This is a genomic window from Hungatella hathewayi WAL-18680 (assembly GCF_000235505.1).
GTDB lineage: Bacteria > Bacillota > Clostridia > Lachnospirales > Lachnospiraceae > Hungatella_A > Hungatella_A hathewayi_A.
The window spans coordinates 717,483-812,106 of record NZ_JH379028.1 but is presented as its reverse complement, the minus strand read 5'-3'; the positions used below and the strand labels follow the sequence as shown (position 1 = coordinate 812,106).

Below are 94,624 nucleotides of genomic sequence, written 5' to 3'. Positions count from 1 at the left end.
CCGGGATCTCCTTTACTTTGTGGTATTTCTGGCAGTTGAGGGTTTTCTGCTGTTGAGCGATACACTCCGGAGCAGAAAATCGGACGCCTATTACCGGAGCATGGCAGCCACGGGAAAGATTCAAAATGATACCATCGGTATCTGGGAGATCGGCATTCGGCCGGAGGGCGGATATGTCTATGACAATGACAAATATCAAGCGTTTCTGTGGTCTGACTACTGTCACCGGTTTGATATGGGAGACACCCTGTTTTTCTTCGATAAGCATGGAAAACGCTATCTCTTTATCCCAAAGGAGGTCTTCAAAAGCCAGGAGGAAGCCGACCGGTTCTATGGCTATTTTTATCAGATGGGAATCCAGTTTCAGCCCCCGGTGGTCAAATCCGGCTGGAATCCCAAAATGGTGTTAGGAATCGTTCTGCTGGCGCTGGCGGCTGCCGGTCTGGGAGGTGCGATGGTGACTTCCGTGGTCGGAAATGTGTACCGTTCCATAGAGGAAAATGGACCCGCCATTTACCAGGACCCCATGGAGGAGACAGAACCCTTCGTCTTCCACAAGGAGGATTACCCCGATTACATGCCACTGGAGGTTCAGGTGGAGGTATTGAAATCGCTTGGCATCGAGCCCCCCAGTGAGGAAAAAATGGAGCAGTACAAGACCTGGATGGAGGAGGACGATTACTACCGCGCCTATATTGAGGGAACCCCCTATGTGGGCATTCTCGGCGAGATGGGAGTGGGAGACTACGACGAGGAAAAGGAGGAGTATATCTACCACCCGTCCGTATACTGGCTGGATTTTGAGAGCTGGGATATCAGTGAGAACTACATCGACATTTTAAAGGGCTTTCACGCGATGAGCGGCGGAGATTTTGAGCTGACCGACATGAAGGAGGACCTGCAAAATGCCAACTGGGACGAGGGAACCGGCGCGATTCTGGTCCTGTTCCGCTATAACAAAAATGCTTACGCCTTCGAGGCCCGGATGATGTACGACTGGATTGACCCGGATATCATCGGTTTCTTCAACGAGGTTCTGGAGCAGGAGAAGAATCCGAAACGGATTTTTTACATGGACGACGGCGGCCAGGGAGGCATCCTGTTTTATAATACCAGGTCGTGGGCCAATGATTTCTACGGCAGAACTGGGATTAAACTGGAAGCCCTGTCCCGCAGCGGCCCGGAGCCATGGATTCCCACTGTCATTCCGGGAACATGATACCACATAAAATTATTGAGAAAAAAGCGGTTCTGCCTTAAAAATTTTAAGGCGTCCAGCTTTTTTTTCTTTGTCGAAATCTATTGACAAATGGCAGGTAAATGTACTACACTCAACTTGTTGAACAAGTTGTTTCCGCACTGCCAGGTCATACCTTTGGCGGGCGGAAAAGACGTGAAATGGAGAGGGGGAGTGGCATGGTCCTACGATGTGGAGAAGATATGCGGGAAGAGCTTCTGGAATATTTGAGAGGCGAGCCGGTTTACAATACCTTTCTGCTGGCAGATATCAGCAACTTCGGCTTTGATAAGGAGTTTCAGAACGTGTACGCGGAGGTGGAGGAGGATGTGATTCACGGCGTGTACCTGACGTTCTACCAGAATCTGATCCTGTACAGCCGGGAAAGCCGTATCAATCAGGAGTTTTTAAAGGATCTGTTTGCACGCTGGACTCCGGCCGTGGTGATGGGACGGTCCGCGGACGTCAAGCAGGTCACCGAGGTTCTGCCGGGATACCGGCTGGAGGAAAAGCCTCTCTATCTGCTGGAAGATGGCAGTCATCTGGCGGCGGACGATGTAAGGGATGTAAAGGCGGTGCCGGGGGACGAGGACAAGCTCTATGAGTTTCTGATGGAGATTCCCCAGATGCGCACCCTCTACGGTTCCAAGGAAATGATAGGCGACCGGTTGGAAAATGGGGACGGCGTCCATTTCTACCGGGAGGAGAACGGCCGTGTCATCGCCCAGGCCAACAGCGCTGCCAAAAGCGAGAAGACGGTGATGATTGGCGGCGTGGCCACATTGCCGGACAGGCGGGGAGAAGGAATCGCATCCGCCCTTGTCAGCCGCATCAGCCGGGGCATTTTAGAGGAGGGGAAGACCCCCTGCCTGTTTTGTGAGCGGGAGGAGGAGCACAACCTCTATGCCAGACTGGGATTTCGAAAGATTGGCATGTGGGCGACGCTCCAGAAGGTGGAGAAGAAGCTGCCATCCTACATTCCGGTCTACAACCAGCTGTACCAGGATTTGATGGACGGCGTTTACGAGAAGGACAGCCTTCTGCCCAGTGAAAATGCACTGGCCGCCACCTACAAGGTGAGCCGCAACACTCTGCGGCAGGCGCTGGCGATTCTCTGCCAGGACGGCTACATTTACAAGCATCAGGGGAAGGGGACCTACGTCTCCTATGACAGCCACAAGAAAGAGGAGAAAAATCTCTATAATTTTCTGATGGACTGCGCCAAGGAGCCGATTCTCAACGTGACGGCCGACTATAATTTCGGAAAGCCCACGCTGATTGCCAGGGAGAAACTGAAGCTGGAGCCGGAGGAAGAGGTGCTGGCCAGCAACAATGTCTACTGGGGCGAGGAAGGTCCGGTGGGACAGGCATTTTTGCAGATACCGGTCCGTCTGTTGGATGATTTGGGAATTCAGCGGGACTCGGAGGAGGCGCTTGTGCGGTTTATGAATGAGCAGCTGTACCAGCAGGCCGCCACCGGGGAGATGATTATCCAGGCCGCCGGGGCGGATGAGCAGGTGGTCTCATACATGAAGATAGAAGAGGGAACGATGCTGCTCTACATCGAGCAGATTCTGTTTGGAAGGGAAGGACGGCCGTTAGCGCGGGTGAAATACTATTTCCTTCCGGATAAATACAAAGTTGACTGCCGCCTTCAGGCGTGATGGGAGGAAGAACATGGAAGAGACGAAGAGAAAACCGGTGATTCAGTTTGAATCCTTTGGGTTCCAGTATTTCAGCCAGGCGGAGCCCACGCTCCACGACATCAATCTGACCATATATGAAGGAGAGAAGGTCTTAATCGTTGGCCCCAGCGGCAGCGGCAAGAGTACCATCGGAAACTGTCTGAACGGCCTGATCCCCTTTGCCTACAAGGGGGAAATCACCGGAAGTTTGAAAATCAAGGACAAAGAGACCAGGGATATGAACATTTTTGAACTGTCCAAGCTGGTGGGAACCGTGCTTCAGGATGCGGACGGTCAGTTTATCGGCCTGACCGTGGGCGAGGATATCGCCTTTGCTCTGGAAAATGACTGCGTGGACCTGGTTCCCATGCGGGAAAATGTACAGCGGGTGGCCGATTTGGTGGACATGGGGCAGCTGCTAAAGTCTTCCCCGTTTGAACTGTCAGGCGGCCAGAAGCAGAGAGTTTCCTTTGCGGGCGTGCTGGTGGACGATGTGGACATCCTGCTGTTTGACGAGCCGCTGGCGAACTTGGACCCGGCCACGGGAAAGACCGCCATCGACCTGATTGACCAGGTGTGGAAGACATTAAACAAGACGGTTGTCATCATCGAGCACCGTCTGGAGGACGTGTTGTACCGGGATGTGGACAGAATCGTCGTGGTCAGCGATGGAAGAATTGCGGCGGATATGACGCCGGACGAGCTGATTGCGGCCGACATTTTGCCAAAGCTGGGGATTCGGGAGCCGTTATACGCGACGGCATTAAAATATGCCGGGGTCCATGTGACGCCGGAGATTCACCCGGGGCGGATGGAGACGCTGGATATTGACAGCGTGAAGGAACAGATTAAGACCTGGAATCTGGGGCTGAAGGCGGCAGAGAAAGCGGCGGACCGGCCGAAGATTCTGGAGGCGGACCATGTCAGCTTCCAGTACACGAAGAAGCGGAAGATCCTGAAGGATATCAGCTTTGCCATCGAAGAGGGGGAAATGGTTAGCATTGTGGGCACCAACGGAGCCGGCAAGAGCACGCTGGCGAAATTAATCTGCGGCTTCATCACCGAGGATGAGGGCAGAATCCTGTTTGAGGGGGAGGACTTGAAGGGGAAGACCATCAAGGAGCGCTCCGACAAGATTGGATTCGTGATGCAGAACCCCAACCAGATGATATGCAAACCCATGATCTATGACGAGGTGGCGCTGGGGCTTCACATCCGGGGCGTGGAGGAATCCGAGGTGGAGCGGAGAGTGGACAAGGCGCTCCAGATATGCGGCCTGTCACCCTTTAAGAAATGGCCGATCTCCGCATTGAGCTACGGCCAGAAGAAGCGTGTGACCATCGCGTCGGTGCTGGCGCTGGAGCCGAAGGTGTTAATCCTGGATGAGCCGACGGCCGGGCAGGACTACCATCATTACACGGAGATTATGGAGTTTTTGAAGAGTCTGAACAGCCAGGGCGTGACCATTCTCATGATTACTCACGACATGCATTTGATGTTAGAATACACGCCCCATGCCATCGTCATTTCCGACGGGCAGAAGCTGGGAGACTCCACGGCGGCGGATATTCTGACCAACGAAGAGATTGCCGAGAAGGCGAACTTAAAAATCACCTCTCTGTATGAGCTGGCGGTGAAATGTGAGATTGAGGATCCGGCCAGATTCGTGCAGAACTTTATTGATTACGAGAGGGGGCTGCGGTAAGGGATGAAGAGTAAATTATTTGACTATATTGACCGTGATAATTTTATCTATAACCTGTCGGGACTGACGAAGCTGGTGTGCTTTATCTGCATGACATTTTCGGTTATGTTTTCCTATGACATCCGCTACATCCTGTTTGTGATGGTGCTGTCGGTGATATTTTTCCGGATGTCGGAAATCAGCTTTAAGCAGATTAAGCTGATGACTATCTACGTGATTATCTTTCTGGCGATGAATTTTATTCTGACCTTTATCTTCAGCCCCCAGTACGGCGTGGAGATTTATGGGACGAAGCATGAGATGTTTCATATCGCGGGGCGGTATGTGGTGACCCAGGAGCAGCTGCTCTATCAGGTGACGAAGGTGACCAAGTACGCTTCGGTAGTGCCGCTGGGCATGATATTTCTGCTGACCACCAATCCCAGTGAGTTTGCGGCGTCCATCAACCGGGTGGGGTGCAATTACAAGGCGGCCTATGCATTGTCGCTGACCCTGCGGTATTTCCCGGATATGATTCGCGACTATCAGGATATCGCGCTGGCGCAGCAGAGCCGTGGGCTTGATTTGTCCCGGAAGGAGAAGCTGGGGACCAGGGTGAAAAATGTGATGAACATCTGTGTGCCGTTGATTTTCTCCACCCTTGACCGGATTGAGCTTATCAGCAACGCCATGGATTTGCGGGGATTTGGGAAGAAGAAAAAACGGACCTGGTATGTGGCGAAGCCGCTGTATAAGCAGGACTGGATGGCTATGGGATTTGCGCTGTGCGTGTTCCTCGGCTCCCTGTTTATGACGTTCTTTGTGAACCAGTCCAGATTCTTTAATCCGTTTGTTTAAATTGTTCTAATAAATAAGAAAATATATTATGAAAAGGAGAATTGCTATGAAACCACTTTTAGTTTTTCAAACAGACTTTACCTACAAAGAAGGCGCTGTCAGCTCCATGTACGGAGTTGTTAAATGCGTGGACCGGGAACTGGAGATTATGGACGGAACCCATGAGCTGCCGCAGTTTGATACCTGGAGTGCCAGCTACCGTCTGTATCAGAGCTTACAGTTCTGGCCAGAGGGAACCGTTTATGTGTCTGTGGTAGACCCGGGTGTCGGCACCAAGCGCCGCCCGTGTGTGGCGAAGACCGTGGACGGATATTATATTGTCACTCCGGACAATGGCTCTCTGACTCATGTGAAGAAATTAATCGGCATCGAGGCGGTGAGAGAGATTGATGAGAGTGTCAACCGTCTGAGAGGAAAGGGAACCGAGGGCGTGGCTATTTTCCACGGAAGAGATTTGTTCGGTTACACCGCGGCTCGTCTGGCAAGCGGAATCATTGATTTCGAGGGCGTTGGACCGGAGTATCCGGTGGAGGAGATTGTGGAGCACGAGATTCTGGAACCCCATGCGGAGCCTGGAAAAGTGAGCGGTGTCTTTGAAATCAACGACCCCAACTTCGGCAACCTGTGGACCAACATCCCGTTGAAGACCTTCCAGGAGGCAGGATTTGCATACGGGGATTATGTGACTGTAAAAGTAACCCACGAGGGGGAAGTGGTGTTCGATCAGAAGGTGCTGTTCCATCAGAGCTTTGGCTTTGCCCAGAAGGGTGACCCGATGATTTACAACAATGAGCTGATGAAAGTGGCGATGGCGGTAAGCCAGGGCAGCTTCAGCGACAAGTATTCCCTGTCCTACGGTCCGGACTGGAAAGTAGAATTTACAAAATAATAACTGGAATTACTTGACAAAATATCAGAATGTGAGTAGTCTTAACACAGTAGTTTTATGTTGTACACACATAAGGAGGGTAAAGCTATGAAGAAGTTATTTGAGTTTAAGACCAAGACAATTGTGGCAACAGGTTTGGGAGCAGCGTTATTCACCCTGCTGTTCATGTATGTGAAGATTCCGACCGGTATCCCGGAGACGGATATTCAGACGGCTTACGGCATCGGGGCATTTTTCGGCGCTCTGTTCGGACCGATTGCAGGTGGCCTGATTGCATTTATCGGACATGCACTGTCTGATTCCATTCAGTACGGTTCCGCATGGTGGAGCTGGGTTATCGCCAGCGGCACCAGCTGCTTTTTGATTGGTTTGGTATATCCAAAACTGCATGTGGAGGATGGTGAATTCTCCGGCAAGGACATGATTATGTTCAACGTATATCAGATTATTGCCAACGCCATTGCCTGGATTGTAGTGGCGCCGGTTCTCGACATCGTGATTTACGCCGAGCCAATGAACCTGGTATTTACCCAGGGCGTTGTGGCCGCCATCAGCAACGCGGTTTCCGCAGGTGTGATTGGTACGGTTCTGCTGACACTGTACAGCAAGACACGGTCCAAGAAGGGAAGTCTCTCCAAGGGGTGATTGTGAGAGGGAACGGAAGCATTACCTGTACATAATAAAGCATAAGTAGAACAGGTCAATTACGGAAGAAAGATAACATTCTTTCGTAATTGGCCTGTTTTTGTGTCCTTTAAGAGAGAAACAGTGAAACAGCGCAGTAAACAAGCAGAAGCGCCATCACGGTATTGACCGGTTTCGTGTGTTTCGAGAAGAATTTGCAAAATGCCGCCCCAAACAACGCCCATACAAAAGAGCCGGAGGCGCCGATAAGAGATAACAGCGCGGTGAATCCAATCAATGCCCCGGTGGAGTGATAGACCGGCAAAATATAGAGGGACATCGCCGTAATGGCATAGATGTAAATTTTGGGATTGGCAAACTGCAATATCATGCCGGAGAGAAAGCTGGCTTCTTTCTGGCTGTCGGCGTTTAAATCGGCGGAGCTTTGAAAGACCTTCCACGCAAGATAGAGCATGTAAGCGGCTCCAAGCAGCTGCATGACAATCTTCACTTTGGGCAGAAATGAATAGAGCGTCGCGCTGAACGCAGTGCAGACAGACATTACCGCCGTAAATCCGGCCAGTATGCCAAAATTAAAGCGGACACTCCTTCGAAACCCCAGCCGGATGGCATTGCTCATGGAAAGCAGATTGTTGGCGCCCGGCGTGTAGGCTGTGATAAAACAATAAATGAAAAAATCATAGAAATGGAACATCTGGAATCCTTTCCTTTCTCCTTTACAAGTTCAAGATAAAATAGTATAATGTTACAAAATGAACGATATATTGCACGCGTGTGATATAATGATACAACTTGTGCAATATATTGTCAATAGAGGAGAGTGATTTTTTTGGATACCATGAATCTCATCGTCGCTAAAAATGTAAAACGCCTTCGGGAAGAACATAAACTGAGCATGGAGGAGCTTGCAAAGTTAAGCGGCGTCAGCAAGAGTATGCTGGCGCAGATAGAGCGTGGGGAGGGAAATCCCACACTGTCCACCTTGTGGAAGATTTCCAATGGGATGAAGGTCCCCTTTGACGCCCTGACCGTCCGCCCCAAAAGTCCCTATGAGATAGTCAGAAAGTCAGAAATCCAGCCCCTGCTGGAGGATGACGGGAAGGTAAAAAATTACCCGCTGTTTCCGGATGACGAGAACCGGAGGTTTGCCGTCTATTATCTGGAACTGGACGTGGGAAGCTATTGGGAATCGGAACCGCATTTGAGGGGAACCGCCGAATTTATCACGGTAGCCGCCGGCCGGATTGAGATTTACGCGGACGGCCAGAGATTTGGGGTCGGGAAGGACGAGAGCATCCGGTTTAAAGCCGACACGGTCCATTCCTATAAGAATATTGGAGAGGAAACTGCAATTCTGCATATGATTCTGTTTTACCCGTGATTTGGAAGCTGTTGTAAAATTTAAGAAATAAAACCGTTTACACACCTAGACTACCTATGTATAATAGAGACATAATACCTGGATTATCCAGGCATAGGGAAGGAGGCACTCAATGGATAAACGCTACATGGCGCTGGGGACATCTATGATGGTGTTAAAATTGTTGGAACAGCAGAGTATGTATGGATATCAGATAATCAAGGAACTGGAGTGGCAGAGTCAGCAGGTGTTCTGCTTGCAGGAGGGCACATTATATCCTATTCTTCATGGGCTGGAGCAGCAGGGAGCGGTAACAGGTGTGCAGAAGATTGCGGAAAATGGACGCACGAGAAAATATTATGAGATTACGGAGCATGGGAGAAAAGTGCTTGCGGAAAAGACAGCGGAGTGGCAGGTGTATCAGGATGCCGTCAATCGGGTGATTGGGGGTGAAGTGTTTGGCTGAGAACAGGACGGAATCATTTTTGGAGGAAGTAACGGAACAGATTTCCTATCGACCGCTCCGTCCGGCAATCAGCCGGGAACTGAGGGAGCATATCGAGGACAGAAGGGAAGAGTATGAGAGGGAAGGCATGCGGACAGAGGAAGCGGAAAAACGTGCCGTGGAAGCTATGGGAGATGCCGTATCGATAGGAACGGATTTAAATGCCATCCACCGAGTGCAGCATGCGCCGGCTCTGACAGCGTTAACTTTTGTACTGCTAATGGCCGGTTTTGCTCTGACTGCCTATATGCAGTGGACGCCGGAACAGGAAATGGGCGGGTATCTGTATTATCTTATTGCTCCACTGCTTCTGCTGGTGGTCACCTGGAAGGGGTATCCCTTTCTGGTACGCTGTTGGCGTCCGGTGATGGTGGCAGTCATTCTGATATATCTGGTCCAGGCAGGGATGTTTGGGGTTACCGGTTTTGGCTGGTCTATGCCAGGGAGAGCCGGAGTGGTTTATTTTTCCATACTTATGCTGGCTCCGGTGCTCACAATGATTATATACCGGTTTCGAAAAAGCCAGAAAAAGCTGGTAGTTTTGTTTGCTGCCGTGACAACCCTATGGATAGGGTTGGTAACCTTTAACATACCGTATAGAAACATGACGGCCATGGTTTTATTTCTGTTTAGTATCTGTGGAACCATTTGTTTTTTATTTTATAGGAAGATTCTGCTGTGGAATATGCGGACTCTCATGGCGGTGAGTCTTGGCTGTGCGGCAATGACTGGTGCCGTGTTTGTGACGAGCTCCGGCCAGAGAACACTGTTACAGATATTTTTACATCCGGAGGAAGCGGTTTACAGCACCTGGGATGACGCCTACAACAGTGTTCTGATTCAAAATCTGCTTTCGCGGACCCCGCTTACCCATGGCCTGGAGCTGTCCCCAGAGGAACAGATGAACTATGGGACCGGAGCGTGGTATTTTGCGGATAAAGATGAGCGTCAGATAGGTCTGGATGCCACCAATCTTGACACGGAGGAGAAACTGCGGGAGTTTAGACAGAAATCGGACGCACTTTGGGAGGAAGGGGTTCTGCCCCGATATATTGATTATCAGGAGTCAAACGTGACACTGTGGGATATGCTGCCGCAGCATTACCATAATAATTATGTGATAGCCACAGGTATCTTCCTGTTTGGGTGGATTCCGGGAATGGCGCTGGTGGCAGTGCTGCTTTTATTCTATGTGCTGCTGTTTTCCTGCATTTTAAAAATACGGGGAATTCTGGCCTCGTCTCTGGCTTTTTGCTGTGGGCAGTGTCTGTTGTGGCAGGGAGTCTTTTACCTGCTGGGAAATTTCGGACACCAGTACGGGACATTTCCCAATCTTCCCATGGTTTCGGAAGGGCGGATTAGTATCCTGTTCAATATGTTTCTATTGGGGATGATTTTTTCTGCCTATCGCTATGACAGGGTGATGGGAGTGATGATGGAAGGGGAAAGCACAGCCGGTACCGGAAGCGGAAATAGGAGGAAAATAAAATATTCCATGATATGGGGTCATAAAGGAATTGATATATGATATAGTAATAATTTAATCGAAGCATGGCTAAAGGGCTGTGCTTTTTTTAATAGATTTTTTTCATTAAACGAGAGGTTTTCTGAATTTATAGACAAAAATCGTCACCCCAATTTGTACAAAATGTAGAAAAAAGAAGAATCATCTCCCTTTTTGTTGACATATATAACATACGTGTTAAACTGTTTACATACAGAACTGTTTAACTATTAAACATTTAAAAGGAGGTATCGATCATGCCATACAATTTTGACGAACTGATTGACCGCCACGGCATCAACTGTGGCAAATGGGAGTTCATGCCGGTGCAGAATTCATGCGCTGGCACCAGTACACTGCCGTTTTGGGTGGCTGACATGGATTTTGCGTGTCCTGACGGGGTGATTGAGGCACTGCACCGACGGGTGGACAACAAGACCTTTGGGTACAGCGCCAATCTGACGGGAGAATTTTTCCGCAGCATCTGCGGCTGGTTCCAGCATCGTTTTGACTGGTATGTGAATTCCAAGGATGTGTATTACTGCAATGGCATTGTTCCAGCCATCAATTACCTGATTCAGATTATGACACACGAAGGGGACCAGGTACTGCTTCAGCCGCCGATTTACCGGCCGTTCTACAACAAAATCAACTGTACTCACAGGACGCCTGTGGCCAATGAACTGGTGCGCCGGAATGACAGATACGAAATTGATTTTGAGGATTTTGAGAAGAGGGTGAAGGATGCCAAAACGACGCTGTTCCTTCTCTGTTCCCCCCATAACCCGACTGGCCGTGTGTGGAGCGAGGAGGAGCTTCGACGGATGGGAGAGCTCTGCTTCGCCAACGGCGTGCGCATTATCGCGGATGAGATTCACCATGATATCGTGGCGCCGGGCGTGAAGCATACGACTCTGGAAAAGCTGTTTCCGGAGCATAAGAATGAGATTATCACCTGTGCCTCGGTTTCCAAGACGTTCAATCTGGCAGGACTGGCTTACTCCAACATTATCATCCATGACCCTCATCTCAAGGCGCTGTGGGACAAGCTGGCGGCCGGTGACTACGGCGTAATGTATCCGAATCCGCTGTCCATCACAGCCATCGAAGCGGCCTATGCCACCGGGGAGCCGTGGATTGACCAGCTTAACGGTTATCTTCACGACAACCTGGTTTTTGCTAAGGATTATCTGGCGAAACATTTGCCGAAAGCAAAGATGGATGTGCCGGAAGGAACCTATTTTGCCTGGATTGATGTGGAGCCGTATCTCCAGGGAGCTGCCGGGGCTGACGTGGATACCTATCTGGTCAAGACGGCGGATATTCTGATTGAGAGCGGTAAGAAGGGGGCTCCTATCTTCGGGCCGGGCGGAGAGCATTATCTCCGTATGAATACCGCCTGTCCCCGCTCCATGCTTGAGGAAGGGCTCCGCCGGATGTGCCAGGCTCTGGGCCGGGTGTTTGAGGGGGCCCGTCTGGATGACGCGGCGCTGGAAACTCCGTGGAGAAAAGGGACACTGTCTGAAATGGTGGACAGACCCACGTTTCTCATCTTCCTCCGGTATTATGGCTGTACCGTCTGCCAGCTGGACATGAGACGGCTGAAGGAGCAGTATGAGGAGCTCACTGCCGCAGGGGCAAAGGCCCTGGTAGTGCTGCAGAGCGCGCCGGAGGGTATCCGGGAGCAAATCGGAGCGGATGCATTTCCGTTTGAGATTATCTGTGATCCGGAGCAGCAGCTTTATAAACAGTATCATGTGGCGCCGGCTCTTTCCATGGAAAAAATGGCGGATTTACAGATGCTTAAGAAAATGGGGGCGGCCCGTGCGGCCGGTCTGACTCACGGGGCCTATGAGGGAAATGAACTTCAGCTTCCGGCCATATTCCTGGTGGAACCGGGTCTCACCGTGAAACGTGCCCACTATGGAACAACGCCTGCGGATTTGCCGGATGTATCGCAGATGGCAGGATGGCTCAAGGATAAGGAGGAAAACTGATATGAAAATCAATCGTATTGTTCGTTTATATTTCAGCCCTGGCGATAGTACCCGAAAAATTGTGCAGGCAGTGGCTGAGGGAATGGGGGATTATGAGACGCTGGAGCTTGACAGAACCTCCTTTGACAGCCGCTGGATGGGGGCTGTCCTGACAGAGGGGGATGTGGCTGTCATCGGGATGCCGGTCTATTACGGCAGGGCGCCGAAGATTCTGGTGGAGTTTTTCCGCTATATCGAAGCGAAGAAGATTCCGGCCGTGGTAGTGGCGGTTTACGGGAACCGGGATTACGAGGATGCTCTTTTGGAGCTGGTTAATGAGAGCGGGAATCATGGGTTTCTTCCTGTGGCGGCCGGAGCATTTATCGGCCAGCACAGTTTTACCGATAAGCTGGGAACTGGCCGCCCGGATGGGGATGATTTAACTCTTGCCAGGGAGTTTGGGGAGCGTGCCGCCGCGCTGCTGGCCGAAACGGAGAATCCGGCTGCGCTTCATCTGACGGTGAAAGGGAATTACCCGTACACCCCTGGGTCCGATTTGCCCCTGGCTCCGGTTACGGATATGGAGAAATGTACGAAATGCATGGCCTGCCAGATAAACTGTCCGGTTCAGGCTATCAACCCTCTGGATGTATCGGAGGTTGACGCGTGGAGATGTCTGGACTGCGGCAGGTGTATGAGCCGGTGCCCGGCAGGAGCAAAGTCCATGACCAATCCGGCCTTCCGGGAAAAAATTATCATAATGGAAGCCATGTTTACATCTCGAAGACAGCCTGAGTTATACTATGCGGATTCATTATCTGACACTATGTGATGATAGACCTATTGGAGGAGGAGACACAAATGAAAGAGAATTCTGCTGCCGTACCGGCCGCCCAAACTGATGAATTAAAACGCAACTTAGGAAGGATGGATTTGGTATCGATTGCCGTGGGACAGATTATCGGCGCCGGTATCATGGCTATGACAGGCACCGCGATTGGAATGACCGGGCGAAGTGTCAACATTGCATTTATCATTGCCGGCATTCTCTGTATTTTTACTGCAATTCCGCAGATTCTGGTGGGGGGTACCGCCCGTTTCAAAGGAGGGCAGTATACCCAGGTCGCGGCATTTGGCGGACAGCGTCTGGCCGGCATTTTCACGATGGTGAATGTGTTTACGGGACTTGGGATTGCCATGTATGTGATTTCATTTACCGAGTATCTGCTGGCCCTGGTTCCCAACGCGCCGGCGAAGCTGGTTGCGGTTGTGATTATAACGCTCATGTTTGGCCTGAATATTCTGGGCACCAAGCAGGCGGCGGCCCTTCAGACCGTGATGTGCGTGGTGATGGCGCTGGCAATCGGAGCATTTATTGCTTTTGGTATCCCTGATTTGCAGCCTGGCTATTTTGCGCCGCCTGATTTTATGACGAAGGGATTTACCGGCATGCTGATGGCATCCGCCTATCTCTCCTTTGCGGCTGGCGGAGCGCAGTATGTTATCAACTTTTCCGGCGAGGCGAAGAATCCGAAGAAGGATGTGCCGTTTGCGATTATTGTTCCAACGGTTGGAATTTCGCTGATATATGCTGTTATGGGAACCATTGCGGCCGGCGTGCTGCCTGTGGCTGAGGTGGCCAACAAGAGTCTGGCTCTGGTGGCGGAAGCGATTATGCCAAAGCCGGTGTATGTGTTCTTTATCGTGGGCGGCGCCATGTTTGCACTGCTGACCACGTTAAACGCCTCGATTGGCTGGATATGCCGGCCGGTTGTCCAGGCGGCCAAAGATGGCTGGCTGCCAGGTTTTTTCGGCAAAATCAACGGGAAGTTTGGAACACCGGTCAATGTACTTCTTCTATTTTATATCATTGGCCTGGTTCCGATTTTAATGGGGCTGAATATCAGTACCGTATCCAATGCGACGGTTATCCTTACGGCGGTGGTGAAAATGATTCTTTGCTTTACGGCGCTTCGTCTGCCGTCTGTAATGCCGGAACTGTGGAACAAATCCAAGTTCCATGTAAGCCGGGGGTTATTGAATACTTTTTGTATGATTGGCGGACTGGTAGCCACCTTCCAGGTGATACTGCTGTTAGTCACCTCCGCGAAAGTGGAGATTATTGGCAATGTCATCATCCTGGCCGTTGCCGTGATTTACGCCCTGGCTGTTAACAGCAAGGTGAAGATGGAAGTAAGCTATGAGGACTGCGATTAACCGGTGATGGATGCTGGCGGCGATTTCCGTACATATGGCTTTATGCCCAGGTTTGTGATATACTTAATCACGAATCAAATGCATATGGCTGGAAAGGGGCATTTACGATATGTCATCCATAAACGAAATCGCAAAATTAGTTGAAAGTTTATACGCCGTCGACCGGATTCTGACGGCGATACAGAAAAAACCTAACGAATACGCGGGGATATCACTATATGCCAGCGAAGCACATACGCTGAAGCTCATAGCCCAAAATGAGGGAATCAGCCAGATGGAACTGTCTGAGCAGATGTACCGAACCAAGGGAGCCACGTCTGTCATGGTGGACAAGCTGGTGGAGAAAGGACTGGTTAACCGCAACCGGGAAGAGGGAAACCAGAGACGTTATCTGCTGACGCTGACAGAGCTTGGGAGAGTCGTCAGCCAGGCCCATATGGATTATGATGATGAGCACGCCCGCTGGGTGGCCGAGGGACTGGGGCTGACGGAAGAGGAACTGCAGGTTACGGACCGTTCCTTAAACCGGATTATTGAGTTTTATTCTGAAAATTATCTGGACCACGGAGTGCTGGTCACTCCGGATAAACATCGTTAATATCGTTAAATCAAAAAAGACTGTTGTCATCGGCCGGTTTTCCACGCCGGTGACAGCAGCCTTTTTGGGGTTCCATAGGAAAAAGAATGAAATTCAGGCGCAGTTTTAAAACGAATGCTCTTTCCAGTGGCAAAATAAACGGTTTTGTGATACACTAGAAAGCGTTACATGGCATAGAGACGCACGGGCGGACATGCTGTGGAATGAGAGAATATGATAAGACATAAGGATGCTTGAGTAAACGATATGAAAACGAGTACACTGTTAAAACGATTTGCACCATATTATCGGAAATATCTGGGAATCATGACGATGGATTTGTTCTGCGCCGCCCTCACGACAATCTGTGAACTGGTGCTGCCATTGATTCTTCGCTATATTACCAACATCGGGATGAATGATTTGGCGGCTCTGACGGTGCGCACCATTGTGACAATCGGAGCGCTTTATTTTGTACTGCGCATGATCGACGGCCTGGCCAGCTTTTATATGGCTTACACCGGCCATGTGATGGGCGCGGCCATCGAGACGGATATGCGGGAGGATGCATTTGCCCATCTGCAGAAGTTGTCGGACAATTATTTTAATAACACCAAGGTGGGACAGATTATGTCCCGGATTACCAGCGATTTGTTTGACGTGACGGAGTTTGCCCATCACTGCCCGGAGGAGTTCTTCATTGCGTTTGTGAAGACGGTGGTGTCCTTTGTGATTCTGGCGCGGATTAATGTGCTGCTGACACTCATCATTTTTATCCTGATTCCGGTGATGGCCATCTCCTGTTCCTATTTTAACATTCAGGTGAAGAAGGCGTTTAAACGCCAGAGAAACCACATCGGCGAGCTGAACGCCAGGATTGAGGACAGTCTGCTTGGCAACAAGGTGGTGCGGGCTTTTGCCAACGAGGATGTGGAGATTGACAAATTTAATAAGGACAACCAGGAATTCCTGAGAATTAAGCGGGAGACCTACAAATATATGGCGGCGTTCCAGAACACCATCCGCATGTTTGACGGACTGATGTATGTGGTGGTGATTGTGGCCGGCGGCATTTTCATGATAAAGGGCTTGATTGAGCCGGCGGATTTGGTGGCGTACACCCTGTATGTGACCACCCTTCTGGCGACCATCCGCCGGATTATCGAGTTTGCAGAGCAGTTCCAGAGAGGGATGACGGGAATTGAGCGTTTTACGGAGCTGATGGATGCCAGCGTGGATATCTTTGATGAGGAAGGAGCGGTTCCGCTCCACGACGTGAAGGGGGAAATCACCTTCCGCCATGTCTCCTTCGAGTATCCGGATGACCATACTCCGGTGCTGGCGGATATCAATCTGACAATCCGGCCGGGAGAGAAGGTGGCGCTGGTGGGACCGTCCGGCGGCGGGAAGACCACGCTGTGCAATCTGATTCCCAGGTTTTATGATACGACAGAGGGCGATATTCTGCTGGACGGACAGAACATTAAGAACGTCACCCTGCAGAGTCTGCGGGGAAATGTGGGCGTGGTGCAGCAGGATGTGTATCTGTTTTCCGGCAGTGTCTTTGAAAATATAGCTTACGGAAAGCCGGGAGCGTCGAAGGAGGACGTGATCCGGGCGGCTAAGCTGGCCGGGGCCCATGAATTTATTGAGGAATTGAAGGACGGTTACGACACCTATGTGGGTGAGCGGGGTGTGAAGCTGTCTGGCGGACAGAAGCAGCGCATCAGCATTGCCAGGGTGTTCTTAAAGGAACCCAAGGTGCTGCTGTTAGATGAGGCCACTGCGGCGCTGGACAACGAGAGTGAGCATCTGGTGTCAGAGTCCCTTGACAAGCTGGCGGCAGGCAGAACCACACTCACCATCGCCCACCGGCTGACCACCATTAAGGGGGCCGACCGGATACTGGTGCTTTCGGGGAACCGGATCGTGGAGGAAGGAAGCCACGAACAGCTTTTGGAGAAACATGGTATGTATTATCAGCTTTACATGACAGCCAACGCGGGGGATATGGCGGCAGGCCAGGAGATGAGTATAGTATAACAGAGAAGGAGTCCATCGGATGAGAGTAGCTATTGTAACAGACAGTAACAGCGGCATTACACAGTCGCAGGCAAAAGAGGAGGGCGTTTATGTACTGCCCATGCCGTTTATGATTGACGGGCAGACCCATTATGAGGATGTGGATTTGACCCAGCAGCAGTTTTATCAGAAGCTGGGGGATGGGAGCGATATTTCCACGTCACAGCCGTCGCCGGATGCGATTTTGACGCTGTGGAAGGATTTGCTGAAGGAATATGAGCAGATTGTCCACATTCCCATGTCCAGCGGCTTAAGCGGCTCCTGCCAGACGGCCTTGATGCTGGCTCAGGATTATGAAGATCAGGTGTTTGTGGTAAATAACCAGCGGATTTCCGTGACCCAGAGACAGTCCGTGATGGACGCCAAGGCTATGGCGGACCGTGGGATGAGCGGCGGGGAGATACAGAAGGTGCTGGAGGATACCAAGTTTGATTCCAGCATTTATATCACCGTGGATACGTTAAAATATCTGAAAAAGGGCGGGAGAATCACACCGGCGGCCGCGGCCCTTGGCACGCTGTTGAAGATTAAACCGGTGCTGACCATCCAGGGAGAGAAGCTGGATGCATTTTCTAAGGCGAGAACCATGAAGCAGGCCAAATCCACCATGGTGACGGCCATCGCCAAGGATATGGAGGAGCGTTTTGGAGACAAGACGGGGAAGGGCCTCTATCTGGAGGTGGCGCATACGGCCAACGAGGAGGCCGCCATGGAGTTTAAACGGGAGCTGGAGGAAATGTTCCCGGAGGCGGGGGAGGTCTATGTGGACGCCCTGTCCTTAAGCGTCAGCTGTCATATCGGGCCGGGAGCCCTGGCGGTAGCGTGCACGAAGAAGCTGGATATCTTAAAGGATGAATGAGTACCAGGAAAGGGAGAAGAAATGGAGGAGGGAAGGGATGCGTTCATTCATGCCATTCAAAAAAATAAAATGGAAGCATACCATCAGCATGAAGGTGCCTCTGTTTTTTATTCTGGTCCTGATTGGGCTGATTCCGCTGGTGGCGGAGAGTTACGTGATGAGCTGGTCCTTCCGGCAGATGCAGATTGAGAACCGGATTATCCAGATTCAGAACCAGTGCCTGATTCTCAGCAACAAGATGACCCGTTCCGGCTACCTGTCCGCCGATTCCCCGGACCCGTTGATTACCGGGGAAATGGACGTGATAGCCGATGTGTTCAGCGGGCGGGTTATCCTGGTGGACAAGAATTTCAAGGTGATTGGAGATACCTTCAAGCTGGCCGTTGGGAAGACCAACGTGTCGGAGGAGGTTATCCGTTGCTTTCAGGGGGAGAACAGCAGCAGGCATCACAAGGACAAGCATTATATCGCCCTGACCACCCCGGTCTACGACGGGACGCCGGAGAAGAATATTGAGGGCGTGCTGGTGGTCACCGGTTCCACGGAGAATCTGCTGGCGCTGGTGGAAAAGGCGTCGGAGAAGACCACATTTTTTCCAGGTAATGATTCTGTGGGTGCTGGTTATGCTGGCCTTCGGGCTGATCGCGCTGCTGATGCGGCCCTTCAAGCGGCTGCAGGCGGGACTGAACCGGGTGGCCCAAGGGAATCTTGACGAGCCTATTGCGGAGCATACCTACAAGGAGACCAGGGAGATATCGTCGGCGGTGACGACCACGCTCACGAGATTGAAGACGGTGGACCAGTCCAGAGAGGAATTTGTGTCCAATGTGTCACATGAGCTGAAGACGCCGATTACGTCCATCCGGGTGCTGGCGGACTCGCTGATGGGGATGGAAGAGGTTCCGGTGGAGCTGTACCGGGAGTTTATGATGGATATCTCGGATGAGATAGACAGAGAGAGCAAGATTATCGATGATTTGCTGTCCCTGGTGAAGATGGACAAGGCGGCCACGGAGATCAATATCGCCCAGGTGGATATCAACGCGCTGTTGCAGCTGATATTGAAACGGCTGCGGCCCATTGCGAAGAAGCGGAATGTGGAGCTGATATTTGAGAGTATCCGGGAAGTGGTGGCGGATGTGGATGAGGTGAAGCTGTCCCTGGCCCTCAACAACCTGGTAGAAAATGCGATCAAGTACAACGTGGAGGGCGGATGGGTCCGGGTGGTATTGGATGCGGACCACAAGTTCTTCTATGTGAAGGTGGCGGATTCCGGCTGCGGCATTCCGGAGGAATTCCAGGAAAATATCTTTGAGCGCTTCTACCGGGTGGACAAGGCCCGCTCCAGGGAGACCGGAGGCACGGGACTTGGGCTTGCCATCACCAGAAAGGTGATTCTGATGCACAAGGGAGCCATCAAGGTGATTAGCAAAGAGGGCGAAGGCTCGACCTTTACGGTGCGCGTGCCTTTGACTTATATCCCATAGAGAAGGAGGCAGAATATGAAGCAAAGAGTGATGACGCTGTTTCTTTTTCTTGTGGTTTTGCTGACTGGGTGTTCCGGAGAACGTCAGGTGTCGGATACGGAGCATACGTATAAGATTTATTATCTGAATTCGTCGATGACAAGGCTGGCGCCCCAGGACTATGTGACAGAGACCACGGACACGGACGCGCTGATTGGAGAAATCTGGAACCAGTTTGTGACGGTTCCCCAGGATTTGGACAGCCAGGCGGCCTTGTCGGACAAGGTGACTCTGACGAAATACCAGAGGGAAGAAATGGTGCTGTACCTGTATTTTGACGCGGGCTACGGCAGTCGTTCCAATATGAATACCACCAGGGAGATTCTGTGCCGGGCGGCCCTTGCAAAGACACTGACTCAGATTGAGGGTATCGACTACATTAACATCTACGTGGGTGACCAGCCGCTGCTTGACAAGGCGGGGAATCCGGTGGGAATGATGGCCGGCGGGGATTTTGTGGAGAGTATCAGTGATGTCAATGCGTTTGAGAAGACGGAGCTGGTGCTGTACTTCGCGGATGAGACCGGAGAATCTTTGGTGGAGGAACAGAGGGAAGTGGTGCACAATGTGAACACTTCGCTGGAAAAGCTGATTATTGAGGAACTGATAAAGGGGCCGGAGGAGCCGGGGAGAAAGCGGACGCTGCCGAAGGACACCAAGTTACTCAATGTATCGGTGAATGAAAATGTGTGCTATATTAATTTTGACTCTGCATTTTTGAATAATACGGAGGAGGTGATGGATACGATTCCGATTTACTCCATCGTCAATTCGCTGTCGGGGCTTACCTCCGTCAACAAGGTGCAGATAACCATCAACGGTTCCACGGATGTGATGTTCAGGGATTCGATATCGCTGAATACCATGTTTGAGCGGAATCTTGATATAGGAGGAACAGACAATTAAACGACCACTGATGTATATGGCTGGGGGATTCGTACTTGGAGAGGTATTGGCTCTGCTGCCTGGGAACGTCGGAATAGGGATTCTGGTGATATTAGCGCCGGGATTGTTATGGTTGTGTGGAAAAAGGAGAAGCAGCAGGAAGCCATGGACGTGGTTCCTGCTGCTTTTGTGTCTGGTGGGTGGATTTGCGGGGATGAATGGGTATCGGAAGGATGGAGTGGAGAAAGAGGCACTGCGGCTCACGGAGGGGAAACGGGTGTGGGTGCGCGGGATTGTGGAGGAGATTGGGGAGAAGGAGAAGAGTTATGGGCTGACGCTGTCCGGGTGCCGGGGGATGGGGACTGGGACGTGGACGGGAGGAGAATTGGATGGAAACGAATTTGTGGGGAGCGGAGAATGGGATGCGCCGGATATGGTGGTTTATGTGGAGAAGGAGAAGTTTGAGAGGGTGGAAGAGTCTCTGACGGTACGGCTGGGGATGGAGGTGGCTGTTTGGGGGGAGATAAAGGAACCGTCGGAGGCCAGGAATCCGGGGGAGTTTGATTTTAAAGAGTATTACCGGGCGCTGGGGTTTCGGCTGCAGATGTTTGGGGAGGATATGAAGGTTGTGGACGGTCCCCGGAAGGAAGGGTGGAAGGAGCCGGGCTGGCGGTATCGGGACTGGCTGTACCGGATGCGGCTGGCGGCCGGGGAGGTGCTTGAGAGTATCTGCGAGCCGGAGGACTACGGGATATTCCAGGCGGCGATTCTGGGGGATAAGACGGCGCTGGATGACGGGGTGAGGAGGTTATACCAGCGGAATGGGATCGCCCATCTGCTGGCCATCAGCGGACTGCATATCTCGCTGGTGGGAATGTGTGTGTATCGGGGGCTGCGGCGTGCCGGTATGAGCTATGGCGCCGCAGGAATCATAGGGGCGGCGGCCATTGTCAGTTATGGAATTCTGACTGGAGGTTCCTCGTCGGTGATGCGGGCGGTTTGTATGCTGCTTGTCTTTCTGCTGGCCGGATATCTGGGGAGGAGTTACGATATGCTGTCGGCGGCCGGACTGGCCTGCATTCTGATTCTGCTGGAATATCCGGGCCTGGTGACCCAGGCCGGCTTCCAGTTGTCCTTTGGGGCCGTGGCTGCTATTGGAGGGCTGGGCCCTTGGATGGTGGAGAAGCTGGAGATAAAAAACAGCTTTGGAAAGACTGTCGTCCTGGGCGTTGCCGTCCAGATGGTGACATGTCCGGTGATTGTGTATCATTTTTATGAATATCCAATATATGGGATTGTGCTGAATCTGGTAGTGATTCCGTTGATGGGATATGTGGTGGTTTCCGGAATCCTTGGGATAGCGCTGGGCGCCGTATGGCGCCCGGCCGGGGTTGTGGCGGTTGGAAGCGGACACTATATTCTGGAGTTTTACCGCTGGCTGTGCAGCTGTGTTGAGCGGCTGCCTGGAGCAAATTTGATTGTGGGACAGCCGCGGCTGTGGCAGATTGGAGTTTATATAGCGGCGATGGCTGTGTTGCTATGGTATGTGTGCTGCGTGCTGGTGCAGAGGTATGGGCAGGAGCGAGGACAGAAATGCGGACAGAAGCGTGAACAGAAGTGTGAACAGAAGCACGGCATTGCAGAGGATAATGCAGGCAGCCACATTTCCATCCGACGTATGATTCCATACACGCTGCTGGCCATCGGGACAGTATTGTGCTTCTTTCTCCTCTGGCAGCTCCCCACAAAAGGTCTGGAAGTCACATTTCTGGACGTGGGCCAGGGAGACGGAATCTGTATCCGCTCTAAGGACGCCGTGATTCTGGTAGATGGCGGCAGCACGGACAAAAAAGAGCTGGGCAAAAATACTATGGAGCCATACTTAAAAAGTCTCGGTATCAGCCAGGTAGACTACGCCATCGTCAGCCACGGCGACCAGGACCACATCAACGGCCTCCAATATCTCCTGGAGGAAAACAGCGATATCCGCATCAAAAATCTGATCTTACCCTGGCTGGGCAGAGAGGACCCGTCCTATCAGTCCCTGGTACGTCTCATGGAGTCCCACGGCGGCCAGATTCACTGGATGCAGGCCGGCGAGCGGGTCAAAGCCGGAGCCCTGTCCCTGACCTGCCTCTACCACGGCAGCGAGCATCGAAAACAGGAGCGAAACGAGCATTCCCTGGTCCTGGAACTGACTTACGGCCAAACCGCCGTCCTCCTGACCGGAGACATGAGCGAAGCCGGTGAAAAGGACATGTTAACCCAAAATACCCTTCTCACCCCCGCCCCACCTATCCAGGTCCTGAAATCCGCCCACCACGGCTCCAAATACTCCAGCTCCGAGTCACTCCTAGAATCAGTCACCCCCCAATGGGCCATTATATCCTGCGGAGAAGGCAATTCCTACGGCCACCCCCATCAGGAAACCCTGGACCGCTACCGGAACCATGGCATAAAGATTCTCATTACAGAAAACACCGGAGCCATCACCGCCCACATGAACGGGGAAACCATATCCTGGAGCATCTTTCTGCACCAGGATATGGATTAAAAAATAAGTGGAAAATTTTCTTGACTTCTAATCGTAAATCGACTATGATAAAAACACATTCAAAGAGACATCTGTTCTCTTCGATTCATTTGTTATCTTTGCAGATTCTGCAAATATTTCAAACAGTTTTAAAGAATAGGAGTTACCAAAAGGAGAGTGATGCGCATGGGGGCTTTTGTGTATCGATGATGAAACACAGAAGGGAGAAGCGCTTATGGCGGAATTAGATTATACAATGAATCATCTATTGACGAAGAAATCATACTTCGCAGATTTAATCAATGGGGGAATTTTCCACGGAAAACAGATATTAAAACCAGAGGATTTAGAATTGGTGCCGGACAAATCAGGTCTGATATATGTGGACAGCAAGGGAAATAAGCGAACGCTGCTCCGGTACCGGGATATTGTGATGAAGGCGTCATTTGGAATTTATTTTATGATTATGGCATGTGAAATTCAGGGAGCCGTTCATTATGCGATGCCAGTGAGAAACATGGTTTATGATTCTCTAAACTACATCGAGCAGTTGCGGGATATGGAGTCGGAACATAAGGGGAAGGGAGAACTGAAAAACAGCAAAGAATTCCTGTCCGGTATCACAAAAGATGATAAACTCACGCCAGTTATCAGTTTTGTACTGTATCTGGGGGATGACTGGGATGGCAACGAAAGTTTATACGATATGATAGGAGTGAAGGAGCAGAATCTACCGGAAGCGGATATGGAGCTGCTGCGCCAGTATCTTCCGGATTACCAGATTAATCTGATTCAGGCGAACCAGATAGAACATTTGGAACAGTTTAAAACGGATTTACAATACATTTTCGGTATGCTAAAATATAATACAAAGAAGACGTTACTGTACGATTATGTAAAGAAAAACCAGGAAGTATTGAAGAATATGGACCCGGAAGCTATGATGGCGATGTGGACGCTGATGGGAGAACAGAAGCGGCTGCAAAAGCTGATGAGCACCGGGGAAGGAGAGGAGCAAAAGGGCGTGTGTAAGGCGATTGATGATTTAATAGCAGATGGAATAGCAGAAGGAAAAGCAAAAGGAGAGGCAGAGGGGCTGCGCCGCTTCTCTGACTTGATTCTTGTTTTAGCCCGGCAAAACCGTCAGGATTTGATTTTAAAAGTCGCTGCGGACGAGAAACTGCGCGACAGGTTATTGGAGGAATATCATCTTTAAGGTCTTCAACTTGACGTGGTCCGTTCCTCCTTTTATAATAGACATATTACACAGGAAGGACCGATGAGAGGATATGCAGACGCTGAATCAGGACATAAAAGACAGAACATTCAAACCTTTCTACCTATTATATGGGGAGGAGGCGTTTTTGAAGAAGAGTTATAAAAACCGGCTGAAGGAGGCCATCGCAGGCGACGACACCATGAATTACCACTATTTTGAGGGTAAGGGCCTGGATGTGCAGGAGATTATCAGCCTGGCGGACACGATGCCGTTCTTTGGGGAGCGGCGGCTGATTCAGATTGAGGACAGCGGGTTCTTTAAGAGCGCGGTGGACGCGCTGGTGGAGTATCTGCCCACCATGCCCGACACCACCTGCATCCTGTTTGTGGAGTCGGAGGTGGACAAGCGAAGCCGGATGTTTAAGAAGGTCAAGGAACTGGGCCATGTGGCGGAGATGACGAGACAGGATACTTCCCAGCTGGCCGCCTGGGCCGGAGGGATTTTGAAGCGGGAGGGGCGGAATATCACCAGGAATTCTATGGAACTGCTGCTCAGCAAAACCGGGGATGACATGGAAAATATCCGCATGGAGCTGGAGAAATTAATCAGCTACACCCTGGGCCGCGACACCATCACGGACCAGGATATCGAGGCTGTCTGCACTGTGCGCGTCACCAACAAGATATTTGATATGGTTACCGCCATCGTCAACCGCCAGACCAGAAGAGCCATGGACCTCTACGAAGATTTGCTGACCTTGAAAGAGCCACCCATGCGCATCCTGTTCCTCATCGCCCGGCAGTTCAACCAGATTCTCCAGGTGAAGGAGCTGATGGCTAAAGGCATGGACAAAGGCAGCATCGCTTCCAAATTGAAAATGCAGCCCTTCGTGGTAGGCAAAGTCATGCCCCAGGCAAAATCGTTTTCCAGGGAGCAGATTCTATCTTATGTAAACCTATGCGTGGATGCCGAGGAAGCCGTGAAAACCGGCCGTCTGGGAGACCAGCTGGCAGTGGAACTGTTGATTACAAAAAAATATTAGAGAATGCAAAAAAACCTCTGAACCGTCACACCCACAGTTCAGAGGTTTTATATTTTATAAAGTTAAGCCATTGCGTTTACAGCTTTTGTCAGACGGGATACTTTTCTGGATGCGGTATTCTTGTGGTACACACCCTTGGTAGTCGCCTTGTCAATCTCTGTAATAGCGCTGATTAATTGTGCCTGGGCAGCAGCCTTGTCACCGGCAACGATAGCAGCGTCAACTTTCTTAACAGCAGTTTTAACTTTAGACCGGATTGCTTTATTTCTTGCAGCTTTGGTCTCGTTCACTAAGATTCTCTTTTTAGCAGATTTAATGTTAGCCAATCTGTACACCTCCAATAATAAAATGATTTATGGTTTATATTCGTTGGTTTGCATCAAAGTCTGGACACGGACAGTTCAATGTAAACATACTGTTATATTCTATCGAATCGCGGAGGGAATGTCAATACATATTTTTCGAATTTTTGTAGAAAATGCTAATAGAATCTAATTTATGCAGATAGCAGAGGAGGACGAAGACGATGGAGAGAATTCAAAAGCAGGAAGAGCAGGCAAATGGGAAGCAGACACCCCAGTTTGAAATCAGAACCGACCTGGCGGTGGAGGAAAAAGAAAGTTTCCCAGGGGATGGCGGCGAGATATCCGGCGTGGCTCTGCGGGAGTGGCGACACGCGTCCAGCCAGATCAAGCTGACGGAAGTAAAAATCCTGGACGACCACGGCGCGAAGGCCATGGGAAAGCCAAAGGGAACCTACATCACGCTGGAGGCCAATCAGATGGCGGAGGAGGACGAAGGATACCATGAGGAGGTGTCGGAGGAGCTGGCCAGCCAGTTGAAGCGCCTCATAGAAGATTTGCAGCAGGAGGGTCTTCTGCAGAAGAAAGAATGCTTAAATATCCTTGCCGTCGGCCTTGGAAATGTCCTCGTCACCCCGGATGCCCTTGGCCCCAAGGTCCTTGGAAACCTCCAGATGACGAGGCATTTGATGAGCCAGTACGGGGAAGATTTCTGCCGGAAACATCATTTCCCTATATTAAGCGGCATCGTGCCGGGAGTCATGGCCCAGACCGGCATGGAGACGGCGGAGATTATGATGGGTATCATTCACGAGACGAAACCGGATTTGGTGATAGCCATTGACGCATTGGCGGCCAGAAGCGTGCGCCGTCTGGGAACCACCATCCAGCTGTCCGACACCGGCATCCACCCTGGCTCCGGCGTAGGAAACCACCGCCACAGTCTCACCTACGAGAGCCTTGGCGTCCCAGTCATCGCCATCGGCGTTCCCACCGTGGTAGGAGCCGCCGCCATTGTTCATGACACCGTCAACACGTTGATTCAGACCTTGGCCAGCCACATGGAGACCAAGGGCATGGGAGATTTCCTGGAGCAGATGAATTCCGATGAGCAGTACCAGCTGATATCGGAGCTGTTGGAGCCGGAATTTGGCCCCCTTTATGTGACCCCTCCCGACATTGACCAGACCATCAAACAGCTGAGTTTCACTATCTCCGAGGGAATCCACCAGGCGTTCTTTGGCTGACATTACTATTTATAAAATATTTATGTACCTGCAAGATATGAGTCCCCCGCACATATCATAGAAAGAGAGATGCAGGTGATGATAACATGAGGCGCAGAAGCTATTCAATAGACGGACTTTTACAACGGATGATGACGGTGGCGGGAATTCTTCTGGCGCTGATGATTTTGGGAAAAGCAGTGGGCATGGCCGACTGGAATCCGGATGTCCATATGAGCAGTGACAATAGGAGCCGGGCGGCCCAGTGCCTGATTGGAATCTGGAAATACAGCTACCCGGCGGGAAAGGCATCGGAGCAGATAACCGGCGGCAGTAAGTCCGGCCCGCCTTCGGGGGAGCCGCGGGGAGCGAAGCCGCAGGGAACGGTGAGGGAATGTCCCGGTGGCTCTATTTTCTGTGGAACCAGAATCCGGTGGTCCGCTTTCTCTCCCAGGAGCAGTCTAAGGAGAAGGGGTATGAGGAACTGGACCCCGCCTATGAAACGTATCTGAGCAGCCAGCAGTTCTATGAGGAGCACCAGTACCTGAAACTGTACGGCGATGAGGAGAGCAATCAGCAGGTGGCATCAAACGATGCCCCGGAGCCGGAACCGGCTGACGGCGGGGAGACCACACAGGGAGTCCAGACCGTCGTAACAGCCGCGTCCGGCCGCCAGCTTCCGGTGATTGGCACCCAGTACGTGATGGAGCAGCTGGCCGACTACGATTTTCTGATGAAGCATTTTTACAGCGTCCACGCTTCCACCACGGCCACCAGGGAGGAGATGAACGCCAGTGTGCTGCTGGGCAAGGACTTGTCTATCAAGAAGGATTCCAGTGTCCCACAGATTCTCATCTACCACACCCACTCCCAGGAGACCTTCGCCGATTACGGTCCGGATAATCCTAACGCCACGGTGGTGGGCATGGGAAGCTATCTGACGGAGCTTCTGGAAGCCAAGGGCTACAACGTCATCCACCACAAGGGGGTCTACGATTTAATCAACGGCGAGCTTGACAGAAGCAAGGCTTATACATATGCACTGGACGGAGTGAGCGGCATTCTCCAGCAGAATCCGTCCATCGAGGTGGTGCTGGACTTACACCGGGACGGCGTGAAGGAAGGACTTCACCTGGTAAATGAGGTAAACGGCAAGCAGACCGCCCCCATCATGTTCTTCAACGGCATGAGCCAGACTCCCACTGGCGCTATCGAGTATCTGCAAAACCCTTACAAGGAGGATAATCTTGCCTTCAGCCTTCAGATGCAGCTGGACGCCGCCGCCTATTACCCTGGATTGACCCGGAAAATATATCTGAAAGGTCTCCGCTACAACCTCCATCTGCGCCCCCGCTCCTCCTTAATTGAAGTGGGCGCTCAGACAAACACCTACGAGGAGGCCCGAAATGCCATGGAACCGCTGGCAGAACTTTTGGATATGGTGTTGCAAGGGAATTAAAAAAATGTTATATTTTTATAGGAAAATACAGTTTATGAGAGATAACGGGCACTACAGAGAGTGCCTGACCGGAAGAGAGGATAACAGATGGCAATCGTTGACCAGAGCAAGATACGTAATTTTTGCATTATCGCACATATAGACCATGGAAAATCAACCCTGGCGGACAGGATTATCGAGAAGACGGGGCTTTTGACCAGCCGGGAGATGCAGGCCCAGGTTCTTGACAATATGGAGCTGGAGCGGGAGAGGGGCATCACCATCAAGGCCCAGGCAGTCCGCACCGTTTACCGTGCCCAGGATGGGGAAGAATATATTTTCAATCTGATTGATACCCCAGGACATGTGGATTTCAATTATGAGGTATCCCGAAGCCTGGCCGCCTGCGACGGAGCGATTCTGGTGGTGGACGCGGCCCAGGGCATCGAGGCCCAGACCCTGGCCAACGTGTACCTGGCTCTGGACCATGATTTGGATGTGTTCCCGGTGATTAACAAGATTGATCTGCCAAGTGCGGACCCGGACCATGTGGCGGCCGAGATTGAGGATGTCATCGGCATCGAGGCCCATGACGCCCCCAGGATATCCGCCAAGACCGGTATTAATATAGAAGAAGTGCTGGAAGCCATTGTGAAAAAGGTTCCGGCTCCCGTGGGAGACCCGGACGCGCCGCTGCGGGCGCTGATTTTTGACTCCCTGTATGATTCCTACAAGGGTGTTATCGTGTTCTGCCGTGTGAAAGAGGGCACGGTGAAGCGGGGAACCGTCATCCACATGATGGCCACCGGCGCGGACGCGGAGGTGGTGGAGGTTGGTTACTTTGGCGCCGGCCAGTTCATCCCCAGCGAGGAGCTGAGCGCCGGCATGGTAGGCTACATCACCGCCAGCATCAAGAATGTGAAGGACACGGCGGTGGGCGACACGGTGACTGACAAGAACAATCCGTGCAAGGAACCGCTTCCCGGATACAAAAAAGTGACTTCAATGGTTTACTGCGGCCTCTATCCGGCCGACGGAGCCAAGTACAACGATTTGAGAGACGCGCTGGAGAAACTCCAGTTGAATGACGCGTCCCTGTTCTTCGAGGCGGAGACCTCCGTGGCGCTGGGCTTTGGATTCCGGTGCGGATTTTTAGGGCTCCTCCATCTGGAGATTATTCAGGAGCGTCTGGAGCGGGAGTACAACCTGGATTTGGTGACTACCGCGCCGGGAGTTATTTATCGTGTATACAAGAAAAATGGGGACATGCTGGAGCTGACCAACCCATCCAACCTGCCGGACCCGTCCGAGATTGAATATATGGAGGAGCCCATTGTCAGTGCGGAAATCATGGTGACCACCGAGTTTGTGGGCGCTATCATGACCCTGTGCCAGGAGCGCCGCGGCGTCTACCTTGGCATGGAGTATATCGAGACCACCAGGGCCCTGCTCAAATACGAGCTGCCGTTAAATGAGATTATCTACGATTTCTTTGACGCCTTAAAATCCCGCTCCAGAGGCTACGCGTCCTTCGATTACGAGATGAAGGGCTATGAGCGCTCCGAGCTGGTGAAGCTGGACATTCTCATCAATAAAGAGGAGGTGGATGCCCTGTCCTTTATCGTGCATGCGGATTCCGCCTACGAGCGTGGAAGAAAGATGTGCGAGAAGCTGAAGGAGGAGATACCGAGACATTTGTTCGAGATCCCGATTCAGGCAGCCATCGGAAGCAAGGTAATCGCCAGGGAGACCGTCAAGGCCATGCGCAAGGACGTCCTTGCCAAATGTTACGGCGGAGATATTTCCCGAAAGAGAAAGCTGTTAGAGAAACAGAAGGAAGGCAAGAAGCGGATGCGTCAGATTGGAAATGTGGAGATTCCGCAGAAGGCATTTATGAGCGTTTTGAAGTTAGACGAGGAATAAAAGTTGAAAAGACAACCCTTAGAGTTATATATCCATATCCCGTTCTGTGCCAGGAAATGCGCCTACTGCGATTTCCTGTCCGCCCCTGCGGTGGACTTGGTGCAGCACGCCTATGTGGATCAGCTGGTGGAAGAAATACTGGTTCAGAGTACCTACTACAAGGGATACGGGGTTGTAACCATATTTATTGGAGGAGGCACTCCTTCTATTTTGAAGGAAGAGGAGATGGCCCGGATTATGAAGGCCGTCTACGCAGGCTTTGTGGTGGAGGACGGGGCAGAGATTACCATCGAGGTGAATCCCGGCACGGTGAACCAGCAGAAGCTGGAGACCTACCGGGCCTGCGGCATTAACCGTATCAGCATCGGGCTTCAGTCGGCGGACGACGCGGAGCTTCGGGCGCTGGGCAGAATTCACACCTTTGACGATTTTCTGAAAACGTATCAGAGGGTGAGGCTGGCCGGCTTTCATAACGTGAGCGTGGATTTGATGTCGGCCCTGCCGGGGCAGACGGTGGCTTCCTGGAAGAACACTCTCAAAAAGGTGGTCATGCTGAAGCCGGAGCATATCTCGGCGTACAGTCTGATTATCGAGGAGGGGACTCTGTTTTATGAGCTGTACCATCCCCATCCGGAGCTGCTGCCAAATGAGGACGAGGAGCGGGAGATTTATTACGCCACCAAGAAGTATTTAAAAGAGCAGGGCTATGAGCGGTACGAGGTGTCCAATTACGCCAGACCGGGATTTGCCTGCCGTCACAATATCGGTTACTGGACCGGCGTGGAGTACCTGGGGCTGGGACTTGGAGCATCCTCCTACATACAGGGCTTTCGGTTCCACAATGAGACGGATTTGGAGACCTACAAGGCCATCCACATGAACCAGCCGGATGCGGATGAAAAACTCCACAAGGAGATCGAGGAGATGTCCACCAAGGCCCAGATGGAGGAGTTCATGTTTCTCGGCCTTCGTATGAGCCAGGGAGTATCCGGCTCGGAGTTCATGAACCGGTTTGGGTGCAATATGTGGAATGTGTACGGAGAAGTGCTGAGGCGCCTGGAGGAGGACGGACTGATTGAGGTGGAGAGTCCCTGGGTGCGTCTGACGGATTTTGGCGTGGATATCAGCAACTATGTGCTGAGTGAATTTCTGCTGGATGATTGAATGACAATTAGAGATAAGAAGAGTCAAAAGGAGAAGCCGGTAACCCTTCATGGGGAACCGGCTTTTGTGATAGGTGTTTAAACGACCAGAAATGCCTCCACATTTCTCACCCCATAGCTTCGGCACTCCGCATGGGTGTTGAAGAAAATGTCAATATGCTTTCCGTTGACTCCGCTGCCGATATCCTCCGCGGTATAAATTACGCCGTTAATCATGACGTGGCTGCCGTGGGGAATCACGGATGGGTCCACGGAGATGGTGCGGCCCGCGGTGGCGATGGTGCCGGTGCTGGTCCGTCCACCCCAGCCTGAGGAGCAGGAGCGGCATGGACAGTAGGCGGTGGTCTTGAAGGTGCCGAGTGGAATCAGTCCGCCGTTGGCCGCGGAAGCGATTTCCCCGCCCTGGCAGTACAGGGAGTTGGTAACGGCCTCGCCGTTGACGGTGCATTCCACCAGGTAGAGGCTGGTGTCTGTGGTATCCCAGGTTATGGGAACGGTGAATCCATATTTTCCGGTCCCTTTGCCGGAAGCCTTCAAATCATCCCGGTATTCTTCGGCGGAAAGAGTGGTATCTTGTACAATTTCGGAAGTGCTGTATTTCTTTACTACCACTTTTACGGTGGCGGGAGTATCCGGCGTGCTGCTGTTCCAGGCCCATCCCACAATATTGCCGCCCAACAGGCCGTCCAGGCGTCCCTCATTGGTGGAGGCGAAAGCCGTGGTGCTGCCCAAAACCATCAGCAGCATCGTTATAATCATTCCTATCATCACATGTCTTTTTTTGGTAACAAAATTCATAACTGTTTTCATAACAAAATTCCTTTCTTAGCTGTTCAATATATTTGCAATAACTCTTAACACATATTATATATATGTAACAGAATTGTAATATATGAACATTAAGTATGAATTTTACATGTTTTCCAGGATTTGTCAACAAAATGGGCAAAAAAATAAGGAATACGTAATATTTCTTACGTATCCCTTTTTCGGCATCTTATGTAGGTTTTATCAGTATATCTCCCGTTCATTCCGGTGTTATTTATGAATATGCATCCCCGGGGCCGTTGAGCGGTCTGGAAGGTTTGGTCTCTTCGGCAGGGGCCTCCACTTTCTTTTCCTCCGGCTTGGAGACGAAAAATACTTCCGTGTTGGATAAGCCGTGGGCCAATGCATCCTCATGGGAGCCATAGTAGATGTCAATTTTCCGGCCGTCAACGCCGCCGCCCATATCCTCCACCGTGTAGACGATGTCGTTGATTTTCACCTTGGTGCCAAGTGGCAGAAGTGTTAAATCTGCGGAAATGGTGTGGTTGGGGGTAGGAGTTGTGCCGCTGTAGGTCAGTCCGGAGCCCTTAGAGCACTTCTCACAGCTGCAGTAACCGGTTGTTTTGAAAATGCCGAGGGAGTCGCCCTCTTTCAATTCGGCAGGTTCTGTCGGCTCTTCCACCTGTGGAACGCCGGGACCCTTGTCCGAGGTTTCTGTCCCGGCAAACGCCGTGAAAGAAAAACATAAGATACAAATGGCAGTCAGTGCGGCTGCTCTCATACTCTTTTTACAAATATTACAGATTGTTTTCATGATGTCCCTCGCAAAGTAGTTGTTATGGTTTATCAGTTACAATTATATTACAATTTTGTTAAAAGTCAAGAAATTCCTGATTTTGTAAGATTATCCTAACAGTTGGGTGACATAAATCTTCTATATTTAGGAAGAAAAGTTTTTGTAAAAACCTATTGACAAAGACGGGGCAAAGGATTATATTAGGAACATAGATATTAGCACTCGACATGAATGAGTGCTAACAAGCTAGAAGATACTGGTAATGAGTGTAGATTTGAAATCTCCTGCCAGCGTCTCAGTTACAGATTACGGATGGAAAGGATGGGTGATATGGAGCTGGATGACAGAAAGATTACAATATTAAAAGCCATCATCAAGAACTATATGGATACCGGCGAACCGGTGGGTTCCAGAACCATTTCCAAATACACGGAGTCCAAGTGGAGTTCCGCTACCATCCGCAATGAGATGTCGGATTTGGAAGAGATGGGCTATATCATACAGCCCCACACTTCCGCCGGAAGAATTCCCTCTGACAAGGGCTACCGATTCTATGTGGACCAGATTATGGAGGAGAAGGAACTTCAGGTGACGGAGCTTCAGGAGCTGATGATTCAGCGGGTGGACCGGTTGGAGCTGGTGTTAAAGCAGCTGGCAAAGCTGCTGGCCAACAATACCAACTACGCGGCCCTGATAAGCGCTCCCCAGTACCACCACAACAAACTGAAATTTATCCAGCTGTCCCGTGTGGACACCTACAAGCTGTTGATAGTGACAGTAGTGGAAGGCAACATTATCAAGAACACCATGGTGACCATTCACGAGGAGATTGAAGATGAGGAACTGCTGAATCTGAATATTCTGCTCAACAGCAGTTTAAACGGACTGACCATCGAGGAGATTAATCTGGGCGTTATCAGCAGCCTGAAAGAGCAGGCGGGCAATCACAGCCAGGTGGTGGATTTGGTGCTGAACGAAGTCGCCGACGCCATCAAGGCCGATGAGGATGACCTTCAGATCTATACCAGCGGGGCCACCAACATTTTCAAGTATCCGGAGCTGAGCGATGGCGAGAAAGCCAGCCAGCTGTTGGGAACCTTAGAACACACCGAGCTTTTGCAGGATTTGATATCGGATGTGAACGAATCGGAGGAAAACTCCGGAATCCAGGTTTACATTGGCGATGAGACTCCCGTGCAGGCCATGAAAGACTGCAGTGTGGTGACAGCGAATTATGAATTGGGAGAGGGCATCCGTGGGACTATAGGTATCATAGGTCCCAAGCGCATGGATTACGAAAAGGTGTTAAAGACGCTGAAAACGTTGATGACACAGCTGGATGCGACCTTTAAAAAAGATGAAAGGTGACGAGGAAACTGTGAATAGTGAAGAGATGAGAGATGAGGCAGTGATGCCGGAGGAGACGGAGGACGTCAGAGCGCCGGAGACGGCGGGAGAGGCGGACGCGCAGGCAGAGACAGAGATGCCAGCAGGGAAAGAAGTGCCGGAAACAGAGACGGCCGGAGCGGAGACCGGAGAAGAAAATGATTCCGAAGACTCCGGGAAGAGCCAGGAAGAGCCGGAGAAGAAAGGCTTTTTCGGCAAGAAGAAAGACAAGAAGGACCCGAGGGACGCCCAGATCGAAGAGTTGACGGACCGGGTGCGCAGAACTATGGCGGAGTTTGACAATTACAGAAAGCGGACGGAGAAAGAAAAGTCAGCGATGTATGAGATTGGGGCGAAGGATATCGTCGAGAGAATGCTCCCCGTGGTAGATAATTTTGAGAGAGGATTGGCCGCCATCCCGGAGGATGCAAAGGGTTCGCCGTTTGCGGAGGGGATGGAGATGATATATAAGCAGCTGTTGAAGGCGTTGGAAGAGGCAGGTGTGAAGCCAATCGAGGCGGTTGGGCAGGAATTTGACCCCAACTTCCACAATGCGGTGATGCATATTGAAGATGAAAATCTGGGTGAGAATATTGTGGCCCAGGAGCTTCAAAAGGGTTACATGTACCGGGACTCCGTGGTGAGACACAGCATGGTCCAGGTGGCTAACTAGTTGGAAACTGGAAATTGGAAATTGACGAACATCAGGAAATAAAGTATATTAACGATGAATTCAGGAGGAAAAACGATGAGCAAGATAATTGGTATTGACTTAGGTACAACCAACAGCTGTGTAGCTGTTATGGAAGGCGGTAAACCGGTGGTTATCGCCAACACAGAGGGTATCAGAACCACCCCGTCCGTAGTTGCATTTACAAAGACAGGGGAGCGGTTAGTCGGTGAGCCGGCAAAACGTCAGGCGGTTACCAACGCTGACAAGACCATCTCTTCTATTAAGAGACATATGGGAACCGACTATAAAGTGAGCATTGACGACAAGAAGTACTCCCCACAGGAGATTTCCGCTATGATTCTGCAGAAGTTAAAAGCAGACGCGGAGAGCTATCTGGGTGAGAAGGTGACAGAGGCGGTTATCACCGTTCCTGCATACTTCAACGACGCACAGCGTCAGGCGACCAAGGACGCAGGCAAGATTGCCGGCCTTGATGTAAAGCGTATTATCAACGAGCCGACAGCCGCAGCGCTGGCATACGGTCTTGACAATGAAAAAGAGCAGAAGATTATGGTATACGACTTAGGCGGCGGTACCTTTGATGTGTCCATCATTGAGATTGGCGATGGCGTGATCGAGGTTCTCTCCACCAACGGTGATACAAGACTGGGCGGCGATGACTTTGACAACCGGATTACCCAGTGGATGGTAGACGACTTCAAGAAAGCGGAGGGTGTTGATTTATCCGCAGATAAGATGGCGCTCCAGAGATTGAAAGAAGCGGCTGAGAAGGCGAAGAAAGAGCTGTCCACCGCTACCACAACCAACATTAACCTGCCGTTCATCACAGCAACCGCAGAGGGGCCGAAGCATCTGGATATGAACCTGACAAGAGCTAAATTCGATGAGCTGACCCATGATTTGGTTGAGAGAACAGCGATTCCGGTACAGAACGCATTGAAGGATGCGGGCATTACCGCTTCCGAGCTTGGCAAGGTGCTGCTGGTTGGCGGTTCCACACGTATGATTGCAGCACAGGAGAAAGTAAAACAGCTGACTGGCCAGGAGCCATCCAAGAGCCTGAACCCGGATGAGTGTGTTGCCATCGGTGCGGCTATCCAGGGCGGCAAGCTGGCAGGAGATGCCGGTGCCGGCGATATCCTTCTTCTGGATGTTACCCCGCTTTCCCTGTCCATCGAGACCATGGGCGGCGTAGCTACAAGACTGATTGAGAGAAATACCACAATCCCGACCAAGAAGAGCCAGATCTTCTCCACAGCGGCTGACAACCAGACCGCGGTTGATATCCACGTGGTTCAGGGCGAGAGACAGTTTGCGAGAGATAACAAGACCCTCGGACAGTTCCGTCTGGATGGAATTCCGCCAGCAAGAAGAGGCGTTCCGCAGATTGAGGTTACCTTCGATATCGATGCCAACGGTATTGTAAATGTATCCGCCAAGGATTTGGGAACTGGCAAAGAGCAGCATATCACCATCACATCCGGTTCCAACATGTCCGATGATGATATCGATAAGGCAGTGAAAGAGGCCGCTGAGTTTGAGGCGCAGGATAAGAAGCGTAAAGAGGCCATTGATGCAAGAAATGATGCCGATTCCATGGTATTCCAGACCGAGAAGGCACTGGAAGAGGTTGGCGATAAGATTGACGCCAATGATAAGGCGGCAGTGGAAGCTGATTTAAGCGCACTGAAGGAAGCAATTAATCGCGCACCGTTGGAAGAGATGACGGATGCCCAGGTGGAGGACATCAAGGCAGGCAAGGAGAAACTGATGGCTAGTGCCCAGGCGCTGTTTGCTAAAGTTTATGAGGCCGCTCAGGGAGCCGGCGCCGCAGGCGCAGGCCCGGATATGGGCGCCGGTGCGGCAGGTGGAAGCCAGCCGGATGATGATGTGATTGACGGAGACTTCAAAGAAGTGTAGAATACCATAGGTGGCCGGTATGTACCGGCCACCTGATAAAAGAGAAATTTGATATCACCGGTAAGTGTTGTAGAAATCATTTACAACACTTTTTGGTGATGTATGAAAGGTAGACTGACATGGCAGAGAGCAAGAGAGATTATTATGAAGTCCTGGGCATAGACAAGACGGCGGATGACGCGGCCATCAAGAAGGCATACCGCGCGCTGGCGAAAAAGTATCATCCGGATGCCAACCCGGGCGACGCGGAGGCGGAGAAAAAGTTTAAAGAGGCATCTGAGGCTTATACCGTCCTCAGTGACCCGGAGAAGAGACGGCAGTATGACCAGTTTGGCCATGCGGCCTTCGACGGCGGCGCTGGTGGCGGCGGTTATGGCGGATTCGGCGGATTCGATTTCAGCGGGGCTGATATGGGCGATATCTTTGGGGATATTTTCGGCGATATCTTTGGCGGCGGAAGAAGTTCCAGAGGCGCCAGATATAATGGTCCCATGCGCGGCGCCAATGTGAGAACCAGCATCCGCATTTCCTTCGAGGAAGCCATCTTCGGATGTGAGAAAGAGATTGAGATCAATTATAAGGATGAGTGTGCATCCTGTCACGGAACCGGGGCAAAAGCCGGAACCAAGCCGGAGACCTGCCCGAAGTGTAACGGCAAGGGCAAGATTATGTACACCCAGCAGTCCATGTTCGGCCAGGTGCAGAACGTGCAGACTTGTCCGGACTGTGGAGGCAGCGGCCAGATTATCAAGGAAAAATGTCCGGACTGCCGCGGTACGGGGTACATCACGAGACGAAAGAAACTGAAAGTAACCATACCGGCCGGTATCGACGACGGACAGAGCATCCGTATGGCCGGAGCCGGCGAGCCAGGCACCAACGGTGGCGAGCGGGGCGATCTGCTGGTGGAGGCGGTTGTCTCCAAGCATCCGGTATTTATCCGTAAGGATATGAATATCTATTCCACTGTTCCGATTTCCTTCGCCACAGCGGCTCTCGGCGGTCCAATCCGCATCAACACGGTGGACGGCCAGGTAGAGTACGAGGTGAAGTCCGGAACCCAGACCGACACGAAAGTCCGCTTGAAAGGCAAGGGCGTGCCGTCCCTGCGCAACAAGGCGGTCCGCGGCGATCACTATGTCACCCTGGTAGTCCAGGTGCCGGAGCGGATGAACGAGGAGCAGAGAGAAGCGCTGCGCCGGTTCGACGAGGTGATGACAGGAAAGATTACCAAGTCCGGTGAGGACGAGGGAAAAGAGAGCGGGAACCATAAGAAAAAAGGGTTCTTCAAGTGAACAGAATAAAATGATTGAAAGAAAAAGGCTGAAATCCCGGTGTGGGTTTCAGCCTTTTGTGATGATTCGGCGGTATCTTCTCAAGGGATATTCGCCGTCGTGAGCGCCCGGAGTATGGAGTTTCGACATGCTGCCGCCATCGCAGATGCGGACAGCGCCGGCCCGGCAGAGCAGGTAGGCAAGCGCCTCACGTTCGTCCTCCCCGCACAGCAGTCCCACGGTCTGAAGGTGGCTCTTCTGTTCATGAAGGGCGGAGATGATTTCTGCCCTGGGAAGCGGCTTCACCCAGCAGTTTCCATATAGAAGAGACAACGTTAAATCGCAGTCGGAAGAGGCGGTGACACTGACACAGCCATCTCCATAAACGACGGCACTCTCCGCAGAATCAGAATTCATCATGGCGCTCATCCGTGCTTCCTGGACCCGGAGAGTATTTCTTGCGGTGACGCCCATATCCGGCGCTCCCTTTTCCCTGGCGGCTTCGTCGTAAGCCTGTCTCAGCACGGATAAAAACCGCTTCGAGAACTGTTTCACCAAATCTATGCGGTCAGTATCCAGGTAGATGCCCTGGCAGGAGCTGCACAGCGTCTGGCCGGTTTCTATCATATGGCGGGCCAGGTCCAGCAGTTCTGCCTCTTTCCCCAAACCGGTTTCCGTGACATAGGCAAAGCTTAACTTGTGCCCCCACTCAATCAGCCGTGTATTGGGTGGCGCCAGGGAGCGCACGGAGAGGACGGCCTCGTCCCCGCCCCACAGCACCACGGCGTCAGACAGCTCCATCAGCTGTCGCATCCGCTTTTGATTGGAGGATGGGAAATCAAACACATAAATATAGTTTTGAAGCGACGGCTCCATCCGGATTAACTCCCTCAGAAGAAAAGCGGAGACGCCCTGCTCCCCAGCCGGCAGCTTCAGCAGATTGATGTTCCCGGCCAGCAGACCTTCCACGACGCTGTATGCGGAAAGCCCGTCCAGATTGCCGGCGCCGATGTGAAACAGAACACCGAGAGGAAAGGAATCCCCCCGCTCTAAGTCTACTCCCAGCTCTAACACAAGCCGTGCCGATAAATAGTCCCGGCTGAGCATCACCACAGCTTCTTCCAGTTCCCGTGCGCTCACAGACCCGGCCCGCCCGGTTTCCTCAAGCAGCAGCCGGTAGTCTCCCCGCGCAAGCTTCTCTGACACGCGCTGACAGGCCGACAGAACGACCTCCGGTTCCGGAACGGGTCCTTCCAGCGTTTTGCATATCCGTGACTTCAATTCCGAAATTCTCATAGCCCCTCCCGTTTATTCTCTGACGACAGATATTTCTCCGCCCCGGCGGCGCAGGTCTTGATTTCTCCCAGACCGGCCCGCCCAAGTATCTCAAAGTAGGGGGCGTCAATCCCGCATCCACAGTCCCGTCCCCGGTGAAGAACGGCCAAATCATCGGTCATAATGCTGGACAGCGGCATACTCTCCGCCATAGGGGAGAGCAGATTCAAAATCCCCGGCTTCCCAAACCCCAGCGGTTCCAGCGTTTTGACATCCCGGATGATAACTCTTCCATAGATGGGGACATGAAAATGATGGTTTTTGCAGCTGCAATAGATACCGGGATGCTCCGCCGCGCCAAAGAATTCCAGACAGCGGCTCTCCGGGATTCCAAGCGTCTCCTCCAACAGCCGGTAAAGCTCCTGTTTGTCCACCTGTTCTTTGTAAAACTGCTTCCACCCCCCGCCCAGTATCACCATGGAACCTTTGGGAAGACGGTAGGAAATACCGGCCTTTTTAAGCTCCATCAGGAGAAAATAAGTATACGCCGGAAATCCAATCAGCCGCACCGGCCATCTCATCTTCGCATACCGCTCCAGCGCTTCCTGAATTCCTCGTCGATTCAGCCTGTATTCTCCGCGGCAGCGGCGAAGCGCGTATTCCGTGTGGAGGATCACAGGGGCGTAAAGGCGGGAAGCGCTCTGGGTCTTGGAGATGATAGTGTGATTCTCCCGCCCCGGCTCATAGCCGAGAATCAGGTAGTTGGTCGGTTTTAAGGAAAACAGCCCGTGAAAGAGAGCGGTCCGCACGGCCATGACAAGGCCGAAGCCCAGACCTTTCGCGTCATACCCCACATGGCTGGCCATTCCTCCGGTGCCCGACGAGGTTGCCTTTAAGACAGCCCGGCCCGGCGGCAGTGACCACAGCCGGTGTTTTTTGAAAAACAGGGTGGGAATGGGAGGCAGTTTGGACAAATCCTCCACGTTATGAATATCCTCCGGCCGGACACGGCCAGCCGCCAGAATCTTTCGGTATCCCTCACAATGCTTTTCGTGAAAGGCCGCATTTCCCTTCATGGCCGTCACAAAGAGGGCGTCCGTATGGGGATGGTCGTACAGTTTTGGATAAAAAAACAGCTTTTTTCGGTAGTCCATATTCACCCTCCCGGCCATGCCGATGTGGCAGTTTTATTTCTATAATCTCATTATAGAGAATCCTCTTCTTCATGTCCAGTCAAATCCCCAGTTTACATTGTAAGAGAAAATCCCTTTTTCTTTCCCCGCCAATCTGATATAATATTGGAAAAAAGTAACAGTTACAGGAATCAATGGCAATAGAGAAATATACGGAGGAGAACAAACATGATGAAACGATGGATAAAAGGTATTTCCCTGGCACTGGCAATCGCTCTTATGAGTCCCCAGGCGGCGCTGGCGGCCCGCGGGCCAGGCGTGGGAGGAGAGACGGCCGGCAGCGGCGACACTTCCGTGCGTTTATTTCCGGGATGGAACGGGGCGGGAACCATTTCCCCCATGATATCCACAAGCCCGGATGAGTTTGACGGCCCGGACGACGACGATTCCTACCCACAGGGTTGGCGGTACAGTCCCTCCGGCTGGTGGTACCAGTACGCCGATGGCGGCTGGCCGGTCAACGGCTGGAAATACATCGACTCCCGCTGGTACTTCTTCAACGCCGACGGCCACGCCGTGACCGGCTGGATTCAGGTGGACGGCAACTATTTCTATATGAACCCGGTGGATGACGGCACTTTTGCCTCCATGCGGACCGGCTGGCAGATTGTGGACGGGAAAGCCTATTATCTCAACACCCGCTCCGACGGGACCTTGGGAAAACTTCTCATGAACACCACAACCCCGGACGGATATAAGGTTGGGGCTGACGGGGCGATGATACCGTAAGATAGGAGAAAAAGGAAAAGGGGAAGGGCACATGAAACGGAAAATCTGGTATTTTCAGACAAAACTGGCGCTGGTGCAGATATTTCTGGTGCTTCCCATTCTGGCCCTGCTGAGTTTTGGACTGTTCTTTCAGGTGCGGAAATCGGCGCTGGAGGCCATTGACGCGTCGCGGAACGATTTTTTGCAGACGGCGGCGGTGTCCTTTGACCAGATTTATCTGCGGATGATTAAGCTGCTTGAGAAACCCTATACGGATACCGTGCTCTATGACATCATTACCACGGAATATTCGGAGAGCGGGAACCGGAATAAGAATTTAAATGACGCCCAGACCAACAAGCTGCTGGGCAATATTATCTATTATGAACCCAACATTGCGTCCATCACGCTGGTGCTGGACAATACAAACAGTGTCTATTACAAACGGCGGGCGCCGTCCATCTCCGTGAATGTCCACAATGAGGACTGGTATGATTTGACACAGAGCAGCTGGTATCAGGAGGCTATGGACGTGGACAGCTATCTTGTGGCGCCGGCGGTCTGCGATGAACTATATTTAAAAAGTGGTGTCACCATACCGATTGCCCAGAGACTGATGAATGTGCTGAAGGACCAGAAGATAGGAGTCTTTCGGATTGATTTGGGCATCGAGAGTTTTTACCCGGGATGGAATCAGGTGGTTCAGGACAGGGAGACGGATATCTTTGTGGTGCTGGATTCCTATGAGCGGCTGATTTACAGCAGTTCCCGGGAATTTGAAGAGGATTATCCACTGTTATCGGAGATGGACACCGGCTCTTTTGACGGAAATTACCATGTAAACCGGTATACGGCGCCGGAGAGCGGATTACAGTTTCTCTATCTGTCCACGGATTTTTCGGCGCTGAATTTAAAACAGCCCCTGTTCATGGCGGGAAGTCTGTTCCTGTTATTTTATGTCGTATATGCGGCTGTCTTTATCCGGTGGTCCAGCCACTACATCTCGGAGCCGATTCAAAAACTGAAGACGGCCATGATGACCGGACAGGAGAACCAGCTTTGGGTCAGATGCGAGCCCCTGAAGGGGGAAATGGGAGATTTGAGCAAGGCGTTCAACCAGCTGATGGAGCGGATGGAGCTTCTCATCCAGGAGGCCACCAGCCATGAGCAGGAGAAGGCCAGACTGTCCTACGAGGTGCTGCAATCTAAGATCAACCCGCATTTTCTGTACAACACGTTAAATGCCATCCGGTACAGGGCGGACAGAATCGGCGCGAAAGAGATTTCCCACGGACTGGAATGCCTGGCATCCCTTCTGCGTTTTACCATTAAATGTACCGACGATGTGATTCCATTTTCCCAGGAGCTGGAGCAGCTGGAAAATTATATTCAGATTATGAGAATCCGGTACGGGGATGATGTAGATATTGATTTTGATATTGATGAGGAATGTTACCAGTACAAATGCTTGAAATTCTTAATCCAGCCGGTGATTGAAAACTGCTATGTACATGCCTTCGGCGCGGATAAGGCGGAGGCGGGAACGGTTTTGGTGACCATTGTCTGCGAGGAGGAGTCCATCCTGGTGACAGTCACGGACAACGGTATGGGAATGACCGACGAGCAGTTGAAGAAAATCACCGAGAGCCACGCCCAGAAAGAGAAATCCAGCTATTCTGGAATCGGAATTGACAATGTGAGACAGCGGCTGGAAACATTATTTGGGAAGGAATATACGCTTCAAATTGAGAGCAGATACGGAGCCTACACAACCGTGACGGCGAGAATTCCAAAGCTGCCACTGTGACGAAGCCAGCAGGGAAAGGAGACCACATGACAATATTGATTGCGGATGACGAGCAGGCTGTGAGAGACTTTCTCACAACCGCCATAGACTGGCAGGGAGCCGGCTACGAACTGTATGAGGCGGAAAATGGCCGGGCGGTCATTGATATCATGGAGAGCCGGCAGATTGACCTGGCCATCATCGATATCACCATGCCGGTCATGAACGGGCTGGAGGTTATGGAATGGATTGACAGTCATAAATATCCCTGTGTGGTGTCGTTCCTGACCTGCCACGATGAATTTGAATTTGCCAAAAAGGCCATTCGCACCGGCTGTTATGATTATATCCTGAAAAATGAAATCACAGATGAGACCTTCCTGGAGCTGGTGAAGGGGATGAGCCAGGCGGCATCGGAGGAAGCGAAGAAGAAACAGCAGTATGCCATCCTGGAGACGGCGGCGCTGCGCAACCGGCAGCAGGAGATTGGCAGCCGGATTCACTATTGGTTAAACCATGACGGAGATGCCTTAGAGGAGATGGAGACGCTTCTGAAGGAGGAGCTTGGCTTTTTTAAAGAAGGACAGAATATCGTCCTTCTGATGATACAGATTGTGAACTACCAGGCGGTGGTACAGCGGTATACCAATAATGACAATGTGCATTTCTTTGCGCTTTTTGAGCACACGCTGAGGGAGCAGCTGGGAGAGAAAACGTATTTCCTGCTGCCCAACGAGATGGGAGATTTTACGATTTTTCTTGGATTTGAGAAGAAGATGCCGCTGCATGGCGTGATTGCTGAGGTCTGCGAAGTGGCGGAAGTCTTGAACAACAGCCCCCTTGGAATCCAGAGCCGGGTTCGTTACAGCCTTCCATTTTCCAATATCCGGGAATGCCACACAATCTACCGGAGGATGAAGGAACTGGAGCCGCTGGCGTTCTATCCGCTGCAGGAGAACACGCTGTGTATCAGTGATTACATTACGGACGGGGAAGAGTGCCGGAAATTTCTGGAGGAGTTTGGGAGCCGCTTTCAGGAGGAATTGCAGAGCCGGAATATGGCGCAGATAGAAATCTGTTATGACACGGCGGTGACGCAGATTGCACAGAACCTTTATAATATCCGGCCTGCGGAGTTTATTCATCGCTGTGAAACCTGTATCCATGAGTTCCTGCTTCAATGTTCCCTGGCCGGGGAAATGCCGGTGGCGGAGCCTTACCGGGAGTTTGACAGCAGCCGGGAGTACAAGCAGTCCATCATGGACAAAATCAGGGGTTACTGTGTGCCGGATGACACCCAGGAATAAAAACAGTTTGATAAAAAAGGCGGTCCTTCTGATTCAGCAGAATTACAGTGAGGATATCGGACTGGAATGGCTGGCAGGAAAGCTGTGGGTCAATTCCAGCTATTTAAGCCGCCTGTTTTCCCAGGAAATCGGACAGTCGCTGACCGCTTACATCAATCAGTACCGGATTGAGCAGGCAAAGAGGATGATAAGCGGCAGCAACATGAAGCTGTACGAGGTGGCGGAGAAAACCGGATTTTCCTCCTCCATCGTGTTTTCCAGTGTGTTTAAGAAAATCACGGGAGAAACGCCTACGGAATACAAGAAGCGGATGCTGTGACTTCGTATGGTATCTCAAAAAACAGCTCTTCCCGTTTGGCAAAGGAGAGAAGGTAACGGACAACCTCCGGCTCCTCATCTTTTAAAGCGGAGGCGTACATCTGTATGGCTGTCCGCTTTCGTCCTGCCTGCCGGTCATCTTCCAAAACAGGGATTCGGATTCTCTGTTCCCAGGAGGAGAGAAAATCCGGCAGGTGTTCCATTCCGTCCGGCAGAGTGAAATCCGAATCCTCTCCATCAGGAACCGGCCAGCGGCAGTCGCCGGCCGGAGAGTGTACCAGCCCTTCCCACAGGAGGGGCTTTTCGTATCCACTCAACACATAGCGCATCAGCGCCTGCTCCGTAAAATGAGAGAGGGCGCTATGGTCCCCGTGGATATCATACCGTGAAGTGGTAATCACCAGCTGCGGTTTGACCATCTTCATCAACCGGTCCATGTCTTCTTCAAATCCTTTCCGATGATACCATCCATGACAGCCGGTCTGCTCCATATGAAAATCTGGTTTACCGCCGGTGATGCCGTAGGTCATCCGGGATGCGCAGGAGGTATGTAGGTTCTCCAGGTCCGTTTCCCGGAGCAGACCGCTCAAAAAGCTGGCTTCCGGCTCCATTCCGGTATCCGGATATCCGAGAAACAGGACACGCTCTTTTGGAAGGCCGAGATAGCTCATAGCTGCCAGACTTTCCGCCAGACGGCGGCTGCCCTTGGTGTAATCGCCACAGAGGTAGTCGCCGTTGGTGGCGATGGCAGTCCAAAGCTGTTTTTCCTCACTCACAGCCCGGCTGATGACGCCGGAGGCCAGGAGGGCCTCATCGTCCGGATGAGGGACCAGAACCAGGATGCGCTCAGGAAGCATGATGCTCCTCCTTTCCCAGTTCTCCCAGAAAATGAAGAAAGCTGGGAACGCCGCCGCCAACCTTCACAACACCATCCGGGAGAGGAAGCTGGATATCGCTGACGCTGAAAAAATCACCGCCTTTGGACGCCGGGGTAATCATCTGGGAATCGCTTCCCCAGATGCCGGGAGTGATGGCGCCGAATTCATCACCCCAGAAGCAGCAGTCCTCCACACCGATGGAACGCTCCTTAAAATACTGCATAAACCATGTGATATTATCCGATTTTGTGGTGTAGCCAACCTCCAGATATTTGGCGTCGGTGGTACACTGGATGGATAATCCATGCTCTGTCCCCACATCTTTGGCAAGCTGTAACAGGGCCAAAAGTCCGCCGTCTATCTGGTGTTCGGCGAGAAGATTTTCAATCCGGCTGATTTCATCTTTCTGCATATAGAGTGCATCCTGATTTCTCGTATTGTTTACCATCAAATCAATCTTACAGTAGTTGTCTCTGCTGAATACGATATCTGTTGGCAGCTGGTAGCGGCTCAGAAGTCTTGCGTGCAGGTGAAAGCAGACTTCGTGGAGCTTTAGTAAGTCCTCCATGGAGGGGGTCAGGTCCTGAAGGGGGACTAATTCTGCCTGAGGGGAGAAGCCGAAGCAGTGGTTTCCCCGCCCCAGCCCCAGATACAGGTGGGAGAGCTGGGCGGGAGAAAACTGTTTATGGAGGGCGCCGCCGCAGATATTGTCATAGGTCGTTCCGCTGACGATGATGAGGCAGATGCCTTTGTCAAGCAAGTTCCCCATAGCCGTGGTCACGGCTTTGGAATCGGCGGTCCGGCTGGTGACGGCGGTGCCATCCCAGTCAAAGAAGACAGCTTTATAATTCTTCATGAGATACCTCCTGTGCCATTGGGATGAGCAGGGTGTCCCCGCCGTTTAAGTGGTACTGCCTGCCGTTTACCAGGAAGACGGCAGAAGCTGCATGGCTGTCTGCCAGACTTTCCAGCCGTATCTGGCTGTGACTGATATCAAACCGGATGGGATGTCCTTTTAAAATCAGGGTAAAGACCATGCGCTCCCATTTCCCAGGCAGATGGGGATTGATTTCAGTCTGTTCTTTCCGTATCTGAATACCTCCAAAACCAAATACCAGCGCCTGCCAGGTTCCGCCGAAATTGGCAAAGTGGAGACCGCTTATGGTATTTAACTGTACATTTCTGATATCCAGCTGGGAGGATTTTTCATAGTAGGATACGGCCTCCTCCATATTGCCCAGTCTTGCTGCCATCAGCGCGAACATGCTGTATGCCAGGGAGGAGTCAAAGGCAGTTTTGGGCTGGTAGAAATCGTAGGCAGTCCGTATCTCCTCCTCCGTAAAATACCATGGCAGATTTTTCATCAGATGGAGAACATCCGCCTGTTTGGACACCTGGTAAAACGGAAGGGCTTCATAGGGAATCGTGGTGTCGATAATCCGCTTGGCTGTGGGTTTGGCTTTCTTCATATCCAGAGGCGTGCGGCGTAAATACGTGTCGTCCTCCAGCCACAGCTTCTGCTTCCCGTCGTAGGGGAGCAGGATATGTTCTTCGATTTCTTTCCAGTGGGCCACTTCCTGCTCTGTAAGATGAAGCCTGCTTAAGAGACTGGCCAGCGTTTCCGGGTGGGACTGGGAGAATTCATCCAAAAGCTCCCGGCAGAGGATGAAATTTTCCCGGGCCATCATATTGGTGTACAGATTGTTGTTGACCAGCACATCGTACTCGTTTGGCCCCCGCACGGCGAGGATGTGGTAGAATCCGTCCTCATTAAGACTCACCCGGCTGGCCCAGAATCTGGCGGTTTCGATCAGAATCTCCAGTCCCCCGTCCAGCATGAATCCGGTGTCTCCCGTGCAGGTTAAGTAGTCCAAGATGGCATAGGCGATATCCGCGATGACATGGATGGAATAGTAGGCGCCCACCCCCTGGGGAGTCTGTTCCACGCCCATGGCATTCACCTGCCAGCCGTACATGGCCCCCTCAAACCAGTTGTTCCTGGCGTGAATCCTGGCTTCCGGAAGGGTGTGGCGGCGGAAGGTTAACAGTTGGCGGGCAGAATCCGGGTGAACCAGGGAGAAAAATGGAAGCATGAAAATCTCCGTATCCCAGAACACGCTGCCCTCATACATTTCCCCGGTGAGTCCTCTGGCACCGATACTGGCGTGGCTGGTGTGGGAAGGACAGGACTGGGCCAGCTGTAGAATGTTGTAGCGGATGGTCTGCTGGTCTTCCGGGGAACCCTGTAACAGAATGTCGGAAGTCTCCCAGAACCGGGCCATCGCGTTCTCATGCTGCTCCAGCTCTTCCTGATAACTGTTAAGCCCGCCAAGCCGCTGAACGGCCAGTTCTTCCACGGCGTCTCCATCCTCCAGCGAGAGACTGACAGCTATCAGTTTTTTGATGATGGCTGTTTCACCTGGCTTACTGGTGATGTGGTAGCAGTGACAAGAAGGGGTTACTTCCCGGCTGGCTCCGGATGCTGTGGTTTTCTGGACAAATGCCATTCGAATCTGCTCAGGGCGGGGAATGGTCACGGAGACAACCTGTTCCGTGTGAACATCCTCGTCAAACTGCTTTCTGCCGGGCTGGATGGGGTAGGGTTCACAGCTGACCAGGTTCAAGTTGGTGATATCCGTCCTGGTATCCAGTTCTATCTGAATATCCAGATCCGGCTGAAGCGGTGTGACGGATAGGGACTGTCCGGCCATATGCCTTTCATGCCATCCGGCAAACCGTTCAAAGGAGAAGGCGGCCAGCGGTGTGCCATCCTCCTGATAGACATAGCTTCTTTTGAAGATGCCGTTTTGCATATCCAGTTCCATATTAAAGGAAGTAACGGTTTCCTCCGTGATGGTGATAGGTTTTTCGTTGATAAAAATCCGCAGGGCAAAGAAGTTGGGGATGTTGACCAGTTCCCGTCCTTCTCCCCGCCAGGGCCGGTAATCCGCATGGCCAAAGACACCGGCCATATAGATGCCGCCGAGCCCCGCGATCCCTTCCTGTTCTTCTTCCATAAAACCCCGGCAGCAGAAGAGACCGTTTCCGATGGTATAAATCGGAGCGGTGTGCAGTTTCGTTTCGCTGCAAAATTCCTCACAGGACAATACCCATGAATGTTCATTTCCTGACATAAAATCAATGTTCTCCTTTCATTTCCATATGCTGTCTGCATCATGCCATTAGTGTATCTGATAAAAAATGGAATTACAAATATGAATATTTGGTTATTCTTCATGATTTCTTGCTTTTTTGTCAGCTGTTTGTGGTAAAAATACATTAAGGTAAGCAAAAAACCAGTAATTGATTGTGCGGGATGAAGAATGCTATACTAACCATAGAGCTCGGAGCCGAACCAAAAAACTTCAAGGAAAAAGGAGTAAACTGATTATGAAAAAACAGAAACTGATATCTGTTCTACTGACTGCGTCCATGGTGGCGGGAATATCATTGACGGGATGTGGTAACAAGGCGGAAAATACTGCGGATACGACAGCCGCAAAGGAGGCGGCGGGTGCTTCCGCAGATACCAAGGCGGACAACGGGGAGACGGTAACCGTTACTTTGGGATACTGGGGAGACTCTGGTGAAACGGAAGCCTACGAAAAATCCCTGGAAGGAATCGAGGCGGCGATTCCAGGCGTGAAAGTGGAGCTGGCCCACTATGCGGGAACCGCTGATTTCTGGGACAGCCTTCCCGGACAGATAGCGGCGGGAACGGCTCCCGACATCATTGTTCCGTCCAACGAGGGCCATCTGGGATACATAACGGAGGGACTGTTTCTTCCATTAAATGATTACGGCTTTGACTTGTCCGGCTTTGATGAGAACGCGGTGGAAGCCTGGACCTGGGAAGGAAAACTATACGCAATTCCGGCGACAGCGGCTCCCGGACTGTTTATCATCAACAAGGATATGTGGGACGAAGCGGGCCTTGGGGAAATGCCGAAGACCTGGGATGAGGTATATGAGGCGGCGAAGGTCTTGACGAAGGATGATGTGGCAGGTCTCTGTATCGACTTCTCCCAGGGCTACCATCCCACCCAGTATATGAATTCCTTTGGGGGCGGCTGGAAAAATGGGGATGAGATTAACAGCAAGGCCAATGTGGACGCGTTTGACTACATCTTTAAGATGTATGAGGAAGGGCTGGCCGTCAACCCGAAGGATGTGGGCTTATCCTGGGACGGGGAAGTATTTGCAGGAGGGAAATGTGCGATGACCACCGGCGGAACCTGGTATATCGGTATGATGAAGGAGGCGGCTCCCGACATTAATTATGAGGTAGTTCCCATGCCGGGCGGCAACGGAAACCACGGATGTACGCTGCACAGCCAGGGTTTTGCGGTGTTAAGCAGCAGCAAGAATCCGGAGAAGGCGGCCCAGGCAGCTTATTATCTGTGCAATGAAAATGCCCAGAGGCTGACGGCTGAGATTGTGGGGAATATGCCAAGTCTTCTCTCTTTAAGAGACTGGTACTTTGAAGAAAATCCAAAGATTGCTCCTGCGAAAGAATCCCTGGAGTGGGCCACATCCTTCGGATATCCGGCCAACGCTCAGGAGTTCCAGACCGATTTGGTCAGAGCATTCGAGGAAGTGGAGTATGCCGGGAAGGAAGCGGATTCCAAGGGCATTCTTGACAATCTGGCTGCCAAATATGGCAATCAATAAGAGTAAAAGAGGTGTATCATGACAACAGGTAGGAAGAAACGTTACAATCACAGAAAAGAATCGACCCTGGCGGCCGTGCTGTTTCTGGCGCCTGCGGTGATTATGCTGTGTATCTGGTTTGTATATCCGTTGATTCAGGCATTTTTAATCAGTTTTCAGGATTTTAATTATATGTTTAAAGACAGGGCCGCGTTTATCGGATTGGCAAACTACAAGAATCTGTTTCATGATTCGGAATTCTATCAGGCCCTGACACATTCGCTTCTGTTTGTGGCTGTCACGGTTCCGGTTCAGACCTGTGTGGCGCTGCTTCTGGCAGTGGCGGTCAATGCAAAGCTGAGGGGGAAAGGATTTTTCAGAACGGCTTTTTTACACGCCCTATGTGCTTTCCTCCGTGGCCGCGGCCACTGTGTTTATGTATTTCTTTGTGAAGGGCGGGGCGATGTCTTCCTTTCTGTCACTGTTTGGACTGCCCAATGTGACATGGTACGCCAATGTGGCGCTGGCTATGCCGTTTATCGGGATTCTCTATCTGTGGCAGACGGTTGGATTTTACATGATTTATTACCTGTCGGGTCTTCAGAATATCTCTCCCCAGCTCTACGAAGCGGCGCAGATTGACGGGGCGGGGAAGGTACAGACATTTTTAAAAATTACGGTGCCGAATTTGAAACCAACCACATTTCTGGTTGTCACCTACGGGATTATCCAGTCATTCCAGCTGTTTGACCAGATTTCCGTTATCACCTCGTCAAATGGGGGCCTGGGGTCTCCGGCGGGGGCAACCAGTACGCTGCTGACGTTCTTCTACACCCAGTCCTTTAAGTATTACAAGATGGGGTATGGAAGCGCGATTGCCATGGTTCTTTTTATCATTATCCTTGTGATTTCGGCAGCTCAGAGAAAACTGATACGTCTGGAGGATTAGAAAGTGAAACGGGTTAGAATATGTTTATTGTATGCCGTAATGGCTTTGTTGACACTGGTATTTTTGCTGCCTCTGGGGTACGCGGTTGTGACCTCTCTGGTACCGTTTGAGTATGTAAATAAGATTCCACCTCTGCATGTGATTTCTCTGGACAATTACAAAAAGCTGTTTGAGGATTATCCCATGCTGCAATGGTATGTCAATACCGTGCTGGTGACGGTGTTAACGCTGGCGGGAAATATTACCACCAGCCTGCTGGCCGGCTACGCTCTGGCAAAGCTGGAATTTAGGGGGCGGAAGTTTGTCTTTAACAGCGTCCTGGTCACCCTGATGATTCCATTCCAGCTTCTGCTGACGCCGCTCTATATCATGGTGGCCAGTCTCGGATGGCACAACACGATAAAGGGGCTTGTGATTCCGTTTATGGTGAGCAGTCTCTCGATTTTTATGGCGCGTCAGTTTTATCTGTCGATTCCCGATGAGCTGATTGAGGCGGCAAGGGTGGATGGGCTTGGATATATCGGTTCCTACTTCCGTGTGGTTCTGCCACTGTCGGGACCGCTGATTTCCACTTTGGCGATACTGAACTTCACCAGCTGCTGGAATGCTTATCTGGTTCCGTCCACATTTCTGGCGAAGACGGAGAAGTTTACGCTGGCGGTGGGCTTAAACACCATCAAGGCTGCCAACTTTATCCGGCCAAACGAAACCATGGCCGGCGTGGTGCTTTTAAGCTTCCCTGTTCTGATTGTGTTCTTTTTCCTTCAGAAAGGGTTTATTGAGGGGATTGCGAATTCCGGGATTAAAGGATAAATGGATTGAAGGTAGAAAATTATGTTCATGGAGCGGTGGCGGCAGTGTCGTTATCCGCTCCATTTTCTGTTATTGGTATCATTTCAGGGGCAAAAATTTCACGAATTTCACTGGCGAGTTAATTAATTAAAGTGTTAACTATTGACAAAATGTGGGTGTATGCTACAATTAATACTAATATAAAAGGGGGGATACTGCCCTTTTATAAATAATTATTTGGAGGTAATGTATGAAAAAGATTTTAAGCGTGATGCTTGCAGGCGCCATGGTAGTTTCACTTTCCGCCTGTGGAAGCAAAAACACAACTCCGCCGGTTGCAGAGACCAAGGCAGAGACAACAGCGGCAGAGACCAAGGCTGATGACGCAGCAGAGACAGAAGCCACAGAGATGGCTCCTTCCGAAGACTTCCATATCGGAATTGTAACCGGTTCCGTATCCCAGTCCGAGGATGACAGACGTGGCGCTGAGGAGTTCCAGAAGATGTATGGTGAGGATATTGTCAAACTGGCTATCTATCCTGACAACTTCACAGAGGAGCTTGAGACCACGATCCAGACGATTGTAAACCTTTCCGATGACCCTCAGATGAAGGCAATCATCGTAAACCAGTCCGTTCCTGGAACAACAGAAGCATTCCGTAAGATTAAAGAGAGCCGCCCGGACATCATCTGTATCGCCGGTGAGGCCCACGAGGATTTACCGGAGATTGGAAGCGCGGCTGACTTAGTCTGCAACAACGACTTCGTTGCACGTGGATACTTAATCATCCGTACCGCTCACGAGCTGGGCTGTGATACCTTTGTACATATTTCCTTCCCACGTCATATGGCATACGAGACCATGAGCCGTCGTGTTGCCGTTATGAAAGAGGCTTGTAAGGAATTTGGCATGGAGTTCGTTCTTGAGACCGCTCCGGACCCAACTTCTGACGTCGGCGTAGCCGGTGCCCAGGCTTACATTCTGGAGAAGGTTCCGGAGTGGGTTGAGAAGTACGGCAAGAACGCTGCTTACTTCTGTACCAACGATGCTCATACCGAGCCACTGTTAAAACAGCTGATGGAATACGGCGGATACTTTATCGAGGCTGACCTTCCATCCCCACTGATGGGATATCCTGGAGCGCTTGGTATCGACCTGACAGAAGAGGCTGGAGACTTTGACAAGATTCTTGCTAAAGTAGAGTCCACCATCGTTGAGAGAGGCGGCGCTGACCACTTTGGTACATGGGCTTACTCCTATGGCTATACTACAACAGCCGGTCTTGCACAGCACGCGATGAACGTCTTAAAGGGCGAGAGCGAGCTTGCAGATATCGATGATATCGCTAAGGCTTATCAGGTATTCTCTCCAAAGGCTGAGTGGAATGGTTCCAACTACACCAACGTGGAAACAGGCGTTAAGTTAGACAAAGTATTCCTGGTATACCAGGATACCTATATCATGGGCGATCCTGGCCACTTCATGGGCTCCACAAAGATTGAAGTTCCTGAGAAATATTTCACCATCAAATAAGATTCTATTGCAAATAATAAATTTGACGACAGAGGGAGGGGTGACTCTCCCCTGTTGTTTTAGGTGGGCAAAACTATGACAAATAACAATGCTCCATTATTGGAGATGAGAAATATCAAGAAGGATTTCTTCGGCAATCAGGTCTTGACTGATATTAATTTTACGCTGGAGGCCGGACAGGTTCTGGGCCTGGTGGGCGAAAATGGCGCCGGTAAGAGTACGCTGATGAAGCTCCTCTTCGGTATGGACGTCATCAGAGAAACCGGAGGATACGGCGGAGATGTATTGATTAACGGTGAGAAGGTCAGCTTCTCCACTCCGTTTGATGCACTGGAAGCGGGAATCGGAATGGTACATCAGGAGTTCTCCCTGATTCCGGGCTTCACGGCCACCGAAAATATCCTGCTGAACCGGGAGCCGAAGAAAAAGAATATAGTCTCCGAGGTATTTGGAGACCGATTAGATACCCTCGATTATAAGAAGATGGCGGAAATCTCCGAGAAGGCCATCGATAAGATGGGGGTTAAGATTGATGCGGAGATGACCATCAATGAAATGCCGGTTGGTCATAAGCAGTTTACGGAGATAGCGAGAGAACTCAGCAAGGAGCAGTTAAAGCTGTTGATTCTTGATGAGCCGACGGCTGTTCTGACAGAGCAGGAGGCGGAAGCTCTGCTGGAATCGATTCGCGGCATGGCTGCAAAAGGTATTGCCGTGATTTTCATCACCCACAGACTGCATGAGATTTTGTCGGTCTGCGACAAAGTTGTCATCATGAGAGACGGTTATGTGGTAAAAGACGTGGCGGCGAAAGAGACGGACGTGGCGGATATCACCAAGTGGATGGTGGGAAGAAATGTTCAGGCCGCTGTCAAGTCGGATATCAAAATCGACCCCAACGCAAAGACCATCATGTCCATCCGCAATCTCTGGGTTGATATGCCCGGTGAGACGGTGCGCGATGTCAACCTGGATGTGAAGGAAGGGGAAATCCTTGGAATCGGCGGATTGGCCGGACAGGGAAAACTGGGAATTCCAAACGGTGTGATGGGACTCTATGAAGCTGGCGGAACGGTAGAGTTTGACGGCCAGAAGATAGCGCTTAACAGTCCGAGAAAATGTCTGGATGCATCTCTGGCATTTGTATCCGAGGACAGAAGAGGGGTTGGTCTGTTGTTGGACGAGACCCTGGAATGGAATATCGCGTTTACCGCGATGCAGATTCAGAATAAATTTCTCAAGAAGTATCTGGGCGGCATGATTTCCTGGAGAGATGAAAAGGCAATCCATGAGGTGACCCAGAAATACATCGATGAGCTGCAGATAAAGTGTACCAGTTCCATGCAGAAGGCCAAGGAACTTTCCGGCGGTAACCAGCAGAAGGTTTGTCTGGCAAAAGCATTTGCACTGGAACCGAAATTCCTGTTTGTCTCCGAACCGACGAGAGGAATTGATGTGGGCGCGAAGTCGCTGGTGCTGGATGCATTAAAACGGTTCAACCGGGAAAACGGCGTTACGGTTGTGATGATTTCATCGGAGCTGGAAGAGCTGAGAACAACTTGTGACCGCATCGCCATCGTTTCAGGCGGTAAGATTGCTGGAATCCTGCCGGCGACCGAGTCTTCGGAAGAATTCGGCCTGCTGATGGTCAGCCAGGTTAAATAAGGGGGAACAGCATGGATAAAATAGTAAACAGTAAAAATGATTATAAGGCAAAGGTGAAGGAGTTTCTGAACAACTTCGGTCTTCCGAGACTGATTATCACCGGATTCCTTCTGCTGATGTTTGTTCTGACGCCATTTGTCGGAGCGGACCTCCCGACACAGATTACCAATACCATCAACCGTTTCAGCTGGAATGCCGTTATGGTGCTGGCGATGGTGCCGATGATACACTCCGGCTGTGGACTGAACTTCGGTCTGCCGCTTGGTATTATCTCCGGACTTCTGGGGGCGACTATGTCCATCCAGTTCGGTTTCAGCGGCCCCATGAGTTTTGTGATGGCGATTCTGATTTCCACACCGTTTGCCGTGATTTTTGGCGGCGGCTACGGCTGGCTGCTCAACAAGATTAAGGGCGGCGAGATGATGATTGCCACGTATGTGGGATTCTCCTCCGTTTCCTTTATGTGTATGATGTGGCTTCTGCTTCCTTACAGCAGCCCGACGATGGTCTGGGGCCTGGCCGGCAAGGGACTTCGTACCACCATCTCTCTGGAAGGATTTTATGACAAGGTGCTTGCCAACTTCCTTCAGATTAATATCGGCCACTTATCCATTCCGGTGGGCAGCCTTCTGCTTTTCGCACTGCTGGCCTTCCTGATGTGGGCGTTTCTTCACACGAAAACCGGTACGGCGATGACGGCTGTGGGTTCCAACCCGGCGTTCGCGAGAGCTTCCGGTGTGAACATTGACAGAACCAGAATGCTTTCCGTTATCATGTCTACCTGGCTTGCCGCGGTTGGTATTCTGATGTATGAGCAGGGCTTTGGTTTCATCCAGCTTTACATGGCACCGTTCTATATGGCGCTTCCGGCAGTTTCCGCTATTTTGATTGGCGGCGCTTCGGTCAATAAGGCATCCATTACCAATGTTATCATCGGTACGTTCCTGTTCCAGGGTATTGTAACCATGACCCCAACGGTAATGAATTCCATGATTCATATGGACATGAGCGAGGTTATCCGTATAATCGTATCAAACGGTATGATTCTCTACGCTTTGACCAGAAAGACGGAGGGGACAAAATGAGTACAAAAAAGAAAAAGAGCGGCAGCAACAGCATAATAGAATTAGTCCGGAATAACTCGGTTCCGCTGATGTTTGTTATTATCTGCGCCGTCTGTATTCCACTGTCCGGGTTTTCACCGGCTTATCTGCTCAACGAGATTATGACCAGACTGGGCAGAAACGCGTTCCTGATTCTCAGCCTGCTGATTCCGATTATGGCCGGTATGGGTCTGAACTTCGGTATGACGCTGGGCGCCATGGCAGGACAGATTGGTTTCATCTTTGTGGCTGACTGGCAGGTCTGGGGCATTCCGGGAATGATTCTTGCAATGATCATCTCAATTCCGATTTCCATCCTGCTGGGTGTATTCTGCGGAAAGATGCTGAATATGGCCAAGGGCCGTGAGATGATTACCAGCTACATTATAGCCTTCTTCATGGATGGTATCTACCAGCTGGTGGTGCTGTACATGATGGGACCGGTTATCCCGATCAAGCATTCCAGCATCAAGCTGCCACGTGGGTACGGCATCCGTAACACGGTCAGCCTGCTGAATATGAGACAGTCTCTGGACAATCTGATGGCGGTCCGCATCGGCGGCGTCAAGATTCCGGTGCTGACGTTACTTGTGATTGCACTGCTGTGTCTGTTTATTATCTGGTTCCGCAAAACGAAACTTGGCCAGGACATGCGTGCCGTGGGCCAGGATATGGATGTGGCCGGTGATGCCGGTATCAAGGTGGAGCGCACCAGAATCATCGCCATCGTGATGTCCACGGTTTGCGCCGGTATCGGTATGGTAATTTATTTACAGAATATGGGAAATATTTCCACATACAGTTCCCACAAGCAGATTGGTATGTTCTGTATCGCGGCGCTGCTGGTAGGCGGTGCGTCTGTTGACAGGGCAAACATCGGCAACGTGTTCCTGGGAGCAATCCTGTTCCACTTGATGTTCATTGTGGCGCCGTCCGCAGGAGCCAAGATTACGGGAGACTCCATGATTGGTGAGTATTTCCGCGTGTTTATCTCCTACGGTGTTATCACCCTTGCTCTGATTATGTATGAGACGAAAAAACGTCGGGCCAAGAGCAAAGCCGGTGAACAGCTAAAACTTGACCAGGATGAGGAGGACGCGAATTGAAAAATAAACGTACATTACTGTTTCAGCTTGGGGCAGTCCTGCTTTTAATCATCATTGCAGGCATTATGATGATGATCGGCCGCGGCCATACGGTTTATATGGATAACGTGACCATGGATTATAATGGTCAGACTTATGAATCGTTCTATAAGGTGGAAGTTTATGTGGATGGAGAGCGGATTGGCAAGCTCTACGATAAAGAGAGAGCCATGTCCGTCAACATCGGCCAGACTTTCGATGTGAGTTTTGAGGTGACGCCAAACAAGGGCGACAGTGTCATGGTTTACAATGTGAGCCTGAGCCTGCCGTACAACATGGATGGCATAGTCATCAACCTGCCGACCTATCTGGCAGGACTTTCCGAGGATGCCTTCCTCTCCGAGTTTGTTTCCAAGGTGGAGGAGACCGAGGCGGAAGAGGAAACCACGGTGGATGAGTTTGGAATTGGCGGAGATATTTAAGAACCGCGAAAAAATAATCAATAAAAAAGAAGGCTCGCCGGCTAAGTGCCAGCGGACCTTCTTTTTTTATGTGTGCCCCTGCCCGACGCCCCTCCGGTTGTGTGATGGAGTGTAATGCATTCAGGAATTTCGTTTGATATGTGTTCACCGGAATCTTGCCAGGAACAGAAGCCTTTTTAATCCGTTCAATAGATTAATGCGGGAGCGGACGGTTTTATTGCAATAAAAAATAAATTATGATATTATGTAACATGGGTTTTTGTAAAAAATACGTAAGGAAGAGGATTTTTAATATGATATCGTATCTGATTGTCTGCCCGCTTGTGTTTTTGGCTGGTTTTATTGATTCGATTGCAGGGGGTGGCGGTCTTATCTCCCTTCCTGCGTTTTTGATAGCCGGGGTGCCGCCTCATATGGCGCTTGGCACGAATAAACTGAGTTCCACCCTGGGAACCACCGTTTCGACGATTCGTTATGGAAAAAATGGATTTATTCATGGGAAAATCGCGATTGCGGCGTCGGTGGCGGCGCTGATTGGCTCCCCTATCGGGGCGAATCTGTCTCTGCTGGTCAGCGAATCGGTGATTAAGAATATGATGATTGTGATTCTGCCCATCGTGGCCTACTACGTGCTCCGCAACAAGAACATGGGGGCTGGGGAAGGGATTGACACGCTGCCGGAGAACCGGGTGCTGGCGATTGCCATCATGGCCGCCTTTGTGGTGGGGATGTACGACGGGTTCTACGGACCGGGAACGGGGACATTTCTCATCCTGATTCTGACCGGGGTGGCGAAGATGAATATTCAGAAGGCGTCGGGACTGACGAAGGTCATCAATCTGTCGTCCAATATCGCGGCCCTGATTACCTTTATTATTAACGGCAAGGTGATGTACCCGCTGGGATTTGCGGCGGCGGTATTCTGTATCGGAGGTCATTATATCGGCTCCGGTATGGTGGTGAACAATGGACAGAAGATTGTGCACCCCATCGTACTGGTGGTGTTGACGATTCTATTTATAAAAATTATAACAGGGCAGTAAGCCGGCAAGGAGTATGGGATGAAATGGAATAAATTTACACTGACCACCACCACGGAGGCGGTGGATTTAATCAGTAACTTATTTGATGAAATCGGTATTGAAGGAATTGAAATTGAGGATAATATTCCATTGACGGAGGCTGAGACCAAGGGAATGTTTATTGACATTTTACCGGAGCTTCCGCCGGACGAGGGTGTGGCGAAGGTCAGCTTTTACCTGGAGGATCTCTCCGATTTGGAGCGGATTCTTAAGGAGATTGAGGAGGGACTGGATGATTTGAGCCAGTTCGTGGACGTGGGAGAGCGGACTATCGAGGCGTCGGAGACGGAGGACAAGGACTGGATTAACAACTGGAAACAGTACTTTAAGCCGTTTACGGTGGACGATATCCTGATTAAGCCAACCTGGGAGGAAATGCCAAAGGAGCATGAGGACAAGCTGCTGATTCAGATTGACCCGGGTACAGCCTTTGGAACCGGCCAGCACGAGACCACCCAGCTCTGCATCCGCCAGCTTCGCAAATATCTCACGCCGGATTCGGAGATTCTGGATGTGGGAACGGGAAGCGGAATACTGGGAATCACGGCGCTGAAGCTGGGGGCCAAAGAGGTGTTCGGCACGGATTTGGATGAAAATGCCATCACGGCCGTGGGAGAGAACTTAGAGGCCAACCAGATTGGCGGTGAGAAATTCCGGGTACTTCAGGGCAATATCATTGACGACAAGGCGGTTCAGGACCAGGTGGGATATGAGCGCTACGATATTGTGGTGGCCAATATTCTGGCTGATGTGATTATCTTACTGCAGAAGGAGATTCCGGTACACTTGAAAAAGGGCGGCATCTTCATCACCTCCGGCATTATCAATATGAAGGAGGAGGCGGTGAAGGAGGCCATGAACCAGAACGAGGCGCTGGAAATCATCGAAACTACCTACCAGGGCGAGTGGGTGTCCATCACGGCCCGCAAACGATAAAGGAGCGTAACAGGCGTGTACCATTTTTTTGTGTCACCGGAGCAGATTGGGGAGAGTCATATCTGTATTACGGGCAGCGATGTGAATCACATCAAAAATGTTCTCCGCATGAAGCCGGGGGAGCAGGTGTTAATCAGCAACGGAATGGATAAGGATTACCACTGCGAGATTGATGAGGTGTCCCCGGAGGAGGTGACGGCCAGGATTCTGTCCGTGAATGAAGAGGGGACGGAGCTTCCGGCAAAGCTGTACCTGTTTCAGGGACTGCCTAAGAGCGATAAGATGGAACTGATTGTCCAGAAAGCGGTGGAGCTGGGCGTGTACCAGGTGATACCGGTAATGACGAAGCGGGCGGTGGTGAAGCTGGATGCAAAAAAGGAAGAGGCGAGAGTGAAGCGCTGGAATTCCATTGCGGAGAGCGCGGCCAAGCAGTCCAAACGGCTCATCATCCCGGAGGTGACGGGGGTGATGAGCCTTTCAGAGGCGTTTGCATTTGCAAAGAATCTGGATGTGAATCTGATTCCCTTTGAGCATGCTGAGGGCATGGCGGGAACCAGGAAGGAACTGGAGAGAGTCGGACCGGGGAAGAGCGTGGGCATTTTCATCGGACCGGAGGGCGGTTTCGAGGACAGTGAGATTGAGGCAGCCTGCGAAGCGGATATCCGGCCGGTGACGCTGGGAAAACGGATTCTACGCACGGAGACGGCGGGACTTGCGATTCTGTCCATACTGATGTTTCAATTGGAAAGTTAGGAGATTATATGGAAGCATATTTTGACAATTCCGCGACAACCAGAGTGTTGGACAGCGTGAAGGATATTGTGGTAAAGACCATGACGGAGGATTACGGCAACGCGGCGGCCAAGCATTCCAAGGGCATGGTGGCGGAGAATTATATCAAACAGGCGAGAGCCGAGATTGCGAAGACGTTGAAGGTTGCAGGACAAGGAGATTTTATTCACCTCCGGCGGCACGGAGTCCAACAATATGGCTCTGATGGGCACGGCCTTCGGCAATGAGCGGGCCGGGAAGCACATTATCAGCAGCAACATTGAGCACGCATCCGTCTACAATCCGCTGGGGATGCTGGCGGACCACGGGTATGAGATTACGTATCTGCCGGTGGATGAGAAGGGGCATATCAGCCTGAAGGAGCTGGAGGAGGCCATCCGCCCGGATACCCTGCTTGTCTCCATCATGCATGTGAATAATGAGATTGGGGCCGTAGAGCCGGTGGAGGAGATATCTAAGGTGATCAAACAGAAGAACCCGAAGACCATCTTCCATGTGGACGCGATTCAGGCTTATGGAAAGTACACCATCCGCCCTAAGAGACAGGGGATTGATCTGCTCAGCGTCAGCGGCCACAAGATTCACGGGCCGAAGGGCGTGGGATTTTTATACATTGATGAGAAGGTGAAGGTGAAACCTCTGATTCTTGGCGGCGGCCAGCAGAAGGGCATGCGTTCCGGGACGGAAAATGTTCCCGGCGTGGCAGGTCTTGGCGTGGCGGCGAAGGAGATGTACACCAACCATGAGGAGAAGCTGGACTATCTCTACGGTCTCAAGGATTATATGATAGACCGGATGGCTGAGGTGGAGGGAACCCATATCAACAGCGAGCGGGGAAGATTGAGCGCCCCCCAGGTGGTCAGCGTCAGCTTTGACGGTATCCGCAGTGAGGTGCTGCTGCACGCGCTGGAGGAGAAGGGCATCTACGTGTCCTCCGGTTCGGCCTGCTCCTCCAATCATCCGGGGGTCAGCGATACGTTAAAGGCCATCGGTGTGAAGAAGGAATTGCTGGACGCCACTCTGCGGTTCAGTTTTGGGTTATTTAACACGAAGGAAGAAATTGATTACAGTATCGAGGTGCTGAAGGAACTGCTTCCGGTGCTTCGCAGATACAAGAGAGGATAAGTATGTTTTATAAATCATTGTTAATTAAATACGCGGAAATCGGAACCAAGGGCAAGAACCGGTTTATGTTCGAGGACGCCTTAATCAAGCAGATGCGCCGCGCCCTGAAGCATGTGGAGGGGGAGTTTCAGATTTCCAAGGAATCCGGACGTATCTACGTGGAGGCGCTGGGTGATTACGACTTCGACGAGGCGGTGGAAGAGTTACAGAAGGTGTTTGGCATCGCCTGGATCTGCCCTATGGTGCAGATAGAGGAGAAGGATTTTGAGAACCTGAAGCGGGAAGTGGTCTCCTATATCGACCAGGTGTACCCTGACAAACATTTCACATTCAAGGTGGACTCCAGAAGGGCCGACAAGAATTATCCGGTGCCGTCGGAGCAGATGAACCGGGATTTGGGCGAGGTGATTCTGGAGGCGTATCCGGAGATGAAGGTGGATGTGCATAAGCCGGATGTGTATGTGCGGGTGGAAGTCCGCAACCAGGTGAATATTTACTCCCAGATGATTCCGGGACCTGGCGGGATGCCGGTGGGGACCAACGGGAAGGCCATGCTTTTACTGTCCGGCGGAATTGACAGCCCGGTGGCGGGATATATGATTGCCAAGAGGGGCGTGAAGATTGACGCGGTTTATTTCCACGCGCCGCCTTACACCAGCGAGCGGGCCAAGCAGAAGGTGGTGGATTTGGCGAAGCTGGTGGCGGTGTATTCTGGGCCGATTCAGCTGCACGTGGTGAATTTTACGGATATCCAGCTCTATATCTATGAGCAGTGTCCTCATGAGGAGCTGACTATTATCATGAGACGGTATATGATGAAGATTGCGGAGCATATCGCGAAGGAGACCGGCTCTCTGGCCCTGATTACGGGGGAGAGTATCGGGCAGGTGGCGTCCCAGACGGTGCAGTCTTTGGCGGCCACCAACGAGGTGTGCACTTTGCCGGTGTTCCGTCCGGTGATTGGATTTGACAAGCAGGAGATTGTGGATATTTCCGAGAAGATTCACACGTTTGAGACGTCGATTCAGCCGTATGAGGACTGCTGTACCATCTTCGTGGCGAAGCATCCGGTGACGAAGCCGAATATCAATATTATCCATAAGTCGGAGATGAAGCTGCAGGAGAAGATTGATGAGATGATGGCGGCGGCCATTGAGACGAGAGAAGTGATTTGGTGCGATTAGGATTTCAAGTTTTGGAAAATAAAAAAGCTGCTTGTATAAGCAGCTTTTGAATTCCTTAAGTAAGTATGAAATTACGGAATGATGTACGGAGCCAGCAGTTCCATAATGGCATCGATGTTGCTCTCGGCATGGATATTCAAATCAATCGGTTTGGATAAGTCCAGGCTGAAGATGCCCATAATGGATTTGGCGTCGATAACGTATCTGCCGGATACCAGGTCAAAATCCTCATCAAATTTGGTCAAATCATTCACGAATGCTTTTACTTTATCGATAGAATTTAAAGAAATACGAACAGTTTTCATGGGATACCCCTCCTTCATTGAGTTACATAAAATATACGGCGGGGTATGTCCCTCACCTCCTTCAATAGTACAGATGAATGGAGGAAAAGTCAATAGTTAGATTGCATAAATTCAGGTTAATATGATGTAAAATTCGGATAGTCCTCTTTGCATAGGCTTAGGGGAAACGCAGACAGGAGATAGATTCAATGAGAAAGGCAGCCCTGCATAATTTGGGATGTAAAGTGAATTCTTATGAGACGGAAGCCATGCAGCAGATGCTGGAGGAAGCCGGCTATGAGATTGTGCCGTTTCGGGAGGGGGCGGATGTCTATGTGATTAACACCTGCTCCGTCACCAACATTGCGGACAGGAAATCGAGACAGATGCTCCACCGGGCCAGGAAAATGAATCCGGACGCCGTGGTGGTGGCGGCGGGATGTTATGTCCAGGCGGCAGGAGAGGAACTTAAGAAGGACGAGGCCATCGATATTGTGATTGGCAACAACAAAAAGACGGAATTGATTGAGATTCTGGACGCTTATTTTGAGGAGCGGTCGGCGTCGGAGGGCGATGGGGCGACCCACATCTCCGGGGGAAGCCACATCATCGACATCGGAAAGACGAAGGAGTATGAGCGGCTGGCCATCAAAAAAATCGCGGACCACACCCGGGCGTTTATCAAGATTCAGGACGGGTGCAACCAGTTTTGCAGCTACTGCATTATCCCCTATACCAGGGGGCGGGTGAGAAGCCGTCAGGTGGAGGAGATTGTGGCGGAGGTGGAGACGCTGGTGGCGGCCGGGTACCGGGAGATTGTGCTGACCGGGATTCATCTAAGCTCCTACGGGGTGGATTTCCCGGAAGAGAAAAGGAGAATCTGCTTGGGCTGATTGTGCGGCTTGACGGGGTGCCGGGGTTAGAGAGAATCCGGCTTGGCTCGCTGGAGCCCAGAATCATCACGGAGGAGTTTGTGAGCACGCTGGCGGGCCTTTCTACCATCTGCCCCCATTTCCATCTGTCGCTGCAGAGCGGCTGTGATGAGACGCTGCGGCGGATGAACCGTCACTACACCACGGAGGATTACGCGGGGCGGTGTGAGATTTTGCGGAAATATTTTGACAACCCGGCGATTACGACGGATGTGATTGTGGGCTTTCCGGGGGAGACGGCGGAGGAGTTTGAGACGACGAAGCGGTATCTGGAGCGGGTGCATTTTTATGAAATGCATGTGTTTAAGTATTCCAAGCGGGCGGGCACTAAAGCGGCTGTCATGGAGGACCAGGTGCCGGAGCAGGTGAAGGCGGTAAGAAGCGACGAGCTGCTGGCTCTGACGGAGCGGATGTCGAGGGAGTACCGGGAGAGTTTCCTGGGACAGGAAAAAGAGGTGCTTCTGGAGGAAAAGGTGACGGTGGACGGCGTCGACTACCTGGCCGGTTACACAAAAGAGTATGTGAGAGCAGCGGTTCCCTGGGATGAAACCAGGAAAGGAACCATGATTACCGGGTATTTGGACGGTTTTCTCACCGATGAAATCATAAATCTATTAAAAAAATAGGTTCGTAAGAAATATTTTAGTTGCCGAATGTGGGAAAGTGGTATAGAATAGAGGAGAATAGTTAAAGGACGTGGGTACAGATGGGCGAAATTCATAATACACAATTTTTTAAAACCGTACAAGAGAATAAGATGGATGTGAGCCAGGTCTTAGAGCAGGTCTATATTGCGTTGACAGAAAAGGGATATAATCCAATCAACCAGATTGTTGGTTATATCATGTCTGGAGACCCAACTTATATTACCAGTCACAAGAACGCCAGAAGTCTGATCATGAAAGTGGAACGTGATGAGATTCTGGAGGAACTTTTGTCTGTGTATATTGAAGAGAAGTTAAAGTAGGGGCGTGTGTAAGTGCGTATAGGGGACTGTCAGATTCTGTCGGACGGCGGAAACTGGCAGTCATATTATATGTTAGGGAGAATTGTTGGCGGTGCCAGCTTCTTTTTGTGTGGCTGAAATTAGTCCGGGAATGAAATGGAGTACATGGATATGAGAATCATGGGACTGGACTTCGGTTCGAAGACCGTGGGAGTGGCAGTCAGCGACGCGCTGGGTCTCACAGCCCAGGGAGTGGAAACGATTACCAGGAAAGACGAGAATAAACTGCGGCAGACACTGGCCAGAATTGAGACATTAATCGGCGAGTATGAGATTGAAACCATTGTTTTGGGTTATCCTAAGAATATGAACGATACTGTGGGAGAGCGGGCCAAAAAGACGGAAGAGTTTAAGGCCATGCTGGAGCGCAGAACGGGACTTCCGGTGATTTTGTGGGACGAGCGTCTCACGACGGTGGCGGCGGAGGAGATATTAATCGAGAGCGGCGTCAGGAGAGAACATAGAAAAGAAGTCATAGATAAGATTGCAGCCGGTATTATTCTGCAAGGCTATCTGGATTCCATATAAAGGCTTTTAACGGATTCAAAGAAGGAGAAACAAGATGAACGAAGAGAGATTGATTACCCTGGAGACGGACGACGGGGAGAGCGTGGAGTTCTACGTGCTGGAGGAGACGAAGATTAATGGCATGAACTACCTGCTGGTGACGGACGCCGAAGAAGATGACGAGGATGGAGACTGTTATATCCTCAAGGATATGTCCAAAGCGGAGGAAGCAGACGCGGTTTACGAGTTTGTGGAGGACGACGATGAGATGGATTATTTATTTAAGATTTTTTCAGAGCTGATGGAAGATATGGACGTAGACCTGAAAAAATGAAATAATAATAGTTAAAAAGGGGCTTTGGTATGAATCAGGATTTGTTTAGGGAGATGCTCAAAGAGAAGGGACTTAAGGTGACGAGTCAGCGGCTGCTGGTTCTGGAAATTATGGCCGAACATCCGGGAGAGCATCTCACGGCAGAGCAGATTTTTGATTTGGTCAGAGTCCAGTATCCGGAGATTGGCCTGGCGACCATCTACCGAACGGTGCAGGTGCTGGTGGATCTGCGCCTGATTGACAAGGTCAGCTTTGACGACGGATTCGCCCGCTATGAGCTGGGAGAGTTTGACGGGGAGCAGAAGCACCACCACCATCACGCCATCTGCCGGCAGTGCGGACAGGTGATTTCGTTTGAGGACGATTTACTGGAGGCGCTGGAGAGAGCGGTTTATGACAGGATGGGCTTCACGGTGGTTGACCATGAGGTGAAATTGTACGGATATTGTAAGGAATGCAGGAAGAAATTCGAAGAGGAAGAGAAACAGAGTTAGAGATTTAAAACAGAATTAAAAAACAGAATTAAAAAAGAACAAAATTAGAATATGGAGGTAACAGATTGAAACAACAAGGTAAAAAACAGAATACAGAGGCGAAGGTGAAGATTATACCGTTAGGCGGTTTAGAGCAGATTGGTATGAATATTACGGCCTTTGAGTACGAGGACAACATCATTATCGTGGACTGCGGACTGGCGTTCCCTTCCGACGATATGCTGGGAATTGATTTGGTGATTCCGGATGTGACTTACTTAAAGCAGAACGCGGACAAGATTAAGGGATTTGTCATTACCCATGGACATGAGGACCATATCGGGGCGCTGCCTTACATTTTACCGCAGATTAATGCTCCTGTTTACGGAACGAAACTGACGATTGCGTTGATTGACAACAAATTAAAAGAACATAACCTGTTAAGAAGTACGAAGAGAAAAGTGGTAAAGCATGGCCAGTCCATCAACCTGGGATGCTTTCGTATCGAATTTATCAAGACAAATCATAGCATTGCAGACGCGTCTGCTCTGGCTATTTTCACACCGGCGGGAATTATCCTGCATACCGGTGACTTTAAGATAGATTACACTCCGGTGTTCGGAGATTCCATTGATTTACAGCGGTTTGCGGAGCTGGGAAAGAAGGGTGTGCTGGCGCTGATGTGTGACAGTACCAACGCGATACGGCCTGGATTTACGGCGTCGGAGAAGACGGTCGGGAAGACCTTTGACGGGATTTTTGCGGACCACAAGAATAAGAGGATTATTGTCGCTACGTTTGCTTCCAATGTGGACCGGGTGCAGCAGATTATCAACTCGGCTTACAAGTATGGACGAAAAGTGGTGGTGGAAGGGCGAAGCATGGTCAATGTCATCGGGACGGCCAGCGAGCTTGGGTATATTAAGATTCCGGAGGGGACGCTGATTGATATTGACCAGCTGAAGAGTTATCCGGATGAGAAGACGGTGATTATCTCTACGGGCAGCCAGGGTGAGGCGATGGCGGCGCTTTCGAGAATGGCGGCCAGCATTCATAAGAAGATTTCGATTAAGCCGGGGGATGTAGTGATTTTCAGTTCTACACCGATTCCGGGTAATGAGAAGGCGGTTTCGAAGGTGATTAATGAATTGTCCATCAAGGGAGCGGAGGTTATTTTCCAGGATACCCATGTTTCGGGACATGCCTGCCAGGAAGAGATTAAGCTGATTTATTCGCTGTTGAGACCGAGATATGCGCTGCCGGTTCATGGAGAGTATCGTCATCTGATGGCTCAGAAGGGGCTTGCGGAGGCGGTTGGCATTCCGAAGGAGAATATTCTTCTGATGTCCTCCGGTGATGTGGTGGAGATTTGCAATGAGTCTTGCAAGGTGGTGGACCACGTGCAGTCGGGCGCGATTCTGGTGGACGGCCTCGGTGTGGGCGATGTGGGAAATATTGTGCTTCGGGATAGACAAAACCTGGCTCAAAATGGTATCATCATCGTAGTGCTTACGCTTGAGAAGTACAGTAACCAGTTGTTGGCCGGTCCGGATATCGTTTCCAGGGGCTTTGTGTATGTGAGAGAGTCCGAGGATTTGATGGAGCAGGCCAGAAAGATTGTGGTGGAGGCCGTGGATGATTGTCTGGAGCGTCATGTCAGTGACTGGGGCAAGATTAAGAATATTATCCGCGACAGCTTGAGTGACTTCCTGTGGAAGAAGATGAAGAGGAATCCGATGATTCTGCCGATTATCATGGAAGTGGAATAAGCAGAGAGGTCTTTGCCGCGTAAAAAGGGATGAGAGCTTATGAGTAATACGACGAAAGAGATTAACAGGGTGACCGGAGCGATTATTGGGATTTCGGGGAAATTGATTTTCTATGCGCTGGTGGTGCTGCTGTTGTATGAAGGGATTACCAAGGGGTACGCGTTTGGGTATGAGATTTTCCATTCTACGGCTATGGCTGAGGCACCGGGGATTGATAAGGTGGTGCAGATTGAGGATGGAGATTCCCTGATGGATGTGGCTAAGGAGCTGGATAGCAAGGGACTGATTAAGAATGAGTATGCGTTTCTGATTCAGAGTATGTTTTATGAGTATGGGAAGGCCGGGGAGTATGAGATTATTCCGGGGACGTTTACGTTGAATAATTCTATGACGGCGAAGGAGATTATTATTGAGCTCCGGGATGGGCCTGAGGAAGAGGAAACGGAAGGATGATAGGGGACGAGAGAATTCGGGATTTTATTTATTCTTTGGAAGCCGGTCAGGGGGAATTGCGGGATGCCATCGCGAGAGAGGCGGTGGCAGAACGGGTTCCGATTATTAAAAAAGAGACGGGGGCTTTTTTGAAGACTCTGGTGGCGATGAAACAGCCTAGGGCTGTCCTGGAAGTGGGGACGGCCGTAGGCTATTCTGCTTTACTGATGGAGATGGTGCTGCCGGAGGGAGGGCATATTACTACGGTGGAGAAGTATGAGCCTAGGATTGAGAAGGCGAAAGAAAACTTTCGGAAGGCGGGGGTGGAGGAGAGGATAAGCTTGATTGAGGGGGATGCGGAGGATGTGTTGAAGGGATTTGGGGATGGGGTGTTTGAGTTTGTGTTTATGGATGCGGCTAAGGGGCAGTATTTGAATTGGATTGGGGAGGTTATGAGGGTGCTGGCGCCGGGAGGGGTGCTGGTGGCGGATAATGTGCTGCAGGATGGGGATGTGGTGCAGTCGAAGTATGCGGTGGAGAGACGGAAGAGGACGATTCATGGGAGGATGAGGGAGTTTTTGTATGTGGTGAAGCATATGGAGGGAGTGGAGACGGCGGTGGTGCCGATTGGGGATGGGGTTGCGGTGAGCGTGAAAATGGGCGAGATTGTTGGCGAAAGTACGCCGCACGCAGGCTATTGACCCCACCGGGACACGCTCTCGCTCTGGGCGCCAGGCAGCGGTACTAGGGCTCCAAAGGACGGAGCCCAAGGACCGGCGTGGCTTTACGGTCCCTATGGGGTCAATTGCCTGCGCACGGCTGGGCGTTGGATGACGCTGGGGAAGGATGCTGAGTTTCACAAGGCTGGTATTTTTTAGGATGTGGGGATTGGGATGGGGTTTAAATTAATGGGAATATAACCGGGAGTTGGACGGTTTAGATAGAGATGGAAGATAGAGTGTTAGATATTTTTATTTAGGATAGAGAGGATTGGAGATAGATGAGAGAGACTGAATTGTTGATTCCGGCGGGGAGTTTGGATGTGTTGAAGACGGCGGTGGTTTATGGGGCTGATGCGGTTTATATTGGGGGGGAGGCGTTTGGGCTTCGGGCTAAGGCGAAGAACTTTTCGAATGAGGAAATAAAAGAGGGGATTGAGTTTGCGCATGGTAGAGGGGTGAAGGTTTATGTGACGGCGAATATACTGGCGCATAATGAGGATTTGGTGGGGGTGGAGGAGTATTTTGAGGAGTTGAGGGAAATTGGGCCGGATGCGGTGATTATTTCGGATCCGGGGGTGTTTCGGATTGCTAAGAGAGTGATGCCGGGGATGGAGATTCATATTAGTACTCAGGCGAATAATACGAATTATGGGACTTATTTGTTTTGGTATGAGTTGGGGGCTAAGAGGGTGGTTACGGCCAGGGAACTTTCCCTGGAGGAGATTCGGGGGATTCGGGAGAGGATTCCGGAGGATATGGAGATTGAGAGCTTTATTCATGGGGCGATGTGTATTTCTTATTCGGGGAGATGTCTGTTGAGTAATTATTTTACGGGGAGGGACGCGAATCAGGGGGCTTGTACACATCCTTGTAGATGGAAGTATTCGATTGTGGAGGAGACTAGGCCGGGGGAAGTGATGCCGGTTTATGAGAATGAGCGGGGGACTTATATTTTTAATTCTAAGGATTTGTGTATGATTGAGCATGTGCCGGAGATGATTGAGGCGGGGATTGACAGCTTTAAGATTGAGGGGAGAATGAAGACGGCGCTTTATGTGGCGACGGTGGCCCGGACTTATCGGAAGGCGATTGATGATTACAGGGAGTCGCCGGAGAAGTATCGGGAGAATTTGGAGTGGTATAAAGAGGAGATTGGGAAGTGCACTTATAGGGAGTTTACGACGGGATTTTATTTTGGGAAGACGGATGAGACGTCACAGATATATGATAATAATACGTATGTGAAGAATTATACGTATCTGGGGACGGTGGATGCGGTGGATGAGAGAGGGTTCTGCCGGATTGAACAGAAGAATAAGTTTTCGGTGGGGGAAGAGATTGAGGTGATGAAGCCGGACGGGCGGAACCTGGTGGTGACGGTGAAGGCTTTGTATGATGAGGATGGGGGAAGTTTGGAGAGCGCTCCGCATCCGAAGCAGGTGGTGTATGTGGATTTGGGTGTGGATGTTCAGGTGTTTGATATTTTGAGGCGGAGTGAGATGGAATAGATTGGAGGCGGACGTGATGATGATGTGGATTGCTGGGGTTTTGGCGGTGGTTTGTTTGGTTTATTATATTGTCATTGTTATTTATTCCGGGTTTTCTACGTCGTTTGCGTTTGTGTGGCTGCTGGCGGCGGGATTTTTCTTTCTGGTGTCGGCGGGCTGTAAGTACGCCAGGGTGCATCCGAAGAAACTGCCGCTGTGGATGCCGGTGTCGGCGGCGACGCTGTTTGGCGCCTGCGTGGTGGTGTTTGTGACGGTGGAGGTTCTTGTGTTTATGGGAGCGGCCAGCGCGGATGTGCCGAATCTGGATTATTTGATTGTGCTGGGGGCGAAGGTGAAGGAGGATTCTCTGAGCAATTCTCTTAGGAAACGGCTGGATAAGGCGATTGAATATAGCCAGAGAAATCCGGATACAATTTTGATTCTGTCCGGGGGACAGGGGCCGGATGAGCCGATGAGTGAGGCACGGGCGATGTATGAATATCTGCTTTATAACGGGGTGCCGGAGGAACAGATGGCTATGGAGACGATTTCTACCAGTACGGTGGAGAATATCGCATATAGCAAGGTGCTGATTGATGAGATTCAGAATGAGAAGAGAGAAAAACAGGCAAGGGAAATGAGGCCGATTGCGCCGGGGCCTTATGTGGTGGCGGAAGATAAGCCGCTCCAGATAGGCGTGCTGACCAGCAATTTCCACGTGTTCCGGGCAAGGATGATTGCGGAAAAGTGGGGGATTCCGGGGATTTATGGAATTGCGTCGGAGTCAGATAAGCTTTTATTTCCACATCTTTGTGTGAGAGAGTGTGCGGCGATACTAAAAGATAAATTAATGGGTAATATGTAATTAGTTAGCTGTGTATTCGGTAGGGGCACAGAGAGCCTTATGATAAAGGAAAAAAGTGAGGTAGATGAATGAAGAGTTTAAAGGATTTGACAGCGTACAGAATTGTGGATGAAAGAAAGATGGAGGAACTAAACTCCATCGGAACCGTTCTGGAACACAAAAAAACGGGAGCCAGGGTGTTCCTGGTTTCTAATGATGATGAAAACAAGGTATTTTATATTGGATTTCGGACGCCGCCGTCCGACGACACCGGCGTGCCCCACATCCTGGAGCACAGTGTCCTCTGCGGTTCCGACAAGTTCCCAGTCAAGGACCCTTTCGTAGAACTGGTAAAAGGTTCCTTAAACACATTCCTGAACGCCATGACCTACCCTGACAAAACGGTATATCCGATTGCCAGCTGCAACGACAAGGATTTCCAGAACTTAATGGACGTCTACATGGACGCCGTTCTGCATCCCAACATTTACAACGAGAAAAAGATTTTCATGCAGGAGGGCTGGCACTACGAGCTGGAATCTGAAGATTCCCCCGTCATCTACAACGGCGTTGTCTACAACGAGATGAAGGGCGCCTTCTCCTCACCGGAAAGTGTACTGGACCGGTACACCCAGAAAATGTTATTCCCTGACACCTGCTACGGCTTTGAATCAGGCGGTGACCCAAAATCCGTGCCGGATTTAACCTACGAGGCATTTTTAGATTTCCACAGAACCTACTACCACCCATCCAACAGCTTCATTTACCTCTACGGTGATATGGACATGGCGGAGAAGCTGGAGTGGCTGGATGAAGCCTATTTAAGCCACTACGATAAAAAAGAAGTGGATTCTCACATCGACATGCAGAAGCCATTCACAGAGCCAAAGGACTCCAGAATAACCTACTCCATCACGGAGGATGAGCCGGAGGAGGACGCTTCCTACCTGTCTGTCAGCAGTGTGGTGGGGACAGACCTGGACCCGAAATTATACCTGGCTTTCCAAATCCTGGAGTACACCCTTCTCGACGCTCCCGGTGCGCCATTAAAGCAGGCGCTTTTAGATGCGGGAATTGGCCATGATATTTTAGGCGGCTATGACAACGGCATTTTACAGCCCTACTTCAGCGTGGTGGCCAAGGATGCCAACGAGGAGCAGAAAGGGGAGTTCCTGGCGGTTGTAAAAGGGACGCTTCGGAAGCTGGCGGAGGACGGGATTAACAAGAAAAGTCTGCTGGCGGGATTAAATTATTTTGAGTTCCGTTACCGGGAGGCGGATTTTGGAACGGCGCCAAAGGGGCTGATGTATGGGCTTCAGTCGCTGGACAGCTGGCTGTATGACGGGGACCCGATGATGCATCTGGAGTATCAGGAGACCTTTGATTTCCTGAAGAAGGCTGTGGAAGAAGGATATTTTGAGTCGCTGATTCGGGATTATCTGCTGGATAACCCGTTTGAGGCGGTGATTGTGGTCAGCCCGGAGCGGAATCTGACGGCGAAAGAGGATGCCGCGGTGGCGAAGAAGCTGGCGGAATATAAGGCCGGATTGTCGGCGCAGGAAGTGAAGGCGCTGGTGAAGGAGACGGAGGAACTGAAAAACTATCAGGATACGCCGTCCCCAAGCGAGGAGCTGGAGAAGATTCCTATGCTTTCCAGGGAGGACATCGACAGGAAGGCGGAGGAGATTCACTGGAAGGAGCATCTGATGAACGGTGTCCTGGTGCTTCACCAGGAAATGTTTACGTCCGGGATTGGGTATCTGAAGGTGCTGTTCAACACGGACCGGGTGCCGGTGGAGGATCTGCCTTATGTGGGGCTGCTGAAATCGGTGCTGGGATATGTGGATACGGAGAATTTTACGTACAGTGACTTAACCAGCGAGATTCATTTGAATTCCGGCGGTATCAGCTTCAGCACCGGTTCCTATGTGGATTTGGAGCGGGAAAATGGATTCACCGGGGCATTTATTGCGGATGTGCGGGTGTTGTACGATAAGATTGGATTCGGATTTGACATGCTGGCGGAGATATTGACCAGGTCGAAGCTGGAGGATGAGAAGCGGCTGGGTGAGATTTTGAGGGAGACCAAGTCGCGGTCCAGGATGAAACTGGAGGGAGCTTCCCACAGCGCGGCGGTGGCCAGGGCGACATCCTATTTCTCGGCGACGGCGTCATTTAATGACAGGACGGGCGGCGTTGGATTCTACCATTTCCTGGAGGATGTGGTGAAGGATTATGAGAAGAACAGCAAAGCTCTGATTGAGAAATTGAAAGAGGTGGCGGCGAAGCTGTTTACCGTGGACAATATGCTGGTGAATGTGACTTCGGACGGCGAAGGGTTTGCCTGTGTGGATGGGGCGATGAAAGGACTGACGGAGGCGCTTCCAGAGGGCAGCGGCGTTGTGTATCCTTATCTGTTTGAGGTGGGGAACCGGAATGAGGGATTCAAGACGGCTTCCCAGGTCAACTATGTGGCGCGGTGCGGCAATTTTAAGAAGGCCGGATTCTCTTACACGGGGGCGCTGCGGATTTTGAAGGTGATTTTGAGCTATGATTATCTGTGGATTAATCTGCGGGTGAAGGGCGGCGCTTACGGGTGCATGAGCGGATTCGGAATGTCCGGAGAGGGATATTTCGTGTCTTACCGTGACCCGAATCTGGCGGAGACGGATCAGGTTTACGAGGGCATCGTGGACTATCTGGAGAATTTCTCGGTGGATGAGAGAGACATGACCAAGTATGTGATTGGCACCATCAGCGGGCTGGATACGCCGCTCAATCCTTCGGATAAGGGGGCAAGAGCATTGTCCGCCTATCTGTCCCATGTGAGCAATGAGATGCTCCAGAAGGAGAGAGACCAGGTGCTGGATGCACAAGCGGAGGATATCCGGAAGCTGGCGGGGATTGTCAGCGCGGTGTTGAAGACGGGCAGTTTCTGTACGATTGGAAATGAAGAGAAGATTGAGAACTGCAAGGAACTGTTTGGTGAGATTAAGAATCTGTATCATGGATGAGAAATGCCGGGCCGGAAGATAATGCCGGGCTGGAGGCAGCAGGAAGATGAAACTGGGCCGGAGGAGGCAGGAAGATGGCGCCTCCGGCCCCGGGAACAAAAGAAGATGGATGGAGATAGAGAATGGATAATACGTTTAAATCAGGTTTCGTGACGTTGATTGGAAGGCCCAATGTGGGAAAATCAACTTTGATGAACTATTTGATAGGGCAGAAGATTGCGATAACTTCTGATAAACCACAGACAACCAGAAACCGGATTCAGACGGTGTACACGGATGAGCGGGGGCAGATTATTTTCCTGGATACTCCGGGAATCCATAAGGCGAAAAATAAGCTGGGCGAATATATGGTGAATGTGGCGGAGCATACCATGAGTGAGGTGGATGTGATTCTGTGGCTGGTGGAACCCACCACATTTATCGGCGCCGGGGAGCGCCATATCGCGGAGCAGCTGCAGAAGGTGAAGACGCCGGTGATGCTGGTGATCAACAAGATTGATACGGTGAAGAACCAGGATGAGATTCTTAAGTTTATCGACGCCTACAAGGATATCTGCAACTTCGCGGAGATTGTTCCGGTGTCGGCGCTGAAGGGAAAGAACACGGAGCTGGTGACGGAGCTGATATTCAAATATCTGCCGGAGGGGCCTCAGTTCTATGACGAGGACACGGTGACGGACCAGCCTATGCGCCAGATTGCGGCGGAGCTGATTCGGGAGAAGGCCCTGCGGCTGTTAAATGATGAGATTCCCCATGGAATCGCCGTGACCATCGAGAAGATGACGGAGCGGAAGAATGGGATGATTGATATCGAGGCCAATATTGTCTGTGAGAGGGATTCCCACAAGGGGATTATCATCGGTAAGGGCGGGGCGATGCTGAAAAAGATTGGCACCGCGGCCCGTGTGGAGATAGAGAATCTGATGGACACGAAGGTGAATCTGCAACTCTGGGTGAAGGTCCGCAAGGAGTGGCGGGACAGCGAATTGTATATGAAGAATTATGGGTATAATCCAAAAGAATAGATATGAATAGATATAGGATAAATAGTCAGGATAAAAATTTTGAATTGGTATAGAGATGGAGAGGATGAGACGTGAGGGAGTCGGTGAAGCTGACGGGGATGGTGTTGAAATCCGCACCCGTGGGAGAATATGACAAGCGTCTGGTGCTGCTCACCAGAGAGCGGGGGAAACTGACGGCATTTGCCAGGGGCGCAAGGCGCCCTGGCAGTATGCTGATGGGCCCCAGTCGTCCCTTTGCGTTTGGCACGTTTGAGCTGTATGAGGGGCGGGACGCCTACAATCTGCATGGCGCCGAGATTACCAATTATTTTGATGAAATCAGCATGGACATGGAACAGTGTTGCTACGGCCAGTATTTTCTGGAGTTTGCGGACTATTATTCCAGGGAGAACCTGGACGGAAGCGCCATGCTGCTTTTATTGTACCAGTCTCTGCGGGCGCTTTTGAAGCCTCCGATTCCAAACCGGCTGATTCAGCGGATATTTGAGCTGCGGGCCATGGCGGACAACGGGGAGTACACGGAGCATCCGCCCAGGGAGGTCAGCGATTCGGCCAACTATACCTGGGAGTTTGTCATCGCGTCGCCGCTAGAATCCCTGTACACCTTTCAGGTGACGGATTCCGTGTTTGCGGAATTCAAGCAGTGCGTGGAGATAAACAAGGCCAGGTATGTGGACAGGGACTTTCATTCTCTGGAGATTTTAAAAACCTTGGTAAATTAGGGAAATGGTATTGAAAATGCGTTGGAAAACGGATATAATCTCTACATATGTGCAAAATTCAGGTTTTGAAATCAGGAGGGTTTGTTTATGAAGAAGGCCAGAATAATCCTGGCGGTGATGATGGCGGGCGCGCTGCTATCCGGGTGCGCGGGCCGTGGGGGCTCCACAAGTACGTTTTCTCCTGAGCAGAGCAGTGTCTTTGTGACGAGGGACGGGAGCATTTCCAGCGCGTTGGTTGAGACTTATACGAATGACTACTATGACCAGGGTGAGTTGAAGGCCTCGATTGAAAAGTCCGTGGCTGATTTTAATACGGAGCAGGGGAGAACGGCGGTGACGCTCAGTTCCTGTACACTGGGGAACGGAAAGGCCATTGCCCTGTTCGATTATGAAAATGCTTCCGATCTCTGCACCTTTGCGGCGGCGACAAACGATGACTGGACCCAGTTAGAAGCGATGGAGTTTACCACCGTGGAGAAGGGACAGTCGGAAGGAAAACTTGCCGGCGCGTCGTGGAAGAAAGCCAAGGACGGCTCCAATGCCTCCGCGGATTCCGTGACGAAGAAAGGTGAGTATTATGTGGTAATACTGACAGGAAGCGCCACCGTTCAGACAGAGGGCAAAATCCAGTTTTACAGCGGCAACGTGTCGCTGGCGGACGGATATACGGCAGTGGTGAGTGGCGGCCAGGCATATTTAGTATTTAAATAAAACAGGAAGAAGAGGTTTGAGTGAGATGGAAAAGACAATGGAAAAAATCGTAGCGCTTGCGAAATCCAGAGGATTTGTGTATCCGGGCTCCGAGATTTATGGAGGTCTGGCCAACACATGGGATTACGGCAACCTGGGTGTGGAATTAAAGAATAATGTGAAGAAGGCATGGTGGCAGAAGTTTGTCCAGGAGAGTCCCTACAATGTGGGCGTGGACTGCGCCATCCTGATGAATTCCCAGACATGGGTGGCTTCCGGCCATCTGGGCGGCTTCTCCGACCCGCTGATGGACTGCAAAGCCTGCAAGGAGCGTTTCCGTGCGGATAAGCTGATTGAGGATTTTATGGCGGAGCATGACATTACCATCGAGGGCAGTGTGGATGCCTGGTCCCAGGAAGAGATGAAGAAGTACATTGACGACAACAATATCTGCTGCCCAAGCTGCGGCAAGCATGATTTTACCGATATCCGCCAGTTTAACCTGATGTTCAAGACCTTCCAGGGCGTGACCGAGGACGCGAAGAACACGGTTTATTTGAGACCGGAGACGGCTCAGGGTATCTTTGTAAACTTCAAGAACGTGCAGAGAACGTCCCGCAAGAAGATTCCGTTTGGTATCGGCCAGATTGGAAAATCCTTCCGAAACGAGATTACACCGGGTAACTTTACCTTCCGTACCAGAGAGTTTGAGCAGATGGAGCTGGAGTTCTTCTGTGAGCCAGGAACGGATTTGGAGTGGTTTGCATACTGGAAGGATTATTGCATCAACTGGCTGAAATCTCTGGGCATCAAGGACGACGAGATGAGAGCCAGAGACCATGCGCCGGAGGAACTGTGCTTTTACAGCAAGGCGACTACGGATTTGGAATTCCTGTTCCCGTTTGGATGGGGCGAGCTGTGGGGGATTGCGGACAGAACCGATTATGATTTGACCCAGCACCAGAATACATCCGGCCAGGATATGACTTACTTTGACGATGAGAAGAAGGAGAAATACATTCCTTATGTAATTGAGCCGTCTCTTGGCGCTGACCGTGTGACACTGGCTTTCCTGTGCGCGGCTTACGACGAGGAGGAGATCGGCGAGGGAGATGTGCGTACCGTGCTGCATTTCCATCCGGCTATCGCTCCGGTGAAGATTGGTGTGCTGCCGCTGTCCAAGAAGCTGAACGAGGGCGCGGAGAAGGTATTTGCCGAGATGAGCAAATACTACAACTGCGAGTTCGACGACAGAGGCAACATCGGCAAGAGATACAGAAGACAGGATGAGATTGGTACTCCGTTCTGCATCACCTACGATTTTGAGTCGGAGGAGGATATGGCAGTGACCGTCCGCGACCGTGACTCCATGGAGCAGGAGCGCGTGCCGATTGCAGAGCTGAAATCCTACTTTGAGGATAAGTTCCGTTTCTAATGAGGGCGGAAGCTATCGGAAAACAGCAGTTTTAAAAAGATATTCTTATAGTCTTTCAGGCGCAGAAAGCGGTAAATCCCCGCTTTTTGCGCTATCTGAAATAAATCCATGACAAACAGGTAATACTCCAGATAGAAATGAAAACGTGTCATATGTACCGGCTGCACCACCAGATGCATGAAATCCCATTTTTCCATGTTGTGGGTGATGAGTCTGTCTTTGTACTCCTCGTAGAGGGCTGTGCCCGGTATGGGGGTGAAGATGGAGACGCCGGTGTAGGTGATATTGTGACGGTGGATAAATCGCCTCATGGCCCGGAAATCGTTTCTGGTAAAATTGATATCGATGATAAACAGGCCCGTTAAACGGATGCCTGCTTCCTTTAAAATGCGGATGGTCTCCAGGTTGGCATCGCTGGAGGTGCGCTTGTTGTAGGAGTCCAGGCGGGTGTCGTCCACGGCTTCTAAGCCTACCATGCAGTATTTGAGACCGATGGAGGCCAGCTCCTTCATCAGGTCCTCGTGGGTGGAAATGAAGTCGGCACGGCCGTAGCAGATGAAGGTTTTGTGGATGTGATGCTCTCTTATTAGTCGCATGAATTCGAGAAGCCTGGGGATGTCGAAGAGGAAATCGTCGTCGGCAATCTGGATGTTATCGCAGGGGATGGTTAGCAGCTCCTCAATGATGGAGGCGACGTCCCGCTGATAGTAGGTTCCACAGTTTAAGGTCCTGCCGTAGCAGAAGGAGCATTGGTAGGGGCAGGAGGTGGAGGTCTTGATGAGAGCGATGGGGGACACGTCCAGGTAGCGGTAGGCGTGCATGTGCTCCGTGAACTGGCTGCGCTCCGGGATGGGCAGGAGGTTGATGTCAAAGGGGCGGACCGGGTTGGTGAACCAAGTGCCGTCTTTTAAGTAGCAGAGGCCGTCGATGGAGTCCAGGGACGTGGCGGTGGCGGAAGCATTTCCCAGATGTTCGTAATTCAGGACGTCCAGGATGGCGTAAATGTTGTCGGAGCGGCAGATGTAGGAGACCTCCGGCTTGAAAAAATGCTCCTGGTTGTGCTGGGCGTGGGAGCCGCCGATGATAGTTATGGTATTGGGGGAGAAAGCCCGGGCCCTTCTGGCGTAGGACAGCATCAGGTATTCCTGGGTGATGTAGCCGGTGATGGCCACGGCCTGTGGGCGGTACAGTTCCAGAATGGACTCGAAGGAGCGGCTGTCGGTGGAAGCGTCATAAATATAAGAAGAAATCGAGTGGGAGGTCAGCATGGCTTTGATGTATTCCAGTTCCAGCGGCTCCGTTTTCAGCGCCATGTCCAGCGAGAAGCCGGTGTGGGCAGGTTCCGGTTTGACTAAAAGTATCATGATATCCCCCTTTTTCTTCTATGTATAGAAATTAGGATTATTATATGGTAAAATGTGAGATAAATCAACAGGAGGAAACAAATATGCTGGAAATTATAACGGATTCTGCGTCAGATATCCCGTTGGAAATAAAAGAGTACTATCATCTGCATGTGATACCGACGCCGGTGGTGATTGACGGGGAGGATTACCTGGATGGGGAGACCATAAGGCCGTCTGAGTTTTACGAGATTCAGCGGGAGGGGAAGCGGGAAATCAGCACCTACCACATTAACCCGGATATGTTTGAGGAGGCGTTTCGAAGATATGCCGAGGCGGGGGTGCCGGTTTTGTATGTGTGTTTTTCTACCGGGATTGCGGCTACCTGGAACGCGGCCCATATCGCCAGGGAGAATCTGCTGGAGGAGTATCCGGAGTTTGATTTGAGTATTGTGGACAGCCGGTGCGCTTCGGCGGGCTTTGGGCTGCTGGTGTATTATCTGCTGCGCCTTCGGGAGAAGGGGGCGGACCGGGAAATGCTTCTGGAGGCGGCGGAGTATTACCGGGAGCATATCCGCCATGTGTTTACGGTGGATACCCTGGAGTATCTGATTCGCGGCGGAAGGATTACCAGGGGTAAGGGGATGGTGGCGGAGACGCTGTCCATCCGGCCGGTGATTACGGTGGATGAGAAGGGGAGTCTTAAAATTCTGCGGCTGGTGCGAGGGACGAAGAAGGCGTACCGGGCGCTGGCGGAGTATGTGGCGGAGCATGGAGCAGGATTTGAAAACCAGCCGGTGGCCTTCTGCCATGGGACGGTGCCGGAGGCGGTGGAAGAATTGATGGGAATAATGAAGTCAATGGGGGCGGAGGTGAAACGGCCGGTGGTATCCCAGGTGGGATGCGCCATCGGGGCCCATACGGGGGAGCGGATTGTGGGGATCTGTTTCCTGGATGTGGTGGACCGGTACGGGGCGTTTGAGGAAGCTGCGGGAGGTGTGTGATGAAGGAGTTGTATGTGCTGCTGCTGTATCTGCCGTCCACCTTTGGGCGGCTGAGCCAGATGGCTACCAGGTATCCCTATACCCATGTGGCGATTTCGCTGGATGACAGTTATACTTATTTTTATGCATTTTCCAGACTGCGGGCGAAGACGCCGCCTATCTCCGGGTATATCGAGGAGAAGCGGGTGTATTACACGCTGGGGGAGGACGTGCCGATTCAGACGAAGATTTTCCGGGTGCCGGTGACGGAGGAAGGGTATGCGCGGGCGGTGGCCTATATGGACGAGGTGAAGCGGGACAGGGAGATTATGTATAACCTGTTGAATATGCTGTTGATTCCCGTGTTTGGCGGGCATCCGGTGTATAAGGCATTTCACTGCGGGGAGTTTATCGCAAAGGTGCTGGAGCAGGCGGGGGTGGAGCTGAAGAAGCCGTATTACCGGTATACGCCCAGGCTGTTTGCCAAGCTTCTGGGAGAGTATGAGATTTTTGAAGGCGTGCTGGAAAATGATTTGAGCGAGGGGATGGAGGACGACTTTTTCAGGGAGACGCCCCGCGGGGAGTACTTGGGGAAGACGTGTTACATTATCCGGGAGCTGTTGTACCGGCAGATGTTTCATAAGGCGTCGCCGGGGTTCCGGCCGGAGGCGGTGCGGTTTGTGGTGGAGGACGGAAAGTTGTGAGGAGTGGTGGCGGCGTGAGAGGGCGGAAGCCGGCATTTTCGTATGGCAGCATTGGGCAGAGGAGTGTGGCGGCAGCGGGAATTGTGACACATGACAGGATTAAAATTGGTAAGCGCTTACATAAAGCAGGGCGCCTGGGCGGCGCCGGCAGGTCTTGTGGGGGAAATTTTGTGGATAATATTCGTATATGCGAATGTAAAACGGATATCAGAAAACGACAATTTTTGTAAGCCCTTACACGTAAAATTTATGAAAAATACCCCAAAAAAGTGAGGATTTTTTCCAGTAAAAGTCTTTACTAGATTTCGAATTGTGTTATACTATTAACAGGCCGTCGGAGGGACTTTCCCGTGGGAGCCGGATTCTGGAGTTTGTCATGACAAGCTCTATTTTCGTGCCATGGAAAGTAAAATGCGGACGGCAGAGAAAACAAGTAGAGAGTAATTCTACATAACTCGAGGAGGAAAATAACTTATGGCAAAATGGGTGTATTTATTCAGTGAAGGCAATGCCAGCATGAAGAACCTGTTAGGCGGCAAGGGTGCCAACTTAGCAGAGATGACAAACCTGGGCCTTCCGGTACCACAGGGCTTTACGATTACGACAGAGGCCTGTACTCAGTATTATGAGGACGGCAAGAAGATTAACGACGAGATTATGGGCCAGATCATGGAACATATCACAAAGATGGAAGAGATTACCGGCAAAAAGTTCGGTGACAAGGAGAATCCTCTGTTAGTTTCCGTTCGTTCCGGTGCAAGAGCATCCATGCCAGGTATGATGGATACCATCTTAAACCTGGGTCTGAATGAGGAGGTTGTTGAGGTTCTGGCAGCCAAATCCGGCAATCCGCGTTGGGCGTGGGATTGTTATAGAAGATTTATCCAGATGTTCTCTGACGTTGTTATGGAAGTCGGCAAGAAGTATTTTGAAGAGCTGATTGACAAGATGAAAGAGGAGAAGGGCGTAACTCAGGACGTTGATTTGACAGCCGATGATTTGAAAGAGCTGGCGAACCAGTTCAAAGCTGAGTATAAGAAGATGCTTGGCCAGGACTTCCCGGTTGACCCGAAGGAGCAGCTGATGGAAGCAATCAAAGCGGTATTCCGTTCCTGGGACAACCCAAGAGCCAACGTTTACCGTCGTGACAATGATATCCCGTATTCCTGGGGTACCGCTGTTAACGTTCAGATGATGGCATTTGGTAACATGGGCGACACATCAGGTACCGGTGTTGCATTTACCCGTGACCCAGCTACCGGCGAGAAGCATCTGATGGGCGAGTTCCTGATGAACGCACAGGGCGAGGACGTTGTGGCAGGTGTCCGCACACCTCAGAAGATTGACCAGTTGAAAGAGGTTATGCCGGAAGTATACGAGCAGTTCGTTGGTATCTGCCATACTCTGGAAGACCATTACAGAGATATGCAGGATATGGAGTTCACCATCGAGGACAAGAAGCTGTACATGCTTCAGACACGTAATGGTAAGAGAACTGCCAAGGCTGCACTGAAGATTGCCTGTGATTTAGTGGATGAGGGCATGATTACAGAGGACAAGGCTGTGGCTATGATTGAGCCTAGAAACTTAGATACTCTGTTACATCCTCAGTTTGATACCGAGACCTTGAAGACAGCTGAGCCGATGGCAAAAGCATTGGCTGCATCTCCTGGAGCTGCCTGCGGTAAGATTGTATTTACGGCAGAGGACGCGAAGGAGTGGGCTGCAAGAGGCGAGAAGGTTGTTCTGGTACGTCTTGAGACATCTCCTGAGGATATCGAGGGTATGAAGGCGGCTCAGGGTATCCTGACAGTCCGCGGCGGTATGACAAGCCATGCGGCAGTAGTAGCCCGTGGTATGGGTACCTGCTGTGTATCCGGTTGTTCCGAGATTGCTATGGATGAGGCCAACAAGAAGTTCACTCTGGCTGGCAAGGAATTCCATGAGGGTGACTGGTTATCCTTAGACGGTTCCACTGGTAAGATTTATGATGGCCAGATTAAGACCATGGACGCGGTTATCGCTGGCGAGTTCGGCAGAATCATGGGCTGGGCTGACAAGTATAGAAGACTGAAAGTAAGAACTAACGCAGATACTCCTGCCGATGCTAGAAAGGCAAGAGAGCTGGGCGCTGAGGGTATCGGTCTTTGCCGTACTGAGCATATGTTCTTTGAGGGCGACAGAATTGATGCATTCCGTGAGATGATCTGCTCCGATACTGTGGAGGAGAGAGAGGCAGCTCTTGAGAAGATTCTTCCGGTACAGCAGGGAGACTTCGAGGCTCTGTACGAGGCTCTGGAGGGCAACCCGGTTACCATCCGTTTCTTAGACCCGCCGTTACATGAGTTTGTTCCTACCGATGAGGAGGATATCAAGAAGCTGGCTGATTCCCAGGGCAAGACTGTGGAGCAGATCAAGACAATCATCGCATCCTTACACGAGTTCAACCCGATGATGGGTCATCGTGGATGCCGTCTGGCTGTTACCTATCCTGAGATTGCAAAGATGCAGACCAAGGCTGTTATCCGCGCGGCGATCAATGTTCAGAAACAGCATGCGGACTGGAAGGTTTGTCCGGAGATTATGATTCCATTAATCTGTGATGACAAAGAGCTGAAGTTTGTAAAGAATATCGTGGTTGAGACTGCAGACGCTGAGATTGCGGCATCTGGCATTGAGCTGGAGTACGAAGTTGGAACCATGATTGAGATTCCGAGAGCATGTATCACAGCAGATGAGATTGCAAAAGACGCACAGTTCTTCTGCTTCGGTACCAACGATTTGACCCAGATGACTTATGGCTTCTCCCGTGATGACGCAGGTAAGTTCTTAAATGCTTACTACGACACCAAGATTTTTGAGAATGATCCATTCGCAAAACTGGATCAGGATGGCGTTGGCAAGCTGATGGAGATGGCTATCAAGTTAGGCAAGGGTGTACGTCCTGACATGCACGTAGGTATCTGCGGCGAGCACGGCGGAGACCCGACATCCGTGGAATTCTGCCATAAGATTGGACTGGATTATGTATCCTGTTCCCCATTCCGCGTACCGATCGCAAGACTGGCAGCGGCTCAGGCAGCGTTGGCGGAGAGATAAACGGGTGTTTATCCGGATGAAACGAGTCTTGTAATTGTCAGTGGTTTGTGGTATGATATTGATAGGCAAAAGAGAGTAAATTCTATATGTAAGCACAAAGCGAAAACCCCAGAGCGGCCACTCTGGGGTTTTCATTAGGCTAATTGTCGCTGTTATCTCTTATCTAGCCATTTGCAAATGAAGTAGGCAACGACACTTGCTGTGATAGAGAGAATAAAAGAGAGTAAATTCATTATGTAAGCACCCCCTTCCTGTTGCCAGTATAGGGTGCGACAACAATTATAGTATATCATATATTAGCGATTTGTGGTATGATATTAATAGGCAAAAGGAAATTAAGTATCCATGGATATGCAAAACGAAAAACCCCAGAGTGGCTTCTCTGGGGTTTTCATTTTGGGCCAGTATTGTGTACCATAGATTGGAAAAAGGAGATTGGAAGTTTACTTCCGATTATGTTTTTTGATATAGGGGAAATATAATTTTAATGACATGGAGGACTAAGTATGTTATATTATACGGATATAAAAACAGGGACTTGCATAGGGAGACTTTTAAAGTAAAGGAGGTTGACGTGTGAAGATTGCATTGATAGCGGATATCCATGGGAATTTGCCGGCGCTTGAGAGGGTGATGGAGGATATTGAGAGAAGGAAGGCAGATAAGATATTTTGCCTGGGAGATATGGTTGGGAAAGGAGCGAATTCCAGGGAGACCATGGATATCTGTCGAAAGAACTGCGATGTGATAGTGAGGGGAAATTGGGAGATGGGGCTTTATGAGGATTTTCTCAATTACAGGCAGGGAATGACGGCTGATTTAAATGACAGGGTGCGGTGGTTTCTTGATGATATTGGAGAGGAAAGACTGGAGTACTTTGGCACTTTGCCCCATTCCGGGGAACTGTATTTAAGTGGCCGGCTGGTTCGGTTCTTCCATGCACATCCGCTGGATTTCTATCGGTATTTTCCGGACAGTCCAATTGAGAAGAGAAGGGAATTGTTTGGATACGGGGAAGAGGCAGTGATTCAGAAGGAATCTGATGTGGCGATTTATGCGGATATCCACGGCGCGTTCATGCAGACGATTGATGGGAAAATCCTTCTGAATACCGGGAGTGTCGGAAATCCGCTGGACATGAGCCAGGCTTCTTATGTGGTGATTGAGGGGGAGGAAAGCAGGAAAATGGGAGCAAGCTTCGATATTCAATTCGTGAGAATACCCTACGAGATAGACAGAGCTGTCAGGCTGGCGAAGGAGCGTAAGGTTCCTGATTTGGAAGGGTATATTGCGGAGTTGACAGAAGCGAAATATTTTAAGAGAAATTGAACCATATTGTTATACAAAATTAACGGGATATTCCGGCTGCGCCGGGGTGTCCCGTCTGTTATGTGACTGAGTTACAGACCGCGGCCGGGAATTCTGTTATAATTTTTTCAGATTAACAAAAATGACGGAGGTTCTTTATGAATAAGACAGTGATTATCGGTGGTGTTGCGGGCGGGGCCAGTTGTGCGGCCAGGCTGCGGAGATTGGATGAGGAGGCAGTGATTGTGATGCTGGAGCGGGGGGAGTATATTTCCTACGCGAACTGCGGGCTGCCTTACCATGTGGGGGATACGATTAAGTCGCGGGACGCGCTGCTTTTGCAGACGCCGGAGGCGATGAAGAAGAAATTTGAAGTGGATGTGAGGGTGAAAAATGAGGTAGTCGCCATTGACCGGGAGAAGAAGACGGTTCTTGTGAAACGGGTGGACAGCGGGGAGACTTATGAGGAGGCGTATGATACGCTGGTCATTTCTACAGGGTCTTCTCCGATGCGGCCGAATATTCCGGGGATTGAGTCACCGCGGATTAAAACGCTGTGGACGGTGCCGGACACGGACGATATCCGGGCCATGATCCGGGAGCAGGGAGCGAAGACGGCTGCGGTGATTGGCGGCGGCTTCATCGGGCTTGAGATGGCGGAGAATCTGAAGGAGGCCGGGCTGGAGGTGTCCCTGATTGAGGCCATGGACCAGGTGATGGCTCCGCTGGATTATGAGATGGCGCTGCTGCTCCATGAGAATATTCTGCAGAATGGGGTGAACCTGTATCTGGGCGATGGGGTAAGTTCCTTTGCGGAGAAGAAGGACCAGGTGACGGTGACGCTAAGGAGCGGGGACCGTGTGACGGTGGATTTTGTCATCCTGGCAATCGGTGTCCGTCCTAACAGTGAACTGGCCAGGGAAGCTGGGCTTGCGTTAAATGAGCGGGGCGGCATTGTGGTGGATGAGTATTTGAGAACGTCCGACAAGGATATCTATGCGGTCGGCGATGTGATAGAGGTGGAGGACTTTGTGTGGAAGGAGCCCACCATGGTTCCGCTGGCGGGACCGGCCAACAAGCAGGGGCGGATTGCCGCGGATAATATTGCCGGCGGGCAGGAACGGTATCAGGGCACCCAGGGAACCTCGGTGGCGAAGGTGTTTGATTTGACGGCCGCGACAACCGGGGCCAATGAAAAAACGCTTCTAAAGCGGGGGCTTGCGAGAGGGAAGGACTATGAGCGGGTTCTGATTACCCAGAATTCCCATGCCGGGTACTATCCGGGGGCGGTGCCGCTGACACTGAAACTGCTGTTTCCCGTGGATGGGAAACGGATTTTTGGAGCGCAGATTGTGGGGCGGGACGGTGTGGATAAGAGGATTGACACTATCGCCGTCGCCATGCGCTTAGGAGCCGGGACAGAGGCGCTGAAGGAATTGGAGCTGGCTTACGCGCCGCCTTACTCTTCGGCCAAGGACCCGGTCAATATGGCGGGATTTGTAGCTGAAAATGTGCGCGCCGGGCTGGTGTCCTTTGCGGATTGGGATGAGGCGGAGAGAAATCCTGCCGCAGTTGTTCTGGATGTGCGGGAGGAGGCGGAGCTGATGGCTTACGCGATTCCGGGAGCGAGACATATTCCGTTAGGACAGCTGCGCAGCCGGCTGAAGGAGCTGGATCAGGAGGCGGAGATTATTGTATTCTGCGCAATCGGAGTGCGGGCCTATAATGGAGCCAGGATTCTGATGCAGCACGGGTTTCAGCATGTGAAGGTGTATCCCGGAGGGATGCGTTTCTACCAGTCCACCCATTATGAGAATCATGTGACGCCGATATTGATGGCGGCATCCGTGAATGACGGTTCGAAGACAGTGTCTGCGCCAGGTGCCGGAACCGCAGGAACTGTGCCAGGTGGCATAAGAGCAGCCTCAGCGCCAAATAGAACAGGTGCGGCTCCAACGCAAGATAGTGCAGGAACGGCATCTACGCCATCCACCTCAGACATCCCCAAGGCGGCTATCCGCCTGGATTGCAGCGGCCTCCAGTGTCCCGGACCGATTATGAAGGTGTTTGAGACGGTGAAGGAGATTGGGGATGGCGATGTGGTGGAAGTCTCCGCGTCGGACCCTGGATTTGCCAGGGACATTGACGCCTGGTGCCGCCGCACGGGAAATGTGCTGGTCTCCAACGAGCGCCGTGGCAATGACTACGTGGCCTGTGTCAGAAAATGCACCAGCGCCCCGCAGACCGTTGTGAAAGACACACCGGAGGGAAAAACCATCATCGTATTCTCCGGCGACCTGGACAAAGTGCTGGCCAGCTTCATCATCGCCAATGGAGCCGCCGCCATGGAGCGACCTGTCACCATGTTCTTTACCTTCTGGGGTCTGACGGCCCTGCGAAAGGAAGAGAAGCAGCCGGTGAAGAAGACCTTTATGGAATCCATGTTCGGAGCGATGCTTCCCCGTGGCAGCAAAAAGTTAAAGCTCTCCAAAATGAACATGGCCGGCATGGGCACGGCGATGATGAAGAAGATTATGAACGATAAGAGCGTTGATTCTCTGGAGACCCTGATACAAAAAGCCATGGCCTCCGGCGTCAAGATTTTCGCCTGCACCATGAGCATGGATGTGATGGGAATCAAGGAGGAGGAACTGATCGACGGCGTAGAGCTGGGAGGCGTAGGCGCCTACTTGGGCGACGCGGAGGAATCCAATGTGAACCTGTTTATCTAAGCGGATATCTCGGATATCTGTATATACAAACTGACATGCTGAAATTGGCAAGTATCAAAGTGAACTAAAAATTCCAACTATCAAAAATGCCGGAGCATGGAACCATATCTCAACGGTCAGATCAACTGTCTGACAATGGAGAAGCCGGTTCCCTGTTCCGGCATTTTAATTTCCGCGTCAATTTCCTCATCAATTCCCCACATCATTCCGCGTCAGCATCAGCCGCACCGAAGCACAGAACATCCCGTCCTGCTGTTTCAACTGCACGGCGCCGCCATACCGCCCCGCGATTTCCCGGACGGAGGCGATTCCAATCCCGTGTCCCTTCCGCTTGGAGGACAGCGGAATATCTCCGTCAAACTCCGGACTGACAGTGCAGGTGTTGTCCACCAGAATCAGCAGCATGGACTGTCCCCGCTGCTTCATCCGCAGTTTGATAAATAATTTCTCATCACCGGCTTCCCGCCGGCAGGCCTCCACGGCATTCTCCAGGAGGTTTCCAAGCAGCACCGTGATATCGGAACCGGACACCGGGCAGTTTTTTGGGTAGACGGTGTCCGCCAGAAACCGGATGCCCGTCCCTCTGGCCATCACCGCATAATAACTGATGACCGCATTGACCACGTCATCGTCACAGAAATATTCCATCACATCGGGCGGCAGTTTACTCCTGTAAGATTCCAGATACTCCCCGAGGCCGTCCTTGTCATCTCGCTCCATATAGGACTGGACTACCGTCAAATGCTGACGCAAATCATGGCGGGCCGCCCTCATCTCATCCATATGGCCGGATAGAGTGTCAAACTGTTTTTTCTGTGCCATCAGGCTTCGGTCCGCATACTTGAGTTCCTCCTCCAGCCTGGTCCGGCTGCGGGAGATTTCCAGCACCTTCAAGGCGACATAGGATACATAGCAGGTGCCGAACAGCATCAGGTACCGGGAAACCATAAACTGCCATGTGGCATAGGCATACACATCGTCGGTGAAACAGTAGAGCATGCCAAACATGGTAGAAAACAGCGGGATTTCCCAGAGATACCGCCACATGGCAGGATTCTCAATTTTCAGGGCGTCCGCCACTGTATGATAGAAAAAATGCAGGATAAACGGGCTGATAATCAGATAAATGATGATGCGGGCGATATTATAAACCAGATACGGGTGTAAATCGGAAAAGTCCCAGAAAAAACGGCTCTCAATAAAGTTAGCATTGCCATAGACAAAAAATGCCCAGGCGATCAGCAGCAGGTTGGTGAACAGCACCTTGGTAAAACGCTCTTTAATCAGCACAAAGGTGAGCGCCAGAAAAAGCAGCAGAAACCCATAGCGGACAAGTGTCGTCCACTGGGCCGCCGCCTGGTACCCATTCAAATTGATGGCATAAAAGACCCCGCTGTAAATGGCGGTGAGCGCCGACAGAATCAAAGCCGTATAGCAGAACGGAATCCGCAGTTTATCCCGGAACAGCCAGTATTGAGGCAGACTGAAGGGAAGAAAATCCAATAGGCAGAACAACAGAACCATGAGAGAATCAACCGTTGTCATCAGAGCATTTCCTCCTCCCGTTCCCGCTGGAACAGATAATCGTCAAAGAGCGCCATAATTCTTTTCCTGTCACGTCCGGAAAATGGAACCCGCTCCCCGTTGTCCAGCACGAAATCCAGCCCGTCGATGCGCTCCGCCCGGTCCATATTGACGATGCAGCATTTGTAACAGGTGAGAAACTGCGGGTAAGGCGAGAGTATTTCCGTCAGTTCCCCAAAAGGGATGCGGAATTTCAGAACGCCCCGCTTGTCCGTGTGAATCATGACATAGTGGCTGCTCTGGCTGCACCAGAGAATCTCCCGCAGCAGGAGACGGTTCTGCTCCAGGCGGATGAACCTGGCGCCCCGGATTTTGTCCAGCCGGGCCAGCTCCATCGTCTGCCGGAAATCCTCATAGTTCAGAGGCTTCACCAGATAGCCGCAGGCCCGCACTCCGTAACTCTCTATGGCGTGCTCACGGCTGGTGGTGACGAACACCAGAGCAGCCAGCTCGTCCCGGCTGCGGATTTCCCTGGCCGTATTCATCCCGGAAAGTCCGTCCATGTACTGGTCGATGAAAATGATATCGTAATCCCCCGGTGTAAACCGGGATAAAAACTCTTCCCCAGAGGAGAACTCCTCCACAACCGGAGTCTCCCCGGCGCAGGTATCCTGTATGTAACGCACAAAGCAGGAGCGCGCTTCCGCCCTGCAAAGTGCAATATCATCAATGATGGCCGCTTTCATCGCATCAAACGCCCCCTTTCCCCAAAAACAAATCTGTCTGTCATCATGAAAATAAATCCGTTGTCAATCTTATTTTACAGGAAAATGGGAGGTCCGACAATGCAATTTTCTGCCAAAATCTGCAATTTCCTGCCAGCCAATTGAAAATCAAGAAAAGATTGGCTATGGTTAAGTTAACAGCGAAGAAAAGAGAGGTGGGAATTGTGTGGAGAATTGTGGTCTGTGATGGGGATGAAGCGGAGCGGGAACAGATTCTGGAATACGCCCGTCGCTATGGAAAGGAGAGACAACAGCCAGTGCGTGCGGATGGCTGTGCCGACTGGCAGGGGCTGATTGGACAGCTCAAAGAAGGGGAGCCGGATGTGGTAATCGTGGCACAGAGCGGCGTCGCGGGAATGGATATCATCACCAGCGCCCATCTGTCTCCCAGGAAATGCATCTGGTTTTCCGATTTGGATTTTGCAATTCAGGCATACCGGCTGTGCCTGGGCTGGTTTGGTACAAAGCCGGTGACCTATGGCAAGGTGGAGCAGGCGTTATCGCGGTGTATGGGGGATGAAATAAAAGCCGGAAACACCTGGAAGTAAAGGGAGGATGGATTTAACACAAAAGGAGGAAATGACCATGATACGACGAAGAAAACGGATATGGGCGGTGCTGTTGTCCGCCGCAATGATGGCGGCTCAGCTTCCGGCGGCAGCGATGGCGGAAACCCAGGTGCCCCATGTGCCGGAGGACGGTGAGATTGCGTCCTTTGCGGCGCTTCCCAAAGAGGTGAAAATGCAGACGGTTCCGGTGGGAAGCCAGCTTACGGAGCTTAACCTGCCGGAGGAACTGTCCGTGAAGGTCTACCATGTCACGGAGGAGATTGTAACACCGGATACGGAGGAAGAGAATGACACACCAGCCGCTACTCCCGATGATGCCAGTGAAGACACGGGAGAGAACGGCGGGGAGCAGAAGATGGTGACGCGCGTTACAACAGTGGAGGAACTGATTCCGGTGACATGGGACAGCAAAACGCCCTATGACGGTGATACACCGGCGGACTATGTGTTTACGGCGGATGTGGGAAACTATGTCCTGGCGTCTGGTGTGAAGCCGCCGCAGATAACCGTGACGGTGAAGGTGGAAGAGGAGAACCAGCCCTGTACGCTCATGGATGGCTGCACCCTTCCGGACGGCCATGAGGGAGACTGCGTCCTGCCGCCGTCGAAGCTGGCAAAAGCGAATACGTATGCTGCCAACAATACGGTGACGAAAGGCGGTATCACAATTGCGGCCAGTGATGGCGGCGAGGTGGTATATATAGATGGCAGCGGTTTCAGCCTGAACCAAACCGGTACCTATGAAATCTCCGGTACATGGGATGGGACGGAGACGGTAAGAAATGCTGTGATTACGGTGCCAGACGGGGTGACTGTTGATATAACGCTGCGGGGCGTGACCATTGATGTAAGTCTTAAATCCGGGTGTTGTGCCTTTGCTGTGGAACCCGGAGGGACAGCGGATGTGACTGTCTCCGGTACAAACAGCCTGAAAAGCGGATGGGATTGTGCTGGTCTTGAAGTGTCGGAGGATGCGGAGCTCACGCTGACTAGTGCGGATAATGGCCGCTTGGAGGTCCAGGGAGGGCGGAACAGTGCGGGAATCGGAGGTAGTGATAGGAATGGAGGTTGTATCATCATCAGTGGGAACATCCATGTTACGGCGTCAGGTGGTGAAAATGGCGCGGGAATAGGAGGTGGAGCAGCTGGTGATGGTGGTATTATTGAAATTCGCGGAGGTACGGTGACTGCCAATGGCGGTTACGGCAGTGCAGGAATTGGAGGCGGTACTAGAGAAGATAGGGCAGGCAGCTATGTGGCAGGCGGTGCTGGTGTTGGTGCGTCTGTTACAATCTCTGGTCCAGATACCAAAGTTACGGCAGCCGGCGGTGATAAGGGCCTGGATGTGGGCGGTGGATATGGGAGGGCTGCTTACGCAGATGGCGGCAGCCTGTCGGTAACAGATGGGGCAGTGCTGGAGATGAAAAAGTCCGGAACCAACGTCACTGACCCGGAATATAAAAGCTGTACCATTGTTGACAAGAACGGAAATCGCGTACAATATGACGAAAATGGCGTCACTCCACTGGTAGAATGGGACGGCCAAAGCGATATGAGCGCCAGCGGGCTTTCGGTCGGCGCCGGCGGTACTATCAGAATCACCGGGAGCAATACGAGTGGTGGCGCGATACTGACCATTGATGTGAACAATGTGACGGTCACTTCGGATGGAGTGGCTGTGAGCGGTGTCTGTATTGAGATGGAGAATAATACTAATATTAATTCTCTAACCATTGAGAACCTGAATCTCACTGCCCAAAAGGGGAAGCGGGCAATTCATATTATATATAGTGCTGCCAGTACTCTTACAGTGAAGGGAACTTGCAAGATTACAGGCGGCAGTTTTGATAACTATAATAATGATGGACAAAGTGCAGTATCTAAAAGTGGAGGTCCTCTAACCGTGGAAGTTGGAGATGCTGATTTGACAGCCATTGGCGGTGAACCTTTTACTGGTTTCACGGGAGGGGGAGGAGTTGCGGGGAGCCAACTTACGGTAAATATAAATAGCGGTTCCATGGTCTCTCGAGGTGTGGAAGGCAGTGCTGGTCTGTCTGGAACCGTTATCGTTATTGATAATAAAAATGGTAATGTATTGTTGGAAGGCCTCAAGGGTACTAAATATAGAGGCAAAGGACTTTTGGGTGATAGCATTACCTTGAGTGGTTCCGGGACTACGGTTGTTGAAGGTGAAATAGGAATTTGGGTAAATAATAAGCTGACCGTGGATGGTGAGGTGACAGTTACGGGTGTAAGTGAAAGGATTTACGGTTCAGGGGGAGGGACGATAAATGGGGCTGGTTCTCTGACTGTCGATATCTCCGGCTCCGGCAGTTCCTATCCAGGGAATGGTATATCTTACGAAGGTGACTTGAATCTGGACTTTGCCGGACATCTCACCGTCTACGGCGGCCCTGGCACGGAAGGCCATGGTATCGCGGTGGATGGTGACCTGACTGTGAGCAGAGCTCCTGCATCCATGGACATCCGTCCCGGTTCAAATACAGACGGTCATGCCCTTCATGTCACAGGGGATATCAAGAATCTTTCCGGCATTATTCCGGACAGCGTGCTTGTGAAAAACGACGCCGCGCCAGTACTCTGGCCGTATTACGCCGTGGCTTATGCAAGTACGGAACATGATGGCGGCACGGTACCGGATACCGCCTATTATCCCAAGGAGAAGGTTGTCACGGTAGAAGGCAATACCGGCAGTCTCACCCGCGATGGGTACCAGTTTGCTGGCTGGTCATGGGGAGGAACCACCTATGTGGAGGGGAACACCTTTCCAATGCCGGAGGAGGACGTAACTCTGACAGCGCAGTGGACGAAGGACGCTCCTCCCGCGTCAAACCGAAACAGCGGCGGGGAAAGCGCTGCCGTC

77 protein-coding genes and 4 pseudogenes are annotated in these 94,624 nt (G+C 51.3%); 68 read left to right on the top strand and 13 right to left on the bottom strand.

The features are described 5' to 3' along the window. From HMPREF9473_RS19475 to HMPREF9473_RS19450, 6 genes are all read left to right on the top strand, one after another. A partial coding sequence (locus HMPREF9473_RS19475) for a hypothetical protein (RefSeq protein WP_006781922.1) occupies positions 1–1,219 on the top strand: 1,219 nt, incomplete at its 5' end. Positions 1,220–1,416: 197 nt separating this feature from the next. Beyond that, complete coding sequence (locus HMPREF9473_RS19470; protein ID WP_034859648.1) at positions 1,417–2,901, top strand: GNAT family N-acetyltransferase; 1,485 nt, start codon at positions 1,417–1,419, stop codon at positions 2,899–2,901. 13 nt (positions 2,902–2,914) lie between these two features. Then, complete coding sequence (locus tag HMPREF9473_RS19465) at positions 2,915–4,627, top strand: ABC transporter ATP-binding protein (protein WP_006781920.1); 1,713 nt, start codon at positions 2,915–2,917, stop codon at positions 4,625–4,627. Positions 4,628–4,630: 3 nt separating this feature from the next. Beyond that, on the top strand, positions 4,631–5,464 hold the full coding sequence (locus HMPREF9473_RS19460) for an energy-coupling factor transporter transmembrane component T family protein (protein ID WP_006781919.1): 834 nt from the start codon (positions 4,631–4,633) through the stop codon (positions 5,462–5,464). Between the two features lie 46 nt (positions 5,465–5,510). Then, positions 5,511–6,353 (top strand): SAM hydrolase/SAM-dependent halogenase family protein, encoded by an 843-nt coding sequence (locus HMPREF9473_RS19455; RefSeq protein ID WP_006781918.1) that lies wholly within the window; start codon positions 5,511–5,513, stop codon positions 6,351–6,353. A gap of 87 nt (positions 6,354–6,440) precedes the next feature. Then, positions 6,441–6,998, top strand: coding sequence for an ECF-type riboflavin transporter substrate-binding protein (locus HMPREF9473_RS19450; protein ID WP_006781917.1), 558 nt, complete (start codon positions 6,441–6,443; stop codon positions 6,996–6,998). 109 nt (positions 6,999–7,107) lie between these two features. On the opposite strand, the gene HMPREF9473_RS19445 is transcribed toward HMPREF9473_RS19450, so the two are convergent. Then, complete coding sequence (locus HMPREF9473_RS19445; RefSeq protein ID WP_006781916.1) at positions 7,108–7,692, bottom strand: LysE family transporter; 585 nt, start codon at positions 7,690–7,692, stop codon at positions 7,108–7,110. Between the two features lie 135 nt (positions 7,693–7,827). On the opposite strand from HMPREF9473_RS19445, the gene HMPREF9473_RS19440 reads away from it, so the two are divergent. From HMPREF9473_RS19440 to holA, 14 genes and pseudogenes are all read left to right on the top strand, one after another. Beyond that, positions 7,828–8,379, top strand: a complete 552-nt coding sequence (locus tag HMPREF9473_RS19440) for a helix-turn-helix domain-containing protein (protein WP_006781915.1) — start codon at positions 7,828–7,830, stop codon at positions 8,377–8,379. Between the two features lie 112 nt (positions 8,380–8,491). Then, positions 8,492–8,824 (top strand): PadR family transcriptional regulator, encoded by a 333-nt coding sequence (locus HMPREF9473_RS19435; protein ID WP_006781914.1) that lies wholly within the window; start codon positions 8,492–8,494, stop codon positions 8,822–8,824. After that, complete coding sequence (locus HMPREF9473_RS19430; RefSeq protein WP_175422903.1) at positions 8,817–10,391, top strand: permease prefix domain 1-containing protein; 1,575 nt, start codon at positions 8,817–8,819, stop codon at positions 10,389–10,391. Before HMPREF9473_RS19435 ends, HMPREF9473_RS19430 begins: the two co-directional genes overlap by 8 nt. Before the next feature lie 233 nt (positions 10,392–10,624). Further along, entirely contained in the window at positions 10,625–12,364 is a 1,740-nt protein-coding gene (locus tag HMPREF9473_RS19425) for a PatB family C-S lyase (protein WP_006781912.1), read from the top strand. 1 nt (position 12,365) lies between these two features. Next, the gene (locus HMPREF9473_RS19420; RefSeq protein WP_006781911.1) at positions 12,366–13,175 is read left to right on the top strand and encodes a 4Fe-4S binding protein; all 810 of its coding nucleotides are present in this window, start codon (positions 12,366–12,368) and stop codon (positions 13,173–13,175) included. A 29-nt stretch (positions 13,176–13,204) separates the two neighbouring features. Further along, a complete protein-coding gene (locus HMPREF9473_RS19415; RefSeq protein ID WP_006781910.1) occupies positions 13,205–14,560 on the top strand; it encodes an APC family permease in 1,356 nt (451 codons plus the stop codon). 109 nt (positions 14,561–14,669) lie between these two features. Beyond that, on the top strand, positions 14,670–15,158 hold the full coding sequence (locus HMPREF9473_RS26490; protein WP_006781909.1) for a MarR family winged helix-turn-helix transcriptional regulator: 489 nt from the start codon (positions 14,670–14,672) through the stop codon (positions 15,156–15,158). Positions 15,159–15,404: 246 nt separating this feature from the next. Then, on the top strand, positions 15,405–17,180 hold the full coding sequence (locus HMPREF9473_RS19405; RefSeq protein ID WP_006781908.1) for an ABC transporter ATP-binding protein: 1,776 nt from the start codon (positions 15,405–15,407) through the stop codon (positions 17,178–17,180). Between the two features lie 19 nt (positions 17,181–17,199). Beyond that, on the top strand, positions 17,200–18,078 hold the full coding sequence (locus HMPREF9473_RS19400; protein WP_006781907.1) for a DegV family protein: 879 nt from the start codon (positions 17,200–17,202) through the stop codon (positions 18,076–18,078). Between the two features lie 49 nt (positions 18,079–18,127). Further along, positions 18,128–19,565: pseudogene (locus tag HMPREF9473_RS28800) on the top strand (sensor histidine kinase). 15 nt (positions 19,566–19,580) lie between these two features. Beyond that, positions 19,581–20,510 (top strand): GerMN domain-containing protein, encoded by a 930-nt coding sequence (locus HMPREF9473_RS19390; RefSeq protein WP_006781904.1) that lies wholly within the window; start codon positions 19,581–19,583, stop codon positions 20,508–20,510. A 16-nt stretch (positions 20,511–20,526) separates the two neighbouring features. Next, a complete protein-coding gene (locus HMPREF9473_RS19385; protein ID WP_207636807.1) occupies positions 20,527–23,043 on the top strand; it encodes a ComEC/Rec2 family competence protein in 2,517 nt (838 codons plus the stop codon). A 214-nt stretch (positions 23,044–23,257) separates the two neighbouring features. Beyond that, positions 23,258–24,238 (top strand): hypothetical protein, encoded by a 981-nt coding sequence (locus HMPREF9473_RS19380; RefSeq protein WP_006781902.1) that lies wholly within the window; start codon positions 23,258–23,260, stop codon positions 24,236–24,238. 73 nt (positions 24,239–24,311) lie between these two features. Beyond that, on the top strand, positions 24,312–25,283 hold the full coding sequence (gene holA / locus HMPREF9473_RS19375) for a DNA polymerase III subunit delta (RefSeq protein WP_006781901.1): 972 nt from the start codon (positions 24,312–24,314) through the stop codon (positions 25,281–25,283). 62 nt (positions 25,284–25,345) lie between these two features. On the opposite strand, the gene rpsT is transcribed toward holA, so the two are convergent. After that, entirely contained in the window at positions 25,346–25,609 is a 264-nt protein-coding gene (gene rpsT, locus HMPREF9473_RS19370) for a 30S ribosomal protein S20 (RefSeq protein ID WP_006781900.1), read from the bottom strand. Positions 25,610–25,809: 200 nt separating this feature from the next. Between rpsT and gpr the strand changes: the two genes are divergently transcribed. The 5 genes from gpr (at position 25,810) to hemW (ending at position 31,336) form a co-directional block, all read left to right on the top strand. After that, the gene (gene gpr / locus HMPREF9473_RS19365; protein ID WP_006781899.1) at positions 25,810–26,832 is read left to right on the top strand and encodes a GPR endopeptidase; all 1,023 of its coding nucleotides are present in this window, start codon (positions 25,810–25,812) and stop codon (positions 26,830–26,832) included. An 86-nt stretch (positions 26,833–26,918) separates the two neighbouring features. After that, complete coding sequence (locus HMPREF9473_RS27460; RefSeq protein ID WP_148552389.1) at positions 26,919–27,323, top strand: hypothetical protein; 405 nt, start codon at positions 26,919–26,921, stop codon at positions 27,321–27,323. Further along, positions 27,206–28,270 carry a stage II sporulation protein P gene (locus HMPREF9473_RS19360; RefSeq protein WP_006781898.1) on the top strand — a complete coding sequence of 355 codons (1,065 nt, stop codon included), beginning with the start codon at positions 27,206–27,208 and terminating at the stop codon, positions 28,268–28,270. The genes HMPREF9473_RS27460 and HMPREF9473_RS19360 overlap by 118 nt, the downstream gene beginning before the upstream one ends. An 87-nt stretch (positions 28,271–28,357) precedes the next feature. Beyond that, a complete protein-coding gene (gene lepA / locus HMPREF9473_RS19355) occupies positions 28,358–30,172 on the top strand; it encodes a translation elongation factor 4 (RefSeq protein ID WP_006781896.1) in 1,815 nt (604 codons plus the stop codon). A gap of 3 nt (positions 30,173–30,175) precedes the next feature. Then, positions 30,176–31,336 (top strand): radical SAM family heme chaperone HemW, encoded by a 1,161-nt coding sequence (hemW, locus tag HMPREF9473_RS19350; RefSeq protein ID WP_006781895.1) that lies wholly within the window; start codon positions 30,176–30,178, stop codon positions 31,334–31,336. Positions 31,337–31,413: 77 nt separating this feature from the next. On the opposite strand, the gene HMPREF9473_RS19345 is transcribed toward hemW, so the two are convergent. Beyond that, positions 31,414–32,133: a 3D domain-containing protein gene (locus tag HMPREF9473_RS19345; RefSeq protein WP_050810096.1), complete on the bottom strand. Its 720-nt coding sequence runs from the start codon at positions 32,131–32,133 to the stop codon at positions 31,414–31,416. A 244-nt stretch (positions 32,134–32,377) separates the two neighbouring features. After that, complete coding sequence (locus HMPREF9473_RS19340; protein WP_242830867.1) at positions 32,378–32,884, bottom strand: 3D domain-containing protein; 507 nt, start codon at positions 32,882–32,884, stop codon at positions 32,378–32,380. A 345-nt stretch (positions 32,885–33,229) separates the two neighbouring features. Between HMPREF9473_RS19340 and hrcA the strand changes: the two genes are divergently transcribed. The 4 genes from hrcA to dnaJ all read left to right on the top strand — a co-directional run bounded on the left by hrcA (position 33,230) and on the right by dnaJ (position 38,194). After that, positions 33,230–34,267 (top strand): heat-inducible transcriptional repressor HrcA, encoded by a 1,038-nt coding sequence (gene hrcA, locus HMPREF9473_RS19335; RefSeq protein ID WP_006781892.1) that lies wholly within the window; start codon positions 33,230–33,232, stop codon positions 34,265–34,267. Continuing rightward, positions 34,257–34,958, top strand: coding sequence for a nucleotide exchange factor GrpE (grpE, locus tag HMPREF9473_RS19330; protein WP_347509350.1), 702 nt, complete (start codon positions 34,257–34,259; stop codon positions 34,956–34,958). Before hrcA ends, grpE begins: the two co-directional genes overlap by 11 nt. Before the next feature lie 75 nt (positions 34,959–35,033). Continuing rightward, entirely contained in the window at positions 35,034–36,899 is a 1,866-nt protein-coding gene (gene dnaK, locus HMPREF9473_RS19325; RefSeq protein ID WP_006781890.1) for a molecular chaperone DnaK, read from the top strand. 119 nt (positions 36,900–37,018) lie between these two features. Continuing rightward, positions 37,019–38,194, top strand: a complete 1,176-nt coding sequence (dnaJ, locus tag HMPREF9473_RS19320) for a molecular chaperone DnaJ (RefSeq protein WP_006781889.1) — start codon at positions 37,019–37,021, stop codon at positions 38,192–38,194. A gap of 48 nt (positions 38,195–38,242) precedes the next feature. Here dnaJ and HMPREF9473_RS19315 read toward each other — a convergent pair whose 3' ends face one another. Both HMPREF9473_RS19315 and HMPREF9473_RS19310 read right to left on the bottom strand, forming a co-directional pair. Next, positions 38,243–39,469: an acyl-CoA reductase gene (locus HMPREF9473_RS19315; protein WP_006781888.1), complete on the bottom strand. Its 1,227-nt coding sequence runs from the start codon at positions 39,467–39,469 to the stop codon at positions 38,243–38,245. Beyond that, positions 39,466–40,602 carry an acyl-protein synthetase gene (locus HMPREF9473_RS19310; RefSeq protein ID WP_006781887.1) on the bottom strand — a complete coding sequence of 379 codons (1,137 nt, stop codon included), beginning with the start codon at positions 40,600–40,602 and terminating at the stop codon, positions 39,466–39,468. Before HMPREF9473_RS19310 ends, HMPREF9473_RS19315 begins: the two co-directional genes overlap by 4 nt. Positions 40,603–40,809: 207 nt before the next feature. On the opposite strand from HMPREF9473_RS19310, the gene HMPREF9473_RS19305 reads away from it, so the two are divergent. The 4 genes from HMPREF9473_RS19305 to HMPREF9473_RS19290 are packed head-to-tail and all read left to right on the top strand — an operon-like array spanning position 40,810 to position 44,761. Then, positions 40,810–41,370 carry a glucan-binding protein gene (locus HMPREF9473_RS19305; RefSeq protein WP_242830866.1) on the top strand — a complete coding sequence of 187 codons (561 nt, stop codon included), beginning with the start codon at positions 40,810–40,812 and terminating at the stop codon, positions 41,368–41,370. Between the two features lie 31 nt (positions 41,371–41,401). Continuing rightward, positions 41,402–43,156: a sensor histidine kinase gene (locus tag HMPREF9473_RS19300; RefSeq protein ID WP_006781885.1), complete on the top strand. Its 1,755-nt coding sequence runs from the start codon at positions 41,402–41,404 to the stop codon at positions 43,154–43,156. Positions 43,157–43,182: 26 nt separating this feature from the next. After that, positions 43,183–44,442, top strand: a complete 1,260-nt coding sequence (locus HMPREF9473_RS26485; RefSeq protein WP_006781884.1) for a response regulator — start codon at positions 43,183–43,185, stop codon at positions 44,440–44,442. Continuing rightward, positions 44,426–44,761: a helix-turn-helix domain-containing protein gene (locus tag HMPREF9473_RS19290; protein ID WP_050810086.1), complete on the top strand. Its 336-nt coding sequence runs from the start codon at positions 44,426–44,428 to the stop codon at positions 44,759–44,761. Before HMPREF9473_RS26485 ends, HMPREF9473_RS19290 begins: the two co-directional genes overlap by 17 nt. On the opposite strand, the gene HMPREF9473_RS19285 is transcribed toward HMPREF9473_RS19290, so the two are convergent. Genes HMPREF9473_RS19285 through HMPREF9473_RS19275 form a run of 3 tightly spaced genes read right to left on the bottom strand, consistent with a single transcriptional unit; the run spans position 44,733 to position 48,772 of the window. Further along, complete coding sequence (locus HMPREF9473_RS19285; protein ID WP_006781882.1) at positions 44,733–45,617, bottom strand: PIG-L deacetylase family protein; 885 nt, start codon at positions 45,615–45,617, stop codon at positions 44,733–44,735. The two genes, HMPREF9473_RS19290 and HMPREF9473_RS19285, sit on opposite strands and share 29 nt — an antisense overlap. Next, entirely contained in the window at positions 45,607–46,494 is an 888-nt protein-coding gene (locus HMPREF9473_RS19280; protein ID WP_006781881.1) for a hypothetical protein, read from the bottom strand. Before HMPREF9473_RS19280 ends, HMPREF9473_RS19285 begins: the two co-directional genes overlap by 11 nt. Further along, positions 46,481–48,772 (bottom strand): glycosyl hydrolase family 65 protein, encoded by a 2,292-nt coding sequence (locus HMPREF9473_RS19275; protein WP_006781880.1) that lies wholly within the window; start codon positions 48,770–48,772, stop codon positions 46,481–46,483. Before HMPREF9473_RS19275 ends, HMPREF9473_RS19280 begins: the two co-directional genes overlap by 14 nt. 256 nt (positions 48,773–49,028) lie before the next feature. Between HMPREF9473_RS19275 and HMPREF9473_RS19270 the strand changes: the two genes are divergently transcribed. The 13 genes and pseudogenes from HMPREF9473_RS19270 to thiI all read left to right on the top strand — a co-directional run bounded on the left by HMPREF9473_RS19270 (position 49,029) and on the right by thiI (position 63,017). Next, entirely contained in the window at positions 49,029–50,309 is a 1,281-nt protein-coding gene (locus tag HMPREF9473_RS19270; protein ID WP_006781879.1) for an ABC transporter substrate-binding protein, read from the top strand. 382 nt (positions 50,310–50,691) lie between these two features. Further along, positions 50,692–51,237, top strand: coding sequence for a carbohydrate ABC transporter permease (locus tag HMPREF9473_RS28255; RefSeq protein WP_006781878.1), 546 nt, complete (start codon positions 50,692–50,694; stop codon positions 51,235–51,237). A 39-nt stretch (positions 51,238–51,276) separates the two neighbouring features. Beyond that, the gene (locus HMPREF9473_RS19260; protein WP_138669634.1) at positions 51,277–52,050 is read left to right on the top strand and encodes a carbohydrate ABC transporter permease; all 774 of its coding nucleotides are present in this window, start codon (positions 51,277–51,279) and stop codon (positions 52,048–52,050) included. 229 nt (positions 52,051–52,279) lie between these two features. Further along, positions 52,280–53,563 (top strand): DUF3798 domain-containing protein, encoded by a 1,284-nt coding sequence (locus HMPREF9473_RS19255; protein WP_006781876.1) that lies wholly within the window; start codon positions 52,280–52,282, stop codon positions 53,561–53,563. 75 nt (positions 53,564–53,638) lie between these two features. Next, positions 53,639–55,228, top strand: coding sequence for a sugar ABC transporter ATP-binding protein (locus HMPREF9473_RS19250; RefSeq protein WP_006781875.1), 1,590 nt, complete (start codon positions 53,639–53,641; stop codon positions 55,226–55,228). Positions 55,229–55,239: 11 nt separating this feature from the next. Continuing rightward, positions 55,240–56,313 carry an ABC transporter permease subunit gene (locus HMPREF9473_RS19245; protein WP_006781874.1) on the top strand — a complete coding sequence of 358 codons (1,074 nt, stop codon included), beginning with the start codon at positions 55,240–55,242 and terminating at the stop codon, positions 56,311–56,313. After that, positions 56,310–57,437 (top strand): ABC transporter permease, encoded by a 1,128-nt coding sequence (locus HMPREF9473_RS19240; RefSeq protein ID WP_006781873.1) that lies wholly within the window; start codon positions 56,310–56,312, stop codon positions 57,435–57,437. Before HMPREF9473_RS19245 ends, HMPREF9473_RS19240 begins: the two co-directional genes overlap by 4 nt. Continuing rightward, positions 57,434–57,898 (top strand): DUF6672 family protein, encoded by a 465-nt coding sequence (locus tag HMPREF9473_RS19235; RefSeq protein ID WP_006781872.1) that lies wholly within the window; start codon positions 57,434–57,436, stop codon positions 57,896–57,898. The genes HMPREF9473_RS19240 and HMPREF9473_RS19235 overlap by 4 nt, the downstream gene beginning before the upstream one ends. A gap of 293 nt (positions 57,899–58,191) precedes the next feature. Beyond that, complete coding sequence (locus HMPREF9473_RS19230; RefSeq protein ID WP_006781871.1) at positions 58,192–58,941, top strand: sulfite exporter TauE/SafE family protein; 750 nt, start codon at positions 58,192–58,194, stop codon at positions 58,939–58,941. Positions 58,942–58,959: 18 nt separating this feature from the next. Next, entirely contained in the window at positions 58,960–59,916 is a 957-nt protein-coding gene (gene prmA / locus HMPREF9473_RS19225) for a 50S ribosomal protein L11 methyltransferase (protein WP_006781870.1), read from the top strand. Positions 59,917–59,931: 15 nt separating this feature from the next. Then, positions 59,932–60,669, top strand: coding sequence for a 16S rRNA (uracil(1498)-N(3))-methyltransferase (locus HMPREF9473_RS19220; RefSeq protein ID WP_006781869.1), 738 nt, complete (start codon positions 59,932–59,934; stop codon positions 60,667–60,669). A gap of 8 nt (positions 60,670–60,677) precedes the next feature. After that, positions 60,678–61,833, top strand: a pseudogene (locus tag HMPREF9473_RS19215) (cysteine desulfurase family protein). Positions 61,834–61,835: 2 nt separating this feature from the next. Beyond that, positions 61,836–63,017, top strand: a complete 1,182-nt coding sequence (gene thiI, locus HMPREF9473_RS19210; protein WP_006781866.1) for a tRNA uracil 4-sulfurtransferase ThiI — start codon at positions 61,836–61,838, stop codon at positions 63,015–63,017. Between the two features lie 71 nt (positions 63,018–63,088). On the opposite strand, the gene HMPREF9473_RS19205 is transcribed toward thiI, so the two are convergent. Then, positions 63,089–63,322, bottom strand: coding sequence for a hypothetical protein (locus tag HMPREF9473_RS19205; protein WP_006781865.1), 234 nt, complete (start codon positions 63,320–63,322; stop codon positions 63,089–63,091). Positions 63,323–63,510: 188 nt separating this feature from the next. On the opposite strand from HMPREF9473_RS19205, the pseudogene mtaB reads away from it, so the two are divergent. From mtaB to HMPREF9473_RS19130, 15 genes and pseudogenes are all read left to right on the top strand, one after another. Beyond that, positions 63,511–64,859 (top strand): annotated as a pseudogene (gene mtaB / locus HMPREF9473_RS19200) (tRNA (N(6)-L-threonylcarbamoyladenosine(37)-C(2))-methylthiotransferase MtaB). 80 nt (positions 64,860–64,939) lie between these two features. Next, on the top strand, positions 64,940–65,200 hold the full coding sequence (locus tag HMPREF9473_RS19195) for an IreB family regulatory phosphoprotein (RefSeq protein ID WP_006781862.1): 261 nt from the start codon (positions 64,940–64,942) through the stop codon (positions 65,198–65,200). Between the two features lie 150 nt (positions 65,201–65,350). Beyond that, positions 65,351–65,767: a Holliday junction resolvase RuvX gene (gene ruvX / locus HMPREF9473_RS19190; protein ID WP_006781861.1), complete on the top strand. Its 417-nt coding sequence runs from the start codon at positions 65,351–65,353 to the stop codon at positions 65,765–65,767. A 34-nt stretch (positions 65,768–65,801) separates the two neighbouring features. Continuing rightward, entirely contained in the window at positions 65,802–66,080 is a 279-nt protein-coding gene (locus HMPREF9473_RS19185) for a DUF1292 domain-containing protein (protein WP_006781860.1), read from the top strand. 29 nt (positions 66,081–66,109) lie between these two features. After that, the gene (locus tag HMPREF9473_RS19180; protein ID WP_006781859.1) at positions 66,110–66,574 is read left to right on the top strand and encodes a Fur family transcriptional regulator; all 465 of its coding nucleotides are present in this window, start codon (positions 66,110–66,112) and stop codon (positions 66,572–66,574) included. 65 nt (positions 66,575–66,639) lie between these two features. Beyond that, entirely contained in the window at positions 66,640–68,322 is a 1,683-nt protein-coding gene (locus HMPREF9473_RS19175) for a ribonuclease J (protein ID WP_006781858.1), read from the top strand. A 39-nt stretch (positions 68,323–68,361) separates the two neighbouring features. Next, positions 68,362–68,775 carry an endolytic transglycosylase MltG gene (locus tag HMPREF9473_RS19170; protein WP_006781857.1) on the top strand — a complete coding sequence of 138 codons (414 nt, stop codon included), beginning with the start codon at positions 68,362–68,364 and terminating at the stop codon, positions 68,773–68,775. Then, positions 68,772–69,455: an O-methyltransferase gene (locus tag HMPREF9473_RS19165; RefSeq protein ID WP_006781856.1), complete on the top strand. Its 684-nt coding sequence runs from the start codon at positions 68,772–68,774 to the stop codon at positions 69,453–69,455. The genes HMPREF9473_RS19170 and HMPREF9473_RS19165 overlap by 4 nt, the downstream gene beginning before the upstream one ends. A 299-nt stretch (positions 69,456–69,754) precedes the next feature. Further along, positions 69,755–70,984, top strand: a complete 1,230-nt coding sequence (locus HMPREF9473_RS19160) for a peptidase U32 family protein (protein WP_006781855.1) — start codon at positions 69,755–69,757, stop codon at positions 70,982–70,984. A 16-nt stretch (positions 70,985–71,000) separates the two neighbouring features. Next, entirely contained in the window at positions 71,001–71,828 is an 828-nt protein-coding gene (locus HMPREF9473_RS19155) for a YdcF family protein (RefSeq protein ID WP_006781854.1), read from the top strand. Positions 71,829–71,896: 68 nt separating this feature from the next. Beyond that, the gene (locus tag HMPREF9473_RS19150) at positions 71,897–74,821 is read left to right on the top strand and encodes an insulinase family protein (RefSeq protein WP_006781853.1); all 2,925 of its coding nucleotides are present in this window, start codon (positions 71,897–71,899) and stop codon (positions 74,819–74,821) included. Positions 74,822–74,943: 122 nt separating this feature from the next. Next, the gene (gene era, locus HMPREF9473_RS19145) at positions 74,944–75,846 is read left to right on the top strand and encodes a GTPase Era (RefSeq protein ID WP_006781852.1); all 903 of its coding nucleotides are present in this window, start codon (positions 74,944–74,946) and stop codon (positions 75,844–75,846) included. Between the two features lie 71 nt (positions 75,847–75,917). Next, positions 75,918–76,568, top strand: a complete 651-nt coding sequence (gene recO / locus HMPREF9473_RS19140) for a DNA repair protein RecO (protein WP_006781851.1) — start codon at positions 75,918–75,920, stop codon at positions 76,566–76,568. A gap of 87 nt (positions 76,569–76,655) precedes the next feature. Then, complete coding sequence (locus HMPREF9473_RS19135) at positions 76,656–77,279, top strand: hypothetical protein (RefSeq protein WP_006781850.1); 624 nt, start codon at positions 76,656–76,658, stop codon at positions 77,277–77,279. Between the two features lie 25 nt (positions 77,280–77,304). After that, complete coding sequence (locus HMPREF9473_RS19130) at positions 77,305–78,693, top strand: glycine--tRNA ligase (RefSeq protein ID WP_006781849.1); 1,389 nt, start codon at positions 77,305–77,307, stop codon at positions 78,691–78,693. Here HMPREF9473_RS19130 and HMPREF9473_RS19125 read toward each other — a convergent pair. Next, positions 78,690–80,057, bottom strand: coding sequence for a B12-binding domain-containing radical SAM protein (locus HMPREF9473_RS19125; RefSeq protein WP_006781848.1), 1,368 nt, complete (start codon positions 80,055–80,057; stop codon positions 78,690–78,692). The two genes, HMPREF9473_RS19130 and HMPREF9473_RS19125, sit on opposite strands and share 4 nt — an antisense overlap. 83 nt (positions 80,058–80,140) lie before the next feature. Between HMPREF9473_RS19125 and HMPREF9473_RS19120 the strand changes: the two genes are divergently transcribed. The 5 genes from HMPREF9473_RS19120 to HMPREF9473_RS19095 all read left to right on the top strand — a co-directional run bounded on the left by HMPREF9473_RS19120 (position 80,141) and on the right by HMPREF9473_RS19095 (position 88,862). After that, a complete protein-coding gene (locus HMPREF9473_RS19120; protein ID WP_006781847.1) occupies positions 80,141–81,040 on the top strand; it encodes a DegV family protein in 900 nt (299 codons plus the stop codon). Next, complete coding sequence (locus tag HMPREF9473_RS19115) at positions 81,040–81,723, top strand: hypothetical protein (RefSeq protein ID WP_006781846.1); 684 nt, start codon at positions 81,040–81,042, stop codon at positions 81,721–81,723. The genes HMPREF9473_RS19120 and HMPREF9473_RS19115 overlap by 1 nt, the downstream gene beginning before the upstream one ends. Before the next feature lie 474 nt (positions 81,724–82,197). Beyond that, complete coding sequence (ppdK, locus tag HMPREF9473_RS19105; protein ID WP_006781845.1) at positions 82,198–84,822, top strand: pyruvate, phosphate dikinase; 2,625 nt, start codon at positions 82,198–82,200, stop codon at positions 84,820–84,822. Between the two features lie 576 nt (positions 84,823–85,398). After that, complete coding sequence (locus tag HMPREF9473_RS19100; RefSeq protein ID WP_006781844.1) at positions 85,399–86,151, top strand: metallophosphoesterase family protein; 753 nt, start codon at positions 85,399–85,401, stop codon at positions 86,149–86,151. A gap of 137 nt (positions 86,152–86,288) precedes the next feature. Next, complete coding sequence (locus tag HMPREF9473_RS19095; protein ID WP_006781843.1) at positions 86,289–88,862, top strand: FAD-dependent oxidoreductase; 2,574 nt, start codon at positions 86,289–86,291, stop codon at positions 88,860–88,862. 189 nt (positions 88,863–89,051) lie between these two features. Here the strand turns inward: HMPREF9473_RS19095 and HMPREF9473_RS19090 are convergent, their stop codons facing one another. Continuing rightward, positions 89,052–90,407 carry a sensor histidine kinase gene (locus HMPREF9473_RS19090; protein ID WP_006781842.1) on the bottom strand — a complete coding sequence of 452 codons (1,356 nt, stop codon included), beginning with the start codon at positions 90,405–90,407 and terminating at the stop codon, positions 89,052–89,054. Further along, a complete protein-coding gene (locus tag HMPREF9473_RS19085; RefSeq protein ID WP_006781841.1) occupies positions 90,407–91,132 on the bottom strand; it encodes a LytR/AlgR family response regulator transcription factor in 726 nt (241 codons plus the stop codon). The genes HMPREF9473_RS19090 and HMPREF9473_RS19085 overlap by 1 nt, the downstream gene beginning before the upstream one ends. Positions 91,133–91,296: 164 nt before the next feature. Here HMPREF9473_RS19085 and HMPREF9473_RS19080 point away from each other — a divergent pair, with 164 nt between their 5' ends. Continuing rightward, positions 91,297–91,719 carry a hypothetical protein gene (locus HMPREF9473_RS19080; RefSeq protein WP_242830865.1) on the top strand — a complete coding sequence of 141 codons (423 nt, stop codon included), beginning with the start codon at positions 91,297–91,299 and terminating at the stop codon, positions 91,717–91,719. A gap of 37 nt (positions 91,720–91,756) precedes the next feature. Next, positions 91,757–94,624: pseudogene (locus HMPREF9473_RS19075) on the top strand (hypothetical protein); the annotation flags it as partial.

Excerpts from the sequence above, each read along its gene's own strand:
- HMPREF9473_RS19470 (WP_034859648.1), top strand. The coding sequence starts at position 1,417 with ATGGTCCTACGATGTGGAGAAGATATGCGGGAAGAGCTTCTGGAATAT.
- HMPREF9473_RS19465 (WP_006781920.1), top strand. The coding sequence starts at position 2,915 with ATGGAAGAGACGAAGAGAAAACCGGTGATTCAGTTTGAATCCTTTGGG.
- HMPREF9473_RS19460 (WP_006781919.1), top strand. The coding sequence starts at position 4,631 with ATGAAGAGTAAATTATTTGACTATATTGACCGTGATAATTTTATCTAT.
- HMPREF9473_RS19455 (WP_006781918.1), top strand. The coding sequence starts at position 5,511 with ATGAAACCACTTTTAGTTTTTCAAACAGACTTTACCTACAAAGAAGGC.
- HMPREF9473_RS19450 (WP_006781917.1), top strand. The coding sequence starts at position 6,441 with ATGAAGAAGTTATTTGAGTTTAAGACCAAGACAATTGTGGCAACAGGT.
- HMPREF9473_RS19445 (WP_006781916.1), bottom strand. The coding sequence starts at position 7,692 with ATGTTCCATTTCTATGATTTTTTCATTTATTGTTTTATCACAGCCTAC.
- HMPREF9473_RS19435 (WP_006781914.1), top strand. The coding sequence starts at position 8,492 with ATGGATAAACGCTACATGGCGCTGGGGACATCTATGATGGTGTTAAAA.
- HMPREF9473_RS19425 (WP_006781912.1), top strand. The coding sequence starts at position 10,625 with ATGCCATACAATTTTGACGAACTGATTGACCGCCACGGCATCAACTGT.
- HMPREF9473_RS19420 (WP_006781911.1), top strand. The coding sequence starts at position 12,366 with ATGAAAATCAATCGTATTGTTCGTTTATATTTCAGCCCTGGCGATAGT.
- HMPREF9473_RS19415 (WP_006781910.1), top strand. The coding sequence starts at position 13,205 with ATGAAAGAGAATTCTGCTGCCGTACCGGCCGCCCAAACTGATGAATTA.
- HMPREF9473_RS26490 (WP_006781909.1), top strand. The coding sequence starts at position 14,670 with ATGTCATCCATAAACGAAATCGCAAAATTAGTTGAAAGTTTATACGCC.
- HMPREF9473_RS19405 (WP_006781908.1), top strand. The coding sequence starts at position 15,405 with ATGAAAACGAGTACACTGTTAAAACGATTTGCACCATATTATCGGAAA.
- HMPREF9473_RS19400 (WP_006781907.1), top strand. The coding sequence starts at position 17,200 with ATGAGAGTAGCTATTGTAACAGACAGTAACAGCGGCATTACACAGTCG.
- HMPREF9473_RS19390 (WP_006781904.1), top strand. The coding sequence starts at position 19,581 with ATGAAGCAAAGAGTGATGACGCTGTTTCTTTTTCTTGTGGTTTTGCTG.
- HMPREF9473_RS19385 (WP_207636807.1), top strand. The coding sequence starts at position 20,527 with ATGGCTGGGGGATTCGTACTTGGAGAGGTATTGGCTCTGCTGCCTGGG.
- HMPREF9473_RS19380 (WP_006781902.1), top strand. The coding sequence starts at position 23,258 with ATGGCGGAATTAGATTATACAATGAATCATCTATTGACGAAGAAATCA.
- holA (WP_006781901.1), top strand. The coding sequence starts at position 24,312 with ATGCAGACGCTGAATCAGGACATAAAAGACAGAACATTCAAACCTTTC.
- gpr (WP_006781899.1), top strand. The coding sequence starts at position 25,810 with ATGGAGAGAATTCAAAAGCAGGAAGAGCAGGCAAATGGGAAGCAGACA.
- HMPREF9473_RS27460 (WP_148552389.1), top strand. The coding sequence starts at position 26,919 with ATGAGGCGCAGAAGCTATTCAATAGACGGACTTTTACAACGGATGATG.
- HMPREF9473_RS19360 (WP_006781898.1), top strand. The coding sequence starts at position 27,206 with ATGTCCCGGTGGCTCTATTTTCTGTGGAACCAGAATCCGGTGGTCCGC.
- lepA (WP_006781896.1), top strand. The coding sequence starts at position 28,358 with ATGGCAATCGTTGACCAGAGCAAGATACGTAATTTTTGCATTATCGCA.
- HMPREF9473_RS19345 (WP_050810096.1), bottom strand. The coding sequence starts at position 32,133 with ATGAATTTTGTTACCAAAAAAAGACATGTGATGATAGGAATGATTATA.
- HMPREF9473_RS19340 (WP_242830867.1), bottom strand. The coding sequence starts at position 32,884 with ATGAGAGCAGCCGCACTGACTGCCATTTGTATCTTATGTTTTTCTTTC.
- hrcA (WP_006781892.1), top strand. The coding sequence starts at position 33,230 with ATGGAGCTGGATGACAGAAAGATTACAATATTAAAAGCCATCATCAAG.
- grpE (WP_347509350.1), top strand. The coding sequence starts at position 34,257 with ATGAAAGGTGACGAGGAAACTGTGAATAGTGAAGAGATGAGAGATGAG.
- dnaK (WP_006781890.1), top strand. The coding sequence starts at position 35,034 with ATGAGCAAGATAATTGGTATTGACTTAGGTACAACCAACAGCTGTGTA.
- dnaJ (WP_006781889.1), top strand. The coding sequence starts at position 37,019 with ATGGCAGAGAGCAAGAGAGATTATTATGAAGTCCTGGGCATAGACAAG.
- HMPREF9473_RS19315 (WP_006781888.1), bottom strand. The coding sequence starts at position 39,469 with ATGAGAATTTCGGAATTGAAGTCACGGATATGCAAAACGCTGGAAGGA.
- HMPREF9473_RS19310 (WP_006781887.1), bottom strand. The coding sequence starts at position 40,602 with ATGGACTACCGAAAAAAGCTGTTTTTTTATCCAAAACTGTACGACCAT.
- HMPREF9473_RS19305 (WP_242830866.1), top strand. The coding sequence starts at position 40,810 with ATGATGAAACGATGGATAAAAGGTATTTCCCTGGCACTGGCAATCGCT.
- HMPREF9473_RS19300 (WP_006781885.1), top strand. The coding sequence starts at position 41,402 with ATGAAACGGAAAATCTGGTATTTTCAGACAAAACTGGCGCTGGTGCAG.
- HMPREF9473_RS26485 (WP_006781884.1), top strand. The coding sequence starts at position 43,183 with ATGACAATATTGATTGCGGATGACGAGCAGGCTGTGAGAGACTTTCTC.
- HMPREF9473_RS19290 (WP_050810086.1), top strand. The coding sequence starts at position 44,426 with ATGACACCCAGGAATAAAAACAGTTTGATAAAAAAGGCGGTCCTTCTG.
- HMPREF9473_RS19285 (WP_006781882.1), bottom strand. The coding sequence starts at position 45,617 with ATGCTTCCTGAGCGCATCCTGGTTCTGGTCCCTCATCCGGACGATGAG.
- HMPREF9473_RS19280 (WP_006781881.1), bottom strand. The coding sequence starts at position 46,494 with ATGAAGAATTATAAAGCTGTCTTCTTTGACTGGGATGGCACCGCCGTC.
- HMPREF9473_RS19275 (WP_006781880.1), bottom strand. The coding sequence starts at position 48,772 with ATGTCAGGAAATGAACATTCATGGGTATTGTCCTGTGAGGAATTTTGC.
- HMPREF9473_RS19270 (WP_006781879.1), top strand. The coding sequence starts at position 49,029 with ATGAAAAAACAGAAACTGATATCTGTTCTACTGACTGCGTCCATGGTG.
- HMPREF9473_RS19260 (WP_138669634.1), top strand. The coding sequence starts at position 51,277 with ATGGCTTTGTTGACACTGGTATTTTTGCTGCCTCTGGGGTACGCGGTT.
- HMPREF9473_RS19255 (WP_006781876.1), top strand. The coding sequence starts at position 52,280 with ATGAAAAAGATTTTAAGCGTGATGCTTGCAGGCGCCATGGTAGTTTCA.
- HMPREF9473_RS19250 (WP_006781875.1), top strand. The coding sequence starts at position 53,639 with ATGACAAATAACAATGCTCCATTATTGGAGATGAGAAATATCAAGAAG.
- HMPREF9473_RS19245 (WP_006781874.1), top strand. The coding sequence starts at position 55,240 with ATGGATAAAATAGTAAACAGTAAAAATGATTATAAGGCAAAGGTGAAG.
- HMPREF9473_RS19240 (WP_006781873.1), top strand. The coding sequence starts at position 56,310 with ATGAGTACAAAAAAGAAAAAGAGCGGCAGCAACAGCATAATAGAATTA.
- HMPREF9473_RS19230 (WP_006781871.1), top strand. The coding sequence starts at position 58,192 with ATGATATCGTATCTGATTGTCTGCCCGCTTGTGTTTTTGGCTGGTTTT.
- prmA (WP_006781870.1), top strand. The coding sequence starts at position 58,960 with ATGAAATGGAATAAATTTACACTGACCACCACCACGGAGGCGGTGGAT.
- thiI (WP_006781866.1), top strand. The coding sequence starts at position 61,836 with ATGTTTTATAAATCATTGTTAATTAAATACGCGGAAATCGGAACCAAG.
- HMPREF9473_RS19205 (WP_006781865.1), bottom strand. The coding sequence starts at position 63,322 with ATGAAAACTGTTCGTATTTCTTTAAATTCTATCGATAAAGTAAAAGCA.
- HMPREF9473_RS19195 (WP_006781862.1), top strand. The coding sequence starts at position 64,940 with ATGGGCGAAATTCATAATACACAATTTTTTAAAACCGTACAAGAGAAT.
- ruvX (WP_006781861.1), top strand. The coding sequence starts at position 65,351 with ATGAGAATCATGGGACTGGACTTCGGTTCGAAGACCGTGGGAGTGGCA.
- HMPREF9473_RS19185 (WP_006781860.1), top strand. The coding sequence starts at position 65,802 with ATGAACGAAGAGAGATTGATTACCCTGGAGACGGACGACGGGGAGAGC.
- HMPREF9473_RS19180 (WP_006781859.1), top strand. The coding sequence starts at position 66,110 with ATGAATCAGGATTTGTTTAGGGAGATGCTCAAAGAGAAGGGACTTAAG.
- HMPREF9473_RS19170 (WP_006781857.1), top strand. The coding sequence starts at position 68,362 with ATGAGTAATACGACGAAAGAGATTAACAGGGTGACCGGAGCGATTATT.
- HMPREF9473_RS19165 (WP_006781856.1), top strand. The coding sequence starts at position 68,772 with ATGATAGGGGACGAGAGAATTCGGGATTTTATTTATTCTTTGGAAGCC.
- HMPREF9473_RS19160 (WP_006781855.1), top strand. The coding sequence starts at position 69,755 with ATGAGAGAGACTGAATTGTTGATTCCGGCGGGGAGTTTGGATGTGTTG.
- HMPREF9473_RS19155 (WP_006781854.1), top strand. The coding sequence starts at position 71,001 with ATGATGATGTGGATTGCTGGGGTTTTGGCGGTGGTTTGTTTGGTTTAT.
- HMPREF9473_RS19150 (WP_006781853.1), top strand. The coding sequence starts at position 71,897 with ATGAAGAGTTTAAAGGATTTGACAGCGTACAGAATTGTGGATGAAAGA.
- era (WP_006781852.1), top strand. The coding sequence starts at position 74,944 with ATGGATAATACGTTTAAATCAGGTTTCGTGACGTTGATTGGAAGGCCC.
- HMPREF9473_RS19135 (WP_006781850.1), top strand. The coding sequence starts at position 76,656 with ATGAAGAAGGCCAGAATAATCCTGGCGGTGATGATGGCGGGCGCGCTG.
- HMPREF9473_RS19130 (WP_006781849.1), top strand. The coding sequence starts at position 77,305 with ATGGAAAAGACAATGGAAAAAATCGTAGCGCTTGCGAAATCCAGAGGA.
- HMPREF9473_RS19125 (WP_006781848.1), bottom strand. The coding sequence starts at position 80,057 with ATGATACTTTTAGTCAAACCGGAACCTGCCCACACCGGCTTCTCGCTG.
- HMPREF9473_RS19120 (WP_006781847.1), top strand. The coding sequence starts at position 80,141 with ATGCTGGAAATTATAACGGATTCTGCGTCAGATATCCCGTTGGAAATA.
- HMPREF9473_RS19115 (WP_006781846.1), top strand. The coding sequence starts at position 81,040 with ATGAAGGAGTTGTATGTGCTGCTGCTGTATCTGCCGTCCACCTTTGGG.
- ppdK (WP_006781845.1), top strand. The coding sequence starts at position 82,198 with ATGGCAAAATGGGTGTATTTATTCAGTGAAGGCAATGCCAGCATGAAG.
- HMPREF9473_RS19095 (WP_006781843.1), top strand. The coding sequence starts at position 86,289 with ATGAATAAGACAGTGATTATCGGTGGTGTTGCGGGCGGGGCCAGTTGT.
- HMPREF9473_RS19090 (WP_006781842.1), bottom strand. The coding sequence starts at position 90,407 with ATGACAACGGTTGATTCTCTCATGGTTCTGTTGTTCTGCCTATTGGAT.
- HMPREF9473_RS19085 (WP_006781841.1), bottom strand. The coding sequence starts at position 91,132 with ATGAAAGCGGCCATCATTGATGATATTGCACTTTGCAGGGCGGAAGCG.
- HMPREF9473_RS19080 (WP_242830865.1), top strand. The coding sequence starts at position 91,297 with ATGGTTAAGTTAACAGCGAAGAAAAGAGAGGTGGGAATTGTGTGGAGA.